The 115,343-nt window shown below is 39.2% G+C and carries 116 protein-coding genes, 1 tRNA gene and 1 other annotated feature (2 of these 118 cut by a window edge); of the genes, 100 read left to right on the top strand and 17 right to left on the bottom strand.

Translation table 11 applies throughout. From position 1 onward, the window contains the following. The 15 genes from I6N96_RS02770 to I6N96_RS02700 form a co-directional block, all read left to right on the top strand. Positions 1 to 1,056: the 3' portion of an alpha-mannosidase gene (locus I6N96_RS02770; protein WP_209555967.1), read on the top strand. 1,626 nt of this gene lie to the left of the window's left edge; 1,056 of the gene's 2,682 nt are visible here — the last part of the coding sequence; its start codon lies beyond the left edge, outside the window; the stop codon is at positions 1,054 to 1,056. Next, positions 1,056 to 1,934, top strand: coding sequence for an ROK family protein (locus tag I6N96_RS02765; protein ID WP_209555966.1), 879 nt, complete (start codon positions 1,056 to 1,058; stop codon positions 1,932 to 1,934). The genes I6N96_RS02770 and I6N96_RS02765 overlap by 1 nt, the downstream gene beginning before the upstream one ends. A gap of 75 nt (positions 1,935 to 2,009) precedes the next feature. Continuing rightward, entirely contained in the window at positions 2,010 to 3,410 is a 1,401-nt protein-coding gene (locus I6N96_RS02760; RefSeq protein ID WP_209555965.1) for a glycoside hydrolase family 1 protein, read from the top strand. Positions 3,411 to 3,888: 478 nt separating this feature from the next. Next, the gene (locus tag I6N96_RS02755) at positions 3,889 to 4,848 is read left to right on the top strand and encodes an ABC transporter permease (protein ID WP_209555964.1); all 960 of its coding nucleotides are present in this window, start codon (positions 3,889 to 3,891) and stop codon (positions 4,846 to 4,848) included. 12 nt (positions 4,849 to 4,860) lie between these two features. Then, complete coding sequence (locus I6N96_RS02750; protein ID WP_209555963.1) at positions 4,861 to 5,784, top strand: carbohydrate ABC transporter permease; 924 nt, start codon at positions 4,861 to 4,863, stop codon at positions 5,782 to 5,784. Positions 5,785 to 6,025: 241 nt separating this feature from the next. Beyond that, positions 6,026 to 7,492 carry an ABC transporter substrate-binding protein gene (locus I6N96_RS02745; RefSeq protein WP_209555962.1) on the top strand — a complete coding sequence of 489 codons (1,467 nt, stop codon included), beginning with the start codon at positions 6,026 to 6,028 and terminating at the stop codon, positions 7,490 to 7,492. A 153-nt stretch (positions 7,493 to 7,645) separates the two neighbouring features. Beyond that, positions 7,646 to 8,260, top strand: coding sequence for a YesL family protein (locus I6N96_RS02740; RefSeq protein WP_209555961.1), 615 nt, complete (start codon positions 7,646 to 7,648; stop codon positions 8,258 to 8,260). Further along, positions 8,250 to 9,986: a sensor histidine kinase gene (locus tag I6N96_RS02735; RefSeq protein WP_209555960.1), complete on the top strand. Its 1,737-nt coding sequence runs from the start codon at positions 8,250 to 8,252 to the stop codon at positions 9,984 to 9,986. The genes I6N96_RS02740 and I6N96_RS02735 overlap by 11 nt, the downstream gene beginning before the upstream one ends. Positions 9,987 to 10,000: 14 nt before the next feature. Beyond that, positions 10,001 to 11,470 (top strand): response regulator transcription factor, encoded by a 1,470-nt coding sequence (locus I6N96_RS02730; protein WP_209556213.1) that lies wholly within the window; start codon positions 10,001 to 10,003, stop codon positions 11,468 to 11,470. A 277-nt stretch (positions 11,471 to 11,747) separates the two neighbouring features. Then, positions 11,748 to 13,064: an APC family permease gene (locus I6N96_RS02725; protein ID WP_209555959.1), complete on the top strand. Its 1,317-nt coding sequence runs from the start codon at positions 11,748 to 11,750 to the stop codon at positions 13,062 to 13,064. 1 nt (position 13,065) lies between these two features. Then, a complete protein-coding gene (locus tag I6N96_RS02720; protein WP_209555958.1) occupies positions 13,066 to 14,028 on the top strand; it encodes a D-2-hydroxyacid dehydrogenase in 963 nt (320 codons plus the stop codon). Between the two features lie 361 nt (positions 14,029 to 14,389). Further along, the gene (locus tag I6N96_RS02715) at positions 14,390 to 14,689 is read left to right on the top strand and encodes a hypothetical protein (RefSeq protein ID WP_209555957.1); all 300 of its coding nucleotides are present in this window, start codon (positions 14,390 to 14,392) and stop codon (positions 14,687 to 14,689) included. A gap of 48 nt (positions 14,690 to 14,737) precedes the next feature. Continuing rightward, a complete protein-coding gene (locus tag I6N96_RS02710; RefSeq protein ID WP_209555956.1) occupies positions 14,738 to 15,358 on the top strand; it encodes a Crp/Fnr family transcriptional regulator in 621 nt (206 codons plus the stop codon). A 140-nt stretch (positions 15,359 to 15,498) separates the two neighbouring features. Continuing rightward, on the top strand, positions 15,499 to 16,425 hold the full coding sequence (locus tag I6N96_RS02705) for a hypothetical protein (protein WP_209555955.1): 927 nt from the start codon (positions 15,499 to 15,501) through the stop codon (positions 16,423 to 16,425). Between the two features lie 13 nt (positions 16,426 to 16,438). Beyond that, positions 16,439 to 16,945 (top strand): GNAT family N-acetyltransferase, encoded by a 507-nt coding sequence (locus I6N96_RS02700; protein ID WP_209555954.1) that lies wholly within the window; start codon positions 16,439 to 16,441, stop codon positions 16,943 to 16,945. A gap of 160 nt (positions 16,946 to 17,105) precedes the next feature. Here the strand turns inward: I6N96_RS02700 and I6N96_RS19845 are convergent, their stop codons facing one another. Both I6N96_RS19845 and I6N96_RS02695 read right to left on the bottom strand, forming a co-directional pair. Further along, positions 17,106 to 17,228, bottom strand: coding sequence for a hypothetical protein (locus tag I6N96_RS19845; RefSeq protein WP_283811154.1), 123 nt, complete (start codon positions 17,226 to 17,228; stop codon positions 17,106 to 17,108). A gap of 153 nt (positions 17,229 to 17,381) precedes the next feature. Next, positions 17,382 to 18,140: a TraX family protein gene (locus I6N96_RS02695; RefSeq protein WP_209555953.1), complete on the bottom strand. Its 759-nt coding sequence runs from the start codon at positions 18,138 to 18,140 to the stop codon at positions 17,382 to 17,384. A 286-nt stretch (positions 18,141 to 18,426) separates the two neighbouring features. Between I6N96_RS02695 and I6N96_RS02690 the strand changes: the two genes are divergently transcribed. Then, positions 18,427 to 19,284, top strand: coding sequence for an HAD-IIB family hydrolase (locus I6N96_RS02690; RefSeq protein ID WP_209555952.1), 858 nt, complete (start codon positions 18,427 to 18,429; stop codon positions 19,282 to 19,284). A gap of 188 nt (positions 19,285 to 19,472) precedes the next feature. Here the strand turns inward: I6N96_RS02690 and I6N96_RS02685 are convergent, their stop codons facing one another. Then, positions 19,473 to 20,246 (bottom strand): MerR family transcriptional regulator, encoded by a 774-nt coding sequence (locus I6N96_RS02685; RefSeq protein WP_347339055.1) that lies wholly within the window; start codon positions 20,244 to 20,246, stop codon positions 19,473 to 19,475. Between the two features lie 178 nt (positions 20,247 to 20,424). Here I6N96_RS02685 and I6N96_RS02680 point away from each other — a divergent pair, with 178 nt between their 5' ends. The 5 genes from I6N96_RS02680 (at position 20,425) to I6N96_RS02660 (ending at position 24,836) form a co-directional block, all read left to right on the top strand. Beyond that, positions 20,425 to 22,446: a HelD family protein gene (locus I6N96_RS02680; RefSeq protein ID WP_209555951.1), complete on the top strand. Its 2,022-nt coding sequence runs from the start codon at positions 20,425 to 20,427 to the stop codon at positions 22,444 to 22,446. Positions 22,447 to 22,630: 184 nt separating this feature from the next. After that, a complete protein-coding gene (locus I6N96_RS02675) occupies positions 22,631 to 23,149 on the top strand; it encodes a hypothetical protein (RefSeq protein WP_209555950.1) in 519 nt (172 codons plus the stop codon). Between the two features lie 78 nt (positions 23,150 to 23,227). After that, the gene (locus I6N96_RS02670; protein WP_209555949.1) at positions 23,228 to 23,872 is read left to right on the top strand and encodes a hypothetical protein; all 645 of its coding nucleotides are present in this window, start codon (positions 23,228 to 23,230) and stop codon (positions 23,870 to 23,872) included. Between the two features lie 108 nt (positions 23,873 to 23,980). Further along, a complete protein-coding gene (locus tag I6N96_RS02665) occupies positions 23,981 to 24,433 on the top strand; it encodes a hypothetical protein (RefSeq protein ID WP_209555948.1) in 453 nt (150 codons plus the stop codon). A 28-nt stretch (positions 24,434 to 24,461) separates the two neighbouring features. Beyond that, positions 24,462 to 24,836, top strand: a complete 375-nt coding sequence (locus I6N96_RS02660; protein ID WP_209555947.1) for a RidA family protein — start codon at positions 24,462 to 24,464, stop codon at positions 24,834 to 24,836. 78 nt (positions 24,837 to 24,914) lie between these two features. On the opposite strand, the gene I6N96_RS02655 is transcribed toward I6N96_RS02660, so the two are convergent. Both I6N96_RS02655 and I6N96_RS02650 read right to left on the bottom strand, forming a co-directional pair. After that, positions 24,915 to 25,418 carry a ClbS/DfsB family four-helix bundle protein gene (locus tag I6N96_RS02655; protein ID WP_209555946.1) on the bottom strand — a complete coding sequence of 168 codons (504 nt, stop codon included), beginning with the start codon at positions 25,416 to 25,418 and terminating at the stop codon, positions 24,915 to 24,917. Between the two features lie 33 nt (positions 25,419 to 25,451). Beyond that, complete coding sequence (locus tag I6N96_RS02650; protein ID WP_209555945.1) at positions 25,452 to 26,213, bottom strand: MerR family transcriptional regulator; 762 nt, start codon at positions 26,211 to 26,213, stop codon at positions 25,452 to 25,454. Between the two features lie 160 nt (positions 26,214 to 26,373). On the opposite strand from I6N96_RS02650, the gene I6N96_RS02645 reads away from it, so the two are divergent. Further along, positions 26,374 to 26,727 (top strand): DUF1827 family protein, encoded by a 354-nt coding sequence (locus tag I6N96_RS02645; protein WP_209555944.1) that lies wholly within the window; start codon positions 26,374 to 26,376, stop codon positions 26,725 to 26,727. Between the two features lie 274 nt (positions 26,728 to 27,001). After that, positions 27,002 to 28,642 (top strand): glycosyltransferase family protein, encoded by a 1,641-nt coding sequence (locus tag I6N96_RS02640; RefSeq protein ID WP_209555943.1) that lies wholly within the window; start codon positions 27,002 to 27,004, stop codon positions 28,640 to 28,642. Positions 28,643 to 28,861: 219 nt separating this feature from the next. Here the strand turns inward: I6N96_RS02640 and I6N96_RS02635 are convergent, their stop codons facing one another. The 3 genes from I6N96_RS02635 to I6N96_RS02625 form a co-directional block, all read right to left on the bottom strand. After that, a complete protein-coding gene (locus tag I6N96_RS02635; protein WP_209555942.1) occupies positions 28,862 to 30,052 on the bottom strand; it encodes an ABC transporter permease in 1,191 nt (396 codons plus the stop codon). Next, a complete protein-coding gene (locus tag I6N96_RS02630; RefSeq protein ID WP_209555941.1) occupies positions 30,039 to 31,181 on the bottom strand; it encodes an ABC transporter permease in 1,143 nt (380 codons plus the stop codon). Before I6N96_RS02630 ends, I6N96_RS02635 begins: the two co-directional genes overlap by 14 nt. Before the next feature lie 71 nt (positions 31,182 to 31,252). Then, a complete protein-coding gene (locus I6N96_RS02625; RefSeq protein ID WP_209555940.1) occupies positions 31,253 to 32,188 on the bottom strand; it encodes an ABC transporter ATP-binding protein in 936 nt (311 codons plus the stop codon). Positions 32,189 to 32,402: 214 nt separating this feature from the next. On the opposite strand from I6N96_RS02625, the gene I6N96_RS02620 reads away from it, so the two are divergent. The 23 genes from I6N96_RS02620 to I6N96_RS02510 all read left to right on the top strand — a co-directional run bounded on the left by I6N96_RS02620 (position 32,403) and on the right by I6N96_RS02510 (position 53,937). Next, positions 32,403 to 33,512, top strand: coding sequence for a sensor histidine kinase (locus I6N96_RS02620; protein WP_209555939.1), 1,110 nt, complete (start codon positions 32,403 to 32,405; stop codon positions 33,510 to 33,512). Continuing rightward, complete coding sequence (locus I6N96_RS02615) at positions 33,509 to 34,135, top strand: response regulator (RefSeq protein WP_209555938.1); 627 nt, start codon at positions 33,509 to 33,511, stop codon at positions 34,133 to 34,135. The genes I6N96_RS02620 and I6N96_RS02615 overlap by 4 nt, the downstream gene beginning before the upstream one ends. A 448-nt stretch (positions 34,136 to 34,583) precedes the next feature. Next, positions 34,584 to 36,056 carry a nicotinate phosphoribosyltransferase gene (locus I6N96_RS02610; RefSeq protein ID WP_209555937.1) on the top strand — a complete coding sequence of 491 codons (1,473 nt, stop codon included), beginning with the start codon at positions 34,584 to 34,586 and terminating at the stop codon, positions 36,054 to 36,056. Positions 36,057 to 36,070: 14 nt separating this feature from the next. Continuing rightward, on the top strand, positions 36,071 to 36,898 hold the full coding sequence (gene nadE / locus I6N96_RS02605) for an NAD(+) synthase (protein ID WP_209555936.1): 828 nt from the start codon (positions 36,071 to 36,073) through the stop codon (positions 36,896 to 36,898). Between the two features lie 240 nt (positions 36,899 to 37,138). After that, positions 37,139 to 37,411 (top strand): (4Fe-4S)-binding protein, encoded by a 273-nt coding sequence (locus I6N96_RS02600; RefSeq protein ID WP_209555935.1) that lies wholly within the window; start codon positions 37,139 to 37,141, stop codon positions 37,409 to 37,411. Between the two features lie 2 nt (positions 37,412 to 37,413). Beyond that, positions 37,414 to 37,689, top strand: a complete 276-nt coding sequence (locus tag I6N96_RS02595) for a GNAT family N-acetyltransferase (RefSeq protein WP_209555934.1) — start codon at positions 37,414 to 37,416, stop codon at positions 37,687 to 37,689. 227 nt (positions 37,690 to 37,916) lie between these two features. Next, positions 37,917 to 38,153, top strand: coding sequence for a preprotein translocase subunit SecG (secG, locus tag I6N96_RS02590; protein ID WP_086350317.1), 237 nt, complete (start codon positions 37,917 to 37,919; stop codon positions 38,151 to 38,153). Positions 38,154 to 38,375: 222 nt separating this feature from the next. Further along, positions 38,376 to 39,140, top strand: a complete 765-nt coding sequence (locus I6N96_RS02585) for an alpha/beta hydrolase (protein ID WP_209555933.1) — start codon at positions 38,376 to 38,378, stop codon at positions 39,138 to 39,140. After that, entirely contained in the window at positions 39,140 to 41,527 is a 2,388-nt protein-coding gene (gene rnr / locus I6N96_RS02580) for a ribonuclease R (RefSeq protein ID WP_209555932.1), read from the top strand. The genes I6N96_RS02585 and rnr overlap by 1 nt, the downstream gene beginning before the upstream one ends. Positions 41,528 to 41,542: 15 nt before the next feature. Further along, positions 41,543 to 42,007, top strand: coding sequence for an SsrA-binding protein SmpB (gene smpB / locus I6N96_RS02575; protein WP_209555931.1), 465 nt, complete (start codon positions 41,543 to 41,545; stop codon positions 42,005 to 42,007). A 956-nt stretch (positions 42,008 to 42,963) separates the two neighbouring features. Next, entirely contained in the window at positions 42,964 to 43,680 is a 717-nt protein-coding gene (gene atpB, locus I6N96_RS02570) for a F0F1 ATP synthase subunit A (protein ID WP_209555930.1), read from the top strand. Between the two features lie 49 nt (positions 43,681 to 43,729). Then, positions 43,730 to 43,951, top strand: coding sequence for a F0F1 ATP synthase subunit C (atpE, locus tag I6N96_RS02565; RefSeq protein WP_086350310.1), 222 nt, complete (start codon positions 43,730 to 43,732; stop codon positions 43,949 to 43,951). 146 nt (positions 43,952 to 44,097) lie between these two features. After that, a complete protein-coding gene (gene atpF, locus I6N96_RS02560; protein ID WP_209555929.1) occupies positions 44,098 to 44,625 on the top strand; it encodes a F0F1 ATP synthase subunit B in 528 nt (175 codons plus the stop codon). Beyond that, positions 44,612 to 45,154: an ATP synthase F1 subunit delta gene (gene atpH, locus I6N96_RS02555; RefSeq protein ID WP_209555928.1), complete on the top strand. Its 543-nt coding sequence runs from the start codon at positions 44,612 to 44,614 to the stop codon at positions 45,152 to 45,154. Before atpF ends, atpH begins: the two co-directional genes overlap by 14 nt. 28 nt (positions 45,155 to 45,182) lie before the next feature. Continuing rightward, positions 45,183 to 46,742, top strand: coding sequence for a F0F1 ATP synthase subunit alpha (gene atpA, locus I6N96_RS02550; RefSeq protein WP_209555927.1), 1,560 nt, complete (start codon positions 45,183 to 45,185; stop codon positions 46,740 to 46,742). 14 nt (positions 46,743 to 46,756) lie between these two features. Then, on the top strand, positions 46,757 to 47,671 hold the full coding sequence (locus tag I6N96_RS02545) for a F0F1 ATP synthase subunit gamma (protein WP_209555926.1): 915 nt from the start codon (positions 46,757 to 46,759) through the stop codon (positions 47,669 to 47,671). Positions 47,672 to 47,872: 201 nt separating this feature from the next. Next, positions 47,873 to 49,279, top strand: a complete 1,407-nt coding sequence (atpD, locus tag I6N96_RS02540; RefSeq protein WP_209555925.1) for a F0F1 ATP synthase subunit beta — start codon at positions 47,873 to 47,875, stop codon at positions 49,277 to 49,279. Between the two features lie 13 nt (positions 49,280 to 49,292). Beyond that, a complete protein-coding gene (locus I6N96_RS02535; protein ID WP_209556211.1) occupies positions 49,293 to 49,715 on the top strand; it encodes a F0F1 ATP synthase subunit epsilon in 423 nt (140 codons plus the stop codon). Positions 49,716 to 50,143: 428 nt separating this feature from the next. Next, entirely contained in the window at positions 50,144 to 50,380 is a 237-nt protein-coding gene (locus tag I6N96_RS02530; RefSeq protein WP_209555924.1) for a DUF1146 family protein, read from the top strand. Between the two features lie 102 nt (positions 50,381 to 50,482). Further along, positions 50,483 to 51,781, top strand: a complete 1,299-nt coding sequence (gene murA / locus I6N96_RS02525) for a UDP-N-acetylglucosamine 1-carboxyvinyltransferase (protein ID WP_209555923.1) — start codon at positions 50,483 to 50,485, stop codon at positions 51,779 to 51,781. Between the two features lie 17 nt (positions 51,782 to 51,798). After that, positions 51,799 to 51,975, top strand: a complete 177-nt coding sequence (locus I6N96_RS02520; protein ID WP_209555922.1) for a DNA-directed RNA polymerase subunit beta — start codon at positions 51,799 to 51,801, stop codon at positions 51,973 to 51,975. A gap of 416 nt (positions 51,976 to 52,391) precedes the next feature. Further along, complete coding sequence (locus tag I6N96_RS02515; protein WP_209555921.1) at positions 52,392 to 52,745, top strand: PTS glucitol/sorbitol transporter subunit IIA; 354 nt, start codon at positions 52,392 to 52,394, stop codon at positions 52,743 to 52,745. A 13-nt stretch (positions 52,746 to 52,758) separates the two neighbouring features. Next, entirely contained in the window at positions 52,759 to 53,937 is a 1,179-nt protein-coding gene (locus I6N96_RS02510) for an AI-2E family transporter (protein ID WP_209555920.1), read from the top strand. 197 nt (positions 53,938 to 54,134) lie between these two features. Here the strand turns inward: I6N96_RS02510 and I6N96_RS02505 are convergent, their stop codons facing one another. Then, positions 54,135 to 54,755: an FMN-dependent NADH-azoreductase gene (locus tag I6N96_RS02505; protein WP_209555919.1), complete on the bottom strand. Its 621-nt coding sequence runs from the start codon at positions 54,753 to 54,755 to the stop codon at positions 54,135 to 54,137. Between the two features lie 504 nt (positions 54,756 to 55,259). Between I6N96_RS02505 and I6N96_RS02500 the strand changes: the two genes are divergently transcribed. The 5 genes from I6N96_RS02500 to manA all read left to right on the top strand — a co-directional run bounded on the left by I6N96_RS02500 (position 55,260) and on the right by manA (position 59,962). After that, entirely contained in the window at positions 55,260 to 55,835 is a 576-nt protein-coding gene (locus I6N96_RS02500) for a guanylate kinase (RefSeq protein ID WP_209555918.1), read from the top strand. Positions 55,836 to 55,989: 154 nt separating this feature from the next. Continuing rightward, entirely contained in the window at positions 55,990 to 56,640 is a 651-nt protein-coding gene (locus tag I6N96_RS02495) for an HAD family hydrolase (protein WP_209555917.1), read from the top strand. A gap of 496 nt (positions 56,641 to 57,136) precedes the next feature. Further along, positions 57,137 to 57,907, top strand: coding sequence for a VOC family protein (locus tag I6N96_RS02490; RefSeq protein ID WP_209555916.1), 771 nt, complete (start codon positions 57,137 to 57,139; stop codon positions 57,905 to 57,907). An 11-nt stretch (positions 57,908 to 57,918) separates the two neighbouring features. Then, entirely contained in the window at positions 57,919 to 58,944 is a 1,026-nt protein-coding gene (locus I6N96_RS02485) for a serine hydrolase domain-containing protein (protein ID WP_209555915.1), read from the top strand. A gap of 43 nt (positions 58,945 to 58,987) precedes the next feature. After that, positions 58,988 to 59,962 (top strand): mannose-6-phosphate isomerase, class I, encoded by a 975-nt coding sequence (gene manA, locus I6N96_RS02480; RefSeq protein WP_209555914.1) that lies wholly within the window; start codon positions 58,988 to 58,990, stop codon positions 59,960 to 59,962. A gap of 74 nt (positions 59,963 to 60,036) precedes the next feature. Here the strand turns inward: manA and I6N96_RS02475 are convergent, their stop codons facing one another. The 4 genes from I6N96_RS02475 to I6N96_RS02460 form a co-directional block, all read right to left on the bottom strand. Next, positions 60,037 to 60,699 carry a hypothetical protein gene (locus I6N96_RS02475; RefSeq protein WP_209555913.1) on the bottom strand — a complete coding sequence of 221 codons (663 nt, stop codon included), beginning with the start codon at positions 60,697 to 60,699 and terminating at the stop codon, positions 60,037 to 60,039. A gap of 197 nt (positions 60,700 to 60,896) precedes the next feature. Further along, positions 60,897 to 61,556: a type 1 glutamine amidotransferase gene (locus I6N96_RS02470; RefSeq protein WP_209555912.1), complete on the bottom strand. Its 660-nt coding sequence runs from the start codon at positions 61,554 to 61,556 to the stop codon at positions 60,897 to 60,899. After that, a complete protein-coding gene (locus tag I6N96_RS02465) occupies positions 61,549 to 62,901 on the bottom strand; it encodes a Mur ligase family protein (protein WP_209555911.1) in 1,353 nt (450 codons plus the stop codon). The genes I6N96_RS02470 and I6N96_RS02465 overlap by 8 nt, the downstream gene beginning before the upstream one ends. A 253-nt stretch (positions 62,902 to 63,154) precedes the next feature. Continuing rightward, on the bottom strand, positions 63,155 to 64,555 hold the full coding sequence (locus tag I6N96_RS02460) for a TrkH family potassium uptake protein (protein ID WP_209555910.1): 1,401 nt from the start codon (positions 64,553 to 64,555) through the stop codon (positions 63,155 to 63,157). 381 nt (positions 64,556 to 64,936) lie between these two features. Here I6N96_RS02460 and I6N96_RS02455 point away from each other — a divergent pair, with 381 nt between their 5' ends. From I6N96_RS02455 to I6N96_RS02425, 7 genes are all read left to right on the top strand, one after another. Continuing rightward, the gene (locus I6N96_RS02455) at positions 64,937 to 65,467 is read left to right on the top strand and encodes a helix-turn-helix domain-containing protein (protein WP_209555909.1); all 531 of its coding nucleotides are present in this window, start codon (positions 64,937 to 64,939) and stop codon (positions 65,465 to 65,467) included. Positions 65,468 to 65,701: 234 nt separating this feature from the next. Next, positions 65,702 to 66,286 (top strand): thymidine kinase, encoded by a 585-nt coding sequence (locus I6N96_RS02450; protein WP_209555908.1) that lies wholly within the window; start codon positions 65,702 to 65,704, stop codon positions 66,284 to 66,286. Between the two features lie 637 nt (positions 66,287 to 66,923). Next, a complete protein-coding gene (gene prfA / locus I6N96_RS02445; RefSeq protein ID WP_209555907.1) occupies positions 66,924 to 67,997 on the top strand; it encodes a peptide chain release factor 1 in 1,074 nt (357 codons plus the stop codon). Next, a complete protein-coding gene (gene prmC, locus I6N96_RS02440) occupies positions 67,990 to 68,823 on the top strand; it encodes a peptide chain release factor N(5)-glutamine methyltransferase (protein WP_209555906.1) in 834 nt (277 codons plus the stop codon). Before prfA ends, prmC begins: the two co-directional genes overlap by 8 nt. A 27-nt stretch (positions 68,824 to 68,850) precedes the next feature. Next, positions 68,851 to 69,873, top strand: a complete 1,023-nt coding sequence (locus tag I6N96_RS02435) for an L-threonylcarbamoyladenylate synthase (protein ID WP_209555905.1) — start codon at positions 68,851 to 68,853, stop codon at positions 69,871 to 69,873. Positions 69,874 to 69,945: 72 nt separating this feature from the next. Continuing rightward, entirely contained in the window at positions 69,946 to 71,184 is a 1,239-nt protein-coding gene (gene glyA, locus I6N96_RS02430; protein WP_209555904.1) for a serine hydroxymethyltransferase, read from the top strand. Between the two features lie 982 nt (positions 71,185 to 72,166). Further along, on the top strand, positions 72,167 to 73,126 hold the full coding sequence (locus I6N96_RS02425; protein WP_209555903.1) for a helix-turn-helix domain-containing protein: 960 nt from the start codon (positions 72,167 to 72,169) through the stop codon (positions 73,124 to 73,126). 67 nt (positions 73,127 to 73,193) lie between these two features. Here the strand turns inward: I6N96_RS02425 and I6N96_RS02420 are convergent, their stop codons facing one another. Continuing rightward, positions 73,194 to 73,976: a sulfite exporter TauE/SafE family protein gene (locus I6N96_RS02420; RefSeq protein ID WP_209555902.1), complete on the bottom strand. Its 783-nt coding sequence runs from the start codon at positions 73,974 to 73,976 to the stop codon at positions 73,194 to 73,196. A 299-nt stretch (positions 73,977 to 74,275) separates the two neighbouring features. On the opposite strand from I6N96_RS02420, the gene I6N96_RS02415 reads away from it, so the two are divergent. The 9 genes from I6N96_RS02415 to I6N96_RS02375 all read left to right on the top strand — a co-directional run bounded on the left by I6N96_RS02415 (position 74,276) and on the right by I6N96_RS02375 (position 81,151). After that, positions 74,276 to 75,076, top strand: a complete 801-nt coding sequence (locus I6N96_RS02415) for a PTS mannose/fructose/sorbose/N-acetylgalactosamine transporter subunit IIC (protein WP_209555901.1) — start codon at positions 74,276 to 74,278, stop codon at positions 75,074 to 75,076. Next, positions 75,069 to 75,887, top strand: a complete 819-nt coding sequence (locus I6N96_RS02410) for a PTS system mannose/fructose/sorbose family transporter subunit IID (RefSeq protein WP_209555900.1) — start codon at positions 75,069 to 75,071, stop codon at positions 75,885 to 75,887. The genes I6N96_RS02415 and I6N96_RS02410 overlap by 8 nt, the downstream gene beginning before the upstream one ends. Before the next feature lie 157 nt (positions 75,888 to 76,044). Further along, positions 76,045 to 76,521 carry a PTS sugar transporter subunit IIB gene (locus I6N96_RS02405; protein WP_209555899.1) on the top strand — a complete coding sequence of 159 codons (477 nt, stop codon included), beginning with the start codon at positions 76,045 to 76,047 and terminating at the stop codon, positions 76,519 to 76,521. A gap of 19 nt (positions 76,522 to 76,540) precedes the next feature. Next, complete coding sequence (locus tag I6N96_RS02400; RefSeq protein ID WP_209555898.1) at positions 76,541 to 77,392, top strand: MurR/RpiR family transcriptional regulator; 852 nt, start codon at positions 76,541 to 76,543, stop codon at positions 77,390 to 77,392. Positions 77,393 to 77,397: 5 nt separating this feature from the next. After that, positions 77,398 to 78,297: an N-acetylmuramic acid 6-phosphate etherase gene (gene murQ, locus I6N96_RS02395; protein WP_209555897.1), complete on the top strand. Its 900-nt coding sequence runs from the start codon at positions 77,398 to 77,400 to the stop codon at positions 78,295 to 78,297. Beyond that, positions 78,298 to 79,278, top strand: a complete 981-nt coding sequence (locus I6N96_RS02390; RefSeq protein WP_209555896.1) for a serine hydrolase domain-containing protein — start codon at positions 78,298 to 78,300, stop codon at positions 79,276 to 79,278. It abuts the gene before it with no gap. Positions 79,279 to 79,295: 17 nt separating this feature from the next. Further along, positions 79,296 to 79,712, top strand: a complete 417-nt coding sequence (locus I6N96_RS02385; protein ID WP_209555895.1) for a PTS sugar transporter subunit IIA — start codon at positions 79,296 to 79,298, stop codon at positions 79,710 to 79,712. 601 nt (positions 79,713 to 80,313) lie between these two features. Continuing rightward, the gene (gene upp / locus I6N96_RS02380) at positions 80,314 to 80,943 is read left to right on the top strand and encodes a uracil phosphoribosyltransferase (protein WP_209555894.1); all 630 of its coding nucleotides are present in this window, start codon (positions 80,314 to 80,316) and stop codon (positions 80,941 to 80,943) included. Positions 80,944 to 81,078: 135 nt separating this feature from the next. Beyond that, positions 81,079 to 81,151: transfer RNA gene (locus tag I6N96_RS02375), tRNA-Thr, on the top strand. A gap of 592 nt (positions 81,152 to 81,743) precedes the next feature. Here I6N96_RS02375 and I6N96_RS02370 read toward each other — a convergent pair. From I6N96_RS02370 to I6N96_RS02360, 3 genes are all read right to left on the bottom strand, one after another. Beyond that, on the bottom strand, positions 81,744 to 82,430 hold the full coding sequence (locus I6N96_RS02370) for an ImmA/IrrE family metallo-endopeptidase (RefSeq protein WP_209555893.1): 687 nt from the start codon (positions 82,428 to 82,430) through the stop codon (positions 81,744 to 81,746). A 12-nt stretch (positions 82,431 to 82,442) separates the two neighbouring features. Then, complete coding sequence (locus tag I6N96_RS02365; RefSeq protein ID WP_209555892.1) at positions 82,443 to 82,805, bottom strand: helix-turn-helix domain-containing protein; 363 nt, start codon at positions 82,803 to 82,805, stop codon at positions 82,443 to 82,445. 528 nt (positions 82,806 to 83,333) lie between these two features. Continuing rightward, a complete protein-coding gene (locus I6N96_RS02360; protein ID WP_209555891.1) occupies positions 83,334 to 83,723 on the bottom strand; it encodes a helix-turn-helix domain-containing protein in 390 nt (129 codons plus the stop codon). Between the two features lie 158 nt (positions 83,724 to 83,881). On the opposite strand from I6N96_RS02360, the gene I6N96_RS02355 reads away from it, so the two are divergent. From I6N96_RS02355 to I6N96_RS02200, 33 genes are all read left to right on the top strand, one after another. Next, complete coding sequence (locus I6N96_RS02355; protein ID WP_209555890.1) at positions 83,882 to 84,148, top strand: DUF739 family protein; 267 nt, start codon at positions 83,882 to 83,884, stop codon at positions 84,146 to 84,148. Beyond that, a complete protein-coding gene (locus tag I6N96_RS02350) occupies positions 84,145 to 84,393 on the top strand; it encodes a hypothetical protein (RefSeq protein WP_209555889.1) in 249 nt (82 codons plus the stop codon). Before I6N96_RS02355 ends, I6N96_RS02350 begins: the two co-directional genes overlap by 4 nt. Beyond that, entirely contained in the window at positions 84,394 to 84,567 is a 174-nt protein-coding gene (locus tag I6N96_RS02345; protein WP_209555888.1) for a hypothetical protein, read from the top strand. It begins immediately after the preceding gene. Positions 84,568 to 84,584: 17 nt separating this feature from the next. Continuing rightward, a complete protein-coding gene (locus I6N96_RS02340; protein WP_209555887.1) occupies positions 84,585 to 84,929 on the top strand; it encodes a hypothetical protein in 345 nt (114 codons plus the stop codon). A 17-nt stretch (positions 84,930 to 84,946) separates the two neighbouring features. Then, the gene (locus tag I6N96_RS02335) at positions 84,947 to 85,366 is read left to right on the top strand and encodes a DUF722 domain-containing protein (protein ID WP_209555886.1); all 420 of its coding nucleotides are present in this window, start codon (positions 84,947 to 84,949) and stop codon (positions 85,364 to 85,366) included. Between the two features lie 1,047 nt (positions 85,367 to 86,413). Then, positions 86,414 to 86,740, top strand: coding sequence for a hypothetical protein (locus tag I6N96_RS02330; RefSeq protein WP_209555885.1), 327 nt, complete (start codon positions 86,414 to 86,416; stop codon positions 86,738 to 86,740). A gap of 59 nt (positions 86,741 to 86,799) precedes the next feature. Next, positions 86,800 to 87,042, top strand: coding sequence for a hypothetical protein (locus I6N96_RS02325; protein ID WP_209555884.1), 243 nt, complete (start codon positions 86,800 to 86,802; stop codon positions 87,040 to 87,042). A gap of 305 nt (positions 87,043 to 87,347) precedes the next feature. After that, complete coding sequence (locus I6N96_RS02320) at positions 87,348 to 87,497, top strand: hypothetical protein (RefSeq protein ID WP_209555883.1); 150 nt, start codon at positions 87,348 to 87,350, stop codon at positions 87,495 to 87,497. A gap of 15 nt (positions 87,498 to 87,512) precedes the next feature. Continuing rightward, on the top strand, positions 87,513 to 88,835 hold the full coding sequence (locus tag I6N96_RS02315) for a hypothetical protein (RefSeq protein WP_209555882.1): 1,323 nt from the start codon (positions 87,513 to 87,515) through the stop codon (positions 88,833 to 88,835). A 175-nt stretch (positions 88,836 to 89,010) separates the two neighbouring features. Then, positions 89,011 to 89,568, top strand: coding sequence for a hypothetical protein (locus I6N96_RS02310; protein ID WP_209555881.1), 558 nt, complete (start codon positions 89,011 to 89,013; stop codon positions 89,566 to 89,568). An 83-nt stretch (positions 89,569 to 89,651) separates the two neighbouring features. Then, positions 89,652 to 89,873 carry a hypothetical protein gene (locus I6N96_RS02305; protein ID WP_209555880.1) on the top strand — a complete coding sequence of 74 codons (222 nt, stop codon included), beginning with the start codon at positions 89,652 to 89,654 and terminating at the stop codon, positions 89,871 to 89,873. 472 nt (positions 89,874 to 90,345) lie between these two features. Next, a complete protein-coding gene (locus I6N96_RS02300) occupies positions 90,346 to 94,653 on the top strand; it encodes a phage tail tape measure protein (RefSeq protein WP_209555879.1) in 4,308 nt (1,435 codons plus the stop codon). A 145-nt stretch (positions 94,654 to 94,798) separates the two neighbouring features. Continuing rightward, on the top strand, positions 94,799 to 95,293 hold the full coding sequence (locus I6N96_RS02295; RefSeq protein ID WP_209555878.1) for a hypothetical protein: 495 nt from the start codon (positions 94,799 to 94,801) through the stop codon (positions 95,291 to 95,293). Positions 95,294 to 95,442: 149 nt separating this feature from the next. Further along, complete coding sequence (locus I6N96_RS19700; RefSeq protein ID WP_245186808.1) at positions 95,443 to 95,637, top strand: outer membrane protein assembly factor BamD; 195 nt, start codon at positions 95,443 to 95,445, stop codon at positions 95,635 to 95,637. After that, entirely contained in the window at positions 95,586 to 95,921 is a 336-nt protein-coding gene (locus I6N96_RS02290) for a hypothetical protein (protein ID WP_245186807.1), read from the top strand. Before I6N96_RS19700 ends, I6N96_RS02290 begins: the two co-directional genes overlap by 52 nt. 300 nt (positions 95,922 to 96,221) lie before the next feature. Continuing rightward, a complete protein-coding gene (locus I6N96_RS02285; RefSeq protein ID WP_209555877.1) occupies positions 96,222 to 97,304 on the top strand; it encodes a hypothetical protein in 1,083 nt (360 codons plus the stop codon). A 659-nt stretch (positions 97,305 to 97,963) separates the two neighbouring features. Beyond that, positions 97,964 to 98,818 (top strand): hypothetical protein, encoded by an 855-nt coding sequence (locus I6N96_RS19695; RefSeq protein WP_245186806.1) that lies wholly within the window; start codon positions 97,964 to 97,966, stop codon positions 98,816 to 98,818. Between the two features lie 25 nt (positions 98,819 to 98,843). Next, the gene (locus I6N96_RS02275) at positions 98,844 to 101,432 is read left to right on the top strand and encodes a phage tail tip lysozyme (protein ID WP_209555876.1); all 2,589 of its coding nucleotides are present in this window, start codon (positions 98,844 to 98,846) and stop codon (positions 101,430 to 101,432) included. Beyond that, positions 101,429 to 102,091 (top strand): hypothetical protein, encoded by a 663-nt coding sequence (locus tag I6N96_RS02270; protein ID WP_245186805.1) that lies wholly within the window; start codon positions 101,429 to 101,431, stop codon positions 102,089 to 102,091. The genes I6N96_RS02275 and I6N96_RS02270 overlap by 4 nt, the downstream gene beginning before the upstream one ends. Before the next feature lie 186 nt (positions 102,092 to 102,277). Further along, positions 102,278 to 102,751, top strand: coding sequence for a hypothetical protein (locus I6N96_RS02265; protein ID WP_209555875.1), 474 nt, complete (start codon positions 102,278 to 102,280; stop codon positions 102,749 to 102,751). A 124-nt stretch (positions 102,752 to 102,875) separates the two neighbouring features. Next, positions 102,876 to 106,355 (top strand): pyocin knob domain-containing protein, encoded by a 3,480-nt coding sequence (locus I6N96_RS02260; RefSeq protein ID WP_209555874.1) that lies wholly within the window; start codon positions 102,876 to 102,878, stop codon positions 106,353 to 106,355. Between the two features lie 18 nt (positions 106,356 to 106,373). After that, complete coding sequence (locus I6N96_RS02255; RefSeq protein ID WP_209555873.1) at positions 106,374 to 106,703, top strand: hypothetical protein; 330 nt, start codon at positions 106,374 to 106,376, stop codon at positions 106,701 to 106,703. Between the two features lie 2 nt (positions 106,704 to 106,705). Next, positions 106,706 to 106,948, top strand: coding sequence for a phage holin (locus I6N96_RS02250; RefSeq protein ID WP_209555872.1), 243 nt, complete (start codon positions 106,706 to 106,708; stop codon positions 106,946 to 106,948). Continuing rightward, positions 106,941 to 107,585, top strand: coding sequence for a peptidoglycan amidohydrolase family protein (locus I6N96_RS02245; RefSeq protein ID WP_209555871.1), 645 nt, complete (start codon positions 106,941 to 106,943; stop codon positions 107,583 to 107,585). The genes I6N96_RS02250 and I6N96_RS02245 overlap by 8 nt, the downstream gene beginning before the upstream one ends. Before the next feature lie 345 nt (positions 107,586 to 107,930). Then, positions 107,931 to 109,109: an FtsW/RodA/SpoVE family cell cycle protein gene (locus tag I6N96_RS02240; protein WP_209555870.1), complete on the top strand. Its 1,179-nt coding sequence runs from the start codon at positions 107,931 to 107,933 to the stop codon at positions 109,107 to 109,109. 71 nt (positions 109,110 to 109,180) lie between these two features. After that, positions 109,181 to 109,540, top strand: a complete 360-nt coding sequence (locus I6N96_RS02235; protein ID WP_209555869.1) for an arsenate reductase family protein — start codon at positions 109,181 to 109,183, stop codon at positions 109,538 to 109,540. Further along, on the top strand, positions 109,537 to 109,857 hold the full coding sequence (locus I6N96_RS02230; RefSeq protein WP_209555868.1) for a glycine cleavage system H family protein: 321 nt from the start codon (positions 109,537 to 109,539) through the stop codon (positions 109,855 to 109,857). Before I6N96_RS02235 ends, I6N96_RS02230 begins: the two co-directional genes overlap by 4 nt. Positions 109,858 to 109,917: 60 nt before the next feature. Continuing rightward, positions 109,918 to 110,188, top strand: a binding site (T-box leader). Between the two features lie 84 nt (positions 110,189 to 110,272). Further along, a complete protein-coding gene (locus tag I6N96_RS02225; RefSeq protein WP_209555867.1) occupies positions 110,273 to 111,307 on the top strand; it encodes a methionine ABC transporter ATP-binding protein in 1,035 nt (344 codons plus the stop codon). Next, positions 111,300 to 111,986 (top strand): methionine ABC transporter permease, encoded by a 687-nt coding sequence (locus tag I6N96_RS02220; RefSeq protein WP_209555866.1) that lies wholly within the window; start codon positions 111,300 to 111,302, stop codon positions 111,984 to 111,986. Before I6N96_RS02225 ends, I6N96_RS02220 begins: the two co-directional genes overlap by 8 nt. An 18-nt stretch (positions 111,987 to 112,004) precedes the next feature. Continuing rightward, positions 112,005 to 112,853: a MetQ/NlpA family ABC transporter substrate-binding protein gene (locus tag I6N96_RS02215; protein ID WP_209555865.1), complete on the top strand. Its 849-nt coding sequence runs from the start codon at positions 112,005 to 112,007 to the stop codon at positions 112,851 to 112,853. Between the two features lie 312 nt (positions 112,854 to 113,165). Beyond that, entirely contained in the window at positions 113,166 to 113,534 is a 369-nt protein-coding gene (locus I6N96_RS02210) for a DUF2620 domain-containing protein (RefSeq protein ID WP_209555864.1), read from the top strand. A 15-nt stretch (positions 113,535 to 113,549) separates the two neighbouring features. Beyond that, positions 113,550 to 114,860, top strand: a complete 1,311-nt coding sequence (locus I6N96_RS02205) for a YhfT family protein (RefSeq protein WP_209555863.1) — start codon at positions 113,550 to 113,552, stop codon at positions 114,858 to 114,860. A 21-nt stretch (positions 114,861 to 114,881) separates the two neighbouring features. After that, positions 114,882 to 115,343 carry the 5' portion of a phosphotriesterase family protein gene (locus tag I6N96_RS02200; protein WP_209555862.1) on the top strand. 420 nt of this gene lie beyond the right edge of the window, so the window shows 462 of its 882 coding nt (coding positions 1–462); the start codon lies at positions 114,882 to 114,884; its stop codon lies beyond the right edge, outside the window.

Genomic DNA, 115,343 nt, shown 5'->3' with positions numbered 1-115,343 from the left:
TTGCTTGATAAAGAGACCGGGAAAGCGCTAGAGAATTTATTAGTGTTTGAGGATGTAGGAGATATTGCCAATGAGTACATTTTCAAGCAGCCGGAAGGGGACCAAGCGATTCTTTCAACAGATTTCCCTCATGCTATTGAAGTCATTGAAAATACTGACATCATTGGAAAAATTTGCCTGACGCACACGTTAGAAGTGCCTAAGTCAGCAGATGAACGATTGGAAGAGGAACAAAAAGCCGTGATCGATTTTCGCTACCGTAAGGCACAGCGTTCAAAAGAGCTGGTGCCATTCACGATTCGAACAGTGATTACCTTGGATAGAATGAATAAGCATGTAGGTTTTGAAACGACTATTGATAATCAAGTGAAGGACCATCGTCTGCGCGCGTTGTTTCCAACTAACATTCAAACGGATACACATGAAGCCGATAGTATTTATGAAGCTGTGACTCGCCCAAATAAAGTATCCAGTCATTGGGAAAATCCTACGAATGCTCAACATCAGCATGCCTTTGTCAACCTTCATGATGAGGCGCTCGGTGTGACAGTGTCTAATTTTGGCTTGAATGAATATGAGATCATCGATGATACGATTGCCTTAACGCTCCTTCGCTGTACCGGAGAGCTAGGGGATTGGGGCTGGTTCCCGACACCTGAAGCGCAATGCTTAGGTCAGCATGCCTTTAATTATTCAATCGAATGCCATGGAACACCTGAGACACGGTTTGAAACTTATCGACATGCACAAAGCTTACAAGTTCCGTTTGTGACAGAGCAACTGGCTCATCAGACTGGAACAGTTGCTGCTGCAAATCAATTTTTGACTGTGGAAGGTGCAACCTTTGCAGCAACAGCATTGAAACGTCGTAAATCCGACAATCAGCTTGTTCTGCGAGGATATAATTTGGCAGCAGATCCAGTAGATGTGACTGTGGCAAAAGATGGGTTCACTTTACAATTACTGAATCTGTTGGAGGAACCTCAAGAACAGAAAATTTCTGAGCAATTACAACCATATGAGATTCGGACTGTTGGTTTTGAGGAGGAAAAATAATGTATTTTGGAGCAGTTGAAGCTGGCGGTACAAAAATGATTTGTGCAGTTGCTGATGATCAAATGACAATTATTGATCAGATTGCCATTCCAACAACGACACCACAGGAAACCTTAGCACAGATATTTGTCTTTTTTGATCGATATTCGCTGGTCGCCATGGGTGTCGGCTCATTCGGCCCGATTGGCGTCGATCCTGCTAAAGAGAGCTATGGCTATATTCTGGCAACACCTAAAAAAGGCTGGACGGATTTTGATTTTTTAGGGAGTTTGAAAGAGCGGTATAAGATTCCTTTTGCATGGACAACAGATGTGAATGCCGCGGCCTATGGCGAATTAAAGCAAGGGGCTGCAAAAGGAAAAACAAGTTGTATTTATCTAACAGTAGGAACTGGAATTGGTGCCGGTGTAGTAGTGAATGGAGAGATTTTTCAAGGGAACGGTCATCCGGAAATGGGGCATATTCGAGTTAAGCGCCATCCATCAGATGATTATGAAGGCACATGTCCCTACCACGGAGATTGTTTGGAAGGGCTGGCAGCAGGGCCTTCCTTAGAGGCTCGAACAGGAATCAAGGGTCAGGAACTACCTGAGGATCATCCCATATGGGGGATACAAGCGTACTACATTGCCCAGGCCTTGATGAATTATACATTGACTTTGGCCCCTGAAAAAATCATTTTGGGCGGTGGTGTGATGAATCAAGAACATTTACTCCAAAAAATTCGCCAGCAGTTTACTGAACAGATGGCTGGATACATGGAGACACCGGAAGTGAATGAATACATTGTTCGTTGGGCTTTACCGAATCAAAGCGGGATCATTGGCAGTTTGCTGCTGGGAAAAGATGCAGCGAATCAAAAAGGTTTTTTAGTGTAGGAATAAGAAAGTTCTGCTAAAATAAAGCTGATTCAAAAAGAACAAGTATTCAGTGTCAAAACAAGGAGGAGCACAATGACAACTTATCAATTTCCTCAAGGCTTCTGGTGGGGATCTGCGGCCAGTGGACTTCAGACAGAAGGAACAATTCCAGGAGACGGCAAAGGAAAAAATATTTGGGATCACTGGTATGAGATTGCACCTGAAAAATTTTTTAATGGGGTTGGTCCTGAAAAAACCTCTCAGCTCTACACGAAATACAAAGAGGATGTTCAACTGATGAAGGAAACCGGACACAACAGCTTCCGGACCTCTATTCAGTGGAGCCGCTTGTTTCCAGAAGGGACAGGTGAAATAAATCAACAGGCTGTTGATTTCTATAATGAGTATATCAATGAATTGATTGCAAATGGAATTGAGCCATTCATCAATCTGTATCATTTTGACATGCCGATGCCTTTACAAGAGAAGGGCGGATGGCTGGATCGTGGGACTGTTGAAGCATACGTTCATTATGCAAAAACCTGCTTCCAACTATTTGGGGATCGAGTAAAGCACTGGTTTACCCATAATGAGCCTATCGTTCCTGTAGAAATGGGTTACCTATACCAGCAGCATTATCCGGCAGAAATCAATCTGGAGCATGCAGTTCAGGTTGGTTTTCACGAAGCACTGTCGAATGCATTGGCTGTGAAAGCGTATCGTGAAATGGGGCTTGATGGAGAAATCGGCATCATTTTGAATCTGACACCGAGCTATCCAAGGGATGAGAATGATCCAAAGGATGTGAAGGCCTCAGTGATTGCGGATGCATTTTTCAATCGTTCATTTCTTGACCCGGCAGTAAAAGGAGAGTTTCCAAAGGAATTGATAGAGATTTGCAAGGAACTGGAAATTTTACCTGACTATCAGGAAGAAGACCTGAAAACCATCAAAGCAAATACCGTTGATGTTCTTGGGGTAAATTATTATCAACCTCGTCGTGTAAAAGCAAAGGAAACACCAATCGATCATAGCAATGGACCACTGCCGGAAGATTATTTTGATTATTATGACTGGCCTGAAAAGCGGATCAATCCGTACCGCGGCTGGGAAATTTATGAAAAGGGTATTTATGATATTCTAATCAATTTGCGAGACAACTATGGAAATATTCGCTGCTATATTTCAGAGAATGGCATGGGTGTCGAGGATGAGCAGCGCTTCTTGAATGCAGAGGGGATGATTGAAGATGACTACCGTATCGAGTTTGTCACCGAGCATCTGAAGTATGTACATCAGGCTATTCAAGAAGGCGCAAACTGTTTAGGCTATCATATGTGGACCTGTATGGATAACTGGTCATGGCTGAATGCATATAAAAATCGTTACGGATTCATCTCTGTTGATTTGGCAGAGGATGGCAAACGCACAATCAAAAAGTCAGGTCACTGGTTTAAAACTGTGTCAGAAGCAAATGGATTCACGGTGGAGTAATTGCTGAACGAAAAGACTCATATCATGAAAACAAGCCTTTTTAAAGCTGGAAGCAGTGTGAGACCTGTAGATATGTAAGTATTCTATTTTTTAGAAATAAGTCGAGATATATGGAAGTTAAGTGAGATTTCCAGTATATTTCGACTTTTTTACTTGTTCCCAATCCTAAAATTGTAGATAATATTTGAATGGGAAAAGCAGCAGCAATCAAAATAGAAATCAACAAAAGATGCGTATCTTCTTTTAAGTGCCATTTAAAGTGATTGCCTGTAAAAAAATACTTATTTATCTGATTGATATATCAACATCTTTAATTTGTTTCGAAAGACCTATAGTTTGTTTCTTATGTCTACTCATTGAAAGCGTTATCCTTTATATAGATCTTGTTGAGTCCTGCTGCTTATGAACGGGGTCCTTTGCTTCTGGTTAATTAAAGGAAAGAATAGCAGCTCTTGTTTATTTAGCAAGATTTATATAGATGAAAGGAGCGAAAGAAATGAAGAAAAGAAAAAAAGGGTTCTGGCAGAAGGTCTGGCAATTTAAAGCACTTATTTTGATGGCATTACCGGGATTTATCTGGTTTATATTCTTCTTCTACATACCAGTGCTGGCAAATGTAGTAGCGTTTAAAGATTTTCATATTTCGCCGGACGGATTTCTGGCAAGTCTTAAAAACAGCCCTTGGGTAGGCTTTGAGAACTTCAAGTTCTTATTTGCCTCCAGTGATGCTTGGCTGATCACAAGAAATACATTGCTGTATAATATTGTCTTTTTGGCATTCAACCTGTTTTTTGCAATCGCATTCGCCATTATCATGAGTGAATTACGAAACAAAAAAGCAGTCAAGGTCTACCATACGATGTCATTACTGCCGTATTTTCTCTCTTGGGTAGTTATCTCGTATTTCGTTTATGCTTTCTTGAGTCCTGATAAAGGGATCTTGAACCAGTGGATAACGAATGGTGGAGGGGAAGCAATCAATTGGTATGCTGATCCAAAATGGTGGCCGTTGATTTTCGTCGTGCTGAATGTCTGGAAGAGTCTTGGTTACAATAGTATTATCTATTATGCTTCAGTCATGGGGATCGATCCTACATACTACGAAGCAGCTATGGTGGATGGTGCCAGCAAGTGGCAGCAAATCAAGAATGTAACGATTCCACAGCTGATTCCAATGATGACAGTTCTTTTGATCATGAATATCGGCGGAATCTTCCGAGCAGACTTTGGTTTGTTCTTCCAAGTACCGAAGAATTCCGGTGCACTCTATCAGGTAACTTCAGTATTGGATACGTATATTTATAATGGGTTGACCGCTACGGGAGACTTGGGAATGACTGCAGCGGCTGGTTTGTATCAGTCAGTAGTTGGTGCCTGTCTGCTGTTGGCAGCGAACTTTGTTGTTCGTAAGCTTGAACCGGATTCAGCATTATTTTAGGGGGGCTTTGACATGAATAAGAAAAAAGTAAAAAAAGTTGAAGTCCGTTCGTTTAATCCGACGGTCAACTTGATTTTTAATGTGGTGATTGCACTTTTTGCCATCTCTTGTATTCTGCCGTTTTTCTTCGTGATTGTGATCTCTTTGACCAGTGAAACATCATTGGCAGAACAGGGGTACCGATTCTGGCCGGGGGAATTCTCTACTGCAGCATATACCTATTTGTTCAGTGGGCAAATGAGCAGCAAAATTTTTCAGGCGTTTGGCGTCACAGTTTTTGTCACAGTTTTCGGGACACTGCTCAACGCAACGATGACATCACTTTATGCGTACGCTATCTCACGATCTAATTTTCCATTTCGTCGTTTCTTTACGCTAGTGGCTTTGATCACGATGCTGTTTTCACCGGGGATGGTTGCCAACTATTTGGTTATGACCAACCTGCTGCAGCTGAAGGATACGATATGGGCATTGATTCTTCCATTAGCCTTGGGGCCTTTCAATATACTTGTGATGCGGACCTTCTTTAAAAAGACTGTTCCGGATAGTATCATTGAATCTGCTCGAATCGATGGAGCAAGCGAGATGCGGATATTTATGTCGATCGTTTTACCGTTAGCTGTGCCTGGGATTGCGACAATCAGCCTTTTTGCGGCATTAGGGTACTGGAATGACTGGTTCAATGCATTACTATATATTCAAAAAGATTCTTTGATTCCATTACAGGCATTGCTTATGCGTATCCAGAACAATTTGGATTATCTGGCAAAAAGTACAGGTATGGCAGCTCAGGTTCAAGGTGGATTGGCAGCTTTGCCTAGTGAATCTGCTCGTATGGCAATCGTTGTAGTTTCGACACTTCCGATCGCAGTGACTTATCCGTTCTTCCAAAGATATTTTGTAGGCGGACTAACTATTGGTGGAGTCAAAGAATAAACATATAGGGACTGTTCCATTTTCTACTCGTGGAAAGACTCCCGCACTGCTTGTATAAGAACCTTTTATGGAATGATATGGAAACGATAATTTTATGGATCAACAGGAGCATAGGATTTATATCTGTATGTATCTTGTTAGAGATTCATTACACGAAAAGTGATCTTTGCACGATGTATATAGCAAAGGAATTAGCAGTAATTGTCATTTATTTAATAGGATTAATATAGGAGGAATACAAATGAAAACGTGGAAAAAAGCAGCAGTATTAACAAGTGCAGCAGCATTGACTATTGGCCTTACAGCTTGTGGGTCGAATGACAGTGGTTCTGGGAGCTCTGACTCAGATGGTGTGACAACTTTATTGATGTATCAGGTAGGGGATAAGCCTGAGAACTACGATGAGTTGATGGAAATCGCTAATAAACAAATTGAAGAAAAAATCAATGTGAAGATCGATCTGCAGTACATCAGCTGGGGCGATTGGAATCAGAAAATGAGTACGATCATTGCTTCCGGTGAAAATTATGACTTATCCTTTGCCTCTGATTATGTGGCGAATGCACAAAAAGGCGCCTATGCTGATTTGACAGAGCTTGCACCGGAATATGCTAAGGAAGCTTATGAACAATTGGATGAAGCGTATATCAAAGGAAATACAATTGATGGAAAGCTCTATGCGTTTCCTGTCAATGGGAATATCTATGCGCAACAGATGCTGACCTTCAATAAGCAGTATCTGGATAAATACGATATCGATATCAGCTCAATCAACTCTTATGCTGATGCAGAAAAGGCACTGACAACTTTCCATGAAAATGAACCGAATATCCCAGCTTTTGCAATTGGTCAGACATTTGAAATGTCCGGAGATTTTGACTATGTCATTGGGAAAGAATACCCATTTGCAGTGAAGCTGGATGGTGATACAACAAAAATCGTCAATCAATATGCAGACAAGGATCAAATGGAGAAATTCAAATTGATGCACAAATGGTATAATGCTGGTTTGATCCCAACAGATGCAGCGACGAATACAACCGGCTTCCCGTTGGAAGGCAACACTTGGTTTATGCGTGAAGAAACACAGGGACCAATGGATTACGGCGATACAATTCTAACAAATGCTGCCGGTCAAGAACTGGTTTCACGTCCGATTACAACACCGCTGAAATCAACTGCACAGGCACAAATGGCAAACTTTGTTATTTCCAACGTCTCTAAAAATAAAGAAAAATCAATGGAATTCTTAGGTCTTTTGAATAGTGATCCTGAGCTTCTAAATGGTCTGGTTTATGGCGTTGAAGGAGAAGCATGGGAGAAACTTGAAGACGAAGACAACAAAATCAAGCTGTTGGATGGTTACAAACCAAACAATCACATGGCTGCTTGGAACACAGGAAATAACTTGATTCTTTATACACAGGATACAATCACAGATGAAATGATCCAGGAACGTGATGAAAACATTGCGGACTCTGAAGCATCTCCAATCTTAGGTTTTAATTTCAAGACCGATAGTGTGAAAACAGAGATCACAAACATTGCGAACGTGATGAATCGTTACAAATCCAGCCTGGCAACAGGAACGATCGATCCGGAGGAAAACATTCCTAAGTTGTTGGCTGATTTAAAAACAGCTGGCTGGGATAAGGTCGGTGACGAAATGCAGAAACAATTTGATGAATTTCGTGAAGCAAGTGAATAATTTAAACTAAAGGGAGCAAGTGGCTTCTTCTAGAGGTCGGGACAATATCAACACTGAATTGTCCCAGCCTCTTTCTACATAATCTGAAAATGTTGTCAAACAATTTCGTATCGCTATAATAAACATAGTAACAAAATAAGAGGAGGAAAAAAGATGATCAGTTCAGGATTGGATAAGGGCTTTTCAATGATATGGGCAATTGTAAAGCTTAATTTAATGTTTGTAGGATTGACACTTTTAGGAGGTGTGCTTTTTGGGATTGGTCCCGCTTTTCAAACTATTAGTGACTTGATTCAAGAAAATGAGTTGAACTACCGAGAATCAACTTGGCGACTTGCGTTTGAGCGCTGGAAAGTTAATTTCATCAAAGGCAACATTCATTTTTATCTGTTTTTAGCATTACTGGCACTTATTAGCTATAATTTTTATCTTTCAACAGGTATACAGGGGCTTCTTTGGCTGATTATTGATTTTGTTTTGATTTTTGTCGGTCTGCTGTTGTTCGTCTATTATCTTTATATGGTGATCAATGAATCAAATTATGAGTTGAGTCTGGTAAATCTACTGAAGCTTTCGTTCGTCAGTATTTTCCTGAATTTCGGTGTATTTTTAAAAATCATTATTGGTTTGGTAGGGATCGTGCTGTTTACCCTCAGCATGAAAGGTCTGCTTTTATTTGGCAGCTTCAGTTTGATGGTACTCTGGGCGTCTTTTGCCAGCCGAAAAAATCGTGAGCTGATTGACGGAAAGCTAACCTATGAAGGCTAAACTATCGGCTTTTTTTAAAAGAGATTTTTTGATCAATCAATTGATGCAGCTGTATAGCATTTTGCTCGTTCTAGTGTCTGTTTTTATTATGGTTACACTAAGTATTTATACCGGCATTGAACGATTTCACAGTAGTTGGCAGATGGTGGAAAACACAGGGGTTCAACTGGACAATTACACACAAGAAAAAAGCAGTTTGATGACAGATATATTGGGAGAGTTTACCAATTCTGATCGGCAGTTTGAGACATTAAGGAATTATTTGAATTTAAGTCCAGCTGAATATTTCGATTATACAAATGAGGTGTATCGGACAACTGGGGAAAATATTTTTGTTCCTACGACGTTATCGCGTTTATTCAATGCTCATGGGGAAATCACAGAAATTGCAATTCGTTTGGAAGAAAGCAATCATTATTTAAAAGCAACAAAGGCACGCCCACAAGGAGTAGAGGTTCAAGGGAGTAGTGTGAGTATGGATGAAAGTCTGTACTTGATTCGCTCTATTTATAGTCCCGGTAATCTGACACAGGTTGTGGGTCAGTTATTTGTAGCCTTTGATGATTCGATGGTACTGGGAACACAAGGAAATGATAACCTTCAAAAAGGGATCAACAGCTTTATCTATTCTAGTAATGGTCAACGACTGTACAGTAACAGTTCGCGGATGACTGAAAAAGAGCTGACAGTGTTAGATGAACAAATGCAGCAGGGTAGACAGGTTCCTCTCGGTTCTTTGGAAAAGGATTATTATGTCAAGGAAATCGAAAGTCGTGAGGATCGAACGATTTTAGTATTGCTAAGTAAACAGGTGATTTGGAAGGAAATTCTTTCTTTTGCAGGGATGATTTTCTTTTTTGGGTTTCTGATTATTGCGATGCTGTTGCTGGTATTGCATAGAACCTTCAAGCGTTACTCTTCTCAAGTACGAAATATCGTGAAGGCAACGAAAAGGGTCAGTCAGGGGAATTTCAAGGAGCAGATCGATACAACAAATGTCCAGCAAGAGTTGAAGGAAATTGCTGAATCCATCAATCAGATGACTGTCAGCATCAATGACTACATCGAGGACATTTACACCTTGGAAATCAAACAGCGGGATGCCCACATGCGTGCGCTGCAGTCTCAGATCAACCCACACTTTCTTTATAATACGTTGGAGTATATTCGAATGTATGCGCTCAGTCGTCAGCAGGAAGAGCTGGCAGATGTCGTATACGCTTTTTCTGCTTTATTGCGAAATAATACGACTCAGGAAAAAACGACGACATTACAGCAAGAACTGGATTTTTGTGAAAAATATGTGTACTTGTATCAAATGCGCTATCCCGATAAAATTGCTTATATCGTGACGATCGAAGAAAGCTTGAAGGAATTGGTTATTCCTAAGTTTGCGATACAGCCTCTTGTGGAAAACTATTTTGTTCATGGCATCGACTATGGACGGAATGATAATGCAATCAGTATCAAGGCGTATCGAACAGCAGGGAAAATCTATATTCAGGTATCAGATAATGGTAAAGGAATTGATGGAAAGCAGCTGAGCGCAATCCAAGGAAAACTGGCAGATCGTGAAGTAGAGCTTCAAAACTCAATTGGCTTGAAAAATGTTCATGAACGGTTGAGGGGATTCTATGGCGAGGCGTATCAGATACAGCTTGAATCTACACTATGGCAAGGGTTCAAGGTAACTATTGTACTGGCTGAGGAGGTGCTGCTAAAGTGACAAAGTACAAAACGATGTTTGTAGATGATGAGTATATGATCTTGGAAGGACTCAAGATGATTGTCAATTGGGCAGAGCTGGGATTTGAGGTGGTCCACACTGCCAAGAGTGCAACCGAAGCATTGGCTTATCTTGAAAATCATGAAATCGATCTGCTGATAACCGATATCAATATGCCGGAAATGAGTGGGATTGAACTAGTCAAATTGGCACAGCAGCAAACGAAGGACTTTTTTACGATCATTCTGTCTGGTTATCAGGAATTTGAGTTTGTGAAAAAGGGAATGCAGCTGGGGGTTAAAAATTATTTAGTGAAGCCGGTCAATAAGGAAGAGTTGAAAAAGAGTGTACTGGAAATTCACACTGAGCTGGAAAAATGGCAGCAGCAAAAAGAGCAGAAAGAGTTTTATAGGGAAACAGGATTGATCCTCTGGTTGAATGATGAATTGAATGATGGTGAATTTGAAGGATTATTGAAACAATTTTCATCAAGTACATTGCCGCCTTATACCCCTCTATTATTTAGTGGAGAAAAAGAATTATTAGAGGCAGTGGCAGAGTATTTCTTGAATCGGGGCCAGCAAATGGCTGTTTACGGCAGGTTTAGTGAGAATCAGCTGATTCTTATTTATAGTGGGAATCGTCAACAGCTATTGCTGTTGGTTCGAGAGCTTGAGCATCATTTTTCTGGAGAGCACTGGCAGATGATTGTAGGCGAAACGATTGAGGAATGGGAAAGTCTATATAAAAGCTATGAAAAAATCAAACAGGTTCAGTCTTTACAAGCCTTTTATCCAGATCTTTTGCCTCATGAAAGAATTTTAAAGGTAGACACAGTCAATAAAGAAGGAGAACTGCCATTTCTTTCGTTTAATAAAGCATTGATGATCGGTGATATTAAAACGATTCGCCAAGAATTGGATAAAATATTCGATCAGCTTTTGGCAGCACAGGCGGACCCGGAACAGGTGAAGTACATTTCCTTCTTACTGTTTACCGATATTTATCGTCAGTCTTCAGCGTTGTCCTCAGAAGATTATGAAACGATAATTGCGGATATCAGAAAGGGCAATACGATCGTTGAATTACGTCGTTTATTTGATCGGATTTTGGAGAAAACTAAAGAGCAGACCAATCAAAAGCGCTATTCTGAAACTGTTCAGCATGCTATCGATATCATCAATAATGACTACACAGAAGAAATCTCTCTGAAATCAGCAGCTGAATCCTTGCATTTAAGTGTGGTCTATCTAGGCCAGTTATTCAAAAAAGAGACGGAGCTGAGCTTCAATCAATATCTGAATCTTGTTCGAATAAAGAAAGCTCAACATTTATTACTCCATACACAGCAAACGATCAATGAAATTTCAGAGGTAATTGGGTACAATAATACGAATTATTTCTCAAAAATGTTTAAGAAGCTTAACGGAATTACACCAAAGGAATTTCGAGATACTTATAGAGAAGAATATGATTCCTTATAATAAGAATGAGTAAGTAGAGGCTGAGACAGAAGTGTTTAGCTACAAGCAATAAGCCGGAATTCACGAAAATTGTTTCACAAATTTTTGTTGAATTCCGGCTTATTGTCGTAGGAGCTACTTCTGACTCGCCGTTTATTCGGATTTAGGGTATGGAAAAGAGTGGCAACAGATTATTGTCCCACTCTCTATTTGCTTAGGATCAACTTCAAATCATACGTAGAAATTCCTACGATTATCCAGTATACTTTATAGTATTATGAAAATGGAGTGTGACTAAGTGAAAAACCAATTAAGAAAAGAAATATCTTTTTTCGGTGCTCTTTCAACAGTGATGGGAACTGTTATAGGCGCCGGCGTATTCTTTAAAGCAGCGGCTGTGGTAGCTCATACCCAGTCAGCGGGTCTAACTGTACTTGTCTGGCTGCTGGCGGGATTTTTAACGATTTGCGGAGGCTTGACCGTTGCAGAACTTGCAACAGCTATTCCTGAAACAGGAGGACCAATTCGCTATATAGAAAGAATTTACGGCAAGCTGCCTTCCTTTCTATTAGGCTGGGCACAGAGTATCATTTATTTTCCAGCCAATATTGCTGCGCTGAGCATTATTTTTGCTACGCAATTGATTAATTTATTCCATTTATCAGACAGCAATTTGTTTCTATTATCTGTATTGACTGCAGTAAGTATTACAGGTATTAATCTACTTGGAACAAAGGCAGCGACGACAGTTCAGTCCTTCACGCTGTCCATCAAGCTGATTCCAATTGCCCTGATTATCATTGTTGGACTGCTGACTCCGGGAAAAGTCGCAGTTTCCTTTGTGAACTTCTCATCCGGCCAAGGTGGTTCCTTGGCAGCGGGCGTAAGTGCTGCATTGTTAGCTACGCTTTTTGCTTATGACGGCTGGTTGGGTGTTGGAAATATTGCCGGTGAAATGAAACGGCCTGAAAAGGATTTGCCTAGAGCCATTATTTTTGGTTTGAGCTTTGTGACGATTGTTTATGTATTGATTAACTTTGTCGTATTGAAGACCTTGCCAATCGACTCTATTGCAGGAAATCTGAATAGTGCTTCTGAAGCTGCGATGGCAATCTTTGGCGATTTTGGCGGGAAGCTTGTAACGATTGGTATTCTGATTTCAGTATATGGTGCATTGAATGGTTATACCATGACCGGCTTGCGTGTTCCTTATGCAATGGCACTGGAAAATGAACTGCCATTTAGCAAAGCATTTACTCGAATGACCAAGCGAACGAATGCTCCTTATGTGGCAGCGTATGTTCAGTTGGGGATTGCTTGTGTCATGATGTTCTTTGGCACCTTTGATTTATTGACTGATATGTTAGTGTTTGTTATGTGGTTTTTCAGTTTGCTGCTTTTCTTTGGCGTGATTCTTTTACGAAAACGAGCCCCTGAACTGGAACGCCCGTACAAGGTTCCGTTGTATCCAATCATTCCACTGATTGCGATGTTTGGAGGCGGTTTTATTCTGATCATGACAATGGTGACTGCGCCGCTTTTGGCACTGGTGGGTATCGGTATCACTTGCATTGGAATCCCAGTGTTTTATTATCAAAATAGAAAGAGTGAATGACATGAAAATCGTTGTATTGGATGGCTATGCACTAAATCCTGGAGATATTAGCTGGCAAGAGTTGAGCAGTATGGGCGATACAACAATTTATGAACGTACCTCCTATACCGATACGCATGAAATCATTGAGCGAATTGGAAATGCGCAAGCAGTTTTTACTAATAAAACACCACTCACTGAAGAGATATTGGAGGCCTGTCCAGCTATCAAGTACATTGGTGTTCTGGCAACTGGATATAATGTTGTCGATATTGAGGCTGCTGGGAAAAGAAATATCCCGGTAACGAATATACCGAGCTATGGCACAGATGCTGTCGCACAATTTACATTTGCGTTGCTCTTGGAGATTGCCAGTCAGGTCGGTCTTCATGATCAGTCTGTCCATAACGGTGATTGGCAGAATAGTAAGGATTTCACTTATTGGAAGTCCCCGTTGATGGAACTGGCAGGAAAAACGATTGGTTTAGTTGGCTACGGCGCTATCGCTCATGCAGTTGCTGAGATTGCCCATGCTTTTCAGATGAAGGTTATTTATTATAATCATCGCTCCAAAGAGCCGCAGGCAGAATGGATCGCTCAAGTATCATTGGACAGGCTTTATCAGCAGGCAGATATCATTAGTCTGCATATTCCGCAAATGCCGGAGACAGAAAAGATGATCGATCAAGCAGCTATTGAAAAGATGAAGGATCATGTCATTCTAATCAATACTTCTCGTGGCGGGCTATTAGATGAAAAAGCTGTTGCAAATGCATTGAATAGTGGAAAGATAGCTGCTTTGGGAGCAGATGTTGTTTCAAAGGAACCTATTGAAGGAGACAATCCATTATTACAGGCAAAGAACTGCTATTTAACTCCCCACATTGCTTGGGCGCCAACTGAGACCAGAAAGCGGCTGATGGAAATCGCTGTGAACAATTTCCAAAGCTTTTTAGATGGAGCGGTAGAAAATACGGTAAATTGATTGGTAGTTATATAGGGAAGATAGGGCTCATCACTAGGATGAGCATGATTCTGCTGAAAGCTATTCGCAACTGTTTTTTTGAATGAAAAACATACTAAAAATCTGATTATCCCCTAGAATACAGTGCCTACCCGCATATACACAGGACTAACAAAGCCATTTTACTACTACCGAATGAGCCTTGATACATTGATAAGTCCTAATAATGCAAAGATATGGTATAAACACATCAGTATTGTATCAAATAAGACTAAATATTTCATAGAACATGGAACACGAAAAAAGGTGTTCCTTTTCTATTTGCAGACGTTCTTAATTGAGCGTCTTTTTTCATGCCGAAATTAGTATGAAAGGAAACATTATGAAAACAAAATCAAAAAACATATTAAGAAAACTAACGACCTATATCATGGTCTTAGTCACTATTTGCGGAACATTTTTGTCTAGTTCAACGCCTGTATCAGCTAGTGAACTGATCTTGAACGAACAGACAGGATATAGCTGCCCACATCTTGGCTACGCCATTACTCACAACAACATCGGCAAGAAAGTATTCTGTGTAGAATCCGGCAGCTTCACTACAACAGGTGCTGGCTGCATTCCAGAATCGTATATATCGCCTAAGAAAATATATTGTTACTATTCTTACCTAACGAATTAATTGAAAGATGATATAATTTAATCAAAGATTTGGTAAGGAGGGATGAATATGCATTTAATTGATTTTATGAATGAAGATATTAAAAAGAAGCTTGTTAAAAAAACGTATAAAAAGAAAGAAACTATTCTTTTTGCTGAGCAAGAAAATGAATATGTAATTCTTATGATTGACGGTATTGCAGAAGCATTCATCTTAAATGTGAAAGGAAACATCTCAACTATTCATCTTTATAGAAGTGGTAGTTTTTTTGGAGAAATGGAACAATTTAATGATGGGAAAAAGCCCGTTGAAATTGTTGCTTTCACAGATTGTAATGTATATAAATTTCATAGAGATGATTTTTTAAACTGGTTAAGGGGAGATTTTGAAGCTACAGAATTTCTGATTCGAGAAATATCTAGTAAATTAGTTGTAAATGCTGAATTAATTGAAGAATTATCATCTTTAAGTGTTAAAGAACGACTTCTGAGGTGTATATCCTTACACTATTATAGAAGTGAGTTAAATCTGCTGACCAAAAAACAGCTTGCTAGCGAAGTAAACGCTCCAATTAGAAGCATTAATCGTGCTATAAATGAATGTGTACAAGAACATCTAATTGCTTATGAAAACAAAAGATTTAGTGTAATTAATCAGCGAGAGGTGTTAAAGAATCTTCCTACAACATAAGTATAATTTCAAATAAACCAAAAATGAAAAAACATCGAATAGTAAATATTCAATGTTTTTTCATTTTTGGTCAAACGACCTAGATTAGTTATTGTAACCATTCTATAATTATTTTGAAAGTAACAGTATGGAGGATAACTATGAGTGATATTTTAAGTAGAATTACAAATAAAATTGGGGATAAGAATATAGTTGATAAGTTATCAGCTCTATCAAAATCAGATTTGAACTCACTTCTATTAGAAGTGTTTGATAGACAAGCAAAGACTTTAACTGCAACGGATATTCTAAAGTCATACCAACTAAATAGATTTACTATCCCTAGCGGTATAGATCCAGAAGAAATTCATACTTTGGAATCAAAATTATTGAGAAAAGCAATCCATATGGATATCAAGACGATTATGCTTTCTCCCTCTGCTCCATTAGGTAGCTGCAGCGTTTTTGGCTCTGTAGATCAATACAACGTAGTAAGTGCTCTACGAGGGACAGAAATACTTGCAGACCCCTCAAATATGTTGGCAATAATTATTGCTGATAAATTAAAAAGAAAAGAAGAAAATAATACCATACCTATCCACATGGCTACCACTGCTAGGGCAATAAGAGCACAAAATTTTGTAGGTAAAGGTTCATATTCACATTTTGGCTTATATTGTATGGTTTCATCTGGTATAGATACAGGGTCTTACACTTGTGAAAAAATGTTGTTAGAAAAGCACTTAAACTATTATAAAGATCTATTAAGTGAAATAGAAAATGTTCGTTTCTCTATTATTCTACGCAAAAGAAATGGATACAAAGATAATGACGGATTTTTCGACAGAATGGTTGAAACTATCAAACTTATTTTTCCTAATATAGAGTTATCAATTCATAATGATGATGTTGATAATAATTATTATAAAGGTATCAATTTCAAATTATCGGTCCAACAAGGAAATGAAACCGTTGAAATGGTTGACGGTGGATTTGTTGACTGGACTTATCAAATGCTTGGAAATAAAAAAGAACGCTGTTTGATAAGTGGTATTGGCTTAGAAAGATTTCTTGTAGCTGTTTCATAAAAGGAGAAGAAAAATGGAACTTATAGAGTGGAATTATGCTTATATTACCGATTTAGTTGAGTTTGCGAATGATAAAGAAATTGCAAAGAATCTTCGTGACAACTTCCCTCACCCTTATACGGAGCAAAACGCTAGAGATTTTATTAGTTTTTGTTTGGAAACTCCAGATGTTAAACAACTTAGCTATGCTATTTTTTATCAAGAAAGGGCTATTGGAAGTATCAGCCTAACATTTGAAGAAGATACCTCTATTAATAAAAATGCTGAATTAGGTTACTGGATTGGTAGGAACTATTGGGGCAAAGGGATAGCAACAAATGCAGTAAAAGAAATGTGCAAAATTGCCTTTGAAAAATACAACCTTAACAAAATTCATGCTAATGTATATTCCTGCAATAGAGGGTCAAGTAAAGTATTGGAAAAATGTGGTTTTAAGATTGAAGAATACTGTCACAATTCCATAATAAAGAATAGAAACATGATTGATTGCCATGTATATAGTTTAACTCGACCGCAATAGCATTTATTAGGATTAACCTACTTTTTGTAGGACATTACTGATCGTAGAGAGTTCCTTAAAGTTATTTTCGAGGAACAGCTAAGACTTGAATCAAATTTTCCTGAGGGAATAAATGCACTGTGTTATTTTTTTCTGTCAGTACAAGAAAATTACCATTCATTTAAACAGGTTCATTGATTTTTACCTGAGCAATAAGTTCCCCTTCGCTCAGTTTGTAGGTGATCATTACATACTTATATTCCTTGTTGTTGAAATAGTCATTGATAGCTTCAGCGATAGTCATTGTCAAATCTCCTTTTCCAGTCTTTATTTTTGCATGGGCTTTTGAACTTCTCATTTATTCATGGAAACGCTTATTAAAGTATAGTATACCAGAGTTTCATATCAAAAACAGTGAAGGCCCAACTCATTTGAGTGTTTCCTTCACTGTTTCTATTTAAGGGATTGCAGAAAAAATGGAGCGAATATATGGGAGAAGCAGTTGTTGCTGAATGAATAAAAGCAATAGAAGGTGGAGAGGGTAGAACCAGTAAAACAAGTATTTCCACTGACGTCCTCTTTTACCATTGTAAAAATAGATAAAGATGAATGAAAACATGCCGGAGATACTGTTTTGCAAAATCACGGCACAGCCAGCCAAGCATCTAACAAGCGGATATTCTCTCAGTATATAAAGAACAGAGATCAGCAATATTCCAATCCAGCCGCCGTAATCTGTCTGAAGAAACTCTGCAATGAAAATTCCCACTCCAATAATTCCCAGTGAAATCAGTAGATTCCGAGGCGTGCGTTCTTCGAACTTCTTAAGCCCGATAAGAACAACTAAACCAATCAGCAATGTGAAGAAAACATTTTGCCTTTCTATAGAAAAATATGAAAGCTGGAAAGTCATGTCATAGGGAATCTCTGAAATCAAAGCAAAAATCAACAGCCTTAAAAAATATTTTTTGACGTTGGATGTGTGAATGAAGCCCTCTACAAGTAAAAAACAAAATAAAGGAAACGACAGCCTCCCAAGAACTAGGAAGACATCAAATACTTTGATTAGATAGGTATAAAAGTCTGCCATCCCCGGCGTGAAGGAATCAATCATATTCTGAGGTACGTAAAGCAGCTTGGCAGAGTGATCCATAAACATAGTGATAATAGCAATCCATTTTAATGTACTGCCGGAAAAAAAACCTTTCTTTTCCATAAACGAACTCCTTTTAATTAGTAGAAGGACAGATTAACCTTTTATCTGCCCTGTTCAATTGACATTTGATGAGTATGCTAGTGTTTTTTAGTACGAAGGATAGATTTAAGCTTTCAAAGATTTAAAAGCATTTTTTATCATACCTCAAAGACATAAAGCGGATATTCTTTCATACTTTCGCATATTGCTATTTTACCATAGTTTGTTTTTGATACTTGAAGAAAAAGAAATCTCATAATGAAATATGTTATACTTGGGAGAATCGAAAGAGAGGGAGTAAGAGGGAATGAATGTAGTTTTTTGTGATATTGATGGAACATTTCAGGATATCGGCGGTGATATTCCTGTAGTTAATTTTGATGCAATAGAAGCGCTGCAGCAACAAGGAGACCACTTTGTATTTATCAGTGGTCGCGGCTATGATCAGCTTCATGAAATTCTGGATATGCTGAAGGGGGACTGTGATGTGATCTTCAGTAATGGTGCAGGATATCGCCTAATGGGAGAAGATCCTGTCTACAGGGCGTGGCTGTCTTTTGAAAAGTGCCGAGAAGCGGCAGCGTTTCTTGATCAGCGTGAGATTTTTTACTTTATCCATACAGATGAGGGAATCATCATGAAGCCTTATGACTTATATACGAAGCATTTTTCTGATTTAAGAGAAAAAATGGCATCGATGGGAGAAATAGGGGATAAAATAATGAATTTAAAAGAGAAGTTTTTTGCTGAGGAATGTCTCCATGTTGCTGATCCGATTGCTTATTTACAGGATCATCCTGAGCTGAAAGCTTTGAAAATTGAAATAATGGAAGCCAGTGATGAGGAGCTTGATTATTTAAGGACAGCTCTTAATGATGAAGATACTTATGTGTTTTCTTCTTATTTCCAATGCTTGGAGATCGTCAATCCAATTAGTAGTAAAGGACATGCGGTCAATCACTTCATGGCAAAATTTCCTGGTGGGAAAAGCTATGGTATTGGCGATGGCGAAAATGATTTGGCTATGCTTGAAGCAGTTGATGTAGCTGTGGCTGTGGAGAATGCAAAAGACAACGTCAAGGAACAAGCGGATATTATTGCTGCTCATTGCCTGGATGGCGGTGTTGGGAAGTTTATCTTTGAACATCTGATAACCCCTGTTTGAAATGATGATGGTAAATGATTAAGAGAAAAATACTGTGTATGTAGAATGCCTCAATGTCGAAGAAAATACTTTGGCGCATGGGATGTATTCTCTACACAGTATTTTTTGTTGGCTTTTAATACAGCTAATCATATCTTTGATGAGCTTATCATAAAGGAACAGGAAAAACAGAAAATGGTTTTACCTAGTTAGTTTGAAGGCGAGACATAGTCAGTATATTTTTCTTCAAGAATAGCGATATCCTTTTTTATTTTTCGGGCATTTTTCTTCGCTTGTTTTAATGAGCTGAGCAGACTATCGCAAACGCTAATGATATCTGTAGAAGTATCTGGAGTATCGAGTACGATCTCTATATCAGAGGCATATCTATTGTCCAGTGCATTCAATAGGCGCAAAATCGATTCAAGAGAATACTTCGCTGAACGCAGTGTGCGGATAATTTTCAGTCTTTTTAGATCATCTTCTGTATAAATGCGGTAACGATTTTTCATTCGTTTTACAGACAGAAGGCCGTTCAACTCCCAGTTTCTTAACGTATCTGAAGTAATTCCCAGATATTCAGCAGCTTCCTTTCGTGTAAGCTGTACCTGCTGCTCTTCTTTTTCTCCAGCTAAAATACGTTCAACAATAGCGATTGCTTCAGTTGCCTGAGTAACTTCCTTATCAGCCAGCATGAGATATTCATCAACCATTGATTGAGCATCTTCGAAGGAGTAGGTAGCTAGAGCTTTGATGGTATCGATCATCTTTCTTCTTAAGCCGGATTGCAGGACCTCGATTTGAAAGGCCACACGTGCAGTTTTAATGAGATCGATATGGTAATCTGTAAATCGTCGATAGCCGTTTTCCCCGCGTTCAGGCACAGGGATCAATCCCCATTCTTCATAGCGTCGTATAGTATTCGGGTGCAGACTCACGATTTTTGCGACCTCCGCTGTTTTATATGTTTTTATATGCGTCACTCCTATGTATCCCAATAGTTAGTATTGAAGGTAGTCATGCGAATCATTTATGTTGCCAAGTTGGTTTTGTACCATCATTTTATCAGATTCAATTAGTGAAGGCGATTTTAAACCCTCCACTATAACACCAGTGTTTGGAGAACTGCTAAAATTGGTGTGACAGAAGGAGGGTGTTGTTATGGAGAAAACAAAAGAACGACAATATCTGAGTAACGTGATCACAGCAATTGAAGAGCGTATTGGAGACATGGAGCATACGATCGATTCAAATGAGCAAAGCTACAGGGAAATTCAGAAATATACCGTTGACTACAAAAACGAGCTGGATAAATATGAGGTATACAACTTCCATCAAAATATGAACTACATTGATAAGAGAAACGTACTAGAATCAGGTGTTTTACGAAAACTGAATTATCAGAAAGAAGTTCCATATTTCGCTAAAATCGGCTTTCGATTTGAAGGAGAAGACGATCAAGAGGAGTTCTATATTGGACGATTCGGCTTTGCGGATAAGTACAGCGAACAGCTGGTCTATGACTGGCGGGCACCAATTTCGTCCCTCTATTATGATTTTAATCTGGGACCGGCTGCCTATGAATCCTTTGGGAAAACCTTTCCCGGAAGTATCAGTCTGAAAAGACAATACGAGATAGAAAATCAAACATTGAAATGGATGATGGATACGGAAGAATCTCTAAATGATGACTTTCTTTTGAAGGAGTTGGGAAAGAATACTTCTAATGAAATGAAAACAATCATTCACACCATCCAAAGAGAACAAAATGAGGTCATACGAGATTTACAGACAAAAAATCTGATCATTCAGGGGGTTGCCGGTTCGGGAAAAACGTCTATAGCACTTCATCGCATCGCCTACCTTCTCTATCGTCAAAGAGAATCATTGAAGTCAGAGCATGTGCTGATCCTTTCGCCAAATCGAATCTTTGCGGATTATATTTCCACTGTCCTTCCGGAGTTGGGAGAAGAGGATCTGCAGCAGGTGGACATCACGACTTTAGGGCAGCGATTTATTGATGAAAAGCTTCAAGTTTCCAGTCGACAGGACGAAATAACCGAGATACTGGAAAATTCTGCTTCTGATAAAAGTGAAAATTATAGGTACAAACGATCTGGAAGATTTTTTGAACAAGCAAAAAATTATTTGAACAAGTTGAAAGAGCGGTTGTATTTTGAGGATCTTCAGCTGTCTGAAAATCTGACCATTGATAAGGTATCCATTCAATCAGTTGTAAGACAGAGTCGAGAAACGGCATTGTTACCACTGATAAAACAGATTGCTGTTATTTTGGGAAACACCATTGAGAATCGACAGCCTTCAAAACAAGAAGCGATGGCTAAAACAATCGAGCAGCAATTGAAAAAACGTATAAGAATCAAGAACAGCTTGCAGGAGTATAACGATTTTCTTAAGAAGCTGCCGTCTGTTTATCATAGCTCTGGTAAAAAGGACGATTTAGCAAACTGCGATTTATTTCCCTACCTGTTCTTTATGCTTGAAATTGAAGGAATCAAGCCGGCGATGACAATCAAGCATTTGGTGATTGATGAAATGCAGGATTATTCGTTACTGCAGCTTTACGTTTTGAACCAACTGTTTCCTAATGAAAAAACGATTTGTGGTGATGTGAATCAGAACTTGACTGAAGAGAATCATCAATTTTTAGATGAGCTCAACCAACTGTTGCCAAAAAGCAGAATCGCCGAATTTCAAGTAAGCTACCGCTCGAGCTTTGAAATCATTGAATTTGCCAAAGCATTTACGACGAATCAACAATTAACAGCTGTAGAGCGTCATGGCAAGCCGGTAACTGTTGAAAGAGCTGACGATAACCGTGAGAAGCTGATGAAAATCAGAAACGCAGCTGCTGCGTTTCTTGAAGGTCCACACAAAACTTGTGGGATCATCTGCCAAAACTGGGAGGAAGTGGCGGCCCTCGAAATGGAACTGACCGATTATCCTGTAACTAAATTTGGGAAGAATACCAACAAAATGGCCGAAGGAATCATTCTTACAACTGTGCAATTTGCTAAAGGCCTTGAGTTCGATGAAGTGATCCTGCCGGATATTACACAGGAGCAGCTGAAGGAAAAGAGTAATTCAATCTACACCAGCTGTTCCAGAGCACTCCATGAGTTGATTGTTTTAGTTGCGGAGACTGGCAAGGGCAATAAGTAATTGGTTGTGAAAAGAGCAAACTGAGAAAAATCAGTTTGCTCTTTTGAATTTATGGGTTTACTCATACCTGTTTGTTCAGGATTATTAGAGGTATCTTTTTTTAGGGAACAACTAGTCCGTGTGAAGCTGAGCATAAACATAGTTGTATTATAGCTAAGTTTTTCATTTCCATATTAACTAATTGGTGCATATCGTACCCAAAGAAATCAGTGCAATCTTATCTAAAAAAAGAGTTGAAGAGGTTGTATTTTTTTATCATAATTTCTTTTATAATTATGAGTATATAGATTTTGAAGAAAGGCGCTCAACTGACATAGTCGAAGTTTTTGCTGCGTATGACTGGATTGAATTGTTGAGTGAAAAAAATAAGAATGAATTTGGCATAACTGGTATGCTGAATGTGTCAGCTTATCAAAAAGGATGTTCCAGTATTTTAAAAATGAAGAAGAGGTGTGTCATAATTAATTTTACGAAAAATGTATTTAAGGTAGGGATAGTAGCTTTTTCAATAAATGTCGTTATAGCTGTTATTTTTTTGTTGCTAACAATGATCATAAAAACAGCCAACGTTGTCCATTTTTGTTTTAATGTATTCTTGTTTGGGCTTGCTGTTTTGCCTGTTACTTTTGGTTTCATGAGTTTAGCCTTGATTGCCTATGGTATAGCAAGATTTTTGAAACAAACGAAAAAAATGGAGTCCTAATCAAATTCTGAAAATGAATAATAGCAAATAAAGAAAAAAATTAAGCTGGATGAGACAAAAGAAAGGAAGGCAGAAGAGATGGCTATGACAAGGGAAGAACAAAAAGAGATTAGAGAGCTGAAAAAATTGATTCCAATTGAATTGCGGAGACAGAGAAAGGAATTTGACTTACAGTTTGCTCATGGTTATTTATATCGATTTGAAGGTGATTTCCTTTACTATGCCATTCTAAGTATTCCGACAAATCGTATAGGAGATTTGAGCATATCTATCTTTGTTAAACCATGGGTTTTAAATGAGCTTTATTGGGCGGTTCAGGAAATGGACCTCGAAGAAATGCGCGCCCAACCGAAAAGTTTTCACGTAAGAGGAGCTTTTACAATGAATGATATCTTCTATCAAGGTAAGTCTATTCCTTATGATAAAGATAATTTTGAGTATTCTGTTCATGAAGCTCTGGTTCTTTTTGATGAAAACATTGTAGAACATAAGAAGTATCTAAAGGACATTCATATACTTACAGAAGAGATGAAAGCTTACAATGTTTCCAACCTCACAAAAGCATTGGTCCTATGCTATGAAGAAAAGTATAAAGAGGCGTTAGATATACTAGAACAAGAGGGGACGATATCAGATCTTTATACTCACTCTGATGCGACAGGTACCACAGCAAAAGACTATCTTAGACAATACCTTAAACAAAAGATAGCTGATAATCAATAGCGATTACAAGTATGGTAATTATTAGAGTAACTATTTATCAAAAGAGTAAATAGCTGACAGATATATCGTTCTGAAAGCCACGAGTAATTATTCTAGGAAGGAAACGGAATGGAAAATAACGAGAGTACAATAGAAGAACTGAGTGTACTTTTATGGGAACTAGTTTCTGATAAAGTTGAAGAGGTAGAGGAAATAAGAAAAATGTTAAAGAATATTGGTTATGTAGAGGATCTGGAGGATATCCTTTCATCAATGAATCACTCAGAAATAGTTGATTCAGATTTTTTCAATATTCTTGAAAAGAATATTAAAGATTCAGAAGCCGTAGTAAAATTTGAAATGCCTTATATTCTGAATACATACAATAACGATGAAGCAAGTTTAAGAGTTACAGGTTTTGTAGAAGGTGAATGTATTCTTCTCACACACAAAATACCTGATCTAGAAATGTTGAAATTTTCAGAAATGAACAGACAGGAGTTACTTGAATACAAACCGTTTGTAGTATTTGAAAATATGGATTATTTGAACTGCGAATGTGATGATTTACGAGCTGTTTGAGTCAAAAACGAAGAAAGTGGTGGATGAAGTGAGTGAGATTATTAGAGAAGATATTAATGAGGAATGGGCGCATACTGGTGTCGTAAAGGCTGGAGACTTTATCTTCACCAGCTATTGTGTTGGTAATATTGGTGAGTCGATAGAGAAGCAGATAAACGGTGCTTTTGATGTGTTAGATGAGCGATTGGCTATGTTTGGACTAACCGTTGACTCTGTAGTAAAAATTGACGCTCTTTTTAGGGATATTTGGGATATTCCCACAATGGAAAAAGTTCTAAAAGAGCGATTTAAAAGCGGGAACTATCCAGTCAGAAAGTCGATTCAAACGGAGTTTGCTCATAAAGGCGGAGAAAATGGGTTGCTTTTTCAATTAGATGCGATTGCATATGCAGGAGATAAATAGAAAACGGGCGTGCGAGGTCAGATAAATCTAAATGAGTACAGCCCCTCAAAAGTCTAGCTTTTGAGGGGCTGTTCAATGTTACAAGCTTTTCTTATGTTGACGGAGTTTTTTCAATGCCCAGTCATAGTGGCTAGAGGTGGAAGAAATGAAATAGGCGCCTAGGGAAGTTGTATTCGTCCACTTATAGTATTTCTTTGTAAATAATTCTTCATCTGTATGCTGTTCAATCAGCTGGATCATTCGATCAGCACTTTTCTGAAGCAATTCCTTTGCATCAGCGAGTGGTGTGTCTTGATAGCTTTCCCAAATTTTCAGATTCAGTTCAGGTGTTGTTTTGAAGGTGTAGCCTGGTGCCGGAATTGCCGGTTTCTCGCCCGCCATACCATCCGTATACCAACTCTCCATCATGTTGTGCCACTCATGTAAGTGAATCAGTACATCTCTGACATTCTTATCACGATCTTCAAAACTGAATACTTGTTCTTGTTCTGCCGGACTCATGGAATCAATCAGATCCATTAACTTCTGATAGTTCTCATCACTTTGCGTCAGTAAGCTTTCTTTCGTTGTCGGTCTTGCCATGATAAAACTCCTTTCAGCACTATGATAGGTTACTTAAACTGCGTATTTTTTGATTGCTTGGCAAAGCAGCTCTGTACTGTGTTCTCCGCCGCGCTCGTTATAGTAAGCAGCAAAGCGTTCGTCTGCCAGATACATGTCAGCCAATCCTCGATGGGCATCTGGTGAATAGCTTGACCATGTATAGCTCAGCCATTCTTTATGCTTTTCATAAACCGTTTTGGCGGCAGCTGAATCAAGATCGTTTGTTTCAGTCAACTCTTTCAAGGATGTGAACAGTTCGTCCTCGATCAGAGTCATTGCGTTGAAGTCTTCTTCACTTATATTGTCCCATTTTTTATTTGCTGCTTCAATGGTTTCAGTTCCATATTTTTCACGGATTTCAGTCCCATATTTTTCTTCGTTTTCTGCTAGTTTTTCTTTTTTGAATGCATCAAATTTTTCTTTATCAGTCATCATTCTCTCTCCTTTGTGATAGCTCAATGTTTTTTCAACGGTCAGAAGAAGCTGGTCGATTTGTTTTCTTTTTTTGATCAGTTCATGATAGTGCTGCTGCAGCGCAGCTTCGAAGTCGAAATCCTCTTGTTCCAGTATTCCTTTGATCGTATCCAGTTTCATATCCAGTGAACGATAGAACAGAATTTGCTGCAAACGGTCAACTTCTTTTTGTCCGTAGATACGATAGCCAGATGAATTTACCCGCGCAGGCTTTAATAACTCAATTTCATCGTAATAGCGTAATGTTCGTGTGCTGATTCCAGATAGCTGAGCCAGTTTTTTGATCGTGTATTCCATCATTTCCCCTCCTGACATCTATATCATAAACCCTAACGTTACGTAAAGGTCAAGCCAATTTGTAAAAAAAACTAAGAATAGGGAATTTTTTTGTAAAAATAGAAGGAAAAGGAGTAGAATAAAATTACAACAAAGAAGTATATTGATAAAGGGGATGCAATGTATGAAACTAGTAGAGACTCCGCTTCGCAGCAATTTGGACTTAGGAACACAGTATCCAAACGTAACAGGCTATCTTTCCAGTAAAAAACCAATTAAATATTATAAGATTTATTCTTTGGATCGGACACAGGTTATTTATGCGGATGTGTTTGATAAGATCAATATCGTTTTGATCAATAGCAAGAAGAAAATCTCTAAGCAGGAAATCGACTACGTGATCAAACGCTTGTTGGATACGACAAGAGAAGAGGTAACGATTCATCTGGATATGAAAGAAAAAATGGAAAAGAAGGGGTTTACTCCATCGAAGCCAGTGAAAGACCTTATCCTAATACAGAAGGAAGTAACGGAATAGATAAATAAAAAGGTCGAGCAAGAGAAGTTTTTCTTCTTCTGCTGGAACCTTTTTTATTATCAAATCAGTTGAAAAGTGAAACGTATACACTTGAACTCGACATATTGACATCTGAGCGTGAATAAAATAGGATTGATTTGTTAAAGGAATTAAATGAAATAGAACCAAATTAGAGATTTCAAGGTAGAGAGGACATTTTCAGGAATGCTAAGGAGAGTGCTGGAAATGAGACTGTCGATTTAATTTAGGCGTTTGGTAGAAATTGGGGGAAAATATGAAGTGGGTTATACGTAAATTTGATTACAGAGTTATTATCGTATTGGTTATTTTTAGTTTGTTAACGATCTTTCCATATTTTCTAAATGGGTTTATTTATCATCAAGATGACATTTTTTTTCATAGAACACGTTTGGAAAGCTACTATGAAGCTGTGAAGCATCTGGATTTTTTCCCAAGAGTTTTTTCCAATATGGGAAATAATTACGGTTATGCAGCAGATTTATTTTATCCGTCGATACTGACATTGCCATTTGCATTGTTTCGACTGGCAGGTATTGAGTTTGTTCAAGCCTTCTTTCTTTATCAGTTTTTGGTAAGTTTGGTTACTGCTGTGATTGCTTACAAAGTGATGAAGGTGATAACGAACTCGATGTATCAAGGTCTGTTTTTCTCGATTCTATATACAACAGCAACCTATCGATTGATCGACCAATCAATTAGAGGGGCTCTTGGCGAGACATTGGCGTTTTGTTTTTTACCTCTAGTCCTTTATGCTGTTTACACTATTATTTATAAGGAGAAGGATAGCTGGATGATGCTGGCAATAGGCATGAGCCTTTTGTTGGCTAGTCACTTGATCACGGCATTTTATACGGCACTTTTTATTGCAGTTTTCTTGATTCTGCGTTTTAACTTGATAGATAGAAGGAAAATAGTCAGCTTTGTCAAAGCAGGCTTTTCAAGCGTACTTTTATCGACATGGTTTCTTTTGCCCTATATTGAGCAGACGACAAAAATAGCCTTTAATTTCACGAAAGCCAAACTTTGGCTGATTGGCTTAGACTTCACACTGACTGATTTGCTGGGAAACAGCTTATCTAATGTTGGTAAGACCTCAGAATCATTAAAGCCGAACTTTGGTATCTTTATTCTTTGTATAGTGATTTATGCCATTTTCAACTATAAAAAGCTGAAGCCTTCCACCAGAGAGTTAACGCTCACAACTATCATTTTGATTATTGTGTCCACTAATCTGTTCTTCTGGGCTTCATTTCAAGATACGATCTTTTCTGTGATTCAGTTTGAATGGCGCCTATTGATATTTGTGACACTGTTTGGAAGTATATTGGCTACATGGCTATTGTTTCAGCAAATCAAAAAACCGGAAAAAGTAATATTTCAGTTTGCTGCATTTTTGATTTTTGTGCTGACTTACGGCTTCAATGTTCATGCGATGGAGATTTCGACTAGTAAAAACAGTTATGCTGTAACGAATGAAAATTATCTGGATTTTGAGCAGAGCGAGATTGGGCATGGGCGGGAGTATCTGGTTAAGGATACAGATACTTCTGTTTACTACATGAATCCGGTTCCTAAAATCGATGGGAATGTGTACCTGAGCAATGCGACACAGGAACACACATATAAATCAAGTAAATATACGATTCAGCTGTTAAATGATGCAGTCGTTCAGTTGCCGAAGTTTTTCTATGTGGGTTATACAATTTCTGTTGACGGAGCTGTTTCTTCCTATTATGAGAAGGATGGATTTCTGACTTTGGATGTTCCGGCGGGCAGCCATGAAATCAAAGCGACCTATTCGGGAACGCTGCTTCAGCATGTGTCTGTTTGGATATCCGCTATGACAGCATTGGGAATGCTTGGGCTATTGATTAGGCGTTTAGTTGTTCAATAATATAAAATAAAAAAGAGGCTGAGACAGAAGTGTTTAGCTACAAGCAATAAGCCGGAATTCACGAAAATTGTTTCACAAATTTTTGTTGAACTCCGGCTTATTGTCGTAGGAGCTACTTCTGACTCGCCGTTTATTCGGATTTAGGGTATGGAAAAGAGTGGCAACAGATTATTGTCCCACTCTCTTATTTGTATAAATCATTAGAGAGTCTTCTAGCCTTTATTGTGATGCTGTTTTTCTGAATAGAGAAATCTTCAAACCGCCGCGCTCTTTCTTCGTCAGCATAGCCAAAAGAAAGAAAATCAAGGCAAAAATCAATAAAACGAAGGCATTGAACTGGAAATCCTTCAAAAAATCATTATCTAGCTTCAGACTACCGCCAATCAGTTCATTGTTTCGGACAAACCAATAGGTAGGTGTGAAGGAGGCAATCTTGTTCACAACATCCGGCAGGATTGCCGAGGGAACGAAAACCCCTCCGATAAAGGAACTACCCAGAATAAAGGTGTTGTTGACCGCACCGATCAGCTCCGAGCTTTTGATCAGCCCGGTAATGAAAATGCTGAAGGCAATAACAGCAGCTAAGAATATAAGGGAATTTGCCAAGAAGTAGAGCGTATATTCATTGAAACCTATTCGTGTATAGACTAGTGTGTAGGCAATAAATGCCGCCCATACAGCACCGGAAAACAAAAGACTGCTGGTCAGCAATTGACGTGAAATCCGTTTTTTAGAAATCGGCGAACAGCTGTTGCGGCGTCGAATTTCATCTCGATTAAAGGCTAAGTTTACAATAGAAATGCCGCTGAAAATCGTCATGAACAACCCGTAAGAAATAACGTTGAAAACTCCTGCAGTTCCTTGATTCTTTTCAAGCTGATTAAAGTTTTTATCAAAGTTGATCTGTCCTTTTTCAGTAACATTTTCCATAGTTAACTGGCTGATTTCTGCAGCTGATTTTTGCGGGAATGCTTCTGTGTAAAATTGGTAGGTTGAAAGATAATGATTGATGATATTATCGACATAAACTTGGTTAAAACTGCCGGCTTTGACTTGAACCGAGAGTTTCATCTCTAAGCTTCCTGATTGCAGCGATGCACCAAAGCCTTTTGGTATCTCCAAAACATAGCTTAATTCCTCAAAATAGAGAGCATCGTCAATGGCTTCTTGATTCCCTTCAAATGCAACATAATCCATGGTTTCTTTTAAATAGTCGATCAAGGCTTCAGCTTCTGTTGAATCATCCTTATTGAATACTGCAATTTTTGACTCTGTAGCCTCAAAGGAAGTTTCACTAGAGTTTAAGTTTCCAGCATACATGAAGGAGATGCCGATACTGACAGCAAAACCAAGAATAACACTGATCTTGTTTTCTCTTAGAATATAGTAAAATGTTTTAAACACTGACATATTGGGCCCTCCTTTCGTAGACAAAGCTTAGCAGTACAAAAATAATTGTAAGAACAAGTAGGCAGATCAGGTTGATATAGAAGCTGTCGATATTTTCATAATAGTAAAGCTTATAAAGACTTTCGCTGACCAGGTTGACTGGATTGATTTGCCCAAGAATAGGGACATACTTGCTTATCAGGTACTTCACATCCGGGACCATCATGCCTGCAAGGAAACTGCAGACGATCTGGAAGGTCACACCAAGAGAGATTTTTTGATCCAAAGGAACCTTTAGCAGATTCCCGATACACATTCCCATAGAAATAGCAGTCAAAGCTGAAATTGTGCAGGTCAGTAGAATCCAGTTCCAGCGGGTACCAAAATCGACTTGATAGACAAAGCGAAAAATCGCCAGAATGATATACAGTTCTGTGACAAATACCGTAAAGGCAGCGGCAAGGTTGGCCAAAACAATACTTATTTTGTTTTGTGGTGCCATACTTAAACGAATGCCGTTAGCAGATTGGTTGGCTTGTTCGTCGTTTGTATTGGATAATCCCCAAAAGAAACCGAACATGCAGCTCATGCCAACTAGCGTGAAGAAGAAAAAGCTCTTTGTACTTCCTTTGCTGGCTGTTTTATTTGCTACTTGAATGAAATTTTGCTGTTTTCCAATGGAAGCAGCCAGTTCAGTAGCTAATAGCTCAGGCGCTTCTTGTTGAAGTGCAGCGACAGTTTTTTGTGCCTGTTGAAACTGATCTAAAAAGGTGCTCAATAAACTCTGCTGAATGCCCTGTTGATTCAGGTTCAAACTAATATCAGAATCAGAGAGGACATAGTAGCCATAAATATCCCCATCATCCAGTTGTTTTGCTGCCTGCTCTTTTGTGAGTGTAACTGGCTTCAGCATTTTTGTACCGTCACTTTCGAGCGCATTCATTGTTTCAATGAATGTCTCTGAATGAGCATTATTTCCTTCTTGAACGATTCCGACAGGAACTTGGTCGAAATACGTTCGGTCATCCAAACCGCTGAAGGCTGCTGTAAAAAATATGCCCATACAGACTGGAAACATAAAGGTCCAGAACATCAACGGCTTGTCTTTTAGTAAAACCTTTAGCCGATAAATATATAAATGAGTAAACATACATATCCTCCTTTGTTGTAGTGCTGTTTTCATTTTTCCTTTATTTTCGTATGAGTCAAGTCCTAGGACTATTATTGGTCCCGTAACTCACGACCAGTGATTTCCAAGAAAACATCATTTAATGTCGGCTGCTGCGTCTGGAAATTTCCAAAAGCGACTTGCTCTTCTTCCAAAATCTTTAGGATATGTGTAAACACTCGTTTTGTTTCTTCTGTGTTAATGGTGACATAGGCGTTGTCATAGGAGACATCCAGAATGCCTGGTAAAGCAAGTAGCTGTTCTTTGACAGCATCTGGGAACATTGGAACTTCGATCACTATTTTTTCATTCATATGAATCATGGCTTTCAATTGTTCTTTTGTTCCTTTCGCGATAACCTGTCCTTTTTCGATGATGACGATGTTATCACACAGCTGCTCAACTTCTTCCATGTAATGAGTTGTGTAAATAATCGTTGCGCCCTGTCGATTCAGCTCTTTGATACTGTCGAGAATTTTATTTCGGCTTTGAGGATCGACTGCGACTGTCGGCTCATCAAGGAAAATCAATTCAGGTTTATGTGCAATCCCACAAGCAATATTCAGACGTCGTTTTAATCCGCCGCTTAGCTTTTTTGGAAAGAACTTTTTGAAATCTTCCAGTCCAACTAGCTCGATGACATCTTCCACATGCTGTTTTCTTTCCTTTTTATCTGTGATGTAAAGGCCGCAGTAGTAATCAATATTTTCTATTACGGTCAGCTCTTCAAAGACAGCGACTTCTTGAGGGACAACGCCAATTCTTTTTTTTATATCGTATTGCTCAGGGGCCATGTCTTTCCCAAAAATTTTGATTTCACCTTTATCATAAGAGAGAAGGGAGAGCATACAATTAATGGCTGTCGATTTTCCGCTGCCGTTGGGACCAAGCAATCCAAGGATTTCTCCTTCTTGTACTTGAAGATTGAAATGGTTCAAAGCAACCAATTTTCCATAGCGCTTGATGAGGTCATTAATTTCGATAATCATAGTCAGTACTCCTTTATTTTTTTATAGAAACTCCTCAACTATTTCCGCAGTTTCTTCTTTTTTCATTTATAATGTAACTATACATGAGTGAAAGCGGATTGATGAGTGACTATCCTCATAAAGTAATGTGACATTTGTCACAATCTTAGTGATTTGAGTGACTGGTCGGAATGATAGTAATGGAAATTTTCCTATTGGGAGGAAGATCATATAGATGAATACATTCAAATTAAGTAATTTCATAGAAAAAGGGATACTGCTCTTTTTTTGTTTTCTGCTTCTGGTCAGTGATTCTTATCAAAGCGAGCGGGTCATATTTGTATTGCTGGCACTCTTGATGAGTATGATCACTTGGGTGGTACAACAACCAAAGCTATCTGTTGTTGCTGTGCTTCTTTTTTTGGCAGCATCCTATTGGTGGAAGGAATTTGTATTTTTTGTTCCTTTTTTATTCTACGATGGACTTTATGATGAAAACTACGGCAGCTCAATAGTGAATACTGGTCTTTTAACGGTCTTTCTTTTATCTAATGACCAGCACAGCATGCTAAGCAAATGCTTTATTGTTGCTCTATGCTTTCTCGCAGCCTACTTAGCTTATCGACAAATCGAAGAGTATCATTCGAATGAAGGGAAGCAGTCGTTGGAGGATGAACTCCTGACTCTGACTTATTCTTTGCAGCAGCAAGAGGCGGAACGACAGGAACGTCAAGAGACGATGATCTCACTGGAAGTGTCGAATGAAAGGAATCGGATTGCGCGGGATATTCATGACAATGTTGGTCACCTATTATCCAGTAGTCTACTTCAAATCGGTGCAATCCAAACAATCAATCAACAAGAAGTGCTTCAAGCACCTTTGGGACAGCTGAAGGAAACGGTGACTGAGGGAATGGATAATATTCGAGCCAGTGTTCACGATCTGCATGATGAATCGCTGCGCTTATCGATCGCTATGCAAAAAATCCTGGATAGTTTTCATTTTTGTGAAGTGGAGCTGACTGATGAGTTTCCAGAATACTTGGATAGAGATTGTAAGTTGGCCTGTATCATGATTGTCAAGGAAGCACTGTCAAACATCATGAAGCACAGCAACGCCAGCAAAGCGACGATTCGCTTCAAGCAGCAGCCTGGTTTTTATAAGCTGACTGTTTCTGACAACGGTACACAAAAGAAAGTAATGGATATCACAGCACGAGGTATCGGTTTGACGAGTATGGAGGAGCGTCTTTCAAAGCTTGGCGGTCGGTTGAACCATCATCAAACGGAAAACGGGTTTTCGCTGATTGCGATATTTCCAAAATATGAAGGAGAGAATATATGATTCGATTAGTAGTGGTAGATGATGATTTTTTAGTTACGACCTCATTGAAAACGATCATCGAAGCCAGTCAGGAAATAGAGGTGATCGGGATCGGCCATTCAGCAGAAGAAGCTGTGCAGCTGTATCAAGAGCTGGCACCGGATATTCTATTGATGGATATTCGGATGGGGGAAAGTACAGGACTGGATGCTGCTAGAAAAATTTTGACAGAGGAACCAAAGGCAGCAATCCTATTGCTGACAACCTTTTCTGATGACGAATATATTGTAGAGGCACTAAAACTTGGAGTAAAAGGTTATTTGCTGAAGCAGAACATGGAAGCAATCGTTCCTTCAATCAAAGCAGCCAAAAATGGACAATCAGTCTTTGGGCATGCAGTGATCGATAAGCTTCCTGAGCTTTTGCAGACTGGCAAAACTGATAAAAGCTGTAGTGTTGATTTGACGGAAAGAGAATTGACCACCTTATCGTTGATTGCAGAAGGCTTGAATAATAAGGAAATAGCGAAGGAGCTGTTTCTCAGCGAGGGAACTGTCCGTAATTACATCAGTGTACTGCTTGAAAAACTTGAGCTGAGGGATCGTACGCAACTAGCCATTTTTTTCTATAAGCATTTAAACTAGCTGAGTGAAGACTTTGAAAAGTTTTGATAGTAATAGGGTTCAATGCCATTGGTAATGAGTCGGGAATTGTCCGAAATAGGTGAAATCACTGTTGGACTTTCCGGCTTATTGCTTAAAACGAGAGGTTTCAGTAACATCCTCTAGGTATTCTGTTCTTTTTTTGATAAAATGAAATGAAAGCATTGTTGAAAATGGAAGAAACTCTTTCTGAAATAAAAACAGAGATCAATATAACAATCAAGTGTAGGTGTTGATGAAGCACCGAGGGAATGTTTATTTGTTTTTAACTTTTACCATGAGCCTGTTGTTGGAGTTTTCTTAATTGTTTCATTGATAGTAGATGGGTGGAACAGTGCTTTAGCTAGATAGTGTATCTTTAGGAAAAAAGCATCGAATGAACTATGATTGAATAGCTGAGGTGCTAAAAATAAAGGATCGAGGTTTCATAATGGAGAAAAATTATCAAGATGACAGTTTGACGTTGCACACGGATCTTTATCAGATCAACATGATGAAGACCTATTGGGAGTTGGAACGTGCAGATTTGCACGCTGTATTTGAATGTTATTTCAGAGAAATGCCCTTCAGTCATGGCTATGCGATTTTTGCCGGCTTGGAGCGTTTGGTAAATTACCTTGAGAATCTGACTTTTTCAAGTACAGATATTGAATATTTAAGAGAGGCTGAGGATTATCCAGAAGAGTTTCTGACCTATTTGGAAAACTTCAAATTTACTTGTACTGTCCGTTCTGCCCTTGAAGGGGATTTGGTATTCAGCAATGAGCCGTTGATTCAAGTTGAAGGACCCTTAGCGCAATGCCAATTAGTTGAGACTGCGTTACTGAATATGGTAAATTTCCAGACCCTGATTGCAACAAAGGCAGCTAAGATAAAATCAGTGATCGGTGATGATCCATTGATGGAATTTGGGACACGTCGTGCGCAGGAGCTGGATGCAGCGATTTGGGGAACTCGAGCTGCTTATATTGGGGGAGCAGATGCGACAAGTAATGTGCGTGCCGGAAAGATCTTCGGTATCCCGGTTAGCGGAACCCATGCCCATTCTCTTGTTCAGTCTTATGGAAATGATTACGATGCGTTTCTGGCTTATGGAAAAACCCACAGAGATTGCGTCTTTCTTGTTGATACGTATGATACCTTGAAATCAGGTGTGCCAAATGCTATTCGAGTAGCAAATGAGCTGGGGGATAAAATCAACTTCCTTGGTGTTCGGATCGACAGTGGGGATATGGCATATATTTCTAAACGCGTCAGAGAACAGCTGGATGAAGCTGGTTACCCAGAGGCGAAGATTTATGCATCGAATGATTTAGATGAGAATACGATTTTGAATTTGAAAATGCAGAAGGCCAAAATTGATGTTTGGGGTGTAGGAACCAAATTGATCACGGCCTATAATCAACCAGCGCTAGGTGCTGTTTTCAAATTGGTATCTATTGAAGATGAAAATGGTGTGATGCAGGATACAATCAAGCTATCCAGCAATGCAGAGAAGGTAACGACGCCTGGAAAGAAACAAGTATGGCGAATCACACGCAAGTCAGATAAAAAATCTGAAGGTGATTATGTTACTTTATGGGATGAAGATCCTAGAAAAGAAGATGAAATTTTCATGTTCCATCCTGTACACACATTTATCAATAAAACGGTTCGCGATTTTGATGCGAGACCTGTACTTCAGGAAATTTTCGTTGACGGTAAGCGTGTCTACGATTTGCCGACACTTGATGAAATCAAGCATTATGCAAAAGAAAATCTTGATTCTCTTTGGGAAGAATACAAGCGTGATTTGAATCCGCAGAAATATCCAGTTGATTTGTCAACAGACTGTTGGAATCATAAGATGCGCTTATTGGAAAAAGTTAGAAAAGATGTCAAGGCATTCAGCGAAAGCAATTAATGGAGGGATCGTATATGAAGCCAGTGCAGCAAGCGATTATTGAAGAGTTAGGTGTAAAATCGACGATTGATCCGCAGGAAGAAATTCGAAAGAGTATTGATTTCATGAAGGCATACCTTTATAAGCATCCATTCTTAAAAACCTTTGTTTTAGGAATAAGTGGTGGGCAAGATTCTAGTCTTGCCGGTCGTTTAGCTCAGCTTGCAATAGAAGAAATGAGGGCTGAAACAAACGATGAGGGCTACCAGTTTATTGCCATTCGTTTGCCATATGGAACACAAGCAGATGAAGAGGATGCACAAAAGGCACTCTCCTTTATCCAGCCGGATCGCTCATTGCGAGTGGACATCCGTCCTGCTGTCGATGCATGTGTACAGGCTATAGAGGTTAATGGTGAGTCCATCAGCGATTTCAATAAAGGTAATATGAAAGCTCGTCAGCGAATGATCGTTCAATACGCCGTGGCTGGGGACAATGCCGGTGCGGTAATTGGAACGGATCACGCTGCTGAAAATATCACAGGTTTCTTTACGAAGTATGGAGATGGCGGAGCAGATATTTTACCGTTATTCCGTTTGAACAAGCGCCAAGGCAAAGCACTGCTTAAGGAATTGGGTGCGGAGGAAGCCTTATACCTTAAAGTGCCGACAGCAGATCTGGAAGATGGAAAACCGTTAGTAGCTGATGAGGTTGCTTTAGGTGTGACTTACGATGATATTGATGACTACTTAGAAGGAAAAGATATTTCTCCTCAGGCTGAAGAAAAGCTTGAAGGCTGGTATAAGAAAACCCAGCACAAACGTCATTTACCAATCACTGTATTTGATGATTTCTGGAAGTAATATAAAATAGCAAACTTGATAGCGAGAAGGAAAAGGTTGTGTTCATACTGCACAAGTTATTTCCTTCTCCTTTTTTCTATTTATCAGGAGAAGACAATGATAAAATATTGTCTTCTCAATGAGGCTGCCTAATTGAGAAGGATAATTATTTGTCTTATAAAATATTCCCTGATAGAATCAAGAGGTATAGTGATGAAGCTGGTGACATTGCCGCCGCTGAACGTTAAGGAGGTAATTTAGATGGATGGAAGTAAGATTGATGGGAAGACAGTAACAGAAGAAATGCTTTTAGAAAATGGTTACAGAAGATATGCTGGCGAGGGAATCGACATCTATTACAGCAAGGATATTTGTGCGCATATAGGGAATTGCGTCCGAGGAAATCCGGATGTATTTGAAGTGGGTAGACGTCCATGGATCATCGCTGATAGCGGAACGGTAGAAGATGACATTCGTGTGATCAATACTTGTCCAAGCGGTGCACTCAAATATATCAGAAAGGACGGAAAATAAGCATGGAAATAAAAGAAGAAAACGAGCGCTTTGTGCTTTTCAACGATAACAACGAAGAAATCGGGGAAATGACTTGGTCAAATGCCGGAGAAGAAATGATGATCATCGATCACACCTTTGTTGATCCTCAATACAGAGGACAGGGCTTAGCTGAAAAGCTTGTCTTGAATGGTGTGGAAAAAGCGCGCAAAGAGAATAAAAAAATCATCCCTCTGTGTCCATTTGCAAAAAAAGAATTTGATACAAAGTCTGAATACGGCGATGTACTGAGGAAATAAACAGCACTTATCAGCATATAGAAGACACATCCGGAGCGCCTTGAGTTAAACGGTGCTTCGGATATTTTTTGTAAAACTATATAGCTTTTAATTATTTTAGTAATCAAAATTTTTACGATCATTCACTCATTTCTGATCTTAGTAAAAAGTAAATTACAACTAGTAATTCGCTTTAGAATATGCTAAAGTATAATAGATGTAATTTGTAAATAAGGGAGTCTGGATAGATGTATAATTTAATTTTAACGACTGTAATCATTCTTTCTGTGGTTATGGTAATCTCAATTTTAATGCAGCCAAGTAAACAAAATAGTGCAGCAAGTGCTTTTACAGGCGGTGCTGATAAGCTTTTCGGTAAACAAAAAGCTCGTGGTTTTGAAGCAGTGATGCAGCGAGCAACTACAGTTATTGGTGCTGTTTGGATGATTTTACTGTTCGTTTTAACGATCCTGTCATCTAAATAAGCGTAGAAAAAGCAATCTATGTATATCCATATTTCGTCGATTACCAGCTAAAGTTTCTTTTTGATGATTTGTATAGGATACATAGAGGATGTTTTTTGATTTTTAAGTCTGGACGTATTCATTACAGAATCGTTTCAGACTTTTTTTGTTTGCATTTCCCGTCTCGTCTTTCATAAGGTATTATAATGAGAATGTGATAAAATGAAGTGGAGGTGAAAGACAGTGAAAAGAAAAATCAAACTACCGGAACCATTGTTTGTTGAGCACGGAGAAAGAGCCGTTATATTATTCCATGCATATTCCGGCAGCAGCAACGATGTACGAATGATGTGTCGTTTTTTAGAAAAGAAAAATTACACGGTGTATACACCTATTTTTTCCGGACATGCGACGCTTTCACCGGAGGATATTTTAAGCGAAACAGCTACACAATGGGAGCAGGATGCACAAGAGGCAGTAGACTTTCTGAAGAATCGAGGCTACAAGAAAATCGCAGTATTGGGTTTATCTATGGGTGGTATTTTCGCAATGAATCTACTGACAAGAGGAGAGGAAGCAATCATTGGCGGCGGCTTCTTTTGCTCACCGATTTTTCCAGTAAAAAATAAGGTACCGGAAAATTTTGCAGTTTATGCAGAAACTGTTTTGCGGACAGCTGAAATAAACGAGACAGAGCTTGCTGATCGAATGGTAAAAGTCAAGGAACAATCCATTCAACAGTTGCAGCAGATTGAGAACTACGCTGCAAAAACTGCTGCTGATTTGAAAAAAATCACAACACCTGTCTTTGCTGCACAGGCGGGGAAAGATGAGATGATCGACGCAACAGGTGTATTTCAGACGATCGAGGGACTAACACATACGAAGATTACATTTAACTGGTATCCAAACAGCGGCCATGTGCTGACTGTCGGACCGGAACATAAAGAACTGGAGCAGGACGTAGCCAATTATCTGGACACTCTGCTTTGGAATGAGGAGATATAATGACGAAACAAACAATTAAAGAAACAATCCTTTCTTATATGAAGGATCAAAAAAAGAAGAGCTTTTCAATGGAAGAGCTGGCAGAAGGACTAAAGCTGCAAAAAAGCGCAGATTTCAAGCTTCTGGTGCAGACAGCGGCTGCTCTTGAACGAGAAGGACTTATCGAGTTCACGAAAAAAGGAAAAATCAAACTAGTTGAAACCAATGTTTCAGTAGAAGGGATTTTCCGTGGAAATGAAAGAGGCTTTGGGTTTGTCACAATTGATGAAGAGGAACCGGATGTCTATATTTCAAAAGAAAATACTAATTATGCCATGAATGGTGATACAGTATTGATCGATATTCTACAACCAGGTGACCCGTTTTCTGACCGTGTGGCAGAAGGTAAGGTTTTAGAGGTCAAAGAGCGTGCGATTACACAGGTTGTCGGTGAGTTTACTGCTTACAATGAGGAAGAAATCGCTGAGACAGATTTGTGCGGCTATGTTCTTCCAAAGGACAAGAAGCTTTCTGGGCTGACTGTATTTATTGCATCTGATGGTATCAAACCAGTAGATGGAAGCATTGTGATCGCTGAAGTTACACATTACCCTGAGCAGGGCTATGCCAAGAGCTTGGAGGGGTTAGTCAAAAAAGTAGTTGGGCATAAAAATGATCCGGGCATGGATATCATGTCAATCATTGTGGCACATGGTATTCCAACCGTTTTTCCTGATGATGTCATGGAAGAAGCAGACCAAGTACCTGATACGATTTCAGAAAGCGATCTGAAGGGACGCAGAGATTTAAGAGAATCAATCATTGTCACGATCGATGGCGAAGATGCCAAAGATCTGGATGATGCAGTCACTGTTCAGAAGTTGAAAAACGGCAACTACTTTTTAGGCGTGCATATTGCAGATGTTTCCTACTATGTCACAGAGGAAAGCCAAATGAATAGAGAAGCCTATGAACGTGGAACGAGTGTCTATTTAACTGACCGAGTAATTCCGATGCTGCCGCAACGCTTATCTAATGGTATCTGCTCATTGAACCCGAAAGTTCCTCGTTTGACGATGAGCTGTGAAATGGAAATCTCACCTGAAGGAATCGTGCTGAATCATGAAATTTTTCAAAGTGTGATCCAAACGACTGAGCGAATGACTTATACAGCTGTAAATGAAATTCTAGAGGAACAGAATCCGGAAACGCTGGAGCGCTATAAAGAACTGGTTCCCATGTTTCAGGAAATGGCTGAGCTTCACGGCATTTTAGAAAAAATGAGAGAGCATCGCGGAGCGATTTCATTTGAAGATCGTGAAGCGAAAGTGCTGGTTGATGGAGAAGGACATCCACAGGATATTTTGATGCGGACACGTGGAGTTGGTGAGCGACTGATCGAATCCTTCATGTTAGCTGCGAATGAAACTGTTGCAAAGCATTTTACGGATTTGAAGCTGCCATTCATCTATAGAATCCATGAACAGCCAAAAGAAGAAAAAATGCAGCGCTTCTTTGATTTTGCAGCAATGCTGGGAATCTTGGTCAAAGGAACAAAGGCAGATATCACACCTAAGGATTTACAGCGTGTTCTGACTCAAATAGATGGAAAGCCGGAAGAAGCTGTTATCAACACGATGCTATTACGCAGTATGCAGCAGGCTCGCTATTCTGAAGATAACTATGGACATTATGGTCTGGCGGCTGAATACTATACTCACTTTACTTCACCGATCCGTCGATATCCAGACTTGATTGTCCACCGTTTGATCCGTAACTATGAGAATGATCGATCAGAAGCAATGCAGGAAAAATGGAACGGCTTACTGCCGGATATTGCGGATCACAGTTCAAAAATGGAACGTCGAGCAGTAGAGACGGAGCGAGAAGTCGACAGTATGAAGAAAGCTGAGTTTATGGCTGACAAGATTGGCGAAGAATATGATGGAATCATCAGCTCTGTTACGAAGTTTGGAATATTCGTTGAGCTGCCAAATACCATCGAGGGCTTGATTCATATCAATAATTTGAAGCAGGATTATTTCCATTTTATTGAAAATCATCTTGCATTAGTCGGTGAACGTACAGGTCTGACATTGAAAATCGGGCAGAAAGTGAAGATCCGAGTTGAAAAATCAGACCCTGAAACTAGAGAGATCGATTTTGAATTGATTGAAGCAGAAGAACTGGAAAGAATAGAGATTCAACGCTCTAATCGCGGAAACAACCGAAAGAGTCGTAAAAGACAAGACAAGGGGAAAGCAAAGCCTAGCCAACAACAGGAAAAGAAAAAATCATCTTCGCCTAAAGCTGGCAAAGCGCCCAATAAAAAAGGCGGGAAAAAACCGTTTTATAAAGAAGTTTCCAAAAAGAAAAAAACAAAAAATAAGAAAAAGAAAAAACTGTAATCGGAGGAATTTGTGATGCCAAAAGGGGAAGGGAATTTAGTTGCCCAAAATAGAAAGGCACGGCATGATTATACGATCATCGATACGATAGAAGCGGGGATTGTATTACAGGGAACAGAAATCAAGTCGATTCGTAATGGACGGATCAACTTGAAGGATGGCTTTGCTCGAATCAGAAACGGCGAAGCATATCTGTACAATGTTCATATCAGTCCATACGAGCAGGGGAATATTTTTAATCATGACCCACTGCGAACAAGAAAGCTGCTGCTTCACAAAAGACAAATCAGTCGCCTGATCGGTGAAACAAAGAACACTGGTGTTACCTTAGTACCATTGAAGGTCTACATTAAAGATGGTTTTGCAAAGGTATTGATTGGTCTTGCTAAAGGGAAGAAGCAGTACGACAAGAGAGAAGACCTGAAACGAAAAGAAGTCGATCGTCAAATCAGCCGTACATTGAAGAACAGAGCAAGGTAAGAGTAAAAGGTTTAGAAAAACACATGTTTACTAAGCTTCATTTACGTTGAAATGAGCAGATATAAATTGATAAAGGCAGTCATTTACTCATGGGTAAATGACTGCCTTTATCAATTTTTTTTGTATACGATTTCTATAACAATTAATACATCCATATTTACTATAAGTTGTCTTAGCTAAATCCTATTGATATTGAGTTATTCCGATAAGGGAAAACAAAGGAGCTTAAGAGAAAAATATCGTGCTGTTCCAGAGTTAGAAGGCGATTCGTCACTAGAACTTAATTATCAACAAAAGAACGACTAAGGATCTCTTATACTTTCGTAGGAATAGTGGCCGACTATTGAAATACATAATAAATCTAAGAGAAAAGTAGACTAAATACTGCTTTTCTCTTTCTATTTTACATTGAGTCATTCGTATGCGTACTGATAGCCGAAGAACAAACAATCATAAAAGTAGTTCGAAATCCGTTATAATGGTAAAATGAAAGTGCATACATTTTGAATATTCTGCTTATTGATGGGAATCGTTTTTTGCAGAATATAAGTTATATTTTTGATTTTCACAAATGATAATGATTTTCTGTGTTTTTCAGAAATTTTTCATGTGGATTTTGAAGAAAATTCTGTGCCGGAAATCATTTTTATTTTGTTATATATTCTTTTTCGCATATTTGGGTTCTTTGCTTTATATTCCTCGCAAAATTTGTTAGAGTGTAATGGAAACTGATGAGTCATCATCGTTTTTATAAAAACATTGATCGCAGCTGTTTTTTCAGCCATTCAACCTTCCGTATGAAAGAAAAATGACATGGTTTTTTTGTCAGATTAGAAAAAGTGTCAAATTTTCATGAAAATGTTTTGTAATTCGGATTCGTTGGTGGTATTATACGTTGTGGTTGAAAACAACTTTAAGAAAACATCAAGCAGTTGAGCAGAAAAGAGGTGAAAAAAATGGAAGAGAAAACACCCCTCTTCAATATCGGTCCTATTTGGTTTGACAAAACCATTTGTACGATGGTTTTACTAACCTGTGTGATCGTTTTTGCCGTTGTCTATCTTTGTACAAGGAATTTGCAGTTGAAGCCTAAGGGTAAACAGAATGTGATTGAGTGGATCATTGATTTTGTTCGTGGAATTATTACAGACAATATGCCTAGTAAAGAAGTAACGAATTTTCATTTATTATCCTTCACTCTTTTCCTATTCATATTAGTTGCAAATACTATTGGACTGGTGACAAAGATAGCTGTGGGTGATTACTCCTACTGGAAGAGCCCTACAGCAGACCCAATGGTGACCTTGACACTGGCATTGATCATGATCGTACTGACCCATTTGTTCAGTATCAATCGATTTGGTTTTGTCGGATATTTCAAAAACAGCTTCCTGAAACCGGTCGGATTTCTAATGCCGATCAAGTTCATGGAAGAGTTTACGAATCTGCTTACGTTGGCGTTGCGTCTATACGGAAATATCTATGCAGGGGAAGTATTGCTGGGTTTGATTGCCAGCCTTGTTTCAGGAGTCGGTTTCTGGGTTATTCCGTTGGCAATACCATTAGAAATGATCTGGCTGGCCTTCTCGCTGTTTATCGGTGGGATTCAAGCTTTCATTTTTGTGACTTTATCTATGGTATACATGGCTCACAAAGTTGAAGTGGAAGAATAAATTAACAGAGAAAAAATTTAATTAATCAAGTTCTTAGGAGGAATAGAAAATGGATGGATTAAACTATATCGCAGCAGCGATCGCAGTATTTGGAGCAGCAATTGGAGCAGCATACGGTAACGGAAAGGTTATTTCAAAAACGATTGAATCAATGACGCGTCAACCTGAAATGTCTGGTCAGTTGAGAACTACGATGTTCATCGGGGTAGCCTTGATTGAAGCGGTTCCTATTCTAGGTGTGGTTATTGCATTACTATTGGTGCTAAGATAATTTACTTTGGAAGGCAGGGCGCTTTTGGTGAAAACTATCGTCACTGCTTTCTTCTATTTTACGTAAAATACTAAACGATCGACAGAATATGAACGAACAGTTGGAGTATCTTGTTGAGAGTACAGGGGAAAGGAAGGCGAAACTTCATGCTTACGAATCTCGTTTTAGGTGAAGCAACTCCCAGCACAACATTAGGAACGATCATCGTTGTGACCGGTGCATTTTTGATTTTGATGCTTCTGATCAAAAAATTTGCATGGGGTGCAATCACTGATGTTTTAAAACAACGTGAAGATAAAATCGCAAATGACTTGGATTCTGCAGAGCAGTCGCGAATCGCTGCTGCAAAAATGGAGAAACAGCGCCAAGAAAAACTGCTTGCTTCTAAATCAGAAGCTGCTGAGATCATCAAGAGTGCTAAAGAAAGCGGAGACGAAAACCGTAAAAAAGCTCTAGTTGAAACAACAGAAGAAGTATCTCGGCTGAAAGAGAAAGCAACAGCTGATATTTCTCAAGAGCATGATAAGGCAATGGCAGAAATCAAGGATGATGTGGCTGCATTATCTATCCAGATTGCAGAGAAAATATTAACAAAAGAATTGACGCCGGACGCGCATGAAGCGCTGATCAATTCTTATATTGACGGGTTAGGTAAAGTCGATGAAATTAGATAAATATATGGTTGGTAAACGTTACGGAAAAGCTCTGTTTGAACTGGCGCTGGAAAAACAGGAGGCCGATGACATTTATCAGCAATTGCTGAAGCTAAGAGAGGTTTACCATCTGGTTCCGGGGATCGGTGATATTTTGAGCGATGCTCGATTGGAGCCAAATGAAAAAGACGAGATCATGGAGCAGCTGCTTAAGGGCTTTACAGGTACGGTTGAGAATTTTCTTCAAGTCGTACATAGTTACAGCCGTATGAATGATATGCTGCTGATGATTGATGAATATGAACGAAGATATGATGATCATAAGGGTATTATTTTAGGAACAGTCGTTACTGCGGTGCCGTTGAACAAGGATCAGCATCAGCAGATTGAAGCTAAGGCAGCTAAGCTGTTTGGTTATGAAGAAGCAAGCTTGATCAACTTGATAGAACCGAAGATTTTAGGCGGTGCGATCATTGGCGCAAATTACAAAGTGGTCGACGGCAGTATCAGAAAACAACTGAAGAATATAGAAGAAGAACTATTAAGATAGACTTTAGTAGAATAAAGAGGTGACGCAGATGTCCATCAAAGCAGAAGAAATCAGTGCTTTAATTAAAGAACAAATTGAGCATTACCAACATGAATTGGCTGTTGAGGAAGTAGGAACAGTAACCTACGTGGGGGATGGGATTGCCCGCGCCCATGGATTGGAAAATGCGATGAGTGGTGAATTGCTGGAGTTTTCCAATGGTGCCTATGGTATGGCACAGAACTTGGAATCAAATGATGTCGGAATTATTATTTTAGGTGATTTTGAGTCTATTCGTGAAGGCGACAAAATCAAGCGTACAGGCAAAATCATGGAAGTTCCTGTAGGAGAAGCTTTGATTGGTCGTGTTGTAAACCCTCTGGGACAACCTGTAGATGGTCTGGGTGAAATCCATACAGACAAATCACGACCTGTAGAAGCAGCCGCTCCAGGTGTTATGCAGCGTAAATCAGTAAATGAACCAATGCAGACTGGTTTAAAAGCAATCGATGCACTGGTACCAATCGGAAGAGGTCAGCGTGAGTTAGTTATTGGTGACCGAAAAACCGGGAAAACATCGATTGCAATCGATACGATCATCAACCAAAAGGGTCAGGATGTTATTTGTATCTATGTAGCAATCGGACAAAAAGAATCAACTGTCCGTACGCAAGTAGAAACACTACGTAAATTCGGTGCAATGGATTATACCATCATTGTAACAGCAAGTGCCTCACAACCGGCGCCAATGCTGTATATCGCTCCTTATGCCGGAGCTGCAATGGGTGAAGAATTCATGTACAACGGCAAGCATGTATTGATCATTTTTGACGATCTGTCTAAACAGGCAGTTGCTTATCGTGAGCTTTCTCTGCTATTACGTAGACCACCAGGTCGTGAAGCATATCCAGGGGATGTTTTCTATCTACATTCACGTCTATTGGAAAGAGCTGCAAAGCTAAGTGATGATTTAGGCGGCGGTTCAATGACTGCTTTGCCATTTGTAGAAACACAAGCAGGAGATATTTCTGCATATATTCCAACGAACGTGATCTCTATCACGGATGGTCAAATATTCTTGGAAAGTGATCTATTCTATTCAGGTATACGTCCATCTGTTGATGCAGGTTTGTCTGTATCACGTGTTGGGGGTTCTGCTCAAATCAAAGCAATGAAGAAGGTCGCAGGAACACTGCGTCTTGATCTTGCCAGCTATCGAGAGCTTGAAGCCTTCACACAGTTCGGTTCCGATTTAGATGCTGCAACACAAGCAAAACTGAATCGTGGTCGTCGAACAGTGGAAATTTTGAAACAAAAATTGCATGCACCGTTAGCTGTGGAAAAACAGGTAATTATTCTGTTTGCTTTGACACGCGGCATGTTGGATAGTATCAGTGTTGATAAAGTATTGGATTTTGAAGAACAGTTATTTGATTATATCGATGGTAAAAATCCGGAGATATTTGAAGAAATTCGTACAACAAAAGATCTTCCTGATGAAGAAAAAATAAAAACAGTAATCAATGAGTTTAAAGAAGTCTTTAACGCTTCAAACAATACAGGTAAATCTGCAGTTGAAGAGCTGAAAGAGAAGATGTCAAACGCTTAGAGAGGTGAATGGAAATGGGCGCTTCATTGAATGAAATCAAACAACGTATTGCTTCAACGAAAAAAACCAGCCAGATCACTAAAGCAATGCAGATGGTCTCAGCTTCAAAATTGACGAAATCAGAAGCTGCTTCGAAAAACTTTCAGGAGTATGCCGCAAAGATCCGCTCGATCGTTACTCACCTTGTAGCGTCGCAATTGACGGATTTGGAAGAGCTGACAGATGATCCCAACTATCCTGAGTTGAATGATTACCATGCGATGCTGGCGACAAGACCCGTCAAAAAAACCGGGTATATCGTGATCACATCAGACAAAGGCTTGGTTGGCGGCTATAACAGCTCGATCTTAAAGCAGACCATGACGATGCTGGAAGAGGATCATGAGAATCAGGAGGAATATGTTCTGATTGCGATCGGCAGTGTCGGTGCAGATTTTTTCAAAACAAGAGGATACAACATTGCTTATGAGCTGAGGGGTTTGACAGATCAGCCTTCATTTGATGAGGTTCGAAAAATCGTTTCAGCAGCTACAGCGATGTATGACAGTGAAGTATTTGATGAACTGTATGTTTGTTACAACCATCATATCAATTCACTAACCAGTCAGTTTCGTGTTGAAAAAATGCTTCCGATCTCTGATTTGGACCCGGATGAGGATACAGGCTATGAGCAGGAATACATTCTGGAGCCATCGAAAGAAGCAATTCTGGATCACCTGCTGCCGCAGTACGCTGACAGCTTGATATATGGAGCAATCATTGATGCAAAAACGGCAGAACATGCTGCCGGAATGACAGCGATGAAGACAGCGACTGATAATGCGAAGACGATCATCAACGATTTGACGATTTCCTATAACCGTGCTCGACAAGGTGCGATCACACAGGAAATCACTGAGATCGTTGCAGGTGCAGCTGCACTGGAATAAATCGGCAGTGACAAGAAATGTCAAACCTAAAAAAAGACAACTATCTTTTGAGTGAAAGAGCTTGTCTAGAATCTCTGTTGCAGCTTATAGAGGAGCAAAACAGATGATGGAAGTATCTATCGGGTGTTTGTGTTTGACGTTCATTTTTGTTAGCACCATGCCGAAGAAACTGTGAAACTTAGTAAGACTGGAGGAAGAATCATGAGTTCAGGGAAAATTATTGAAGTAATTGGACCAGTAGTTGATGTTGAGTTCTCTTTAGATCAGCCGCTGCCTGACATAAATAATGCATTAGTCGTTTATAAAAACGGCAAAGAAAAACAAAAAGTAGTACTTGAAGTAGCCTTAGAGCTTGGAGACGGTGTTATTCGCTCCATCTCAATGGAATCCACAGATGGACTGCAAAGAGGTATGGAGGTTATCGATACTGGAAAACCTATTTCTGTACCTGTAGGGAAAGAAACACTGGGTAGAGTATTTAACGTTCTTGGAGATACGATCGATTTGGAAGAACCATTCCCGGAAGATGCAATAAGAAGCGGTATCCATAAAAAGGCTCCGACCTTTGATGAACTGAGTACCAGCAGTGAAATCCTTGAAACAGGAATTAAGGTTATCGACTTGCTTGCCCCTTATCTAAAAGGTGGTAAGGTTGGCTTGTTCGGTGGTGCCGGTGTAGGTAAAACGGTATTGATTCAAGAACTTATCCATAATATAGCGCAGGAGCACGGCGGTATTTCTGTATTCACCGGTGTAGGAGAACGTACTCGTGAAGGGAACGACTTGTACTACGAAATGAAGGATTCCGGTGTTATTGAAAAAACAGCGATGGTGTTCGGTCAGATGAACGAACCGCCAGGTGCACGTATGCGTGTAGCCTTGACAGGATTGACGATTGCTGAGTATTTCAGAGATGTAGAAGGTCAGGATGTACTGCTGTTTATCGATAATATTTTCCGGTTTACACAAGCTGGTTCTGAGGTTTCTGCACTGCTTGGACGTATGCCGTCTGCGGTTGGTTATCAGCCGACGCTTGCAACAGAAATGGGGCAGCTGCAAGAACGGATCACGTCAACTAAGAAAGGCTCGATTACATCTATTCAAGCAATCTATGTACCAGCCGATGACTATACTGACCCGGCTCCGGCAACAGCCTTTGCCCATCTGGATGCAACAACCAACTTGGAACGTCGTTTGACAGAACAAGGGATTTATCCTGCGGTAGATCCATTGGCTTCGTCTTCTAGTGCTTTGGCGCCTGAAATCGTTGGACAAGAGCATTATGAAGTAGCAACAGAGGTTCAGCATGTCCTGCAGCGTTATCGTGAATTACAAGACATTATTGCGATCTTGGGTATGGATGAGCTTTCTGACAAAGAAAAAGTTCTCGTGGGTAGAGCCCGTAGAATCCAGTTCTTCTTATCTCAAAACTTCAATGTAGCAGAACAATTTACAGGCCAGCCTGGTTCTTATGTACCTGTTGCGGAAACAGTGAAGGGCTTCAAAGAAATCCTTGAAGGAAAATATGATGATCTGCCAGAAGAAGCATTCAGAAGCGTCGGACAAATCGAGGATGTTATTGAAAAAGCGAAAACATTGAACTATTAGGAGGCGCAGCATGATGGAAGATGTATTAACTGTGAATGTGATGACCCCTGATGGTTTGGTTTATGATCACCATGCCAGAATCGTTGTTGCAAAAACAACGGATGGAGAGATTGGAATCTTGCCAAAGCATGCCCCGATCATTGTTCCTTTAGCAATCGATGAGGTTCGTGTGAAGCGTACGGATGCTGATACACACGTAGACTGGATTGCAGTCAACGGAGGTATCATGGAGGTTCGCGACAACATTGTATCGATCATTGCCGATAGTGCTGAAAGGGAACGGGATATTGACGTTTCCAGAGCTGAGCGTGCGAAATTGCGGGCAGAGAAGATGATTCAAGAAGCGAAGGAAAAAGAAAATATCGATGCGCTGAAACGGGCGAATGTTGCTTTGCATAGAGCGATCAATCGGATCAATGTAGCTAAGCATACATGATTTTTATATGAAATTAGGCTGAAAATGTCAATTTTGATGTAAAAAAATAACAGGTTGAATTTTTACCCGTTAATAATTCAGCTAAAAGTGGTCAAGGTGCCTGTAAAATAAAGGTACTTTGACCACATTCTATTTACATAAAGAGGATTTTTGTTGATAAATACAGCGTTTTATTTATTGCTTTAAGGATTTTTTTTGTTACTGATACAGGGGATTGCAGGAAAAATTTGAGTACGAATCTTATAATTTTCCTTTTTTTTGTGATACACTATCACTATGATTTATTAAGTAATCATTTTTTTGTTTGCTTTCTACTTTGGGAAATACAGAGTAGTAATGAGAAATGGCTACAAGAGAAAGTACATAAATTGGAATGCAGATGCAGCACATCTTCAGTTGTTTTCTGCAACAAAGTAAGGGGAGTGGCTATGCAGTTTTATGGAATGGATGCGTTTATTCGGATCATCGCCCATGTGCTGTTTATTTATCTGAGCTTCTGGACGCTTCAATCAATAAGAATCGACCAGTTTTTCAAGACCCAGCATGTCTCTCAGGTGCGTGTTCTGCTGATTTTGATAGCAATCGTTATGGGCTATACAGCAAGCTCATTCTTTCTGGAATTTATAGCTTTATGTCGGAATATTTTCCTGTCGTTTTTTCCTTAAGAGGTAAAATACAAAGAAAATATACAAATTTATAAAAAATAGTGGTATAATGGAAAAGATTTTGAGTAGGAAAAACCTATTCTTATTTTTGGAGGGAACGAAATGGAACAGATCGTTGTTCATGGCGGTAACCAATTAAAAGGAACTGTAAAAATAGAAGGTGCCAAAAATGCTGTGTTACCAATTTTAGCAGCAACACTCTTAGCAGATGAAGGAACAACTGTACTGAAAAATGTACCAATTCTTTCAGATGTTTTTACAATGAATCAGGTAATTAGACACTTAAATGTGGATGTTGACTTTAATCAAGAAGAAAATACTGTAGTGATCGATGCAACAAAACCATTAGGCATTGAAGCAAATTATGAGTATGTTAGTCAGATGAGAGCTTCTATTGTTGTTATGGGGCCTTTATTGGCTCGTAATGGTCATGCCAAGGTAGCAATGCCGGGTGGTTGTGCAATTGGAAAACGTCCAATCGATCTTCATTTAAAGGGATTTCAAGCTTTAGGCGCTGAAATCATTCAAAAGAATGGCTATATCGAAGCGATTGCAAAGGAATTAAAGGGAAACACGATTTACCTGGACTTCCCTAGTGTTGGTGCAACTCAAAATATCATGATGGCTGCTGTTCGAGCAAAAGGAACAACCATCATTGAAAACGTAGCTAGAGAACCTGAAATCGTTGATTTGGCTAACGTACTGAATAAGATGGGTGCGCATGTCTATGGTGCCGGTACGGAAATGATGCGTATCGAAGGTGTAGATAAGCTGCATGCTGTTGAACACTCTGTTGTACAGGACCGCATTGAAGCAGGAACCTTTATGGTTGCGGCTGCTATGACAGAAGGAAATGTTCTGATTGAAGAAGCTATTATTGAACATAATCGTCCATTAGTCTCTAAGCTTACTGAGATGGGCGCAATCGTTCGTGAAGAAGAAGACGGAATCCGTGTAATTGGTCCTAAAGAAATCAAACCAACGGATATTAAAACATTACCTCATCCGGGATTCCCGACAGATATGCAGGCGCAGGTAACTGCTATGCAGGTTCTGGCAAAGGGATCAAGCGTTGTAACAGAAACAGTATTTGAAAATCGCTTCCAGCATTTGGAAGAAATGCTGCATATGAATGCAGATGTTCAAATCGATGGTAATGTTGCCATCATCAATGGCGGGAAGAAGCTTCAGGGAGCTGCTGTCAATGCGACAGATTTAAGAGCTGCTGCAGCATTGATTCTCTTGGGATTGCGTGCTGAAGGTGTTACGCGCGTTTCTCATCTTGAGTATCTGGATCGCGGTTATTATGAGTTCCATAAAAAGCTGCAGGCTTTAGGCGCAAAAGTGGAGCGTGTGAATGACAGTGCTGTTGAAGAAAAGAAAGCTTCAGCTGTTCACTAAGATAGGAGTAGTTAGATATGAGTTCGACACGCTATATAATAGTGACGTTGTTGAAAATTTTAGTAGTTATTTCATTGATTCTCATCTTGTTTGTTACCGGTACAATGATTGGGTACGGGATAGTAGGCGGCGGGAATCCTATGGATGTCTTTAATAAGGACGTATGGACTCATATTCTCGACTTTTTCAAGTAGTACCTACTGTTCTCCTCAGTTTCAAGAATCATGGAGAGATATGTTTAGAATAATCATTTGTTGAATGTATGAGCTGTTGCATGGTATGCGGCAGCTCTTTTTATATTTAGATTGGATTTTGATATGGAAAAATACTTTCTATGCTATAATGAAAAGTAAGATGGAAAGAAAGTTGTTATCTTTCTAAAAAACAGTGAAAAGTGGGTAGATTCACTCTTGGGGATCGATTTTACGGTTGCTGTTTTTTGTATTTAATAAGGATAATGAATGGCTGGTTTGCAGGTAATCTGAGGATTTCTAAATGGAATAATCCCAAAATCTATCTACAGCAGCGATCTATCACAACCGTACAGTAACAGAAGTGTCTCTGTTTCAGCGGTCATTATGTACCACACTAGTTAGAGGAGGAAGTATTGATGAAAGCAACGGTAACTGAAATTGGCGAACACGCTCTTGATGGAAAAGAGCCGATGATCATTCTTTTTGGTGAGAGAGCAACAGACAGCCTGAAGGAGTATTCTGTGATTCAGAAATTTGAAGAGTCAGGTGAACTGGATGTAAAGGTAGGCGATCAACTGAAGATCGACGAGATAGTTTACAGCGTTGAACACGTTGGGTCTTTTGCCAACGCTAATCTAAATAGTATTTCCCATGTGACGCTTGTTTTTTCAGAGGTTCCCGAAGAGGATGCTGTAGTGAACGGCATTTATTTATCGCCGACAACTGTGCCGACTGTTAAAGTAGGTTCAGTTATCGAATATATAAGCTAAGGAGCGTGGTAGGATGTCAGAAAAGCAACAAGAGAAAAAAGAAAGTCGGCTTTCCTGGTTTTGGCGTTGGTTTTTGAACAATCAAGTGGTGACCGCGCTTTTGATCGTATTGCTGGTGTTATTGATTCTTTTGATTTTTACAAAGGTTTCTCATTTGTTTACACCTGTGTGGCAGTTCATTGGTGTTGTGGGTCTTCCAATCATTATGTCGGGAATTCTTTATTATCTATTGAATCCGATTGTTGATTATCTTGAAAAGAAGAAAGTGCCGAGAGCTTGGAGTATTATCGGCTTGTTCGTCGTCGTCGTTGCCTTGATTGTTTGGGGCGTTGTCGTGATCGTACCTGAAATTCGAAGTCAGGTATTGAGCTTTGCCAATAATTTTCCTAAGTACATCGACACGATCGATAGTAAGACACAGGAAATATTAAGCGATCCTTTATTTGGACAACTGAGGGAGCCGTTAGAGGATATGGGAGAGAAGCTGACCAATTCTTTAGGAGATATTCTTAAAAATGTATCAACGTCAACTGTGCAAGGTTTGGGAAGCTTTTTTGGAGCGGTTGCCTCTGTTGTAGTAGCAGTTTTTACAATGCCTTTTATCTTGTTTTACTTGCTGAAGGATGGGAAGAAGCTGGCGCCGTTTTATATTAAGTTCTTACCGAATAAGATGCGTCGTCCGACATTGAAAGTATTGTCTGAAATGAATGAGCAGGTTTCTTCTTATATCAGAGGTCAGTTGACAGTAGCGTTTGCAGTGGCAGTGATGTTTGTGATTGGTTTTTCTGTCATTGGCTTGGAATATTCAATCACCTTAGGGATCATTGCCGGGTTTTTGAATCTGATTCCGTATCTAGGTTCGTTTCTTGCAATGATTCCGGCGGTCTTTCTGGGCATTGTAGGAGGTCCTGTTCTTTTGATTCAGGTCTTGATCGTGTTCATTATAGAGCAGACAATTGAAGGACGAGTAGTTTCTCCGCTTGTTCTAGGCAGTCAACTGGATGTTCATCCAGTAACGATCTTACTTGTTCTTTTGACTTCAGGCAAGCTGTTTGGAATTGCAGGAGTGATTCTGGGGATTCCGGTTTATGCTGCAGCTAAGGTGATCATCAAAAATGTATTTGAATGGTATAAAGAAGTTTCCACTCTTTATTATGAAGATGATGAAGAGCAAAACGATATGAAAACTTAACTAAAAAAAGAAGAGGCTGAGACAGAAGTGTTTAGCTACAAGCAATAAGCCGGAATTCACGAAAATTGTTTCACAAATTTTTGTTGAATTCCGGCTTATTGTCGTAGGAGCTACTTCTGACTCGCCGTTTACTCGGATTTAGGGTATGGAAAAGAGTGGCAACAGATTATTGTCCCACTCTCTTATTTTTGAGCTTTTTAGAAATTCTTACCTAATTCAGCAGCCTTTTGCAATGCATCGTTCATCAACTCTTCTGAACGTTCTGGTGCATAGTCGATTCCCTCAATGAATAATTGCTGAACGTCGCTGATACCAATGAAGTTCAAGATTCCTTTTACATATTGAGAAGAAAAATCGTTTCCTTCGTAAACACCACCGTTGGATTGGATATGAAGGACAGTTTTACCTTCAGCTAAGCCTTTAGGTCCTTCTTCAGTGTATTTGAAGGTTTTACCTGCAACATTGATTGTATCGATCCATGCCTTCAAACGAGTAGGAACATTCAGATTCCAAAGTGCATTTGCGATAACAACTTTATCTGATCCCAAGAATTGTTCTGTAAGATCATTGAATTTAGAAATTTTTTCCTGTTGGGAAGTACTTAAGCTTGTAAACTCTGCTCCTGCACGCAATGCATTCCAACCAGAAAGCAATTCTTCATCAATTTCGGGAATTGCTTCAGAATAGACATCAAGGATATCTATTTGGTCATCAGTGTGAGTTTCCTTGTACCCTTCTAAAAATGAGTCCAAAGCACGGACAGAACGAGATTCCTCTTTTGTAAGTGGGTGAGCTTTAACAACTAATAATTTTGACATGTATATTCTCCTTTTCTTATCGGTTCAAAGATCTCTATTTCCAGTCTAATAATAATATGAAAAAAGAGACAATGACTTTGAGTTGCTCCATATAAATTCTGCTAAATCATTCCTTGGGGGAAAAGTAATCTTAGCTATCATATAAACAAAGAAATACCATTCACCTATAGATTTAACAGTTTACATAGATTAAAACATTATCATTTTACTAATAAAAAGTAAGAGAAGCAATTTATTTGCCTGAGAGAAAAAAAGTTCTGATTTTATATAAATCTTACTTCTTCTATCAGACACTTTAGGCAAAGGTGATTTTTTCCATGATGAATTTTTAATAGGTTTCGTATAGAAGGAAAAGCCTGTTGCAAATAATGTTACTGAAGCTGAAAAAATGCTATGATTGAGAAAATTCAAACAGATGCGGTCACTGTTTATGCAAATGGAGTGACTGTATGAAAGACATGAATAGTGTGCTGAATCACTCACTTTGAAGAGGAGGAGACGGAGATGACAGAAAAAAAGATCACTTACCCAATATTTATCATCATGGGTGCCAGTGGTTCTGGAAAGACAAAAATAACTGAGCTGGCATTCCCTAAAGAAGCGAAAATCGTTTCCTTCACGACTAGAAAGAAACGGTGGCGTGAAGAAGAGGGGATCGATTACTACTTTATAAATCAGCAGCAGTTCGAGAAGTTGATCGAGGGAAACCAGCTGATTGAATATGATCTGTACGACGGTAATTATTATGGCGTCGGTCGAGAAGAAATCCTCCGAAAGGCAAAGAAGCATGTCGTTTATAACGTATTGACCTTGAAGGGGTTTCAGACACTTAGGGCGGAACTTGGAGAACAGGTCATCCCTGTATTCTTAGATGTATCAAAGAAAAACATACTAAAACGGCTGAAAAAGAGAAATGAGTCTGAGGAGTCGATAAAGAAAAGAAGTGCCATCTATGAAAAGGATATGGAGATAAAAAAAGCACTTCAAGTATATGATAATCTTTATATCATCGATGGCGATCAGAACATTCAAACGACAGTAACTGAGCTGAAACAGATCATCAGTATTTATGAAAAATAAGAGATGAAGAAAAGCTATCTGAAGCAGCCGCTTACACTGAATTAGTCTGAAAAATATAGTTTTTATCAAATACTATTTACTTTCGGCAGTGAATGGTTCAGAATTTAGGGTGAGATTAGAAAGTCCTAAATGCGAAAGGTGAAGGTGGATGAGTATGAAAGCAGTTATTTTTGATATGGATGGTGTTCTGGTGGATTCGGAATATACTTTTTTGGAGTCGAAAACAGCACTGCTCAAAGATGCAGGCTATGAAAAGGATGTCAGTTATCAGTATCAGTTCATGGGGACAACCTTCGAGTTCATGTGGTCAAAGATGAAGGAGGAGCTAGGGCTGCCTTTGTCAGTAGGTGATTACATTGAAGAGATGAATCAACGAAGAGAAGAAATGATCGAGAGGGATGGGATAAAGGCAATTCCTCACGCGGTACAGGTGGTACAAAGACTATCAGAAGCAGGCTTCAAATTAGCAGTGGCCTCTTCTTCGCCAAAGGTGGAGATTGAACGCGCGATGAACGCGTTAGATATTGCTAAATTTTTTGATATTCTTGTCAGTGGAGAAGAAGTGGCTCATTCTAAACCGGCACCAGATGTTTTTTTACGAGCTGCAGCGCTTTTGGAAATTAATCCAAAGGATTGTCTGGTTTTTGAAGACACAAGAAACGGCAGTCGTGCAGCCAAGGCAGCTGAAATGTACTGCATCGGCTTTGAAAATCCAGAGTATCCTGCACAGGATTTGTCTGCTGCAGATGAAGTGATCCATGATTTCCAAGAGGTCAGTATTGAACGTGTAAAGCAATTGACTTAAGTCGCATGAATGGAAAGTTTTTTATAGACAGGTTGTGTGGAAATTAACGAGAAATTCAGCTGATAGCAGTGGCTGGTGAATAAGGAGAAATTGCTCTAATGAAAAGAGGAAGATGACTGAGGATTGAAAGGCTGTATACGACTGAGTTTCGTGTGTATATTGGAGAAAGCAATGCGTTCGGTTTTAGGTGGGCCAATTGCTGAATGTGGCAATATGTACATCTGAAAGTTGGATATGAAAAATGAATCTGCATTTAGAGGAGAGAACAGTTTTCGAATAGATTACTGTTTCCTCCTCATTTTCTTTGACCAGTATAAGTTGTCGATCTGAAAATATAGCGATATCATTAACACTTTGAACGTATCAGCTTTTGGTGTGAATAACGAGATTGGTCTAGCTGGAAAAAAGAGGCGGGATTTAAACTATATTAGTTGCTGAATTTGGCACAAATGATACAATAGAATAGAATATCAGAGCGAAAGGAGGAGGATTTGTTTTGGACTATCAATTAGCGGACAATGCCTCTTTGAAGACGATTGCATTTAGGATCAATGATAATTATAAGATGGTCGATTTTTATAAAAATATTGTTGGATTGACTCTGAAAAGCGAAGAGAACGGATTATCGATTTTTGGATCAAGTAAAGAAAAAACACAGGTATTGATTTTAGAAGAGGCAGAGACGTTTACTCATTCAAACGTCCATTTTTCTGTCCATATATATTCTGAAGAAGAGTGGCTGGCGATCGTGCAGCGTTTTTCTGAGCATGGTTACCCCATCGAAAAAAGTATGGAAGATGAGAAACAGAAAAGTATCTTCATCACTGATCCTGAAATGAACGAGATCGAATTTTATTTTCTAAAGGAAGCAGCAGATGCGAGTGAGGAGCAGCAAGAGATTCTTGCATTCCAGGAGGAAGAGGAGACAGGGAATGTTGTTCAAGTCAGCCTAAATACCGTGGATGCTCAGCTAAGTAAAACGTTTTATGAAGAGGTTCTGGGACTGAAGGACATTGGAGAAAAAATGTTAAGCTTAGGTAGTCAAAACGTTGTATTTCAGCTGTTGGAAAATGAGCCTTTGGAGGGCAGAGCTGATCTGGGCTGGAATTTTTTCGTTGTTGATTTAGATGGAAAAGAAGAAATCGAAAAATTGATGTATCACTTGGAGCAGAAGAAACAAGACTTCTTCATTGATAACAAGCGGTCGATTTTGACTGTTTTTGATATCAATGGAATCGAATGGTGGTTCACAAAAAGCAAAGTTTGAGGTCAAACAGAATGTATGAAAAAACGAAGCAGTTGATTGACGTTTACTTGAAAGAAAATGTATTTCCTGGTGTGTCCTTTTCCTTTTTGAAAAATGGTGTAGGAGAAGCTGAAACAAAAGGTTTGGCACAGATTTTTCCGGAAAAAGAGCAGCTGACGAATCAGCTGCTCTTTGATGTTGCTTCATTGACGAAGGTCATTTGCACAACAACTGTCGTTCTTCAATTGATGGAAGAAGGCTTGGTTCAATTGGATAATCCTATCAAGGAATATTATCCAGTATTCGGTGACCCAACGATTACAATCCGGCATTTATTAACACACACAGGAGATATCAATACGTATATTGAAAACAGAGATTCTTTGTCACAGGAAGAGCTGATTACTGCCTACAATCAGGTCAGGTCTGGAGAACAGCTGGGGAAAGTATCTAAATATACAGATACTGGAACGATCTTACTAGGCTTGATGCTGGAGGAGATATTACAAAAGCCTGCTGTTGCGATTTTCCAAGAGAGAGTACTGATACCTCTTCAAATGACAAGCAGCTGTTTTCTTCCTGATGATCCATCTAAAACAGTACCGACAGAGGTGCATCCTGCTAGAGGATTGATCAGAGGGCAGACTCATGATCCCAAAGCCTTTGTGCTTGCTGAGCGTGCTGGAAATGCTGGATTATTTACCAACTTGACAGATCTAGAGAAATTTGTAACTATGTATCTGAACAAAGGAATTTATGATGGTCTCCAATTTTTGCAGGAAGCAACGATTCTTGAGCTGCTGAAGGATCATTCCTTTGCAGAAAATCATCCCCGCTCTCTTGGCTGGGATTTAAAAAAGGGCACTGATGGAACCATGTACCTGTTTCATACAGGCTATACTGGAACATTTATTTTAATGGATATTTTATCACAGGAAGCATTCATCTTTTTGTCTAACAGAGTTCATCCTGTAGATAAGCGGGCAGAGTATATAGAAAAGAGAAATCAGCTCATTCAGCTTTACCTTGAAGAAAAGGAAAAGACTGCCCATGTGTAACAAAACTGATAAAAAAAAGAACTGCGGAGGAGTAAAAATCAATATGAATCAACCATTGTTTTTAAAACCTGTTTTTCAAGAAAAAATCTGGGGTGGAAATCGCCTGCATACTGTTTTCGGTTTTGATTTACCGAGTGACCGAATTGGTGAAGACTGGGCGATCAGCGCTCATCCTCATGGTGTAGGAACTGTGATCAACGGTGAGTTCGCCGGTAAGAAGCTGGATGAGCTTTGGCAAGACCATAGAGAGCTGTTTGGGAATGCTTCCGGCGATGTTTTTCCTCTACTGATAAAAATACTTGATGCAGAGGATGATCTTTCTGTTCAGGTTCATCCGGACGACACATATGGATTGAAGCATGAAGGTGAGCTTGGCAAGACAGAGTGTTGGTATATCATCGACGCTGAACCTGGTGCATCGATCATTTATGGGCATCATGCGAAGACACGTGAAGAGTTGGCAGAAATGATCCATGAAGGAAAATGGGATGATTTGCTGACAAAAGTTCCAGTCAAAAAAGGCGACTTTTTCTATGTACCAAGCGGCACGATCCATGCTATCGGCAAAGGGATCATGATTTTGGAAACACAGCAAAGCAGTGACACAACCTATAGAGTCTATGACTATGATCGGACAGATGACAGCGGCAACCCAAGAGAGCTGCATTTGCAACAGTCGATTGATGTGACAACTGTTCCTGCGAAGGCACCGACGCTGCAGATCCAACAGCAGAATCAAGGGCAATCAGCCGTGGTGACTTATCTGAAAACAGAGTTTTTCAATGTATATGAATGGCTGGTTAAAGGAACGTTGAAGCTGAAAAAGGGCGCTCCCTACACCTTGGCAACAGTGATCGAAGGTGCCGGAAGTCTAGTTATCGAGAAGGAAAACCCAACTCAAAATGAAAGCTATGAACTGAAGAAGGGTGACAGCTTCATTCTTCCATCTGATATTGAGAAATGGCGTATCGAAGGGGACCTGACAATCATTGCGTCAGAGCCTGGGGAAAAAGCGTAAGGAATTCAATGGAAAATATAAGACCATGCAATAAAACAAGCAGCAACCTGTTTGTTTTATTGCATGGTCTATTCTTATGAAGAAGGCAGGCAGCTCCAAGCTTCTGCAATTTCGATAACATCGTTTTCATTTGGTGAATCAATATCTTCCTCATTATTTTCATTCTGCAAATTATACTCACTATAATAGATATCCAGATCGTTTTCTTCCTCTGTAGGAACGCCCAGATCGATGACAACGCCGTATCCCTCGATGTATTCAAAGGCTCGGACGACTTCTCCATCTTCACATTTGCCCCACGCATAACAATCCGATACTCGATGGTTCACAAAAAAACAGATAGAGGCGAAATTCTCACTGAGTTTTTTTAGAACAGTAAGCTTCTTCTCGTCCGTGCAATTGCTGTCTCTCAAGAGCGCCCAATAAGCAGCGGCATCTTCTGCAGCATCATTTATCGCTGTGACTTTAGAAAAATCAACGATAGAATCAAGTATATTTTGAACGAAGACCCAGCCATTCCAGCTTTCGGTAACTTGAAAATCACGATAGCCGAGCGCCATAATTGCCTCAGCGACTTCTATTGATGAAGCTGATTCAACAGCAAGCCAAGTAGTTTTATAACCAAATGGAGTAAGAGGGACTATTTTGTAAAATTGCGGGGGTGTAGCAGCTGTTTCATTTTTCTCAATGCTCTTTTTTGTAGTGCGCCTTTTTTCTTCCTTAAACCATCCAAACATTTTTCATCCTCACCTCATAAAGTAATAGACTCATTCGTTATATATAGGGTACCAATGAGAATAAGCGCTGTCAATGCATTCATAGCGCTTAAAGGCTGGATGAAACATTGGTCGTTTCATCCAGCCTTTATCTGATGGTTACAGAATATCGTATATTTTTTTGAGGAAACGAGAAACAGTGATGCTGTTGTCTCGTTTTATTTCCCATATTTTCTTTCAAGTGCGGTGTTGATTAGTCGCATAGCAAGATTTTCATTGCGAGATAGAATCGGACCATGGAAATAAGAACCGAATACATTCTTATAAATCACACCTTCAGAGCCGTCTTCGGCGTTGTTTCCTTGGCCTTCGATAACTTTTCCGAGAGGACGTTCTCCTTCACCAAGGAAGGTACGACCATTGTGATTCTCAAAGCCATAATAAGTTTCATCGAATTCTTCGTTATGGATCACGATATCGCCAATGTAACGATTGTTTTCCTGACTGATCGTGTAATGATCCAGTGCGCTGATTCCTTTGATTTTCTGACCATCTGCACCAATATAATAGTGCCCCAGTAGTTGATAACCGCCGCAGATTGCTAATATGACACCGTCATCTTCAATAAAGCTGGTAAGAGCTTCTTTTTTTGATTGGATATCTTGAGAAACAATCAACTGTTCAAAATCCTGACCGCCGCCGAAAAAGACAAGATCATATTTTTCAGGATCGAAGGGCTCATAGATACTGACAATTTCTGAATGGAAAGCAATACCATTTTGCTCAGCCAGATATTTCAGCATCAGCAGGTTTCCATTATCTCCATACGTATTCAGCAGGTTTCCATAAAGGTGACAGACACGTAATTCTTTAGACACTGTTCATTCCTCCTTGGATATAGCCTTGAGCAGTCAATGACTTACGCAGCTGTAAAACAGCAGTGTAAGTAGCTAAAATATAGACATTCTCAGTAGGAAGCTCTTTGATTGCTGTGATCACTTCTTCAAGATCTGCAATTTCTGTCAGTTTTTCCTCAGGGATACCGGCAACCTTCAAACGTAGTGCCATATCCTTATGACGATCACCGCCGGCAATGACTGCCGGAATATCCATGTCAGCAAAGGCCTCGTGATTGCCATCCCAAATCCAGCTGACGTCGATGCCATCTGCGTAGTTGGCATTCAACAAGGAAACCAGAGAGAAGGAATATGGAGAAAGTCCCATCATGTCAACAACCTGATTCAAGCCGACAGGGTTTTTTACAAGGACAAGTGTACAGCGCTTATCACCAATTTGAATAACTTCTTGTCTGCCGAATACCTTTTCATCGTAGCTCAGTCCGGCTTTGATTTTTTCAGAAGAAACGCCATAATGCTCGGCAACCGCTGTTGCTGCAAGGGCATTATAGACATTGTACATCCCGCCGACAGCAATCTCATAAGTCCCGCCGTCAATCACAAATTTCGCCGACACATTATCCATGTCCACCATCTCTGTTAGCTGAACATCTAATTCAGGTCGTTTGAAATCACAATTCGGACAGTAGTATTTCCCGAGATTTGCATAAGTGATCATTTTATAGTGCAGGATATGGTGGCATTTAGGACAAAGAACGCCGTCCGTGTTGTAGTGAGCCATCTGCTCATGATCCGGTTCATGATTGAATCCATAGTATTTACGTGGATTTACTGTATCAACAGAGTTGAAAATCGGTGAATCACCATTACAGAGAATGGTTGCCTCCGGTGAAGCCGAAGCTCCTTCAACGATCATTCGATAGGTGGTATAGATTTCTCCATAACGGTCCATCTGATCGCGGAAAATATTGGTAAACAAAAATAATTTTGGCTTAACATATTTTGTGACAGTACTCAAGCTTGCTTCATCGATTTCCAATACTGCAAATTTTTTCTGTCCTTTTTTAGGTTTCGCTGTCAGGAAGGTTGAGACGATTCCCTGTGCCATATTGGCTCCTGTAGGGTTGGTTAATACGTGATCAAATTCTTGTCGTAATATATTCACTGTAAGCGCCGTTGTCAGTGTTTTTCCGTTTGTTCCGGTCACAACAACGATCTCATAGTCCTTTGCCAGTGTATCCAAAATTTTAGGGTCTATTTTTAATGCCAGCTGTCCGGGATAACTGCTTCCGCCCTTGAAAAAGGTTTGGAGTACCCATTGCGAGGTTTTCCCAGCTAGAATAGCAAGTTGGCTTCTAACGCCCATGATATCTCCTCCATCAATTAGAGTGAACAATCAATTGCTGATTGGATTAAACTCAACCTATAATAACATAATTAGAGGGTCGTGACAAAGCGGTCTGTCTTTTGAAGTTGAAGTGCTAAATGGCTGATTTTATACTAGAAAAAATCAAAGGATAGGCAATTGATAAAGAGAAATGAAAAGAGCTAATTGCTGTCTACACGGTGTGAAACGTGTGATAGCAGTTAGCTCCTTTTAGCTGTGAAACAGCTGTTTATTACCCAATAATGATCTTTTCAGAAGGGTATTCGTAGCCTAAATCTCGAGTTTCTTTAGGAATGAACAACATCAAAGTATAGAGCATGCCGATCCGACCGATAAACATCAAAAGCAGGATCATGATTTTACCCACGCTAGTTAGATCTTCCGTGATTCCTAATGATAGCCCGGTTGTTCCAAAGGCTGAAGCGACCTCTACAATGATTGCAATCAGCGAATGTTCTTCTGTCGCGGATAGGAAGACGACTGAGAAGAAGCACATCAATAAGGAAAGCATAAACACAACGATTGATTTCTTTACATCATCTTCATCAATTCTACGACCAAAAACATTCACGTTATCCTCACTTTTTAAGAAAGAATAAAGATATAAGCCAATGATGGCAATAGTCGTTGTCCGAACACCGCCGCCTACAGAACTCGGACTACAGCCGATAAACATCAGCATTGAGAATATAATCAGGGTGGTGACCTGAAAATCACTCAGCTGATTGATCTGCAAACCAGCGTTTCTGGTGGTCATCGAGTAAAACATAGAAGTGATCCATCGATTGGTTTCAGTCATTCCTGCAAATAAATGATTACGTTCCAGTAAATAGATCAGTAATGTACCGCCAATGAAGAGAATGACAAAGGCCAACAAGGCGATTTTACTAAATAGAGAAAAACGGAAAGGCAGCCCATGCTTCTCCTTTTTGAAGAATAGCCACTCACGAAATTCCATCAACACTGGAAAACCAATCCCACCTATAAAAATCAAAAACATCATGATGATCAAGAATAGGTAATCATTGGCAAATGGGATGATCGAATCTCCGGTAACATCAAAGCCGGAATTAGTAACTGCTGAGATCGATTGGTAGAAACCATAAAAAATCGCATCTCTCCAATTGTCATAATGATCGGAAAAATAGAAATAAATGGAGAAGAAAGCTCCGAAAATCACCTGAAACCAAAGGAGAATAGAAAAAGTAATGCGAATCAAACGGACGATCCCGCTTAATTTCGGCTGATTCATATCTGTCATGATCAGCTGTCGCTGCTTTAGGGTGATTCTGCGTTTAGATAAAATAATAAATGCAGTAGAGATCATCATGATCCCCAGACCGCCTACTTGAAAAAGGACTTCAAGCAGCACGATGCCTCGATCGTTAAAAACAGCATGGATATCAAAGGTTGTCAGTCCAGTTACACTAACTGTACTGATCGCCATAAAAAACATATCTAGAAACGATACCTGTGATCCGGGAACTCTGAAAACAGGTAAGTAGAATAGTAATAGTGAAACAAACGTCATCAGCACATAATAGCTGACGATGATCTGGATTGAAGAAAAATGCTCTTGAATAAACTGACGAACTTTTTTTTGAGAGCGCCAGAGAAAACGACTGAAAATCATGGTAAGCCTCCTACAATATCAATAGAATAAGTATAGCAGAAAAAAACTTTTGCGGAACCAATAAACACAGAGGAAATATTGTTTACGCAAGAAAATAGTAGGGAGAAATCATAGATTCAAATTTTTTCTAGAGAAAGTAGTTATAGGCACAGGATGAATCATCCTATAAAATAAAGAAGATGAACTCAAAAAATCGAAGCAGAAAAAGTATTTATTATAGGAAAAGAGCGGAAGCGTTCAAAAGAATAAAAAAAGTGTTTGGAAAGCTTAGTTTATTCACTGTGCAACAGGTATGTGCGCAAATGCAACAGATTCGATATTGCAGCTTTTATGAATATTTTCTACTATAACTATTGAGATAAAAAGAAGCGGAGGTAAAAAATGTTTAGTGACAAATTGAAGGAACTAAGAATGAAAAAAGGAATTTCCCAAGAAGAATTATCTGAATTACTTGATGTTTCCAGACAGTCCATTTCCCGATATGAGAATGGTTCTTCTCAGCCTGGTTTTGATAAATTACTATTGCTGTCTAAGTATTTTGAGGTATCGATCGATTTCTTATTAGATAATACATTGAAAGAAAAAAACTCTGAACCAATCAAATTCGAAGGTAAAAATAAAATAACTATAACCAGCAAAATTGATGGAAGAGTATCTTCCTTTTACAAATTTGTTTTATCTCCGGTAATGGGAAAAAAGGCCTATCATCCTGAAGTTTTACTAATGGGTGTCGACAGTCACAGCTTTTGGGGAGACAGTACGTTGATGTTAGGGTGGTATAGAGATAAAGCCGATGCTGAGAAAGAACTTAGGGAAATACTGGAATCTATGTCACAAGGAAAATCAGTTTATGATTTACAGCATTGCGTTACTGTGAGAAAAAGAGGATTCTTTGATATGGAAATGGAGTAATGGGGACGTATAGCATAATATTAGAATAAGGCTGACAAATACAACAGAAGAGAGAATTGTCCCGTGGATCAAAGTGAGATAACCTCTCTTTATTTTTGTTTAAAAAGATGAATGATGATAGAAATTTTCTATAAAAGTAGCACTTTCCTACAGATTGCCTGAATTTACTACTGTAAATAACTTCAGTTTTATAGTAAAATACGAAAGGAATGAAATGAAAGGTGACTGTGAAGAATGGCACAATTATTTTTTAAATACGGCGCGATGAATAGCGGAAAAACCATTGAAATTTTAAAGGTTGCACATAATTATGAAGAACAGGACAAACCTGTTTTATTGATGACAAGCGGACTTGATACACGAGATGGTGTCGGTATGGTTTCTAGTCGAATTGGCTTGAAACGGGATGCAATCCCCATTTTTGAAGAGACCAATGTCTATGATTTAGTAAATGCGCTGGAAGTACAGCCTTATTGTATACTGGTTGATGAATCGCAATTTTTGAGCAAGCATCATGTGATTGAATTCGCGACAGTCGTAGATGAGTTGAATATCCCAGTCATGGCTTTTGGACTGAAGAATGATTTTCGAAATGAGCTGTTTGAAGGATCGAAGTATCTGTTGCTTTATGCGGATAAAATAGAAGAGCTAAAAACCATTTGTTGGTTCTGCCATAAAAAAGCGATAATGAACCTTCACTATATAGATGGTGAGCCGGTATATGAAGGCGATCAAGTTCAAATTGGCGGAAACGAAGCTTACTATCCAGTGTGCAGAAAGCACTATTTTCATCCCAAAGGACACAGTGGTAAACATTAGCGAAAATAGAGAAATAAATATCTGATTGAGCTGCTGGATATCGAAACATAAAAATAAGAAATCTGTGAAGTCATCTGATCAGATTCAACAAACGAAACAAAGGAGAGCCATTTCCCTTTTACCAAGAATACTAGGGAACTGGACATCGGACCAAAAAAAGAAGAAAACAGAAAGTTACCTGTCTGTTTTTTACAACAAAGAGAAGGAGAGCCTCTACTCTTGCATAAACGAGAACCTAGAAGTAGAGGACATCGAACCACTCAAATAGAGAAACAGGGAAATTGCTTTCCCTGCTTCATCAACAAAATAAAGGAGAGCCATTTCCCTTTTATTAAGAATACTAGGGAACTGGACATCGGACCAAAAAAAGAAGAAAACAGAAAGTTACCTGTCTGTTTTCTACAACAAAGAGAAGGAGAGCCTCTACTCTTGCATAAACGAGAACCTAGAAGTAGAGGCCATCGGACCACCAAAATAGAGGAACCGGGAAATTACTTTCCCTGTTTCGTCAACAAAATAAAGGAGAGCCATTTCCCTTTTACCAAAAATACTAGGGAACTGGACATCGGACCAAAAAAAAGAAGAAAACAGAAAGTTCCCTGTCTGTTTTTTACAACAAAGAGAAGGAGACATAACCATGTACGATCAGTTACAATCGATTGAAGATCGCTATGAAGAATTGGGAGAGCTGTTGAGTGATCCTGAAGTAATTACTGATACGAAGCGCTTTATGCAGTTATCTAAAGAAGAAGCTAATTCAAGAGAAACAGTAGAAACGTATCGTCGCTACAAAAAAGTTGTAGAGGGCATTAAAGAAGCGGAAGAATTACTGGGTGAAAACCTTGATGCAGAGATGGCGGAGATGGCAAAAGAAGAGCTGTCTGATTTGAAGAAGGAAAAAGAAGTGTTGGAAGAAAGAATCAAAATTCTATTACTTCCAAAAGATCCAAATGACGATAAGAATATTATCATGGAAATTCGTGGAGCTGCTGGTGGGGATGAAGCTGCACTTTTTGCCGGAGACTTATTCAACATGTATCAGAAATACGCGGAAGCACAAGGGTGGAAAGCTGAAGTACTTGAAGCCAACATCACTGGTATCGGCGGGTATAAAGAAGTAATCATGATGATCAGCGGAGAAAATGTCTTTTCAAAGCTGAAGTATGAAAGTGGCGCTCATCGTGTTCAACGTGTTCCATCTACAGAGTCTCAAGGAAGAATCCACACTTCAACTGCGACAGTTGTTGTAATGCCTGAGGCAGAAGAAGTAGAGATCGATATTGCAGATAAAGATATCCGTACCGATATTTATCATGCCAGTGGAGCCGGCGGCCAGCACGTCAATAAGACAGCCTCTGCTGTACGTCTGACGCATATTCCAACAGGAGTTGTTGTTGCGATGCAGGACGAGCGGTCACAGTTGAAGAACCGTGATAAGGCAATGAAAGTTTTACGTGCCAGAGTTTATGATATCATTCAACAGGAAGCGCAAAGCGAATACGATGCGAATCGTAAATCAGCAGTAGGAACGGGTGATCGTTCTGAACGTATTCGTACGTATAATTTCCCGCAAAATCGTGTGACCGACCATCGTATCGGCCTGACGATTCAAAAATTGGACCAGATCCTTGCAGGAAAACTGGATGAAATCGTTGATGCCTTGGTTCTTTATGACCAAACATCGAAGCTGGAAGAGATGCAGAATGGCTAAAAATTATTTTGAAGTCCTGAAACGGGCTTCTTCTTTTTTAGAAGAAAATGGAAAAGAAGGATATGCGATCCAGTACCTCTTTTTAGAAAGAAAAGAATGGTCTAAAACCGATTGGCTGCTGCACATGAAAGAAGAAATCTCTGAGCAGGATGAACAACAAGTCACTGATGATTTGAGGATGCTGATGGAGGATCGACCACCGCAATATTTGCTGGGATATAGCGATTTTTATGGTCATCGTTTTTCAGTCAACATAGATACATTGATCCCGCGACCAGAGACAGAAGAACTAGTAGAATATTGTCTGGAAGAAAATCCAGAATCAAAGCTGACGGTCGTCGACATAGGAACAGGTACGGGGGCAATTGCTGTTAGCTTGAAGCTCGAGCGATCTGATTGGCAAATATTTGCCGTTGATTTATCGGAAGGCGCTCTGAAGGTTGCAAAGGAAAATGCACAGAAGATGAAGGCTGATGTTACTTTCTTTTTAGGCGACGGACTGGCTCCTGTGTTAGATAATACAATCGATATTTTGATTTCCAATCCACCTTATATCAGTGCAGATGAATGGGCGCTGATGGATGATAGCGTGAAGAAATATGAGCCTCATATGGCTTTGTTTGCCGAAAATCAAGGATTGGCGATTTATGAGCAACTAATTGAAGAAGCGAAAGATTGTCTTTCGCCAACTGGAAAAATTTATTTTGAAATTGGCTTTCAACAAGGAGAAGCAGTGAAGAAAATGATTGCTGCTGCTTTTCCAGAGAAAAAGGTACGTGTGGTGAAAGATCTTTCAGGAAATGACCGCATGATCATTGCTGATTAGGATCAATCAGAGAAGGAGGAAAGAAGTATGGAGACAAAACGATTCACAGAGCATGACATCAAAGAAGCTGCTGCAGCTTTGCGGTTAGGAAATCTGGTCTCTTTTCCTACGGAAACTGTTTATGGTCTGGGAGCAAATGCTCTTTCAGAAACAGCTGTAAAGCAAGTATATGCAGTAAAGGGACGTCCAAGTGATAACCCTTTGATCGTGCATGTAAGTGATAAGGAAATGCTGGAAAAATATGTTGATACGCTTCCTAAACAGGCAGAGGAGCTGATCAATCATTTTTGGCCGGGTCCGTTGACCTTGATAGTACCAATGAAAAAAGGAACCTTTTCATCTACTGTCACTGGCGGCTTGAACACAGTCGCCTTTCGAATGCCGGATAATGCATTGACATTAGAGCTGATTAAAGAGGCCGGTCTTCCTTTGGTGGGACCGAGCGCAAACACATCTGGGAAGCCCAGTCCTACAACAGCAGAACATGTTCTTCACGATCTGAAAGGGAAAATTGCCGGTGTATTAGATGGTGGTTCAGCTGAAATCGGTGTAGAATCGACGGTACTTGATTTGACCGACAGTTCTTCAGAGCCAACCATTTTACGTCCGGGAGCTGTTACAAAGGAAGCGCTGGAAAAGGTCATAGGCAATGTAAGAATTGATCAGCATCTGTTAAGTGAAAAAGAGACACCAAAGGCACCAGGGATGAAATACAAGCATTATTCTCCTGAAGTACCGGTTTGGATTGTTCAGAATACTCCGGAAGACTGGAATAAGGCAATCAAATGGGCAGCTGACCAAAAGCTGAAAGCAGGAATCTTTGCAGGAAAAGAGATACTTCAATTGTTTGATGGTCCATTGATCGAGGGCTATTCCTTTGGTATGAATACGGTAGAACAAGCGGCTAAACAGCTTTTTTCCGGCCTCCGAGCGCTAGATGAAACAGATGTCGAGTTGATTTTTGCACCGGCTTTTCCTGAAACGGGATTGGGTGAAGCCTATATGAATCGATTGAAAAAAGCAGCGAATCAAAAATATTTCAAAAACTGAACACTTTTTCAAGTAGAGCGGAATGAATTATGATACAATCGAAACAAGAAATTAAATGAGGTGTTGTCTACTATGAATTATCAAGAATTTGATCCAGAAGTTTGGGAAGCAATTGGGAAAGAAAAAGAGCGTCAGGAGAATAACTTGGAGCTGATCGCTTCGGAAAATGTTGTCTCTGAAGGGGTAATGGCGGCACAGGGAAGTATTTTGACGAATAAATATGCGGAAGGGTATCCGGGACGACGCTACTATGGCGGGTGTGAATTTGTCGATATCGTTGAAAATCTGGCGATCGATCGTGCCAAAGAATTATTTGGTGCAGCTTTTGCAAATGTGCAGCCTCATTCAGGCTCACAGGCTAATACAGCAGCCTATCTATCTTTGATAGAGCCAGGAGATACCGTGATGGGAATGGATCTTTCTGCGGGTGGACATCTGACTCATGGTTCACCAGTCAACTTTAGCGGGAAAACCTATAATTTTGTCAGCTATGGTGTAGATCCGGTAACTGAAGTAATCGATTATAATGTAGTACGGATTTTGGCGAGAGAGCACCAACCAAAGCTGATTGTTGCTGGGGCAAGTGCATATTCACGAACAATTGATTTTGAGAAATTCCGTGAAATCGCAGATGAGATTGGTGCAAAGCTGATGGTGGATATGGCTCATATTGCCGGCTTGGTAGCTGCGGGCTTACATCCTAACCCAGTACCATTTGCAGATATCACCACATCAACAACACATAAAACATTGCGTGGCCCACGTGGCGGCTTGATTCTAACGAATGATGAAGAGTTGGCGAAGAAAATCAACAGCAACATCTTCCCTGGTATTCAAGGCGGACCTTTAGAGCATGTGATTGCCGGAAAGGCAGTTGCATTTAAAGAGGCACTTGATCAGGACTTCAAGGATTACAGTGAGCAAGTGATTGAAAATGCTAAAGCGATGACTAAGGTATTCAATCAGGCGCCTGAAGCACGCTTGATTAGTGGTGCAACAGATAATCATTTATTGTTGATCGATGTAACAGGCTTTGGGCTGAACGGAAAAGAAGCAGAGGCATTGCTGGATACAGTAAATATTACTGTGAACAAAAACTCTATTCCTTTTGAACAGCTGAGTCCATTTAAGACAAGTGGAATTCGTATTGGGACACCGGCGATTACAACAAGAGGCTTCAAAGAAGAGGATTCAGTAGAAGTAGCGAAGTTGATCGTTAAGGCGTTGAGTAATCATGACGATGAAGCAGTATTGGCTGATGTGAAAGCTTCTGTTAAGGAACTGACACAAAAGAACCCATTATATAAATAGAAAAAAAGATCTGACTGAAAATTAATTTTCGGTCAGATCTTTTTTAGTAGAGAAAAGGACTAAAGCGTTTAGCTGTTTTAGTTGAGGAAAGCAGTCGCAACATACTTGATCAATTTGCCGGCTGCTGATTTTCTCATGAAAAGCTGTCAAACTAGCCAGCTAACTACTACTCCCGTTATAGTTAACTGATCGTTTGATAAAAAATCCAGCGTTTCTTGTCGTTCCTCAATGCTTTAATCACAATTCTCAGTAGAATTACTTTCACCCTAATCCCATCTCATGGATGAGATAGAATTTCACTTGACTGATTTTAGCCAGTCTTCTTATCTGTCACTATCAACCCTGTTTATTAATCATATTCCCTTTTAAACTTCTTTGTCTGCAAACACAGACAAGCCCATCAACAATGCCAGATACAGTTTGTTTTTTTCATTTAGTGATTTTATCTTGTTCAGATGGGGTATCGATTTTCACATTACTTGAAGCAGTACAAAAGCTGTATGGAATGTAAAAAACTGATACACCCTCGATGTGTTTCTAGATTCTATTTGGGAAAGATGCGCTGATTCTTTTGAAATCAGCTAGCTATAGTTACATTCTATCCTGGGTAACCGGTTTGTGTTATATAGGTAGTTCTGTTTTAACGTCATCCATTTTCAACCTTTTTATTTATACCAAACATTTGAGTAGTTATTTTCTGCCTTTTTTTGTTATCATATCCTTTCTTTTGTGAAATGAAATAGAATCGCTCTGTTAATCATCGAAAGAAAGTTTCCGATAAAATTACTTGAAAAAACGTTTATATCAATAAAAAAGACTGTATCATAAATAAAATATTATCAGACAATTTGACAACGTGAAAGTCCCAAAAAGGAGGGATGTCGATTTAACACAAGAATGTTCGGTTTTTTTAAGAAAAGGGAGAAGTCGGCTCTTAACCTTGAAATCTTGTGTTATAATTTCACAAAAGGGGGAATTTTAAGTGAATGTTGGCGATGCATTAAAGTTTATTCGACAAAAAAAGGGGTACAAGCAACGGGAAATGACAACAGAATATATTGATCGTTCTGCCTATTCAAGAATAGAGAACGGGACACGTTCGATACGAATCAATGATTTACAGGAAATATTGAATAAGCTGTCGATCCAAGCTGGAGAGTTTTTCAGCTTTGCAGATCTTACCAAGGACTATAATCAACAAGAGTTTAGAAATACGTACTATTATTGTAGAAGTAATCCAGAAGATTTGTTAAAAAAGGAGAAATTACTTGGCTATTATGGTAAAGCGCTTTCTAAGGAAGAAAAGAGTCTGAGGGATATCAGTAATTATATATCGATAAAAAACGGTTTCTGTCAAATATGGGAAGAGGTAGATGCGATCACACAAGAGGAAATTCAAATGATTTATGATTTTCTGATTGAAAAAGACTACTACTTTCTTTATGACTATATCATTCTTTGTAATCTTATTTTTCAATTTTCAGAGGAGCAGGCGGATGCCCTCATTATGAAAGCTATTCCTGTGAAAGATGCAGAGTTGCGGGATTATGAGACAAAGCAAATTGCACATAACGCCGTGCTCAATTTAGTTACCGGAAGAATTTATGAAGGAAAATTTGACGAGGCTAGAAAATATATCCAGTTGGCAGAAGAACAAGTCAAATTTTTTAATGATTACAGCAGTAAGATGCATCTTTACTATACTGCTAATTTATTGGAGTATATTGTGAGTGGGAAACCGGAGTACTACTATAAAATCATCAACTATATCAATTTATTGAAAGATCTTGGAGAAGAGCTATACGCTTCCGAGCTGAGTAATGAAGTACAGACCTTGACTCATGGTAATCCTAAGGAAGAAATTCGCAATCATAATTTTTCTGCAAGTCTGACTTATGATATCAATGCAGATACTAGCGGAAAATCAGACAACAATGAGTAATAAATAAAAGCGCACATAAAGAAGCCTCCAGATCAGTAGAAAATTGCTGATTTGGAGGCTTCTTTTGTTAAGAAAAGAGTGAATAAAGATTATAAGTGTTGATACATAGAACGAGCAGAACGATGATGCTGTAGATTTTTTTCACTTGTTCATCATTCAGCTTGCTGCTCAATAAACCGCCCACATACCCGCCTAATAAAGCAGCTGGAATAATTGCCCATAGAATGGTTAAATCATATATTTGGAACCCAGTAGAGAGCCCAATTGCAGATAGTTTAGCAATCTGAGAGAAAAAGATTGTAATGATTGAGTAGACTGTGGACTGTTTGATATCCATACCGAAAAGAAAGGTGAAGGCTGCAACATTGATGGGACCGCCGCCAATACCTAAAAATGTAGAAATCATTCCCAAAATAGCTCCAGCTAAGAAATAGCTAGCTATACCTGACAGCTCATATTGTTTTTTTCCCCATTGGTTGTAGCAAAGTACGAGAACTAAAGTCAATATCATGATGATTGTTTGAATTGTCTGTACTTGATCATCAGCGCCAAAAGTCAATAGCAATCGACTTAATAACTGATCGCCAAGTACTCCGCCAAGCATCGAACCTACTGAGATCCCTAATGCTTGCCGAATGTTGATTTGCATTCCGTTTTTTATTTGTTTATAGGTGGAAGATAAAGACATCGTGAAAACAGCTACACTAGAATAAAAAGCGATAGCACTCAGAGAATGCAGGCCTATGAAGTCCAGAACGGGCTTAATGATCACTCCGCCACCCATACCGGAAATTGCACCGACTGTGTTGGATAAAAAGATTGTAATAAAGTAAATAATGATAATTTTCATAATAATTCCCCTTTTTCGAGTAGAAATAGTTGAAGTCAGCTAAAAATTGAATATTTAATGTACGACAGCTATTCGAAAACCTTTGGATATTTTTTTGAAAATATTCCGCATTCTTCGTGGCCTATTCTTTCATAAGATGTATTGGATACGATTATAGAAGTTTTTTTCATTATATCATGAAATTCGTTAAAGAAATACGATTTCATAAAAGTCGTTATAAATATTCATATTGAAAATACATTTCATAAATGTTATAGTGAAGATACCAAATAGAAAACGCATTCAAGGAGGAATCAACGATGGAAATGTCATTTGGTATTATTCTAATTTTATGTTTGTACACAGCAGTAGGTGTATTGGATCAGATATCCATTCAAATTGGACCTTATACACCATTATTTGCAGCAACAGTCACAGGTTTGGTCATGGGAGACTTGCAGACTGGCTTGATGATTGGCGCAACACTTCAATTGATGACGCTGGGGGTAGCAACTTATGGTGGTGCAACAGTCCCGGATTTTCTTTCCGGAGCGATTATGGGAACAGCTTATGCAATCCTTTCAGGTAAAGGGGCAGAGTATGGTATCGGCGTTGCCGTTCCGATTGGACTTTTATTGACTCAACTAGATATTTTAGGAAGAATGACCAATACATTCTTTCAGCATAAGGCAGATCGCTATGCAGCAGAAGGAAACTATAAAGGGGTCGAGCGTTGTAATGTTTTAGGGATTTTCCCATGGACACTCTCTCGAATCATCCCAGTATTCATTGGGCTAGCTTTTGGGGAACAAGTAGTCAATGTTATCAATGAAATGATCCCAGTGTGGGTAATGAACGGCTTGAAAGCAGCGGGAGCAATTCTTCCGGCAATGGGGATCGCCATCTTGATGCGCTATCTGCCAATCAAGAAGTATTGGCCATATTTTATTATTGGGTTTGTACTGATGGCTTATTTCGCAGAATTCTTCTCTGTACTAGGTGTAGCGCTTGTTGGTTTGGCCTTGGCAGCTCTTTATGTGATGAATCAAAACAATCGTCCTGCTGCCGCGACAGCTTCTGTTGTATATGAAGATGATGAGGAGGTAGAGATCGATGACTGAGAAATTAACGAAAAAGGATATCAATAAGGTATTCGTCCGTAACTTGTTTGGTCTACAATGGGGCTGGAACTATGAAAAAATGCAAGGTTTGGGCTATTGCTATGTGATCATGCCTGCGTTAAAACGATTCTACAAGAATGATCCTGAGAAAATGAAAAAAGCATTGCAGACACATCTGGGCTTCTTCAACACAACACCAGCGATGTCCAATCTAATTGTCGGAGCAAATATGGCTCTAGAAGAAGAAATTGGTCCGGAAGATGATACAGCAATCACAGGACTGAAAACGGGTCTGATGGGGCCTTTTGCGGGAGTAGGAGATACAGTATTCATCGCAATTTATCGGGCGATCGTATTTTCCATTGCGGCTTATATGGCACAAGGTGGTCAGTCATTGGGCTTGCTGATTCCGCTGATTGCAGGTTCTGCAGTTATCTGGGTTCGTTATAAGTTTACCCATCTCGGCTATATTCAGGGGAAGCGTTTGGTCACCGAGTTTGCAGATAAGATGAAAGTATTTACAGATGCAGCAGCTATTTTAGGATTAACTGTGGTTGGCGGCTTGATTCCGGCGGTTATCAATTATAAACTAGATATAACGTATAAGATGGGGGAAGTCACTTTATCTGTTCAGGAAATGCTGGATAAAATCTTACCGGCGCTTGTTCCGCTGTCGATCGTAGGTCTCTCTTATTGGCTGCTGGGGAAGAAAAAGATGAATTCCACTCGCTTGATTTTTGTCCTGATTCTTTTAGGAATGTTTTTGGGTAACCTCCAAGATTTATTTGGCTGGATCGGCGGATTGTTCTAAGAGGATTAACTGAGTTAAACAGATGTTTCAATCAAAAAATATATAGATAGATGAGAAGAATCATCACAAATCGGTAACGATCTCAAATGACTGGAAAACAGTTGGGAATGCTGTGATAGGGTGATTCTTTCTCTATTATTTGAAAGGAAGTTTTAATATGCCAATTATTCATGCACGTGTAGATGAACGACTGATTCATGGACAGGTAGCTACTGTTTGGACAAACACTCTAGGGGCGCAGAGAATCATGGTGGTAAACGATTCTGCTGTGAAGGATCAAATGCAGATTGGTGCATTAAAGATGGCAAAACCCTCTGGTGTAAAGCTGTCTATTTTATCTAAAAGAAAAGCAGTAGAAAAGATTCTTGCAGGAAACTATGACGAGGAAAGAGTATTTCTGATCACGAAAGATATACCTGATATGGCTTATCTCATTGATAATGGTGTTCCTTTGAAGGCGTTCAATGTGGGAAATATCTCTCAAAAGCCGGATAGTAAACCTATCAAAAAATCAGTCGCTTTGACAGAGGAAGATCAAACAATCATTAGAACGCTGGTTGAGAGCGGAACAACAATCACAGCGCAAATGGTGCCTTCCGAATCGGATGAATCGATTTTGAATTTTATTAAATAATTGAAATGGAGGTCTGACGATGGATGCAGAAACATTGATTCGACAGAACTATAAAAATTTTTCAAAGGCCAACAAGAGAATTGCAGATTTCATTTTAAAGAATCCTTCAGAGGTTCTGAAGCTGACAGCCAGTGAGATTGCAGACAGAAGTCAGACATCCCCTGCCTCTGTAACTCGTTTCGCCCGCTCAATCGATTTCGATGGACTAGATGAGCTGAAGCTTTCAATCGCTTCTTTGCAGGGGGAGCAGAAGAATAAAAAGAAGCTAGATCCAATCATCTCCAAAGATGATTCAATAGAAGAGCTATGTGAAAAGGTGGCATTGTTATTAGGAACCACTGTCAATGATTTGATGTATTCTCTAGATAAGCAGCAGGTAGAGTTGGCGATCGGTGCAATCAAACAAGCTGGAAATATTTATCTTTTAGGGATCGGTGCATCCTCATTGACAGCCTATAACCTTTACCACAAGTTTAATCGGGCTGGTAGAAAAGCCATGTTTAACTTCGATCCTCACATGAATCTGGAATTTATGAACTATTCAACACCTCAGGATGTGGTAATTGCAATTTCCTATAGTGGGTATACAAAAGAGGTTCTGCTTGCCTGTGAAATCGCTAAAAACAACAAAACACCAATTATTTTTATTACCAGGAATGAGGGAGAACGGATTCAGATGATCAGTGATATGCTGTTGTTGGTTCCAGACAATGAACATCTGGTTCGCGTCGGAGCAATTTCTTCTATTGCATCGTCAATGGCTGTTGGAGATATTCTTTATCTGGGGTCAATACAAGATCGGATTGAAGAGGATATCCAAGCAAGGATGATTGAGACGAATACATTAGTGAATCGTTTGAAAGAAGGGTAAGTCACATGGAAATAGGGAAATTGACAACAGAAGCAAGAAATCCTCGTACTCAAAATATTGATCAGCTGCGTACATTAGATATGGTACAGATGATCAATGATGAAGATAAAAAAGTAGCAGAAGCAGTTGAAAAGGTATTGCCTGAAATTGCTGCTGCAGTTGATGCAATGACAGAGCGCTTTATCTCCGGAGGAAGAATGATTTATTGTGGTGCCGGCACCTCAGGGAGGCTTGGTGCGTTGGATGCCATTGAATTAACACCTACCTATAGTGTATCGCCGGACAGAGCGTTTGGCATACTTGCAGGTGGGAAGGATGCCATGTTTACTGCTGTTGAAGGAGCAGAGGATTCAAAAGAGCTGGCTATTGAAGACCTAAAAAAAGTTCATTTGAATAAAAATGATGTAGTGATTGCTATTGCTGCCAGTGGTCGGACACCATACGCTGTATCGGCAATCGAATATGGCAATGAGCTTGGAGCTTTGACGATTTCTGTTACTTGTAATGCTGCAGGGCTGATGAATCAAATCGCTCAAATTGGGGTAGCTCCAGTGGTTGGTCCAGAAGTGATCACAGGTTCAACAAGAATGAAATCAGGTACTGCGCAAAAAATGGTATTGAACATGCTGTCTACAGGCGTGATGGTTAGAAGCGGGAAAGTGTACCAAAATTTGATGGTCAATGTTCAGCCGACTAATTTGAAGCTGATCCAACGTTCTATTTCAATCATTCAGGAAGCAACAGGTGTTGATGCAGCAACTGCTGAAGACTATTTACAGCGTGCTGAAAACCAAGTAGCTGCAGCAATAGTCATGATTGAGACTGGAAAGAGCTTTAAGGAAAGCATTCAGGCATTAAAGGAAAAACATGACCGTATTTCAGATGTCGTCAAGGCATCGAGCTAAATGAATAAGTATGTGATTTCAGAAGAAATCAAAGCTATGATTGATCAGAAAATTATTTCAGGTGCATCGTGGTCATTCGTTTCAGAAGAGAAAGTTGAAAATCACTATGCAGGTGTGATGGGCGTGCAAACGCCTTTTTCTGAAAGGAAGATAGAGGAAGGCCTTTTATATGATTTGGCTTCTTTGACCAAGGTGATTGGAACAACAACACGAATCCTACAGCTGATCGACGAAGGTAGCTTGCGTTTTACAACAGCTGTCAATGAAATAATTCCAAGCTTTACTCATATCCAAGTGACAATCAGTGATTTATTGTTGCATAAAGGGGGATTACCAGCCGAGTTTCCCGAGAAGGAAGCAATCAGCAGAGATATTCTGAAAAAGTATTTTGCACAGAGCTGTTTACCGAAATCAGAATATGATACAGTCTATTCTGATGTTGGCTTCCTCTTGTTAGGAGAAGTGATTAAGGAAATGGATAGTTGTTCACTAGAAAGAAGCTTTCAAAAGCATATCTTTGAGCCCTTAATGATGAAGCATACAGGGTTTCAGCCGATTGATAAGAATAATGCTGTACCTACTGAGCAAACGGCAGAGCGAGGAATCATTCAAGGGGAAGTACATGATTCTAAAGCCTTTAAGATGGATGGGGAAGTAGGCAGCGCTGGCCTTTTCTCTACTTTGGAGGATGTTGCTGGTTTTGTAAAGGCGTATGTAACAGAAGATCGACGATTGTTTAGTAAGTCGATTTTTGATAAGCTAAGAGATACGGCTGTGAATGAGCGGACATTGGGTTGGGAGCAGAAGGAAAATAGTCGAGGACGTTCCTATCTATTTCACACAGGCTTTACTGGAACATCGATTGGACTAGAGTTTGAAGGAAAGAATGGTTTTATTCTACTGACAAATCGTGTTCATCCTAATAGAAAAGATCGTGGCTTTATTGAAGCAAGAGCTGCACTTTATACAGCTTATTTTTAAATAGGGAGTAAAAAAATATGAAACCAAAACTGATTTTGATGAGTCACGGTAAGATGGCTTACGAAACCTTACAATCGGCAAAAATGATTGCCGGAGATTTTGCAGAAGCAGAAATCGTATCGATGGAGGAGCATGATGGATTATCTGGTACACAGCAGAAGCTGGCAGAGATCTTGGACAAATTTGGAAATGAGCAGGTTCTGATCCTTGCTGATCTAAAGGGAGGAACACCCTGTAATGCGGCGATGATGGAGATGGGGACTCGAAACAATATTCGGGTGATTTCGGGATTGAATCTGGCATTAGTTATAGAGGCAGCACTTTCATCGGCTGAGGACATCGACGAGCTGGTATCCTATCTTTTACCTATTGGAAAGGATGCTGTAGCAGCAATTGAGCTTCCTGAATTAGACGATGATGAGTATGAAGAATAGGTAGAGAAGTTTCTAATAAAATACTGGAGTGTGGGACTATCATCTGTTTCCACACTTTTTTATGCCATAAATCCGAATAAACGGCGGGACAGAGCTTCTCCTTGCTTCGAGAGTCGGAGTATAAGCTTTCAATTCTTATTAGCGTTGCCATTTAGAGATTGATGAGATCGGAACAACGTGTAGTCCTTCAATTCTTAGTAGTTTTACTACTTAGAGATTGATGAGATCGGAACAACGTGTAGTCCTTCAATTCTTAGTGGTTTTACTACTTAGAGATTGATGAGATCGGAACAACGTGTAGTCCTTCAATTCTTAGTAGTTCTACTACTTAGAGATTGATGAGATCGGAACAACGTGTAGTGAGAACTGTAGACCTGGAAATAGTTCGTATGGTAATAAGCCGAAATTGAATAGGTTTATTATTAAGTAAATAGTATTGAATAGTCCATTTATTTCATTAGAAATTCTGTTTCTTTCACCTCAGTAAACTGACATAAGAAAGAAACTCTTTTTATTTTATCATTTCTTGTGTGATTGACTAGCAAAGCACACGTTTTTGTTTTACAATAGTACAAGAAAATGAATAGTAAGGAGACTGAACATGGGAAAATTTCAAGTAATTGATCATCCATTGATCCAGCACAAACTGACAATCATTAGAGATAAGGATTGTGGGACCAAAGTATTTCGCGAGGTAGTAAATGAAATTGCTATGCTGATGGCCTATGAGGTATCAAGAGATATGCCTTTAGAGGATATCGTGATCGAAACACCAATGGGATCAACCACTCAAAAAACGTTGTCCGGTAAAAAAGTAGCGATTGTTCCTATTTTAAGAGCAGGTATCGGAATGGTTGATGGTATCTTGGAATTGATTCCAGCAGCTAAAGTTGGTCACGTAGGGTTATATCGTGACCATGAAACTTTGGAACCAGTTGAGTATTTTGTTAAGATGCCTGAAGACATTGATGCAAGACAATTGTTTGTTGTAGATCCAATGCTTGCTACAGGCGGATCAGCAATCATGGCGATTGATTCATTGAAGGAACGCGGCGGCAGCAATATTAAATTTGTTTGTTTAGTTGCAGCTCCGGAAGGCGTGAAAGCCTTGCAGGAAGCACATCCTGATATTGATATCTACACTGCGGCTTTAGATGAAAAGCTAAATGAAGATGGTTATATCGTTCCAGGCTTGGGTGATGCCGGTGACCGTTTGTTCGGTACAAAATAATGAAAATGAGCAGCCAGTACAGAAGAGAATCTCTTCGTGCTGGCTGTTTTTTTACAATTAAACCTGAGAAAGATGACAAGAAAAGAGCATCACTTTACAATTTTTGAAAAGAGTTCTATAATAACTTCATTCGAGGCCAGCTTAGCTCAGTTGGTAGAGCAACGCACTCGTAACGCGTAGGTCGTAGGTTCGATCCCTATAGCTGGCATTCTATAAAAGCTGATGGAAGCAAATGGTTTAAAACATTGCTTCCATCAGCTTTTTGTTGAAAAACGTTGGGTATTTAATAATATGCTGATTACTCAAGGAAATACTGGGCAGCAGAGTAGGAGCATTGCTAAGGAGGAAAAATAGAAAAAACCTTCTCATACGAGAAGGTTTAGGAAGAAAACACTTTAGACTTAGAAGCAGCAGAATAAGTTAAATAAAAATTGCAAGAAAAAAATACAACACATAATATTATAACAACTCCTTTACATTAAGTAATTATAAAATAACATATGTTGTTGTTTTTGTCTATTATAATTTACAATAAGTTCATTTAGGATTGCGGATGATCTAGGAAGAAAACAAAAAAACCTCCTTTTTAGGAAGTTTTAAAGAATAAGGAAAGCAATATCTCAGACAGTATATCAATTGCTAATCCAAATAGTCTTCTGGCCGTCTTCATCTACAACACCTCTTATATCAACTATAGCATAATCCGCTAGAATGATGAATAAGACTTAAGTATGAAATGGTTATCATCTCTAAAGGAGCTGGCATTAGATTGATACAAGGAAAAAATTTTCTGTTTCATTTCAATCCATCTCCAGTATGCTGTTTTCAAAGTCTAGTATGATTTGTTTTTCCACTGTAGATCCCCAAGTCGACATGAACTTATGATAGATTTCTCTGTTTCCAGTTGTTTGCAAACGTGTTGCAGAGCTTTGAGCCAATTCTTCAGGCATTCCGCATTTCAGTTTTCCAAAGTTAACCAACCTTCTCCATAGAGCAGAGCGACTCATCCCATACTCCTCAGCGATTGAATAAAAGGACTTTGTTGTATATAGGTTTTTCAGTAGTGAAATATCCGGCAGCATGATGATACTCGCAGAAAGATTTGCTAATTCTTCAGTCAATAGCTCGTCCTCTGTGTAGTAAGTAGGATTCTCTTCCATATTAAAAAAGGTTTGAGAGACTTCTGTTTTTGATACATCATAATAGCAGTGACTGACCTCATGACAAATACTGAAATTGAACCGATTTTTTGACATTTTAGGATTGATAAAAATTCGGATTCTTTTTCCTTTTTTCACGGTGACTGCCAGAAAAAAATCTTCTTCAGTAACTGGGATATTTTTATCGAGTGTAATATTTTCTTTTTCCAAATAGTCATTGACGAACAGGTCAAAAGTAAAATCAACTGGTTCGAGATTATGCTTCAGAATGTATTGGTTGATTAGTAAATTTGTTAAAGAATATCGAATTTCTATGGCATCGTTCATTATTCTAAACTCCTACTCATCTTCATTCATTGATTGGGCAATATAGCTCATCAAATTTTTTACCTGTTTCTTGTACTGTTCTTTTTTCTCTTCCCCAACAGCTTGCTCTCCTTTTCTGAACATCATCAATAGGTCGGCATATTCTTCTTCCACACCAGTGTCACTTGGAGTGTCTGTTCTACCAAGAAGATAATCAACAGAGACATTAAATTGATCCGCCAGCTTATCCAGTACTTCACTGGATATATTTGTGATTATTCCACGTTCATAGTTGGAAATATTCTCTCTCTTCATTCCTAGAATATCCGCTAGTTCTTTTTGCGACATACCATTTGCTTTTCGCAATTCTTTAATCCTCAAGGCTAAAATATTCATCTTTTTCTCCTTATATTTTTACTTAAATGTCTTGCGTAATTTACGGTTACCTGATACAATAAAATATGTAATTGAGAATTACTTTGTGGTTTTTAATTACTAATTATAGTATATTACGTAATTGGTAATTACGCAATAGGAAATTGCATTTTTATAAAGAAGGGGGAATAATAGCTGATTCAAACCCTGTCTTTTAACCAGACCCAAAAAAGGAAAAAAGAAAGGGACGTTAGCATGAATTATAAAAAAGAAATTTGTCAGATAATTCAAGAGATGTCTGATAGTGTGTTGTTGGAGAAAATTTATAAGCTATTAATTACAATAAAAAGAAAGAAAATGAAGAGCTAATTAGTTAGAGAGTGGGACAATAATCTGTTGCCACTCTTTTCCATACCCTAAATCCGAATAAACGGCGAGTCAGAAGTAGCTCCTACGACAATAAGCCGGAATTCAACAAAAATTTGTGAAACAATTTTCGTGAATTCCGGCTTATTGCTTGTAGCTAAACACTTCTGTCTCAGCCTCTTTTTAGTCCTTTATTTTCAATAGTGAATCAACTAAGTTTTCTACAACAATAAGATCCTTTTCATCCAACTGAACCAGTTTCTTTAGTAATTCATTATATTTGTTGTCAGTATCTAATAGAAGATCGCTTGCTGCTTCAATAAATAAATCATCGGATTGCAGCTCATCGGAACGTTCCATCGCTACATTTTCAAATCCCATCAGCCAAGCTTCGTTTACATTCAAGGCTTTTGCAAGAAAATAAATATTGTCTTGTTTTGCTTCGTAATCTCCTTTTAGATAGGCGCTGATCAAGGAACGAGAAACACCGCTTTTTTCAGATAATGTGATTTGCTTCATATTTCTTGCATCTAGCGCTTGTCTTAAGCGCTCAGCAAATGAAAATTTTTTCATTCTAACGTACCCCCTACTAAGGATTATAGAGAAATCTTGACTAAAAATCAAGAAAATTCGTAATTTGTCCAGTTTTTCTTGACAGTAGATATTGGAGATGTTACACTAGGTTTGTCAAGAAAACTTGATTTATTGAATTGTTATTGGAGGGGGAAGCGTTGAAAGCAATTGTATTTAATTATATAAAGCTTGAAAAAAGAGTTATTGATATCTTTGGATCTCAGGAGAATTTTGTTAGAGAAATCAGTATGGATAAGGATATGTGGCTTGCGAGAATCGCTGGAAACTCCTTTTTTGATCAAGCTCAAATCGAAGAAATCTGTCAATTGTTAGAGATACACAGTAGAGAAATAGGATCATATTTTTTTAATTCAAAAATCAAGAAAACTGTACAAAGAGAAATAGAAAGAAGGAATGATAGATGAAGTATAGTACACGAATTACTTTAGCATTAGTGATTTTGATTATGAGCATCAGCACTTTGCTTATAAGAAAAGATGGGTATTTATTTTTATTGACAGTCTATCCCTTAATCACTGGTTGGATTATTGGAGAGTGCCTCAATATTTCAGAAGAGCGGCTATGGAAAAAATGGAGTAGGTTTAAAAGTGGTGTAATCATCCGCTTAATCAATCTAATTGATTTTCTTACAGGAAATGAGGAACGGTAATTGAAACGAAAAAAATTGCTGCAGAAAGCGAAAGTTCAGGCAGACCAGTGGTACTACATACATAAACCGTTGATAGAGGCCCGACAGTATATAGAAAGAATGATGATAATCAATGAGAAAGAACAACTGTGTACATTACGAAATCAGGATAATCCTAATCAGTTGAAAATATAAAGTAGGAGGATAAAGTGATGAAAACGATAGAAACAGTGGAAGAGTTTTGGGAAGTAATAGATGAGCTTCGAAACGATAAGGAGTTGAATTGGCAAGAGTTGGTTGGTGTTAATGCGAAGTTGGCAATAGAGAAGAGACTGAATCCCACATTAACAAATATCCTGAAACTGCAAGAGACATTGGACATATCTATCTTAAATGTTGTATCTGCTGATTTCAAGGACTGGGAATGTCCAACAGAAAGGGACCCCGATGTTCCTAACAAGATGAAATCAATTTATAAAATGATTTGTCGGGAGGACTGGATGAACAATGAAGAAACTGTTCATAGAGTCCAAGAAATTGGGAAAAGTATTATTTAAAAAAAGGAGCTGTTCTTATGCGAAAATCGACATTTAACTATATCAAGGATATTCTTGCGGACTATCCCCGAATTAATGAATATATCAAGCAACGAGAGGAGGAGCTTCGCTATCCTCATCGAGAAAGTGATCTGAATGCAGATATTCGAGGAAATAAATCCAGTTATGACCATCAAGACAATATGATGATCACGATTGAGCAGGATCAGCGGCTTCTGGGATTGGAACGCAACAAGCAGGTTGTTGCCAATCTATTAGACGAATGCTGTGAAGATACAAAAGTGATCATACGAGAGCTTTATATGCGGAGGATGCCGAAATATACAATTCAGGGACTAATAACAAATGGGTTGATTTTTGTGGGAAGAACCAAAGCCTTTGAGCTGAGGGATCGCTTTTTTTTAGAAGTAGCTAAAGATTTGAACTTAAATATCTAAGCTGGATTCACGGACGATTCACGGATTTTTGAACGGTATTTTCACTATAAAATAGTATTATCAAGAAAATATGAACAACGGTATCGATTGATGAAGGCCCAAATAAATTGACTTAGATAATCCTTTTCAATCAATAGATGCCTCATAGATTCTAGGTTCATTTTTACAGAAAGGCTGCTGCTATATTGCAATCGCCACTTCTAAAAAAGATATCCATGATCATTGCTCTCAATCCATTTTTCAGGAATAACAGCTAGTTGGAATAAGTTGATCGGTAAAAAAAACGAATGATTTACGGATTTTAGAAGTAGAAATTCATTATAAGATAGTGACATCAAGAAATGCAGGACTCGACTGATGGAAGCCCAAAACTTACTATTTTAATCTCTTCCAGTCAACGAGTATGCACAGCTTGAATATAAAGCCCGGTGGTTATTTGATAGACATCTGTTTTTAGAATTATGGAACAGAAAAGCCTCGAAGTGTTATCAATAGCTTTACTGATTAAGAGGCATCGTTGCTGTGTTGAAAAATTCCGTCAGATGAACCTTATTGATCGCCAATTGAGCAAAAAGCGGCTGGAAGTTTATCTGCGATTATATAGATCAGTGTGTGGCAGACACCCTAAAAGCAGACATTCATTGGAATGTTTGGAACAAACTAGGAGGAGGTTTATATAAGTTGTTTTAGTGAATGATATGTCTGAAGAATCCAATCAATCATTCATCTTTTTCAATGAGTGAAAAAGAGTACAGTTTCTCTCAAAAATAATGGAAATAGAAGTAACAAGGTAAGCACAGCATCAATCATCCATTGAACGGCTTTCAAACGCTCCATGTTGGAAACAAATAGTGTGCTTCTAAAGTCAGAAACAAGTGTGTGAAAGACTTCCTACAAACAATAATTAATGAGAGAAACCTAAAAAAATAGCTGCAGACAGTTGTTTTTGAAAGACAAAAGAATGAAAAATTTTGTAAGAGAAAGGTTGAGATGATTCTGTGAAGGCAAATATTTTACTGATGAAGACAGCGGAAATGGTTATTGCGTATGGCTAGATATTATAAATTGATTGATCCAATCAAAACTGCAACAACATTGAATGTTGCTCAAAATCAAGACGGAAAATCAACCTATATTCATATTCGCTTGGAGCCGGGGCAGGCTTATGAACTGAATGAGGATCAGCTATTTATCCGCTCACTGAAAAATGCCAAAATCGACAGGCGGTATTCTGAACACTTGGTAAATGAGCTGAAGGCCTTAAAAATCAATTATACAGAACATTTTTGTAAATCCTGTGGTGGGCGAGCAAAAAGAATTTCTTATCCAGTTGTAGAGATAATAGAGGCTGAATCGGAAGAAATAGACGTCTGAACGGATTTTATCGGATAAACAGTTGAGGCATAACTATCTTAAAACAGGAGGTCTGTGGAATGAACATTCAATTCATGGGAATCAAAAGTCAAGAAAAGAAATCCGGCTGCTCTTCGTGTGGGAGTAGGCGAGTATCTAAATACACTTTCCAAAGGGAAAAGAGGCTGGTACTGCCAAGTGGTCAGGCTAGAACCTTCCATGCCGGGGAAGTATATACAATGAACGAGCGTGACGGTCAATTTTTGTTGGAGCAAAGCTACGGCTCAGGTAAAGGCTCCACTATGCTATTTAAAGAAGTATAGATCCAATGAAGGAATACGTGGTATGGCAATGAAATCCATAAGCTGGCTGTTTGAAAGAATAAAGACAGCTGGTACAGAAAATGAGAAGATAAAACCATTTTATTTATGATGAACATGCATCAGGAAAATCATAAAAAGATGAGTAACTTCCAGATTTATCAGGTATCTATCTTGTCACATGATGGTTTGTCCATCATAGGGTAAATGAACCTGGCTGATTAATGGTGTCCGAATCTCTGCTGAGTCAGAAGATCCGCTCATAAATAAAAAGCCGTATTCAACGGTAAAACATAGGAGGAAAGAAAATGGCAAAAGAAAAAAAGACAAAAGAAGTGACTAAGAAGGATGCTGTAGATGTACAGGCATTTATTCAAGGAAAGCTGCAGACATTGAATCAAAAAAGCGGTAGAAGATACGAACGAGATGCTACGCGTGTCGTTCAAAACAACCAATAATAGGAGGAATTATAAATGACAAGATGTGCAAATGATACATTAATTTCCAAAATCGGAATGAAATCACTAAATAAACTGGTAGAGGTTGACTTTGCGGTACTTGCTGATATCGACAGCTGCGTGAAAGTGAACACAAAGAATTATATTGACTATACTGGAACAAGCGCTGCATTCAATGCATACAGCATTCCCAAAGATTCATTCAATTGTCTTGCAGAGGGCTGTAAAAATTCTGGGACATTAACGGTTATGAATGGCGTAGGAACAGCTTCAAGTGCTACTTTTGCAGTAAATGCAGATGCAACAGACTTCGCAGCGGGTGTGATCACGTATTATGTTCATTTCCCAGCAGCGGGGACGTATCAACTAGATACTGCAGTTTCTGATATTTCTGATCAAGGTCAGACGAATGCAGATGTATATAAAAAAGAAATCATTGTGAAAGAAGCTGGCTTCCATCCAGTTGTTATTGACCTTTCCAAAGTGCCGGAAGAACAAAAAGGTACAGGCTGGATGGCAAGCGAAGGCGGGATCATCCTTAAGGCTGAAGCAACTCCGGAGGATACAGTAATTGGTACAGTAGGTTTCTCTTCAATTTACGTATACAACAGTATCGAAGATTTTGAAGTGAACGATGTTGTTAAAATCGGCTGTATCGATGAATTTGCCGGTGAAATGACTGTTGATCCAGTTGAAGCGAGCTGCTTTGGTGCCGGCTACGATGCGACAAGCATCGCAATTGAACGTACTTTGACTGGTAAAAGCGCTACAGCGAACTATTGGAAATTGAATCCATTGATGTCAAAAGGCGAGCAAACAACGGGCTGGTTGATCCAAACAACAGAGCGAACAATTTCTTCTACAGAAATCGATGGGGTAACTTATGGATATGTTCAGCTTGCTGATATGAATATGGACGAGTGTGCCTTTACTACAGCGGCAATTGCTGATATCTGTAACGTGACTGAATCATTATTGAGTCGTGTAAATACACCGGTAGTTGTTGATATCAATGAAAAACAATTTATCGTTCTGGATTCCGGAAAAATCTTATTCCATGAATCATTAGTTGGAAAAGCAATTGTTATCAGCTATCCGAAAACAGTGGATGTTGAGCACTTTGTTGGAAGCGAAGCTTCTCTGGATGAACGCCGTGTTCGTATGTCATTCACTCAGGAACAAACAGATGGCGTGAAACAGAACTATGTATACAACAACGTTTTGATTACATCATTCCCTGGAACAGTGAATAATGAAGAAACAACTTTTGAGTTCACTATTTCCGTACAACGTGATAAAAACGGCAACTTCTTTGAAATGTACCGTATTACTGAATAATTGATTTGAAACGGAGACAGAGGTATTTTTATTATTTTACATCAAGCAAATTCAATTATGATTATTTCAAAACACTCTCTGTTTCCGTTTATTGCTTGATGAAAATGTGTAGTTGAATAACTGAGATCACTTTATCTCAGATTCTGATAATTTAAATTTTAGGAGGAACAGAGATATGGGAGAAAAAGGCATGAAAGCCGCTGATTTTTTAGCGATCAGTGATAAATTGAAGAAAACGAATGAAGATGAAACACCGTTTGCGGTTGTAAAGGACCAAGAAATTTCGGTGATTGGAGATGCAAATAAAACAGAAGTAAAGCAGGCTGACTACAGTATGAAATTCCGTGTACCACAGGACTTTTTTGAAGAAAAACCTGAGGGGGCAAAAGAAGTAGGTCCATTTTATGTATTCAGCGTAAATTTTGAAGACGTATCGATCACTCCTCGTTCAGATTTGAAAATCGTTGATGCAATTATGAAAATCACACCATTTTTCAACAAACTGAAAGAGAATGGGGATGTTGAAGGGTTTGAAAAGGAAGAGCTGCTGTCAATCTTTATTGGTGCCGGCGATGAGGTCCATTTAGCCATCTATAACTTGGTCGCAACATTTCTTGGAATCGATGATCAGCTGGGTGAGTACATGCTGCCATTCTCTGTTATCGAAAATCTGAACAAAATCATGGATAACCATCCGGAAGTCTTCAATGAAGCAGACGTTTTTTTCGGGTAATCTATAGAAGATCCTGCGAAAATGAGACAACAGTAGAAGAGGAGACGCAATCATTTTTTGCCAACCTGAACATCTATACGTACATGGCTCATTATGTAGCAAAAATACTATCGCAGCGTCCTAATGTGATCATGGATCACTGGGGAGTTGCGGAACTGCTGGTGGCTTATGGACAATATGCGAATGAGGAAAGCTATAAGAACTTTCTGGAATGGAAGTCACTGGGGAATGAGACGAAACGAAAAGTCAAAAAACCAAGAGAATATGCGGTGCTGTTCTATACAAATGAAGATCTGGCAGATTAATGCTGGAACTCTACAAGAGGATATAGGCGCTGATTTAGATGATTCAACAGGAGACTTCTATTATAAAAAGAGTTTGGGCACACTTGATTCCCGAACTCTTTTTTGTTTTTTATATAGTAGCCATATGAACGAATCACGGACTATTCATATTAAGATTCTTTTTACAATTGTATTATTAAATGGCGTATTGTGAACTGGAAGATTTTATGAGCAGCTTATGGCTATAGAAGTAAACTTCAGAAAGTAGCTGGTGTTTAATCTTTGAGAATTCTATGTAGATTCTTGATTTACTTTAATCCAATAGCCTTTTTGAATTTGTCCAGTGTTACCATGATAAGAATTAGACTAGGAAGTAAAAGGTATGAGTGTTTTGCTCATACCTTTTTGTTTGTCGAAAAAAGGTTCTAATAAACAAGTAGGATAGATTACTTATCATGCTTATTCATTACAACTATAGAAAGGAGGCGGCAGAGTGGCTGTAGAAAAAATATCAATAGACATTGATAGTAATTCAAAGGAAGTTCAAAAGGAACTGTCCAAAGTCAATACTCAGCTTAAAAAGCTGCAAAAGCAGCTGCCGGGTATCCAGAAAAATGTAGAGAAATTGAAACAAGCTGAGAAATCAGTTAAGGCAATTAACAATCAATTGAAAAAGCTGTCTACTCAAAAAGCAAAACTCCAAACAGATACATCACAACTGGATTATACAGCAAAGAAAATTTCCAATGTTACCTTGCAAATGAATCGGCTGCAAGCAAGAAAAGTAAAATTATTGGTTTCAATCGATCAGTTGCTGCATGCTGAAGCAGTGTTGATCAAGCTGAATAGAGAGCTTGATTATTTGAATGGTAGAAAAGCTGTTCTCCATATTGAGATGGATGGTGTTCAACAAGCAATCTCAGAAATCGACCGATTAAGCGAAAAAATGCAGCAGCTTGGAGCACTTCAAAGCATCTCCTTGCCTAGTATCAAGGGCGAGATCAGCATGAATATCCAGACAAAAATGGACTTTGATATGAGTGTTCTTACCTCAAAGGTTGAGGAACTGAAGTCGCTTAAAGAGATATCAATCAGCATTCAAACCGCATCAAAACATATAGAGAAAATCGAGAAAAATGTTCCATCCAATCTTGACTCGATGCTGTCCAAGCTATTAGCTATGGGGGCAGCGATTGTGGGAATGGGTCTGTTAGTAGGGATAGCAGGGGCATTAGTAGTTACATTCCCACTGGCAGCACTTGCTGGTTTTGCAACAATCAAGCTGATAGGTGTATTGTTGGAGGAAACAGCGAAAACAATGGAGCTAATCGATGCTAAAGTTCCATCTGATTTTGGTTCAATGGTCTCCAAATTAGCAAGTATGGGTATCGCATTACTTGGAATGGGCGCTTTGGTTGCACTGGCAGGAGGACTGTCAGCTAAGTTTTCAGATCAAGCAACGGCTGGTTTAGAAATGATAAAAGAGATCATTGGTCTACTGGGAGAGACTGCAGAAGCAATGGAGGTCATCAATGAAAAGGTACCGTCTGACTTAGGTTCAATGGTGTCCAAACTGGCAAGCATGGGTATTGCCATTCTGGGAATGGGTGCGTTAGTAGTCATTGCTGATTTAGTGGCGACTGAATTCAAAGGTGCGAAGGCCGGAATTGAGTTGATCAGTGAAATTACGGATTTACTTGGAAAAGCAGCAGAAGCAATGGGAGAGATTTCAAGCAAGATCTCATCAGATTTAGGTTCGATGGTCTCTAAATTGGCAAGCATGGGTATCGCCATTTTAGGAATGGGCGCATTGGTTGTCATTGCAGATGTTGCAGCAACTAAGTTCAAGGGTGCGAAAGCCGGTTTGGAACTTATAAGTGAAATAACCACGTTGTTAGGAAAAGCCGCTGATGCGATGGGGAAAATCGATAAAAAAGTTCCCTCTGGATTTGGTTCGATGATTGATAAGCTTGGGAATATGGGTATCGCCATTTTAGGAATGGGTGCATTAGTCGTTATTGCCGGTGCTGTAGCAACTAAGTTCAAGGGAACGAAGACAGGGCTGGAGCTGATCAGTGGAATCACGGATCTCCTAGGAAAGGCAGCTGATGCGTTAGGCCAAATTGATAAAAAAGTTCCACGAGATATTGGTAAAGTAGCTGAGAAGCTCGGAAGCATCGGCGTTGCAATCGGTGGTATGAGTGTCCTTGTTGGTGTTGTTGGTGCGCTGACTTCATCGGGAATCGGAGCTTTGATCGCTGGAGCGGGTCTAGCTACCGTATACGCTGTAGCCGAAGAACTGATCCACACTTCAGAAGCTATTGCTCAGCTGGATAAAAATGTTCCAGAAGATATAGATGGTGTAAAAACAAAAATTGAAAATATTGCGAAGGCGATTGGTTACTTTACACAATCCAGTCTTGCCAGTGCATTTGATCTATTTAAGAGCGCCATGGGAACAATCAATACAGCAGTTGCAGCAGAAGGTATTTTAAAACTGATCGAAGTCGGACAAGAGTTGAAGAAATTTGATGAGATAACGATTCCAGATGATATCGAAGCAAAAATCAATGATATTCAACAAGTCTTTGATTATCTTCAAAAAGGTGCTGGCTCTGTTGGAGAATTTATTAAGACTGTCACTGGCCAAAAAATTGATACAACTACTGGGGGAGATGCTGCTGAAGCAATTAAAAGCTTAGCTTCTGTTGCAGAATCAGTCAAAGAGCTTGAAAAAATAGAAATAAAGGATCCCGATGGCTTACAAGAAAAAATCGAAGTACTTCAAAGTACTTTTAGCTATCTAAGTAAAACAAAAGGAATTTTTGGTGATGCTTGGACTTGGGCTTTTGGTGGCGATATCGATGGAGATAAGGCAAATGATGCAAAGAACTATGTTGAAAGCCTAGCCAACATTGCAGAGAATCTTAAGAAAATTGAAAAGACAACGTTAAATTATCCTGATGTAACAACTAAGCTGCAAAATATTGAGGATGTTATCAAAGAATTTGAGAAGCTTGATATTTCTATAGATCTAAATGGAACAACGTTGCAGGATGCAGTAAATAAGGCAGATTTGTTAAGCCAACTAGTTGGGCATTTGGAGACTGCTTTAGGCTTTACTTTTGATGAAACAACGGTAAGTCAATTTGAAACTACTATGGACAGTATTAAAGATGCAATTAAGAAAATAATGTCAACAGATTTCACTCCAAAAGAAGCAGATGGAACACGATCGGTTATGCCTGATTGGACATGGACAATGGAACATGACATTCAGCAGGCCATTGATAAATTAGAAAAAGTGAATGAAATGGGGACCCAACTTGATAATGCATTGAAATTTCCTTTTGATGAAACTAGCTTTTCAACGTTTGAAGATAGAGTCCGTTTGATACAAGATACAATTAGCAAAGTGCTGACAACAGATTTCAGACCAAAAAAGGACGGAGAATTAGTTGCTTTTGAGTCTTGGGATGAGCTGACTTCACCAATAACAGATGCAGTAGGTAAGTTAGAGAAGTTGAATTTAATGGGCAAGGCTTTAGAAGAAGCTTTAGATTTTAGTTTCAATACAGAAAACATTACTAAAGAATTCATTCCAAGTATTGAAGCGCTTGAGCAAGCCGTAGGCATAGTCAATTCATTAAAATTTGGTACAAAGGTAGAAGCAACCGGTGAAGTCACTGGGGGAGAAACTGGATTTATAGATGAAATGACAAAGCAAAGAGAACAGATAGGAACATTGGGGACTGAATCCTTTGCAGCTGAATCCTTTGAGGAACAAATCGATGACGCAACTAAGAAAGTTGGGCTAATGAATGCTTTAATAACAGATATTCAAAATGTTCCCCAAATAAAATTTACAGATTTTCAAGACAAAGTGACTGCTGTTAAGCAATGCTTAGGAGAACTTCAGAAGTTTGTTACTGATAAAGAAAATCAAGATAACGCTGCCACGATTACTAGTAGTGCGGAAGTTTTTACGACTCTAGCAGGCAAGTTAGAGGATTTGATTCCTAGATTTACTCAGTTTGGTAAAGATTTTGCAACTGAAATTATGGCTCAATACAATGCAGATAAACCAGTAGAAACAATTGGAAGTGAGTTTACAACACTCATTAATACAACTCTTAAAAATCTGATATCTGAATTTGAATCTGTAGGAACTGCGTATAAAGATGGTCTTACTAAAGGATTGATAGAAGCGATTAAAAACATCTCAAAAGAGATGGACACAGTAATCAATGATCTCGGAAAAAGTGATTCATCTACAATGACAAAATTCAGAGATGCAGGGATAGCTCTTGGAAATTCTTTAGTAAATGGAATCAAAGATGCAGTAGAAGGCCTGTCTGTCAGTGTTAGTATGACTGCAACAAGTAATGGGCCTACTCCGAGTAATAATTCAAATGGATCTAGTTATGCAGGTGGAAGACCTCTGAATTTAGCAACAGGTGGTATTGTAGAAAGTGGCTATGCTAAAGGCTTAGCTAGTATTTTTAAGAGAAAAGGAACGGATACTGTACCAGCAATGTTGACTCCAGGAGAGTTTGTCCAACGTCGTTCTGCTGTTAGTACCTTTGGTATTGACTTCATGAAGCGAGTAAATAATTTGGATGTCCAAGGAGCATTTAGGACAATGACGAGTCGCTTTAGTGTTCAAGGACTTACTCCAGCAGTATCTACAGTGGTCAACAATATCAATCACACAACGAATAATGCTAATAGAGTTACTCAAAATGTAAATGGAGGTAATGCTGATTATATTTTGAAACGAGCTAGTCGTTTTTTGAGATAATATAAATGTTTCGTTGTTTAAGTAAGTAGATGAGGTTAAAAGAAAAAGTTGGTAAATATAAAAAAACTCAGTATTTATTTTCTTCTAAAAGAATAGTATGATACACTAAAAATAGTTGTATTTATTGTAATGAGGAGGAAAGAAAATGAAAAAGATATTCTTTGGGGTTACCATAATTAGCCTATCTATGCTACTTGCTTCTTGTGGTCAAACTGAGAAAAATGAAGAGACGCAAACCGCTTCCTCAACTATTATCCAAAATACGGAAGTGAGCAGTGTAGAGATATCAAATGAAGAACAGGAATTGGAAGAAAAATTGGAAGAAAAAGGTGTGGAAATCAGACGTGTTGGTAATTTTATAGAACTTACAAGAGAAAAAAGTATTGATTATGATTATTTTACAATGGATTTTGTAATGAGTTCAAATACTAGTGAAGTACTTCAAATACAGCTTGTTTTAAGAGGAAATATTGACGGAGAAGACAAAGATGCTTTACATTATAGGGTTAGTAGTGGTCGCATCGTTGAATTTTCTGGAAGAAACACAGATATTCAGGCATTAGCAGAATTATTAGAAAGTCTTGACTGCTCGGATCAAGAGTTATTGAAACTCGTAGTGTGGTATTACGATAATAATTAGTGATATGTATTTGGGAACAAGAGAGAAACAGCTCTTGTTCCTTTCCTGTTCTTTTCAGTAAATCTATGACTGTCTTCAAAAGGTATGCATTCTAAAGAAGATACTATGTTACACTGGAAGTAACGGTATTGATTTAGGAGGGAAATAAAGTGAAAAAAATTATGTTAGTCTGTTTGCTACTGGGGATCACTGTGAGTTTTTCTGCTTGCAGCTCAGGACAAAATGATGGAGATAATAAGAATTCCAGTATTGAGCAAGGCTCTGATCAGCAGATGCAGGAAATGGAAAAAAATTGGAAGAAGAAGGCGTTGAAATTCTACTTCAAGTTGAATATGGTGACTTGACATTTACTAGAGAAAAGGGAATCGATAATGATTATTTTGAGTTAATGTTTGAATTTAATGGAGAGAATGAAATGATTTCTGGAGCTACACTCCAATTAAAAGGTAATATTGATGGGAAATCAAAAGATATTTTATATTATGATGTAAGCAGTGGAAGAATTGTAGAAACAACTTTATTGAATTCTGATATTGACGAGCTTTCAGAAGTGCTAGATAGCTTAGGCTATTCTGATAAAGAGCTAGTAAGCTTTGTTCAATGGTATTATGAAACTAATAAAAAGTAGTGATGGAACAAGGGGAAAACGCTCTTGCTCCTTTCTTTGCTAAAAATTTATTTTTATTATGAACTGAACAACGACTAATAGTTGAACCCTCATTTAAACTTATAAATGAAACTACAATAATCGATTTTTTTGACTACTTGAATCGATGTATACTAAGGTTTGTAATGTTGGATTTATATTGATAGAAATTGAGAAAAAAAGCAAGAGTGTAACTTAGCTCTTGTTTTTTTTATTATGGCAATTTTTTCCGTATTGCCTTCATTTATTCCAAGCCAACCATCATTACGAAAGGAGAAAGGTATGACAATATTAGCTAGAAAGTATATCCAGTTTAATGAGCTGGTGATTGATAATTATGAAATGCTGCAATCAGCAGATTTAAGCGGCAGCTTCAAGACCTCAACAGCTGAATACAGCTTTGGCCATGGTAGCTACACAGTGTTCAAGTCTAGACAGCACTTTTCAACTGAACAGTCATTGAGCTTGTCGTTAAAGCTGGATACAAGGAAACTGGATTGTGGGCAGAAGAAAATCTATAAGGACTATGTCTTGATGAACTTAATGTCTGCAGGAAAGTTATGGGCAATCGAAGGAGAGCAGCTCCTTTGGACAAATGCTTTTGTCAAAGATTTTAGTGAAACCTATGTGCTGGATCGAAATTCTGTCAGTATAGATATTGATTTAGTCCTGTATGAAGGAATCTGGCATAAAGCAGATCCGCGAAAAGTATTTTTACAGCCGTATAGTGCGTGTAATTTTGCTGAATGTTTGGATATTAAAGAAGTAGATGAATGTCAGGATTGCTGTGTTTCTTGTGTAAAGCCAATGAAGGAGCCCTGTGTGAAATGTCTATGTGAATGTGATTTTCTAAATGCAGAGAACTCCCTTTGCGAATTAAAAAAAGAAATTGCAGCGAAATTCTATAGCCAGTGTGGAGACAGCTATAAAATCATTTATAACTGTGAGGCCGGAAAGAAAATCTGGGGTGAAGAAAAATTATTGGGACATAAAATCTGTAAGGAAGATGTCTGTAAGAATATTATTGCCGGTCAGTTTTATAGTGACACGACAATCGATAGTGAGAATGTCACTGTAACTCTTATTGGAAGTTTTAAAGATCCAATAATTACGATCAACGGGAACGCCATGCAGATTTTGGGCGACTATAATGGAAAATTGACTCTGACAACAAATGGCGAAATCTATTATTTAGAGGATGAATGCTGCTCAGAAGTATTTATTGATATCAATAATCTGGTCATTCCAGAGGGAAATACATTTGGCTATTTGGTTCATCAAGGGACCAATGGCGTAATTGTGGAGACTCATGATTGCTGTGAGATGACTTGCGTTTATATCAAGGTTGATAGAATATCTATTTAAGAGTACGGCTTACAGCTTTCACTCAATGAAATCACGAGAACCTCAAGCAAACTATAAAAAGGACAAAAGCATCAAATTGCTTTTGTTCTTTTTCTGTTTTCCAAACTCGTTTTTGAGACACTATTTTTATGACTGAACGATAGCCGAACTTTTACGGCTTATTTTCATTGTAAGATAGTAGTATCAAGAAAGATTGATTCTGATATGTCTTCTGATTGATCGCAATAAAATAATGGTATGGAGATGTAATGATCAAGTCGTACTTAGATAAGAATAAGGAGAATTGCAGTTATCATTCCTTGATGAAGCTTTTGAAGGATGATGCCGTTGCTGGCTGCAGCATTCTCCTTGTTTATAGGTAGATAATAGCTTTTTTTCAAAATATGAAGAAGGCAAGCATGTGGGTAAAAAGTTTTTTTCTTATGTTCATATAAGCATAAGAAAATAAAACATTTTATAGATAGACAAAAGAGATTGTGACGAAAGTGTTATACCTAAATAAATAAGACGGACGACGCCAAAGTAGTTTTACCTATTTGAGGAGTTGTTCGTCTTATTTTTGAAGGGTTAAGTTTCTGAAATACTGTTTATTCAGTTTTAGGAAGCTTGAGTATACCAATGTCACAATCTTTTTTATTATGGAAATGGAGATGAAGAGAATGGCTGATTATTGTTCAGCGTGTGCAGAATTGAAAGAATTTGCACCTAATTTTGTGGTAAATGGAATAACAGAAAAAGAATGTACAAGTTTACAGAATAACACTGGATTAAATCCAGATTTATCGGTTCTTCATGATAACTGTGAGGACTTGAATACGATGCTGGATTGTTTGCTGGGGGCGTTACAGGATAAGCTGCCGGCTTATGATGTGTGTGATTGGAAAGAATACATGGATGAGTTCATGACGAACTTGAATAATTTCCAGCAGGCAATGGTTTGTAATGAGTGTGGACAATGGAAGGCTTTGGAGCAGTCCAGCTATGTAGGAACAGCGACTTTATGGACGACTACGGATACATCAATGGGCGGCAAAGACAGAGATTTGGTTCCGGCGTTTAATCAATTTACACAGCAAAGTAATTTACCTGCCGGCGTTTTTACTCGTACATCCGACTTTAAGGGCATTTTGGTTAAGAATATTACAGAGGTTCCTTTACTGATCAACTCAACCTTCAACTGTTCGATGGAATCCGATCAAGTATTGGCCGCAACTTATGTGGTAGTTACCAGAGATAGTAGAAAAATTGGTCAGACGCCTTTCATCGCACCTACTACGTATGATCAGCAGGTTGCAGCAGAAGCGTTTATTTTGGAGCCGGGAGAAACAGCAACAATGAGATACTATATGCGAATTGGTGCGGCTAATGATAGTTTCATTCCAATTTTTGGCGGAACCGGCGACATTCGCTGTGTATTAGCGGCTGATGATCCTAATGATCCGGCGAACCAACGCAGCTACTTTAATGTATCTGCAACAAGTATCATGAACTGGAAAAAAAGCGGTAGTAACTAAAATACTCAGAGGTAGGTGACAATGAATGGCAAGTATAGAAACAATGATCAACTGGATGGAACAGCGCAGAGGGGTTGTTGGATACAGCATGGGTGATCGACTGGGGCCTAATAATTATGATTGCTCCAGCGCCGTCTATTTTTCCTTGGTTGCCAGTGGGTTTCTAGGTGCCGGAACAATGGGAAATACGGATTCTCTATATGGTCACTTAGAAGGTATTGGTTGGCAGCCGGTGACTAGCCCGCAGCGCGGAGATGTTTTTTCATGGGGTGTTCGCGGTGCGAGTGGAGGAAGATTTGGGCATGCAGGGATATTTGTGAATTCGACAGATATGATTCACTGCCATGAGAAATCAGAAAATATCCCTGGCGGAATTTCTATTGATAATTTTGCGACAATCAGAAGCTATAGTGGTAATCCACCGGTTACCATTTATCGAAATCCTTCAGGTTCGAGCGGCACGCCGGAGTTGAATTCAGCGGAAGAGCGTTTTGCTTGGTCGATTGCCCAAGTGCTTCTTCCGGAAGGCTATAACGAAATTGCGATAGCCGGCATTTTAGGGAATATTGATGTTGAAACTGGCGGAACGATGAATCCGGATACTGATCAGAAAGATGGTCCGGCTTATGGTTTGGTTCAGTGGGATGGTTCTCAGACTGCATTGGTTCCTCCGTTAACAAGGAATGGTCGAGCGTATGTCCAAAATATTCTGCGAGCGGCTGGAATCAATGGTGATTATCGATCTGTAGAGGTTCAGAGCCGCTTGATCGATTGGTGTATGTATAATGGCCAGTGGCTTAGTGCAGTTGAGCCTTTGACCGTGGAAGGCTATAAAAAAGTCGGGGATGTTGCACAGGCAGCGATTGCGTTTCTTAAAAATTTCGAACGAGCCGGCGAGGAGCATCTGCAAACTCGAATTGATGCTGCTCAGCGCTGGTATCGATTTATGATCAATCTTCCTGAAGATCCGGGTGCCGGCGGGAATACAGAGACTTTCGAAACGATGACTAATGTCGGCTGCTTGGATTTACTAGGAATCAAAGAAGGGAAGGTCCTTGCAGAGGGCTGGCATTTTAGTTCAGATAAGCCGATTCAGCATATTGCCTTTATCAATGCGGAAACGGATGAAGAGCTGGCACGAGTTGAAACAGAGATACTGGATCGACTGGATGTGAAGGAAGCGTATCCTAACGTGATCGGTGTGGAGAAATCTGGGTTTAGTATAAGCATCGAAGTGCCTAACGGAACAGCTGTTTATGTCAAAGGAATTCGATCAAACGGATCAGCTGTGGATGAATTGATTTTTGATAAAATCATTATTTTTGAACAGGCCTTTGATGCTGCAATCGACCACTATGCGAAAAGTAATACAAAATTCTTTTTTGAGATTCTGGAAGGCGGCAAAGTGATCAAACGCGGCAATCGGTTATTGAACACGCTTAGCTGGAGTAATGAGCTGATGTATGTACCAACGACTCAAATTGTGTTGCCAATTGAGTATAAGGAATTCATCAATGGACGTGAAGAAATCAAGCTTTATGTCAATCAAAAGCTGTTTCACGGGATTGTGACTGGCTATGAACTGGATAAAATTGAAGAGACCTTAACTATTGACTTATCTCATGTTATTTCTGAATGGGAGTATCGACAGGTGTCCACGAATTTGGCTGCTAAAAATAGAACGGTCAATGACATTTACAGTACCTTGGATTTTCGTTATCCAGGCTGGAATATGAATTATCTGGAAGATTCTGCTACTCGTGTGATTGATTATGTATATAGTCGACAAAACAAGCTTGCAGGCCTGACAAAAACTTGTGAATTAACACCTGATCTTTTCTGGCGTGTCGGTTTTTATTTTGGCAGAGGGCTTGAAGTAGGGAGTTTTGGAGAGCAGAAGCCGTATATCTTTTCCACGAAACCTGCTGGGAGACAGAATATTCGAATCATTAATGAGCCTTCGATTGTTCATGAATTTGACCATGTTGTCAATGTTGTTACAGTATATGGTGAAAAATCTGATTCAGGAATGTCAAGCATGAGCTTGCGTGAGGTTTATGAAGATAAGGACGGTCAGGACCCTGATTTTCCTGTTGTTATATTAAGGAACGGTATCAACAATGAACGCGGCTATGACTATATTGAATTCACAAAGCTGGCTCCCAATAATAATATCGAATATTCAGTGATAGATACTGAAGGGGTTGCATTGGAATCAGGCAAAGTGATTGAAGGTTCATTTAGCTTTAACGACCTATCTCCCTTCAATACCAATAGTGAAGAAATTACAGAAGAAGATCGGGCAAAAGCAGCGAAAACAGCATATGATGCAGCAATCAAAAAATTAAAGCAGGCTCGTCGCTCTTATAAGATCAATTTAGAGGTAGAAGAATTGCCTTACGATATCAAGATTGGCGACAAGGTTCGCCTTTTATACGATAATCAGCAGTTGATCGTGGAAGAATGTTCAAATTATATGAAGAAAATTCTAAGCATGGATGATTGGTTTTACATTACAGCAATCAACTATGACATCGATCAAAATGGTATGGAGACGAATGGCGTTACGCTGGAAAAATATTTGAAAATAGATCGGGAGAGTGAGCAGCAATGAAAATGACTTATGATTCAGCATTGAATAGATTGGCTGAACGTGTTGCGGATCGAACGGAGGAAAATCGACAGAGCCAGCTCCAGAGACGTAATCAAGTTGTAGATATCTATGGTATGGAATTTACACGGCAGGGTGACACGAATCATCCTGCTGCTTTTTATATTTCTGTTAGTCCGGACATCATTTATTATGAACGCTTTGAATTTAAGATCATCGTCCAGTCCTTTGCAATGCCGATTGCAGGAAATGGGATGACCAAATCAGCTGATGTCATCGTGAATGATACGTCGTTAGGAATCAATGGAACAGTCGTCACGCCAAACCCTCATGAGCATACAACTGTTCCCCATAGCCACTCTTTAGAAGCCGGAATTTCTCTAGTAACAAGTGAGGTTTCTGATTTTGAAATCTGGATTGAAGATATTGATATCACGCCTTATTTAAAATTGCAGTATCCCGGGACATGGATTGACGGTGAGGGTGTGTTTCCGTCTGCGGATTTCTCCAATTACGATCTTCTTAAAGCTGTTGGCTATATGCCTGCATGGCAAAAAGGAGTTATTTTGGCTCCCGGCTATAAGAAAGTTGAATTGAAAGGAACAGGGATCTTTAATGCGACGCTAGTTAATTATTTGAAATATTCCCATGTGAACAGGTAATAATGATGAATAAATTTGATGAAAAAGCTGCAAAAATGAAAACGCATTTGGCTGAACATCCGACGGATTATCAAACGGTCGTCAGTCTTTTTAAGGTTGAGAGTGATTCAATCGCTTATGAACAAAGAAAAAGCAAACAGTTTATGATGAGGGAAGTAGCCAAATATAAGAGGGGCGGTGAGATAGATGGAGAACAAACAGAGTACAGACGGACTTGCAGAGGACTTGATCCGAAGCTTTGTTCAGATTGCCAGTGTAGAAATGCACGCTAAAACATTGCTTGAAAAACGAACATCAGAGCTTGAAAATGGTCTGATCGACATCGAACAGGAGGATATCCTTGAAGAGCAATTGAATAAAATCACGGAGCTGAAGGAAGACATCCATGAGCTTGCTGAGCTGCGTAGAAATGACATGCTGTATCTTTTTGAATTATATAAAAGCAAAGGCGAAAAAGAGCAGTGGTGTACTGTTAAGCATCTAGGGATTGCAATGATGACTGCATTCGAAAGCTGGCAGGCGAGTAATAAGGATGAGGAACTATTATCCGCATATTTGAAGAAAAACCAGCTGTTTGTTCGCTCTCTATCCAGATTTTTAGGTGTGGAGATTACAGAATGTGCGGCTTGTTTTGCTGACAGCTTAAAAAGAAATGCTTAAATATGAATGAGAGAAAACTTTTGATCAAGTAACAAAACAGCTAAATACATTTAAGGGTACAGAGTTCCGCTTTTTTTGGTCGGAAGCTGTGCTTTTTATATTAACAGGTAAGGAGAAGTGAAAAATGACACAACCAATAATTTGTAATTTAGACACAGAGCGCCCTATTTTCCCAGTGGATTGTCCTGATGGCTGGTGGGCAGTACCAGTGAATGATCTGTCTGAGATCAAAAAGCCTGATAGGGATCATGCCTATCTATTACCAGATAATTCTGTTTGGATCCTTAACTATGACGGTACAGCAATGATTCAATTAAGTGATGGCGGTAACGGCGATGGGCAGCCAACACAAATCACTAACACTGATGGATATATTACGATAACAGGAAGCGGGACACATAAGGTGACAGCTGATTTATCTGAAGAGTTGGTGGGATCAGTAGAGTCAGCAGTGAAAGATATTCAACTTTCAGAAGGCCGCATGACCTTCACAAAAAATGATAGCAGTGAAATCGACATCAAATTGGGTGATGGCTTATCTATAAAGGACAACGAAATTTTTGTTGATGTTGAGGATAAAAATGAACCAACAGAAGTAAAAAATATAGATGGCTTTCTGAATGTCTCAGGAAGCGGCACCCACGATGTGACGATTGATCTTGATTATGATGGATTAAAAAAGGAGCTTGATTTTTACAGCAAGGTAGAAACAGATGAGCGTATCGTTCAAAGCATAACTGGTGAACAAAATACAGTATCGAATACATGTGATTTTGAAGGAAAAATATTAGGCAGTCTAATTGAAAATCCAAACACAGCAAAAATGATTGGATCTCCGACTCTTCAAAATCCGGATTCCACGAATTTATACGAGCTGAATCAGTTGAGATATGATGGAATCAAAGCATTGAATGATGATAAAACGTATCAAGTCACGAATATAACGGATAAAAATATTCTACAGGTAGTTTTAACCTGGAACTTGATTGAAGAAATTGAGCGGAAATATCCCAATTTATTTGACTCTTTAGGAGCAGCAACCGTTGCTGAAAAAACTGCTGCTGTGAAGAAAATGGTTTCATCACTAACTGTCAATGTTTGGGGATATGGAAGCGGCATCGAAGGGAATAAACTAACCATTGCATCCTTTTATACCCTTACGAATATCTGGGAAAATTCAAGTGTAAATCAAACAAATACGACTGCAACGATGAAAAAATTGACAAGAACTTATTCTGTCGATCAGCTGGTAAATAGAATTGATGAAAAAGGACAGGTTTCAGTATTGGCTTATGCTCCTGCATCTGATGGGATAATCCCAAGTGTAGTAAATATTGATTATGCAAGCCTTGACTATACCTTGTCCGTTTCTGCTAGTGATATCTATGCACGAAAAACTGACGTGTACACGAAAAAAGAAACAGAAGATCGAATGTTTGAAACTATATCAGGAGAACCTGTTTCTGTAACGGAGGCTATTGATTTTAACGAGAAGTTAAGCGGCAGCACAACAGAAAATGTGAATGTTGCGAAATGGGGTGGTGGCTTAGCTTTGCAGCAGCCAACAACCACAACGTTTACAGAACTTAATCAAACAAGATACGATAGCATCGGGATTTTGGATTCAAAAAATGCCACGATACAAACAAGTACAACCAATTCGATGATACAGATGCTCTTTAGATGGAATCTTGTTAAGAATATTGAACGAAAATATCCACATTTCTTTGAGAGTATGGGGGCAGAAACGACTAAAGAAAAAGCAGAGGTTCTTAGGTCCGGAGTAATTTCTTCCATAATTACTAATGCATGGGCATCAGGATCAGGAGCTGCTGCAAATGGCTTGAAGCTATACAGATTCAACAACTTGGATAAAAGTTGGGTTTTGGCACACCCTACTTCTGTAACGGGATTGGCAAAAGTAACCGCAACTTTGAAAAGTCCTATTCAATTTGAACAAGCAATTTCAGATGAAGGATACTTTGACTCAATAATAATTACAGAGGCATCAGATGGTATGACTGCCAGCACTTTGAATGTTGATTATACAGATCTCGAATATACGTTAACTGTCGCTGCCAGTGATGTTTATGCACTGAAAGCTGAGTCTTACACAAAAACCGAGATAGACACAAAACTTGCTGAAAAAACAGGAATGGCGGCAGAAATTTCAGCGAATGCAGACCTAAACACATATTTGACAGAGGGATCTTACAAATGTTCAAACAATACAAATGCTGCTAGCTTAACAAACTGTCCTGTAGGCAGTGCTTTTAATTTACAGGTAATTGCTACGAGTGGCGTTTCCGGTAGGGCGCAAATCCTTACAACGTATACCACAACTAGACCGTTGACCTACTATAGAGCAACAATTTCCGGTACATTTGGAAGCTGGTATGTACGTAACGATTCAATTACTCTTGAAGGTGATGTAACTGGCACATGGACTGGTAATAATGCAGTGAATGCGACCGCTACAATCAATACAAATATTCCTAAGTTGGCAGAAAAAATGGACCGAGCAATTTCAATTCTGGAAAATCAAGATTTGAATTTGTTGAATCAAGAAGGTTTTTACCGTTGTTCACTAAATACTACTGCCCTTACGTTGCTGAATAAACCAGAAGAACTGAATCAAGCTTTTGCACTACTTCAACAAAGAAACAGTAATGATGGGTGGAGACAAATCATTTACAATCGTAGCACATTAGTTACTTGGGAACGGGTAGGTGTGAATGGAGCTTGGGGGGCTTGGAAAAAATCTGTAACAGATATTTCTTTAACTGGAGATGTAACAGGCACAGTAAATGCATTAGGTAATACCAACGGATCACTGACAGTTCCAACCACTATAGTCAACGCTCAAAAACAGAAAATAACAGCTGATGACGGCAGACCAATTGCAACAATATCTAGTGGAATGATTCTTGACGCTGTGTTAAGCCGGGCACCAGGAATGAGGACATATACGTTTACAAATGGGACTACTGATTATCCGGCAACTGCTAATTCGAGTATGAGAGGTCATGTATACATGGCTTCCTCTTCATATGGCTATGTATTTGCTGTAGATATATCAGGGAATACATTTATCCGAACCATCGTAGATAGTGCTTGGATTGGTAGCTGGAAAATAGTCGCGACTACTACTGATATTGAGGTCAAACAAGATAGATTGGTGGCAGGTGATGACATCACGATTAAAGATAATGTGATATCTGTAGTGCCTAATGCGCAAATTGACGCACAAGCACTTCTGAATAGAGTAAGCATCGGAGCAAAATATCGCACTGAGAGTACTAGTACTCTCAGCAATGTCTTCTTTCTCTATCAAGATAAGGATCAAAATCTTAGTAATCTGATAGATTTTGAAGAGACGACCATTTATCAAGGTTCAAAAAGTCAGGATGTATTTGGGTTTGCAGCTATCTCTAAATTATCAGGTAAATATATTAACGAGCAAGAAAGCCCTCAACAAATCAAATCTTTTATTGCAAATTTAAACGTTCCGTTAGACCGAGGATATTTTTACTATGTCAATTTAGTCATAAATTATGAAGGCACTCAATATTCTGTGATAAAAGAGATCACACAATATGGGTAAATAGAAAGTTGGTGAATTATGAGATTTTTTGGTTTAACTATTGCTGAGGTTGCGACTCTAGTCGGATTGCTTGGCACATTTAGCGCTTGGCTGATGTGGGTCGCGAAGAAAGCGTACAAAACAGTGAAGGATAACATATCCGATCCAATCAAGCAAAATCTGAACAGCTTATCTGCGGCAATCACGCATTTATCGAATATTGTCGATTCTGAAACGAATTGGACACATGAAAGACACTCAGAGGTTGTGGAAAAATTAGAAACTCACGACGAAAGGCTCGTTGATCATAACATTAAGCTGGTGAAACATGAGCAGCAAATCAAAACGCTTTTTCGAAAGGAGAAATGAGCATGAAACATGTATCATCTGAAACGATTGCACGGACAATCATTTTGGTTCTGGCTTTAGTCAATCAGGTATTGGCTATTTTGGGGAAAGGTACGATCGATATTGCTGAAAATGATCTTTATCAAGTCGTATCACTGCTTTTTACTATAGTTTCTACGATTGCGGCATGGTGGAAAAATAATAGCTTCACTGAAGCTGCAGTTGAGGCGGATGAGCGGATGAAGGAGCTGAAGAAAGATGGCTGATAGTCAAAAAATGCTGCAGTGGATGGCAGATCGACAGGGAAGGGTTACCTATTCGATGAACAGTCGTTTAGGACCAGCTAGTTATGATTGTTCCAGCGCTGTCTATTTTGCCCTGGTTGCCGGCGGTTTTTTACCGTCCGGAACCATGGGCAATACCGACAGCTTATTTGGTCATCTCGAAGCGAATGGCTGGCAGAAGCTACCAGAGGTAAATGGCTATATTGATGCAAAAAGAGGCGATATCTTTATCTGGGGTGTTCGTGGCGCAAGCGGCGGCGCTGCAGGGCATACTGGAATCTTTACTGATAAAGATAATATTATTCACTGCAATTACGGTTATAATGGTATTACGGTGAATAATCATGATCAAATCTGGTCCTACAACAATGGACCGGTAAACACGATCTATCGTTTTTTAGGCTCACAAACTGGGACGACTAAAGGATTTTCAGTAGGGCAAAAGGTCAAACTTTTGAATCATGCGACCCATTATCAGACCCGTGAAGCAGTTCCAACATGGGCTAAGAATAAGACATACACTATTCAGCAGATTAAGAATGTCAGCATGGCTAATTCGAAGAAAGCATATCTTTTAAAAGAAATCAGCAGCTGGGTCCTTGAACAGGATTTGGCATAACTGACTTAACGAGGCTGAGACAGAAGTGTTTAGCTACAAGCAATAAGCCGGAATTCACGAAAATTGTTTCACAAATTTTTGTTGAATTCCGGCTTATTGTCGTAGGAGCTACTTCTGACTCGCCGTTTATTCGGATTTAGGGTATGGAAAAGAGTGGCAACAGATTATTGTCCCACTCTCGTTTTTTTGTTTGTAATGACTTTTATGGTTTGAAGAAGATCGATCTTAATACTATGTTTTAACGCAGGAATTAAAGTTTTTTCCAAATCCTCCAGTCTGCACTTTCTTTTCAAAGGTAAGGACGATATAATAAAGGGCGTATGATTTAAGGAAAAGGGATGACAGATGGAAAAAACTAAAAAATTAAATATAGATAACCGTATTGATTACGGTGTGATTTTACCGGTATTTCTACTATCGCTGATAGGAATTTTATCGTTGTATGTGGCATTGGATCATGACCCAAATCGACCAGAGATTGCCTCAATGCTGATCAAGCAGGGGCTTTGGTATTTGCTGGGGATCGTGAGCATCATCGTGATCATGCATTTTAACTCAAAACTACTTTGGCGACTGACACCGATTTTTTATGGTTTTGGTCTACTGCTGATGGGGCTTTTGTTGAAGTTCTATGATCCTTTTCTGGAGCAGCAAACAGGATCGAAAAACTGGATCAGTTTTGGCGGTACAACTTTTCAGCCCTCGGAGCTGATGAAGATTGCTTTTATTTTGATGCTGGCTTATGTTGTTACAATGCACAATGTGAAGTATCGTGAGCGTACATTGAAAACAGATGGACTGTTGATTGGTAAGATGGCATTGGTCACTGTTCCTGTAATTATTCTGATTCTTCTTCAAAAGGATTTTGGTACGATGCTGGTGTTCCTTGCAATTGTTGCCGGTGTTTTTCTAATGTCAGGGATTTCATGGAAAATCATTTTGCCGGTATTTTTAGTCACAATCGTACTAGGGGCAGCAATGATTTATCTGGTTACTACTGATACTGGGCGGGATCTTTTGAATAAAGTTGGTTTTAAAGCCTACCAGTTTGAGCGTATCGATTTGTGGATGAATCCATTCCACAATGATCAGAACCGCTCTTTCCAACCGGCACTGGCAATCACTGCTATTGGTTCTGGCGGATTGTTCGGAAAAGGCTTTAATGTGAGTGATGTTTATGTTCCTGTTCGGGAATCAGATATGATTTTCACTGTTATTGGTGAGAATTTTGGTTTCATTGGCAGTTGCTTTATCATTTTGTTATACTTTATATTGATTTACCGAATGATTCGTGTCTGTTTTGAAACGAATAATGAATTTTATGCTTACTTGGCAACAGGAATCATCATGATGATTCTTTTCCACGTATTTGAAAATATTGGTGCGAATATCGGATTGCTTCCATTAACAGGGATTCCATTGCCGTTTATCAGTCAAGGGGGATCATCTATTCTCGGAAATATGATCGGAGTCGGATTGATTCTTTCAATGAAGTATCAAAAAGAAGCGGTAATCAGCGACTAGAGTGTATCTGGAAAATCCGTCGTTGGGGTTTTCAGGAACGCCTTAATTATTCTGAAAGAAGGTAATTATTTATGTACACATTTTTCTGGTATCCGAAATGTTCAACGTGCAAAAAAGCAAAGGCTTGGCTGGATGCAGCTGGAGCAGAATATGAAATCGTTGATATGATAGAAACACCTCCAACAAAAGAGCAGCTGACACAATGGATGGAGGAAAGTCCATTGCCGATTCGCCGTTTCTTCAATACAAGCGGTGGTCACTATAGAGAACAGAACCTGAAAGACATCGTTAATGAGTTTTCTGTCAAGGAAGCAAGTGAACGTCTATCTAAAGATGGGATGCTGAACAAACGTCCGATTTTGGTCAAAGATGGCCACTTTATCTCAAATGGTTTCAAGGAGTCTGACTATGAGGGAGCATTCAAAAAATGAGTGAGAACAGCAGAAAAGTTGTAGATTACTTATGGATCGAGACGGTTGATAATGGGTATAAAGTTGGTTTGACCAATGAAGCACAGGAAGAGTTGGGGAATGTCAGCTTTGTTACTTTACCTAAGGTAGGACAAAAGCTAAGTAAAGGAGATTCTTTTGTTGAGCTTGAAGCAGAGAAATCTGTCAGTGAGTTTGGCAGTCCCTTAAATGGAACGATTCGTGAAGTCAATAGAGCAGCGGATAAAGACCCGAGCCTTCTAGACAATGAAGATGATTCGCAAGCGTGGTTGGCCATTTTTGAAGATGTCTTGGAATAGTCGACAGAAAATCGTTGACAGTCAATCATTCGATTGCTATAATTTCATCAATTGATAAATCATAAAGCACTGAAAAGAAGAGTACATGACAACAATGTTTGAAGAGAGAGCCTCTGTTTGCTGAAATGAGGCAGCAAAGTTGTTATGGAAGATGGTCTTAGAGCAGAATAAGTGAGCGAGTAAGTGAACTTATTACGGGAGTGCCCGTTACAGCACCGCAGTATACGATAGGAAAGGGTCAATGACCTGTATCAAGTACTGGCTAAGGCGAACATCGTGAGGTGGGCGCGAATAAAGGTGGTAACACGAGAGATATACTTTCGTCCTTTTTACTGATATGTATTATAATCAGTAGAAGGACGAAAGTTTTTTAATTTTCTAAATGAATATAAAGAGAGAAAGTTGAGTGAAAAGCATGGCTTTGATCGAGTTACGTCATGTCAAAAAGGAATTTACTGGAAAAGCGGGAACGGTTTCCGCTGTAAATGATGTTTCCCTTTCAATTGAAAAAGGAGATATTTATGGAATTGTTGGTTATTCGGGCGCTGGAAAGAGTACCTTGGTTCGTTTGTTGAATGGCTTGGAGCTTCCGACAGATGGTCAGGTAGTCATTAAGGATATGGATATCACTGCATTAGGCTCAGGAGAGTTGAGAAATTTCAGAAAGAAAATCGGAATGATTTTTCAACATTTCAATCTATTGTGGTCCAGAACGATTTTGGAAAATATCATGCTTCCGTTGGAGCTGGTAGGTGTACCAAAACAGGAACGACTGAAACGAGCAGAAGAATTGTTGGAGTTGGTTGGTCTGGAAGGCAGAGGGAAGGCTTATCCGAGTCAGCTATCCGGTGGACAGAAGCAACGTGTAGGGATTGCTCGTGCGCTGGCAAATAATCCGGAAATCCTGCTTTGTGATGAAGCAACCAGTGCGCTTGATCCGCAAACAACGGATGAAGTGTTGGATTTACTACTTGAAATCAATAAGGAACTAAATTTGACGATCGTTTTGATTACCCATGAGATGCACGTGATCAGAAAAATCTGTAATAAGGTTGCTGTGATGGAACAAGGGAAAATCGTTGAAGAGGGCGATGTATTGACAGTCTTCCGTCATCCGAAGCAAGAAGTAACAAAGCGCTTTGTTCAAAGAGAAATCGATCCGGAAGACGATTTAGAGGATTTGCTTTCTGATTTGGTCACTGAAAATCCATCAGGGCTTGTAACAACTCTGCTATTCAAGGGAGATAATGCAAATGAGCCAGTCATTTCTCAGGCTATTCGCCAGTTCGCAGTGGATATCAATGTGGTCCACGGCAAGGTGCAGCAGGCGAAGGAAGGTGCCTTTGGTTCATTGACAGTTATGATCACAGGAGAAGATGCTGAGGTAGAAAAAGCATTGGCATTTTTCAAAGAAAAAGAAGTTGGGGTGGAGGTGATCCATCATGGATAAGAGCTTTGCAGAAACATATTTTGATTTCAGTAAAGTGAATACTGAGACATTACAGCAGGCATTTGTAGATACGATTTATATGACGGTGATTTCAATGATTTGCGTATTGGTTATTGGGTTGGTGTTAGGGTTACTGCTTTATACAGCTGGCAGAAACAACAAGCCATATGCTAAATTCCTATATACAGCCGTGTCGATCATCAGTAACATTTTCCGTTCGACACCATTCATGATTTTGATGGTTCTATTGATTCCATTTACAAAGGTTCTTGTAGGAACTATGTTGGGAGCAAAGGCGGCAATTCCGGCATTAGTATTTTCAGCAGCACCGTTTTATGCTCGTTTAGTAGAGATTGCCTTTAGAGAAGTAGATTCAGGCGTGATCGAAGCGGCAGAAGCAATGGGAGCCAATTATGGGCAGATCGTCCGCAAGGTGATCATCCCGGAAAGTATTCCTGCATTGATTTCCGGATTGACTGTAACGACCGTATCAATGATCGGTTTTACAGCAATGGCAGGGGCAATCGGTGCCGGCGGACTAGGTGGTCTGGCATGGCAGGAAGGGTATCAACGGAATAATCTGACCGTTACATTTGTAGCGACAGTTATTATTTTACTTATAGTTTTTATTGTTCAAGGTGTGGGAGACTTTTTAGCAAAACAAACAGACAAACGATAACAATTGGAGGAATCAAGTATGAAGAAAAAGTTAGCAGGTTTAGCAGCAGTAATTGCATTAACAGTAGGTTTAGCAGCTTGTGGGAATGGCAGCAAAGATAGTACGGATGGATCCAAATCATCAGATGGTGACAAAACTGTTCTGACTGTAGGGGCTTCGCCAACTCCGCATGCGGAGATTTTGGAACAAGTAAAACCGATCTTAGAAAAAGAAGGTATTGATCTGGAAATCAAGAAGTTTGATGATTATATTCTTCCAAACAAAGCGTTAGCTGACGGAGAAATCGATGCAAACTACTTCCAGCACATTCCATACTTCAATCTTCAAGTGGAAGAAAATGGGTATGATTTTGCGAATGCAGGCGGTATCCATATCGAACCAATGGGGCTGTATTCTCAACGAATCGATGATATCAAAGACTTAAAAGATGGTGCAACAGTGATTGCATCAAACTCAGAATCTGACTGGGGTCGTGTCATTACAATTTTGCAGGACGCAGGATTAGTAACGGTTAAAGATGGTGTTGATTTAGAAACTGCAACGTTTGAAGATATTGATGAAAATCCAAAAAATCTGAAATTCGTTCATGACATCAACCCAGAGCTACTGGCAACAACATATCAAAATGATGAAGCTGATTTAGTAGCGATCAATGCAAACTTTGCTTATAACGCCGGATTGAATCCCGTGAATGACTCAGTATTGCTGGAATCTGATAATTCACCATATGTGAATATCATCGCTGTTCGCTCTGAAGACAAGGACAACGAAGCAATTCAAAAGCTTGTCGAAGCATTGCATAGTAAAGAAATTCAAGACTGGATTCTTGAAAAATGGGACGGATCAGTGAAACCTGTAGATAAATAAAAAATGAAAGAAAAAGATGGGCTAAGATAGATTTGTCCATCTTTTTTTTCATAGAGGAGTGAAGAGTTAGCAAGGTGAATGGTCATCACAATTGAATAAAAAAAAGCTAAAATTATTTCTATGAAAAGGGTTGCAATTTGAGTTGGTATGTTTTATACTTCGGTTGTATTTATAAATACTTTATTTTTATCTCTCAATATACAAAAAAATGTATTTTGGACCACTCTGATGAATGTTCGGGTAGTTCACAGTTCTATTTATCAATATACAAAAAAATGTATTTTGAGATAATTTAAGCAGGAGGAATGGTTTATGAAGAAAATCGTAGTAGGCGGTCAGATCGACAAAGATGAAGTGTTTGCATTAGTTGAGAAATATGCGGATGGAAAATTCACTGCTGAAGTGAAAAGTGATCTGGATGCTGCCATGGCAATCAAATCAGGTCAGGCGGATTTTTACTTGGGGGCCTGCAATACTGGTGGGGGTGGTGCCTTGGCAATGGCACTAGCATTATTAGGAAGAGAAAATTGTGAGACCGTTTCTATGCCGGGTAAAGTGATGGAAGATGAAGAGATTCGTCAAAGTGTTCGCAACGGAAAAAAAGCATTTGGTTTTACTGCTCAACATAAGGAGATTGTTGTACCGATCTTAATGGACGAGCTGGGAAAACTAGGTGAATAATAGGGAGGAAATGAAATGGATGGATCTAAGGTAATGGAATTGGTTGTTATTGCTTTGCTGGGAGGCGTATGTTCAATCTTGGCAAATCGTGGGATTGCTGTTTTTAATGATGGCTTACGTCCAATCGTTCCGGAATTTCTTGAAGGAAAAATTGGCAAGAAGGAAATTGCAGCGACGAGTTTTGCATTAAGTTTCGGATTGGTTATTGGCTTTGGTATTCCAGTTTCGATTGGTGCATCAATTATTTTAGTGCATAGTATTTTATTGGCAACAGACATCATTGGCTCATGGTCGCCTGAAGGAACAAAGGGCATGGTTATCTCAGGTGCTGTTGGTGCATTGTACGGTGTGGGGATCGTATTAGGATTGCAGGCGGTCGTTGATCTGTTTGCGAAGCTGCCGATCAACTTCCTTGATTCTTTGTCAATGGTCGGCTCGCCAGTTGTGATTGCATTTTCAATTTTCCCAGCAGTAGCAATTGCTCATCAACATAATTTTAAAAAAGGGGCTATTGCTTTTCTGGCAACAATGTTGACATTGTTTACAGTGAAAAAATTTGGAACGTTCAATATCGGTAATGGAACAAGCTTTACGCTAAGTGCGGAAGGGATGTCTTTACTGGTTGGTATGATTTTCATGATCGTATTTGCGATTCAAGTAAAAGGGGACGGCAATGATTCTAACCAAAATTTGATGAGTATCTTCCTTGAACGGGTAGAACGCATCAAGAAAAATTGGATATTGCTATCTCTTACGGGTGGTTTAGTCAGTGCTGCGACTAGTCTGTTGATGATCGCCGGTGATCCTATTTCTTTAAATCTTTTAAGTGAAGGAAAATTCAGTGAAGCAGCCTTAGCGGCATTTGCCCGAGGTATTGGTTTTATTCCATTAGTTTTCTCTACAGCAATTGTTACCGGTGTTTATAGCCCGGCTGGTACAACCTTTGTATTCGTCGTTGGTATTCTGTTAAGAGGAAATCCAATCGTAGCGTTTGTGGTTGGTGCTGCAGTGATGTTTGTAGAAATTCTGTTGCTTAATGGTATGGCAAAAGGATTGGATCGTTTCCCTGGTGTCCGTGAGATGGGTGAATATATCCGTACTTCAATGAACAAGGTATTAGAAGTGGCTTTGCTGATTGGTGGAGCAATGGCTTCTGAATCGATTGCGCCCGGCATTGGGTATTTCTGGGTAATCGGTCTTTCTCTGTTGAACAAAACAGCGAAGAAACCGATTGTTGACTTGGCAGTTGGTCCGGTAGCGGCAATCAGTCTTGGTATTATTGTAAACATTCTTTATTTATTGGGTCTGTTCACGCCGGCAGGCTAAACAGCAGAAGGGATGAAATAGATGGTATTAGTAGAAGGCATTACGTATATGCACGAGCATACAACAATTGACCTGTCCCGTATCAAAAACATTGATGACACAAATCTAAATTGTTTTGAAGAGACTGTCGCAGAATACAAAAAGTTGTATACTAAAGGTGTAAGAAATATTGTAGATGTTACAGTGATGGATATGAAGCGGAATCCGCTGTATGTTCAAAAGGCAGCAGAAGCCTCAGGAATCAATATCATTCAAGCGACTGGTTTTTATACAGAACGTTTCTTGCCGGAAATTGTTGATGAATATTCCACGCAACAGCTGGCTGAGCTGATGGTTAAAGAGATTGAAGAGGGAATTGCGGATACATCAATTAAGGCGCAAATTATCGGTGAGATTGGCTCAAGTAAAGATGGCTGGACAGAGCGAGAGAAAAAGGTTTTCAATGCTGCAGTCATCGCACACAAGAAAACCGGGACACCAATT

This window comes from Enterococcus larvae, assembly GCF_017830045.1.
GTDB lineage: Bacteria > Bacillota > Bacilli > Lactobacillales > Enterococcaceae > Enterococcus_L > Enterococcus_L larvae.
This window is presented reverse-complemented; position numbering and strand designations above follow the sequence as displayed.

Bases quoted from the DNA above. Each gene is read 5' to 3' on its own strand.
- I6N96_RS02765 (WP_209555966.1), top strand. From the start codon at position 1,056: ATGTATTTTGGAGCAGTTGAAGCTGGCGGTACAAAAATGATTTGTGCA.
- I6N96_RS02760 (WP_209555965.1), top strand. From the start codon at position 2,010: ATGACAACTTATCAATTTCCTCAAGGCTTCTGGTGGGGATCTGCGGCC.
- I6N96_RS02755 (WP_209555964.1), top strand. From the start codon at position 3,889: ATGAAAGGAGCGAAAGAAATGAAGAAAAGAAAAAAAGGGTTCTGGCAG.
- I6N96_RS02750 (WP_209555963.1), top strand. From the start codon at position 4,861: ATGAATAAGAAAAAAGTAAAAAAAGTTGAAGTCCGTTCGTTTAATCCG.
- I6N96_RS02745 (WP_209555962.1), top strand. From the start codon at position 6,026: ATGAAAACGTGGAAAAAAGCAGCAGTATTAACAAGTGCAGCAGCATTG.
- I6N96_RS02740 (WP_209555961.1), top strand. From the start codon at position 7,646: ATGATCAGTTCAGGATTGGATAAGGGCTTTTCAATGATATGGGCAATT.
- I6N96_RS02735 (WP_209555960.1), top strand. From the start codon at position 8,250: ATGAAGGCTAAACTATCGGCTTTTTTTAAAAGAGATTTTTTGATCAAT.
- I6N96_RS02730 (WP_209556213.1), top strand. From the start codon at position 10,001: ATGTTTGTAGATGATGAGTATATGATCTTGGAAGGACTCAAGATGATT.
- I6N96_RS02720 (WP_209555958.1), top strand. From the start codon at position 13,066: ATGAAAATCGTTGTATTGGATGGCTATGCACTAAATCCTGGAGATATT.
- I6N96_RS02715 (WP_209555957.1), top strand. From the start codon at position 14,390: ATGAAAACAAAATCAAAAAACATATTAAGAAAACTAACGACCTATATC.
- I6N96_RS02710 (WP_209555956.1), top strand. From the start codon at position 14,738: ATGCATTTAATTGATTTTATGAATGAAGATATTAAAAAGAAGCTTGTT.
- I6N96_RS02705 (WP_209555955.1), top strand. From the start codon at position 15,499: ATGAGTGATATTTTAAGTAGAATTACAAATAAAATTGGGGATAAGAAT.
- I6N96_RS02700 (WP_209555954.1), top strand. From the start codon at position 16,439: ATGGAACTTATAGAGTGGAATTATGCTTATATTACCGATTTAGTTGAG.
- I6N96_RS19845 (WP_283811154.1), bottom strand. From the start codon at position 17,228: ATGACTATCGCTGAAGCTATCAATGACTATTTCAACAACAAGGAATAT.
- I6N96_RS02695 (WP_209555953.1), bottom strand. From the start codon at position 18,140: ATGGAAAAGAAAGGTTTTTTTTCCGGCAGTACATTAAAATGGATTGCT.
- I6N96_RS02690 (WP_209555952.1), top strand. From the start codon at position 18,427: ATGAATGTAGTTTTTTGTGATATTGATGGAACATTTCAGGATATCGGC.
- I6N96_RS02680 (WP_209555951.1), top strand. From the start codon at position 20,425: ATGGAGAAAACAAAAGAACGACAATATCTGAGTAACGTGATCACAGCA.
- I6N96_RS02670 (WP_209555949.1), top strand. From the start codon at position 23,228: ATGGCTATGACAAGGGAAGAACAAAAAGAGATTAGAGAGCTGAAAAAA.
- I6N96_RS02665 (WP_209555948.1), top strand. From the start codon at position 23,981: ATGGAAAATAACGAGAGTACAATAGAAGAACTGAGTGTACTTTTATGG.
- I6N96_RS02655 (WP_209555946.1), bottom strand. From the start codon at position 25,418: ATGGCAAGACCGACAACGAAAGAAAGCTTACTGACGCAAAGTGATGAG.
- I6N96_RS02650 (WP_209555945.1), bottom strand. From the start codon at position 26,213: ATGATGGAATACACGATCAAAAAACTGGCTCAGCTATCTGGAATCAGC.
- I6N96_RS02645 (WP_209555944.1), top strand. From the start codon at position 26,374: ATGAAACTAGTAGAGACTCCGCTTCGCAGCAATTTGGACTTAGGAACA.
- I6N96_RS02640 (WP_209555943.1), top strand. From the start codon at position 27,002: ATGAAGTGGGTTATACGTAAATTTGATTACAGAGTTATTATCGTATTG.
- I6N96_RS02635 (WP_209555942.1), bottom strand. From the start codon at position 30,052: ATGTCAGTGTTTAAAACATTTTACTATATTCTAAGAGAAAACAAGATC.
- I6N96_RS02630 (WP_209555941.1), bottom strand. From the start codon at position 31,181: ATGTTTACTCATTTATATATTTATCGGCTAAAGGTTTTACTAAAAGAC.
- I6N96_RS02625 (WP_209555940.1), bottom strand. From the start codon at position 32,188: ATGATTATCGAAATTAATGACCTCATCAAGCGCTATGGAAAATTGGTT.
- I6N96_RS02620 (WP_209555939.1), top strand. From the start codon at position 32,403: ATGAATACATTCAAATTAAGTAATTTCATAGAAAAAGGGATACTGCTC.
- I6N96_RS02615 (WP_209555938.1), top strand. From the start codon at position 33,509: ATGATTCGATTAGTAGTGGTAGATGATGATTTTTTAGTTACGACCTCA.
- I6N96_RS02610 (WP_209555937.1), top strand. From the start codon at position 34,584: ATGGAGAAAAATTATCAAGATGACAGTTTGACGTTGCACACGGATCTT.
- nadE (WP_209555936.1), top strand. From the start codon at position 36,071: ATGAAGCCAGTGCAGCAAGCGATTATTGAAGAGTTAGGTGTAAAATCG.
- I6N96_RS02600 (WP_209555935.1), top strand. From the start codon at position 37,139: ATGGATGGAAGTAAGATTGATGGGAAGACAGTAACAGAAGAAATGCTT.
- I6N96_RS02595 (WP_209555934.1), top strand. From the start codon at position 37,414: ATGGAAATAAAAGAAGAAAACGAGCGCTTTGTGCTTTTCAACGATAAC.
- secG (WP_086350317.1), top strand. From the start codon at position 37,917: ATGTATAATTTAATTTTAACGACTGTAATCATTCTTTCTGTGGTTATG.
- rnr (WP_209555932.1), top strand. From the start codon at position 39,140: ATGACGAAACAAACAATTAAAGAAACAATCCTTTCTTATATGAAGGAT.
- smpB (WP_209555931.1), top strand. From the start codon at position 41,543: ATGCCAAAAGGGGAAGGGAATTTAGTTGCCCAAAATAGAAAGGCACGG.
- atpB (WP_209555930.1), top strand. From the start codon at position 42,964: ATGGAAGAGAAAACACCCCTCTTCAATATCGGTCCTATTTGGTTTGAC.
- atpE (WP_086350310.1), top strand. From the start codon at position 43,730: ATGGATGGATTAAACTATATCGCAGCAGCGATCGCAGTATTTGGAGCA.
- atpF (WP_209555929.1), top strand. From the start codon at position 44,098: ATGCTTACGAATCTCGTTTTAGGTGAAGCAACTCCCAGCACAACATTA.
- atpH (WP_209555928.1), top strand. From the start codon at position 44,612: ATGAAATTAGATAAATATATGGTTGGTAAACGTTACGGAAAAGCTCTG.
- atpA (WP_209555927.1), top strand. From the start codon at position 45,183: ATGTCCATCAAAGCAGAAGAAATCAGTGCTTTAATTAAAGAACAAATT.
- I6N96_RS02545 (WP_209555926.1), top strand. From the start codon at position 46,757: ATGGGCGCTTCATTGAATGAAATCAAACAACGTATTGCTTCAACGAAA.
- atpD (WP_209555925.1), top strand. From the start codon at position 47,873: ATGAGTTCAGGGAAAATTATTGAAGTAATTGGACCAGTAGTTGATGTT.
- I6N96_RS02535 (WP_209556211.1), top strand. From the start codon at position 49,293: ATGGAAGATGTATTAACTGTGAATGTGATGACCCCTGATGGTTTGGTT.
- I6N96_RS02530 (WP_209555924.1), top strand. From the start codon at position 50,144: ATGCAGTTTTATGGAATGGATGCGTTTATTCGGATCATCGCCCATGTG.
- murA (WP_209555923.1), top strand. From the start codon at position 50,483: ATGGAACAGATCGTTGTTCATGGCGGTAACCAATTAAAAGGAACTGTA.
- I6N96_RS02520 (WP_209555922.1), top strand. From the start codon at position 51,799: ATGAGTTCGACACGCTATATAATAGTGACGTTGTTGAAAATTTTAGTA.
- I6N96_RS02515 (WP_209555921.1), top strand. From the start codon at position 52,392: ATGAAAGCAACGGTAACTGAAATTGGCGAACACGCTCTTGATGGAAAA.
- I6N96_RS02510 (WP_209555920.1), top strand. From the start codon at position 52,759: ATGTCAGAAAAGCAACAAGAGAAAAAAGAAAGTCGGCTTTCCTGGTTT.
- I6N96_RS02505 (WP_209555919.1), bottom strand. From the start codon at position 54,755: ATGTCAAAATTATTAGTTGTTAAAGCTCACCCACTTACAAAAGAGGAA.
- I6N96_RS02500 (WP_209555918.1), top strand. From the start codon at position 55,260: ATGACAGAAAAAAAGATCACTTACCCAATATTTATCATCATGGGTGCC.
- I6N96_RS02495 (WP_209555917.1), top strand. From the start codon at position 55,990: ATGAAAGCAGTTATTTTTGATATGGATGGTGTTCTGGTGGATTCGGAA.
- I6N96_RS02485 (WP_209555915.1), top strand. From the start codon at position 57,919: ATGTATGAAAAAACGAAGCAGTTGATTGACGTTTACTTGAAAGAAAAT.
- manA (WP_209555914.1), top strand. From the start codon at position 58,988: ATGAATCAACCATTGTTTTTAAAACCTGTTTTTCAAGAAAAAATCTGG.
- I6N96_RS02475 (WP_209555913.1), bottom strand. From the start codon at position 60,699: ATGTTTGGATGGTTTAAGGAAGAAAAAAGGCGCACTACAAAAAAGAGC.
- I6N96_RS02465 (WP_209555911.1), bottom strand. From the start codon at position 62,901: ATGGGCGTTAGAAGCCAACTTGCTATTCTAGCTGGGAAAACCTCGCAA.
- I6N96_RS02460 (WP_209555910.1), bottom strand. From the start codon at position 64,555: ATGATTTTCAGTCGTTTTCTCTGGCGCTCTCAAAAAAAAGTTCGTCAG.
- I6N96_RS02455 (WP_209555909.1), top strand. From the start codon at position 64,937: ATGTTTAGTGACAAATTGAAGGAACTAAGAATGAAAAAAGGAATTTCC.
- I6N96_RS02450 (WP_209555908.1), top strand. From the start codon at position 65,702: ATGGCACAATTATTTTTTAAATACGGCGCGATGAATAGCGGAAAAACC.
- prfA (WP_209555907.1), top strand. From the start codon at position 66,924: ATGTACGATCAGTTACAATCGATTGAAGATCGCTATGAAGAATTGGGA.
- prmC (WP_209555906.1), top strand. From the start codon at position 67,990: ATGGCTAAAAATTATTTTGAAGTCCTGAAACGGGCTTCTTCTTTTTTA.
- I6N96_RS02435 (WP_209555905.1), top strand. From the start codon at position 68,851: ATGGAGACAAAACGATTCACAGAGCATGACATCAAAGAAGCTGCTGCA.
- glyA (WP_209555904.1), top strand. From the start codon at position 69,946: ATGAATTATCAAGAATTTGATCCAGAAGTTTGGGAAGCAATTGGGAAA.
- I6N96_RS02420 (WP_209555902.1), bottom strand. From the start codon at position 73,976: ATGAAAATTATCATTATTTACTTTATTACAATCTTTTTATCCAACACA.
- I6N96_RS02415 (WP_209555901.1), top strand. From the start codon at position 74,276: ATGGAAATGTCATTTGGTATTATTCTAATTTTATGTTTGTACACAGCA.
- I6N96_RS02410 (WP_209555900.1), top strand. From the start codon at position 75,069: ATGACTGAGAAATTAACGAAAAAGGATATCAATAAGGTATTCGTCCGT.
- I6N96_RS02405 (WP_209555899.1), top strand. From the start codon at position 76,045: ATGCCAATTATTCATGCACGTGTAGATGAACGACTGATTCATGGACAG.
- I6N96_RS02400 (WP_209555898.1), top strand. From the start codon at position 76,541: ATGGATGCAGAAACATTGATTCGACAGAACTATAAAAATTTTTCAAAG.
- murQ (WP_209555897.1), top strand. From the start codon at position 77,398: ATGGAAATAGGGAAATTGACAACAGAAGCAAGAAATCCTCGTACTCAA.
- I6N96_RS02390 (WP_209555896.1), top strand. From the start codon at position 78,298: ATGAATAAGTATGTGATTTCAGAAGAAATCAAAGCTATGATTGATCAG.
- I6N96_RS02385 (WP_209555895.1), top strand. From the start codon at position 79,296: ATGAAACCAAAACTGATTTTGATGAGTCACGGTAAGATGGCTTACGAA.
- upp (WP_209555894.1), top strand. From the start codon at position 80,314: ATGGGAAAATTTCAAGTAATTGATCATCCATTGATCCAGCACAAACTG.
- I6N96_RS02370 (WP_209555893.1), bottom strand. From the start codon at position 82,430: ATGAACGATGCCATAGAAATTCGATATTCTTTAACAAATTTACTAATC.
- I6N96_RS02365 (WP_209555892.1), bottom strand. From the start codon at position 82,805: ATGAATATTTTAGCCTTGAGGATTAAAGAATTGCGAAAAGCAAATGGT.
- I6N96_RS02360 (WP_209555891.1), bottom strand. From the start codon at position 83,723: ATGAAAAAATTTTCATTTGCTGAGCGCTTAAGACAAGCGCTAGATGCA.
- I6N96_RS02350 (WP_209555889.1), top strand. From the start codon at position 84,145: ATGAAGTATAGTACACGAATTACTTTAGCATTAGTGATTTTGATTATG.
- I6N96_RS02340 (WP_209555887.1), top strand. From the start codon at position 84,585: ATGAAAACGATAGAAACAGTGGAAGAGTTTTGGGAAGTAATAGATGAG.
- I6N96_RS02335 (WP_209555886.1), top strand. From the start codon at position 84,947: ATGCGAAAATCGACATTTAACTATATCAAGGATATTCTTGCGGACTAT.
- I6N96_RS02330 (WP_209555885.1), top strand. From the start codon at position 86,414: ATGGCTAGATATTATAAATTGATTGATCCAATCAAAACTGCAACAACA.
- I6N96_RS02325 (WP_209555884.1), top strand. From the start codon at position 86,800: ATGAACATTCAATTCATGGGAATCAAAAGTCAAGAAAAGAAATCCGGC.
- I6N96_RS02320 (WP_209555883.1), top strand. From the start codon at position 87,348: ATGGCAAAAGAAAAAAAGACAAAAGAAGTGACTAAGAAGGATGCTGTA.
- I6N96_RS02315 (WP_209555882.1), top strand. From the start codon at position 87,513: ATGACAAGATGTGCAAATGATACATTAATTTCCAAAATCGGAATGAAA.
- I6N96_RS02310 (WP_209555881.1), top strand. From the start codon at position 89,011: ATGGGAGAAAAAGGCATGAAAGCCGCTGATTTTTTAGCGATCAGTGAT.
- I6N96_RS02305 (WP_209555880.1), top strand. From the start codon at position 89,652: ATGGCTCATTATGTAGCAAAAATACTATCGCAGCGTCCTAATGTGATC.
- I6N96_RS02295 (WP_209555878.1), top strand. From the start codon at position 94,799: ATGAAAAAGATATTCTTTGGGGTTACCATAATTAGCCTATCTATGCTA.
- I6N96_RS02285 (WP_209555877.1), top strand. From the start codon at position 96,222: ATGACAATATTAGCTAGAAAGTATATCCAGTTTAATGAGCTGGTGATT.
- I6N96_RS19695 (WP_245186806.1), top strand. From the start codon at position 97,964: ATGGCTGATTATTGTTCAGCGTGTGCAGAATTGAAAGAATTTGCACCT.
- I6N96_RS02275 (WP_209555876.1), top strand. From the start codon at position 98,844: ATGGCAAGTATAGAAACAATGATCAACTGGATGGAACAGCGCAGAGGG.
- I6N96_RS02270 (WP_245186805.1), top strand. From the start codon at position 101,429: ATGAAAATGACTTATGATTCAGCATTGAATAGATTGGCTGAACGTGTT.
- I6N96_RS02265 (WP_209555875.1), top strand. From the start codon at position 102,278: ATGGAGAACAAACAGAGTACAGACGGACTTGCAGAGGACTTGATCCGA.
- I6N96_RS02260 (WP_209555874.1), top strand. From the start codon at position 102,876: ATGACACAACCAATAATTTGTAATTTAGACACAGAGCGCCCTATTTTC.
- I6N96_RS02255 (WP_209555873.1), top strand. From the start codon at position 106,374: ATGAGATTTTTTGGTTTAACTATTGCTGAGGTTGCGACTCTAGTCGGA.
- I6N96_RS02250 (WP_209555872.1), top strand. From the start codon at position 106,706: ATGAAACATGTATCATCTGAAACGATTGCACGGACAATCATTTTGGTT.
- I6N96_RS02245 (WP_209555871.1), top strand. From the start codon at position 106,941: ATGGCTGATAGTCAAAAAATGCTGCAGTGGATGGCAGATCGACAGGGA.
- I6N96_RS02240 (WP_209555870.1), top strand. From the start codon at position 107,931: ATGGAAAAAACTAAAAAATTAAATATAGATAACCGTATTGATTACGGT.
- I6N96_RS02235 (WP_209555869.1), top strand. From the start codon at position 109,181: ATGTACACATTTTTCTGGTATCCGAAATGTTCAACGTGCAAAAAAGCA.
- I6N96_RS02230 (WP_209555868.1), top strand. From the start codon at position 109,537: ATGAGTGAGAACAGCAGAAAAGTTGTAGATTACTTATGGATCGAGACG.
- I6N96_RS02225 (WP_209555867.1), top strand. From the start codon at position 110,273: ATGGCTTTGATCGAGTTACGTCATGTCAAAAAGGAATTTACTGGAAAA.
- I6N96_RS02220 (WP_209555866.1), top strand. From the start codon at position 111,300: ATGGATAAGAGCTTTGCAGAAACATATTTTGATTTCAGTAAAGTGAAT.
- I6N96_RS02215 (WP_209555865.1), top strand. From the start codon at position 112,005: ATGAAGAAAAAGTTAGCAGGTTTAGCAGCAGTAATTGCATTAACAGTA.
- I6N96_RS02210 (WP_209555864.1), top strand. From the start codon at position 113,166: ATGAAGAAAATCGTAGTAGGCGGTCAGATCGACAAAGATGAAGTGTTT.
- I6N96_RS02205 (WP_209555863.1), top strand. From the start codon at position 113,550: ATGGATGGATCTAAGGTAATGGAATTGGTTGTTATTGCTTTGCTGGGA.